The 87,657-nt window shown below is 66.6% G+C and carries 82 protein-coding genes and 2 tRNA genes (1 of these 84 only partly in view); 46 read left to right on the top strand and 38 right to left on the bottom strand.

The features are described 5' to 3' along the window. Positions 1-41 precede the first annotated feature (41 nt). From HPA01S_RS05545 to HPA01S_RS05505, 9 genes are all read right to left on the bottom strand, one after another. Positions 42-305 (bottom strand): hypothetical protein, encoded by a 264-nt coding sequence (locus HPA01S_RS05545; RefSeq protein ID WP_066267644.1) that lies wholly within the window; start codon positions 303-305, stop codon positions 42-44. A 1-nt stretch (position 306) separates the two neighbouring features. After that, positions 307-618: a hypothetical protein gene (locus HPA01S_RS05540; protein WP_066267642.1), complete on the bottom strand. Its 312-nt coding sequence runs from the start codon at positions 616-618 to the stop codon at positions 307-309. Between the two features lie 29 nt (positions 619-647). Further along, positions 648-2,021 carry a cytochrome c oxidase accessory protein CcoG gene (gene ccoG, locus HPA01S_RS05535; RefSeq protein WP_084360489.1) on the bottom strand — a complete coding sequence of 458 codons (1,374 nt, stop codon included), beginning with the start codon at positions 2,019-2,021 and terminating at the stop codon, positions 648-650. Between the two features lie 94 nt (positions 2,022-2,115). Beyond that, positions 2,116-3,036 (bottom strand): cytochrome-c oxidase, cbb3-type subunit III, encoded by a 921-nt coding sequence (ccoP, locus tag HPA01S_RS05530; RefSeq protein ID WP_066267639.1) that lies wholly within the window; start codon positions 3,034-3,036, stop codon positions 2,116-2,118. Continuing rightward, a complete protein-coding gene (locus HPA01S_RS05525) occupies positions 3,033-3,200 on the bottom strand; it encodes a cbb3-type cytochrome oxidase subunit 3 (RefSeq protein ID WP_066267637.1) in 168 nt (55 codons plus the stop codon). The genes ccoP and HPA01S_RS05525 overlap by 4 nt, the downstream gene beginning before the upstream one ends. Positions 3,201-3,228: 28 nt before the next feature. Beyond that, entirely contained in the window at positions 3,229-3,855 is a 627-nt protein-coding gene (gene ccoO, locus HPA01S_RS05520) for a cytochrome-c oxidase, cbb3-type subunit II (RefSeq protein WP_066267635.1), read from the bottom strand. A 12-nt stretch (positions 3,856-3,867) separates the two neighbouring features. Next, positions 3,868-5,313: a cytochrome-c oxidase, cbb3-type subunit I gene (ccoN, locus tag HPA01S_RS05515; protein ID WP_066267633.1), complete on the bottom strand. Its 1,446-nt coding sequence runs from the start codon at positions 5,311-5,313 to the stop codon at positions 3,868-3,870. 82 nt (positions 5,314-5,395) lie between these two features. Then, positions 5,396-5,533, bottom strand: a complete 138-nt coding sequence (gene ccoS, locus HPA01S_RS05510) for a cbb3-type cytochrome oxidase assembly protein CcoS (protein ID WP_066267631.1) — start codon at positions 5,531-5,533, stop codon at positions 5,396-5,398. A gap of 25 nt (positions 5,534-5,558) precedes the next feature. After that, positions 5,559-7,931 (bottom strand): heavy metal translocating P-type ATPase, encoded by a 2,373-nt coding sequence (locus HPA01S_RS05505; RefSeq protein WP_245638576.1) that lies wholly within the window; start codon positions 7,929-7,931, stop codon positions 5,559-5,561. 111 nt (positions 7,932-8,042) lie between these two features. On the opposite strand from HPA01S_RS05505, the gene HPA01S_RS05500 reads away from it, so the two are divergent. Both HPA01S_RS05500 and HPA01S_RS05495 read left to right on the top strand, forming a co-directional pair. Beyond that, the gene (locus tag HPA01S_RS05500; RefSeq protein WP_066267628.1) at positions 8,043-8,486 is read left to right on the top strand and encodes a universal stress protein; all 444 of its coding nucleotides are present in this window, start codon (positions 8,043-8,045) and stop codon (positions 8,484-8,486) included. A gap of 536 nt (positions 8,487-9,022) precedes the next feature. After that, entirely contained in the window at positions 9,023-15,007 is a 5,985-nt protein-coding gene (locus HPA01S_RS05495) for a non-ribosomal peptide synthetase (protein WP_066267626.1), read from the top strand. Positions 15,008-15,069: 62 nt separating this feature from the next. On the opposite strand, the gene HPA01S_RS05490 is transcribed toward HPA01S_RS05495, so the two are convergent. The 6 genes from HPA01S_RS05490 to HPA01S_RS22990 are packed head-to-tail and all read right to left on the bottom strand — an operon-like array spanning position 15,070 to position 20,870. Next, on the bottom strand, positions 15,070-16,629 hold the full coding sequence (locus tag HPA01S_RS05490; RefSeq protein ID WP_066267676.1) for a malonate--CoA ligase: 1,560 nt from the start codon (positions 16,627-16,629) through the stop codon (positions 15,070-15,072). A 40-nt stretch (positions 16,630-16,669) separates the two neighbouring features. Beyond that, a complete protein-coding gene (locus HPA01S_RS05485) occupies positions 16,670-17,446 on the bottom strand; it encodes an enoyl-CoA hydratase/isomerase family protein (RefSeq protein ID WP_066267624.1) in 777 nt (258 codons plus the stop codon). Then, a complete protein-coding gene (locus HPA01S_RS05480; protein WP_066267622.1) occupies positions 17,443-18,432 on the bottom strand; it encodes a Bug family tripartite tricarboxylate transporter substrate binding protein in 990 nt (329 codons plus the stop codon). The genes HPA01S_RS05485 and HPA01S_RS05480 overlap by 4 nt, the downstream gene beginning before the upstream one ends. 37 nt (positions 18,433-18,469) lie before the next feature. After that, on the bottom strand, positions 18,470-19,801 hold the full coding sequence (locus tag HPA01S_RS05475) for a malonyl-CoA decarboxylase (RefSeq protein ID WP_066267619.1): 1,332 nt from the start codon (positions 19,799-19,801) through the stop codon (positions 18,470-18,472). A gap of 37 nt (positions 19,802-19,838) precedes the next feature. Next, positions 19,839-20,507, bottom strand: coding sequence for a GntR family transcriptional regulator (locus HPA01S_RS05470; protein ID WP_066267617.1), 669 nt, complete (start codon positions 20,505-20,507; stop codon positions 19,839-19,841). Between the two features lie 60 nt (positions 20,508-20,567). Beyond that, a complete protein-coding gene (locus tag HPA01S_RS22990; protein ID WP_157084908.1) occupies positions 20,568-20,870 on the bottom strand; it encodes a hypothetical protein in 303 nt (100 codons plus the stop codon). A 658-nt stretch (positions 20,871-21,528) separates the two neighbouring features. On the opposite strand from HPA01S_RS22990, the gene HPA01S_RS05465 reads away from it, so the two are divergent. From HPA01S_RS05465 to HPA01S_RS05405, 13 genes are read left to right on the top strand one after another with little or no spacing between them, the layout of a single operon-like run. Next, positions 21,529-21,714, top strand: coding sequence for a Flp family type IVb pilin (locus HPA01S_RS05465; protein WP_066267615.1), 186 nt, complete (start codon positions 21,529-21,531; stop codon positions 21,712-21,714). Between the two features lie 34 nt (positions 21,715-21,748). Beyond that, complete coding sequence (locus HPA01S_RS05460; RefSeq protein WP_066267613.1) at positions 21,749-22,231, top strand: A24 family peptidase; 483 nt, start codon at positions 21,749-21,751, stop codon at positions 22,229-22,231. A gap of 43 nt (positions 22,232-22,274) precedes the next feature. Next, positions 22,275-23,252 carry a Flp pilus assembly protein CpaB gene (gene cpaB, locus HPA01S_RS05455; protein WP_066267611.1) on the top strand — a complete coding sequence of 326 codons (978 nt, stop codon included), beginning with the start codon at positions 22,275-22,277 and terminating at the stop codon, positions 23,250-23,252. 60 nt (positions 23,253-23,312) lie between these two features. Continuing rightward, the gene (locus HPA01S_RS05450) at positions 23,313-24,710 is read left to right on the top strand and encodes a type II and III secretion system protein family protein (RefSeq protein WP_066267609.1); all 1,398 of its coding nucleotides are present in this window, start codon (positions 23,313-23,315) and stop codon (positions 24,708-24,710) included. 25 nt (positions 24,711-24,735) lie between these two features. After that, positions 24,736-26,022, top strand: a complete 1,287-nt coding sequence (locus HPA01S_RS05445; protein ID WP_084360488.1) for a P-loop NTPase family protein — start codon at positions 24,736-24,738, stop codon at positions 26,020-26,022. Positions 26,023-26,028: 6 nt separating this feature from the next. After that, the gene (locus tag HPA01S_RS05440) at positions 26,029-27,348 is read left to right on the top strand and encodes a TadA family conjugal transfer-associated ATPase (protein ID WP_066267605.1); all 1,320 of its coding nucleotides are present in this window, start codon (positions 26,029-26,031) and stop codon (positions 27,346-27,348) included. Further along, positions 27,341-28,288, top strand: coding sequence for a type II secretion system F family protein (locus tag HPA01S_RS05435; protein ID WP_066267603.1), 948 nt, complete (start codon positions 27,341-27,343; stop codon positions 28,286-28,288). Before HPA01S_RS05440 ends, HPA01S_RS05435 begins: the two co-directional genes overlap by 8 nt. Before the next feature lie 18 nt (positions 28,289-28,306). Beyond that, entirely contained in the window at positions 28,307-29,236 is a 930-nt protein-coding gene (locus HPA01S_RS05430; RefSeq protein ID WP_066267601.1) for a type II secretion system F family protein, read from the top strand. Further along, positions 29,233-30,021 (top strand): tetratricopeptide repeat protein, encoded by a 789-nt coding sequence (locus tag HPA01S_RS05425; protein ID WP_066267600.1) that lies wholly within the window; start codon positions 29,233-29,235, stop codon positions 30,019-30,021. Before HPA01S_RS05430 ends, HPA01S_RS05425 begins: the two co-directional genes overlap by 4 nt. Before the next feature lie 32 nt (positions 30,022-30,053). Beyond that, on the top strand, positions 30,054-30,389 hold the full coding sequence (locus HPA01S_RS05420; protein WP_066267596.1) for a DUF3613 domain-containing protein: 336 nt from the start codon (positions 30,054-30,056) through the stop codon (positions 30,387-30,389). Between the two features lie 52 nt (positions 30,390-30,441). Next, complete coding sequence (locus tag HPA01S_RS05415; protein WP_066267594.1) at positions 30,442-30,948, top strand: TadE/TadG family type IV pilus assembly protein; 507 nt, start codon at positions 30,442-30,444, stop codon at positions 30,946-30,948. Beyond that, the gene (locus HPA01S_RS05410) at positions 30,945-31,409 is read left to right on the top strand and encodes a TadE/TadG family type IV pilus assembly protein (protein WP_066267591.1); all 465 of its coding nucleotides are present in this window, start codon (positions 30,945-30,947) and stop codon (positions 31,407-31,409) included. The genes HPA01S_RS05415 and HPA01S_RS05410 overlap by 4 nt, the downstream gene beginning before the upstream one ends. A gap of 10 nt (positions 31,410-31,419) precedes the next feature. Beyond that, positions 31,420-33,522, top strand: a complete 2,103-nt coding sequence (locus HPA01S_RS05405) for a TadG family pilus assembly protein (RefSeq protein ID WP_084360484.1) — start codon at positions 31,420-31,422, stop codon at positions 33,520-33,522. Between the two features lie 6 nt (positions 33,523-33,528). Here the strand turns inward: HPA01S_RS05405 and lgt are convergent, their stop codons facing one another. Then, on the bottom strand, positions 33,529-34,335 hold the full coding sequence (gene lgt / locus HPA01S_RS05400; RefSeq protein ID WP_066267587.1) for a prolipoprotein diacylglyceryl transferase: 807 nt from the start codon (positions 34,333-34,335) through the stop codon (positions 33,529-33,531). A gap of 35 nt (positions 34,336-34,370) precedes the next feature. Continuing rightward, positions 34,371-35,363 carry a LysR family transcriptional regulator gene (locus HPA01S_RS05395; RefSeq protein WP_066267585.1) on the bottom strand — a complete coding sequence of 331 codons (993 nt, stop codon included), beginning with the start codon at positions 35,361-35,363 and terminating at the stop codon, positions 34,371-34,373. Between the two features lie 128 nt (positions 35,364-35,491). Between HPA01S_RS05395 and ilvD the strand changes: the two genes are divergently transcribed. Beyond that, on the top strand, positions 35,492-37,198 hold the full coding sequence (gene ilvD, locus HPA01S_RS05390) for a dihydroxy-acid dehydratase (RefSeq protein WP_066267583.1): 1,707 nt from the start codon (positions 35,492-35,494) through the stop codon (positions 37,196-37,198). A gap of 15 nt (positions 37,199-37,213) precedes the next feature. Here ilvD and HPA01S_RS05385 read toward each other — a convergent pair whose 3' ends face one another. Then, a complete protein-coding gene (locus tag HPA01S_RS05385; protein ID WP_066267581.1) occupies positions 37,214-37,459 on the bottom strand; it encodes a TIGR04438 family Trp-rich protein in 246 nt (81 codons plus the stop codon). Between the two features lie 122 nt (positions 37,460-37,581). On the opposite strand from HPA01S_RS05385, the gene HPA01S_RS05380 reads away from it, so the two are divergent. Further along, positions 37,582-37,884: a c-type cytochrome gene (locus HPA01S_RS05380; protein ID WP_066267580.1), complete on the top strand. Its 303-nt coding sequence runs from the start codon at positions 37,582-37,584 to the stop codon at positions 37,882-37,884. A 123-nt stretch (positions 37,885-38,007) separates the two neighbouring features. Here HPA01S_RS05380 and acs read toward each other — a convergent pair whose 3' ends face one another. After that, complete coding sequence (gene acs, locus HPA01S_RS05375) at positions 38,008-40,002, bottom strand: acetate--CoA ligase (RefSeq protein WP_066267579.1); 1,995 nt, start codon at positions 40,000-40,002, stop codon at positions 38,008-38,010. A 220-nt stretch (positions 40,003-40,222) separates the two neighbouring features. Between acs and HPA01S_RS05370 the strand changes: the two genes are divergently transcribed. Beyond that, complete coding sequence (locus tag HPA01S_RS05370; protein WP_066267575.1) at positions 40,223-40,822, top strand: TIGR00645 family protein; 600 nt, start codon at positions 40,223-40,225, stop codon at positions 40,820-40,822. 3 nt (positions 40,823-40,825) lie between these two features. Here the strand turns inward: HPA01S_RS05370 and HPA01S_RS05365 are convergent, their stop codons facing one another. Then, the gene (locus HPA01S_RS05365) at positions 40,826-41,770 is read right to left on the bottom strand and encodes a LysR family transcriptional regulator (protein WP_066267573.1); all 945 of its coding nucleotides are present in this window, start codon (positions 41,768-41,770) and stop codon (positions 40,826-40,828) included. Between the two features lie 247 nt (positions 41,771-42,017). Between HPA01S_RS05365 and HPA01S_RS05360 the strand changes: the two genes are divergently transcribed. The 5 genes from HPA01S_RS05360 to HPA01S_RS05340 are packed head-to-tail and all read left to right on the top strand — an operon-like array spanning position 42,018 to position 46,199. After that, a complete protein-coding gene (locus HPA01S_RS05360; RefSeq protein ID WP_157084907.1) occupies positions 42,018-42,878 on the top strand; it encodes a transporter substrate-binding domain-containing protein in 861 nt (286 codons plus the stop codon). Between the two features lie 35 nt (positions 42,879-42,913). Continuing rightward, on the top strand, positions 42,914-43,591 hold the full coding sequence (locus HPA01S_RS05355) for an amino acid ABC transporter permease (RefSeq protein WP_066267568.1): 678 nt from the start codon (positions 42,914-42,916) through the stop codon (positions 43,589-43,591). A 37-nt stretch (positions 43,592-43,628) separates the two neighbouring features. After that, positions 43,629-44,567 carry a dihydrodipicolinate synthase family protein gene (locus HPA01S_RS05350; protein ID WP_066267673.1) on the top strand — a complete coding sequence of 313 codons (939 nt, stop codon included), beginning with the start codon at positions 43,629-43,631 and terminating at the stop codon, positions 44,565-44,567. Then, complete coding sequence (locus HPA01S_RS05345) at positions 44,564-45,337, top strand: amino acid ABC transporter ATP-binding protein (RefSeq protein WP_066267566.1); 774 nt, start codon at positions 44,564-44,566, stop codon at positions 45,335-45,337. The genes HPA01S_RS05350 and HPA01S_RS05345 overlap by 4 nt, the downstream gene beginning before the upstream one ends. 7 nt (positions 45,338-45,344) lie before the next feature. Next, on the top strand, positions 45,345-46,199 hold the full coding sequence (locus HPA01S_RS05340) for a phytanoyl-CoA dioxygenase family protein (protein WP_066267565.1): 855 nt from the start codon (positions 45,345-45,347) through the stop codon (positions 46,197-46,199). A 5-nt stretch (positions 46,200-46,204) separates the two neighbouring features. Here the strand turns inward: HPA01S_RS05340 and HPA01S_RS05335 are convergent, their stop codons facing one another. From HPA01S_RS05335 to HPA01S_RS05325, 3 genes are read right to left on the bottom strand one after another with little or no spacing between them, the layout of a single operon-like run. Next, entirely contained in the window at positions 46,205-46,993 is a 789-nt protein-coding gene (locus tag HPA01S_RS05335; protein ID WP_084360483.1) for an HpcH/HpaI aldolase family protein, read from the bottom strand. Continuing rightward, positions 46,983-48,395: a dihydropyrimidinase gene (gene hydA / locus HPA01S_RS05330; protein WP_066267563.1), complete on the bottom strand. Its 1,413-nt coding sequence runs from the start codon at positions 48,393-48,395 to the stop codon at positions 46,983-46,985. The genes HPA01S_RS05335 and hydA overlap by 11 nt, the downstream gene beginning before the upstream one ends. 20 nt (positions 48,396-48,415) lie before the next feature. Next, complete coding sequence (locus HPA01S_RS05325; protein WP_066267559.1) at positions 48,416-49,348, bottom strand: dihydrodipicolinate synthase family protein; 933 nt, start codon at positions 49,346-49,348, stop codon at positions 48,416-48,418. A gap of 249 nt (positions 49,349-49,597) precedes the next feature. On the opposite strand from HPA01S_RS05325, the gene HPA01S_RS05320 reads away from it, so the two are divergent. The 11 genes from HPA01S_RS05320 (at position 49,598) to proX (HPA01S_RS05270) (ending at position 60,177) form a co-directional block, all read left to right on the top strand. Further along, a complete protein-coding gene (locus HPA01S_RS05320; protein ID WP_218005327.1) occupies positions 49,598-50,785 on the top strand; it encodes a CaiB/BaiF CoA transferase family protein in 1,188 nt (395 codons plus the stop codon). A 10-nt stretch (positions 50,786-50,795) separates the two neighbouring features. Continuing rightward, positions 50,796-51,992 carry a CaiB/BaiF CoA transferase family protein gene (locus HPA01S_RS05315; protein ID WP_066267556.1) on the top strand — a complete coding sequence of 399 codons (1,197 nt, stop codon included), beginning with the start codon at positions 50,796-50,798 and terminating at the stop codon, positions 51,990-51,992. Positions 51,993-52,014: 22 nt separating this feature from the next. Then, entirely contained in the window at positions 52,015-53,178 is a 1,164-nt protein-coding gene (locus HPA01S_RS05310) for an acyl-CoA dehydrogenase family protein (protein ID WP_066267553.1), read from the top strand. A gap of 123 nt (positions 53,179-53,301) precedes the next feature. After that, positions 53,302-53,703, top strand: a complete 402-nt coding sequence (locus tag HPA01S_RS05305) for a MaoC/PaaZ C-terminal domain-containing protein (RefSeq protein ID WP_066267551.1) — start codon at positions 53,302-53,304, stop codon at positions 53,701-53,703. Positions 53,704-53,705: 2 nt separating this feature from the next. Further along, a complete protein-coding gene (locus HPA01S_RS05300) occupies positions 53,706-54,155 on the top strand; it encodes a MaoC family dehydratase (protein WP_066267549.1) in 450 nt (149 codons plus the stop codon). Then, the gene (locus HPA01S_RS05295; RefSeq protein WP_066267547.1) at positions 54,152-54,496 is read left to right on the top strand and encodes a DUF4286 family protein; all 345 of its coding nucleotides are present in this window, start codon (positions 54,152-54,154) and stop codon (positions 54,494-54,496) included. Before HPA01S_RS05300 ends, HPA01S_RS05295 begins: the two co-directional genes overlap by 4 nt. After that, on the top strand, positions 54,493-54,981 hold the full coding sequence (locus HPA01S_RS05290; RefSeq protein WP_066267545.1) for an ureidoglycolate lyase: 489 nt from the start codon (positions 54,493-54,495) through the stop codon (positions 54,979-54,981). The genes HPA01S_RS05295 and HPA01S_RS05290 overlap by 4 nt, the downstream gene beginning before the upstream one ends. Before the next feature lie 426 nt (positions 54,982-55,407). After that, entirely contained in the window at positions 55,408-56,607 is a 1,200-nt protein-coding gene (proV, locus tag HPA01S_RS05285) for a glycine betaine/L-proline ABC transporter ATP-binding protein ProV (RefSeq protein ID WP_066267540.1), read from the top strand. Between the two features lie 38 nt (positions 56,608-56,645). Next, the gene (gene proW / locus HPA01S_RS05280) at positions 56,646-57,932 is read left to right on the top strand and encodes a glycine betaine/L-proline ABC transporter permease ProW (RefSeq protein WP_066267538.1); all 1,287 of its coding nucleotides are present in this window, start codon (positions 56,646-56,648) and stop codon (positions 57,930-57,932) included. 101 nt (positions 57,933-58,033) lie between these two features. Next, positions 58,034-59,002 (top strand): glycine betaine/L-proline ABC transporter substrate-binding protein ProX, encoded by a 969-nt coding sequence (gene proX / locus HPA01S_RS05275; RefSeq protein ID WP_245638580.1) that lies wholly within the window; start codon positions 58,034-58,036, stop codon positions 59,000-59,002. Between the two features lie 164 nt (positions 59,003-59,166). Next, positions 59,167-60,177: a glycine betaine/L-proline ABC transporter substrate-binding protein ProX gene (gene proX / locus HPA01S_RS05270; RefSeq protein WP_066267534.1), complete on the top strand. Its 1,011-nt coding sequence runs from the start codon at positions 59,167-59,169 to the stop codon at positions 60,175-60,177. A 114-nt stretch (positions 60,178-60,291) separates the two neighbouring features. Here proX (HPA01S_RS05270) and gltS read toward each other — a convergent pair whose 3' ends face one another. After that, entirely contained in the window at positions 60,292-61,521 is a 1,230-nt protein-coding gene (gltS, locus tag HPA01S_RS05265) for a sodium/glutamate symporter (RefSeq protein ID WP_066267532.1), read from the bottom strand. 59 nt (positions 61,522-61,580) lie between these two features. Then, positions 61,581-62,978: a class II fumarate hydratase gene (gene fumC, locus HPA01S_RS05260; RefSeq protein WP_066267530.1), complete on the bottom strand. Its 1,398-nt coding sequence runs from the start codon at positions 62,976-62,978 to the stop codon at positions 61,581-61,583. A 155-nt stretch (positions 62,979-63,133) separates the two neighbouring features. Between fumC and HPA01S_RS05255 the strand changes: the two genes are divergently transcribed. Beyond that, on the top strand, positions 63,134-64,687 hold the full coding sequence (locus HPA01S_RS05255) for a fumarate hydratase (protein WP_066267528.1): 1,554 nt from the start codon (positions 63,134-63,136) through the stop codon (positions 64,685-64,687). Next, positions 64,684-65,490 (top strand): glutamate racemase, encoded by an 807-nt coding sequence (gene murI, locus HPA01S_RS05250; protein WP_066267526.1) that lies wholly within the window; start codon positions 64,684-64,686, stop codon positions 65,488-65,490. The genes HPA01S_RS05255 and murI overlap by 4 nt, the downstream gene beginning before the upstream one ends. Before the next feature lie 5 nt (positions 65,491-65,495). Here the strand turns inward: murI and HPA01S_RS05245 are convergent, their stop codons facing one another. The 3 genes from HPA01S_RS05245 to HPA01S_RS05235 form a co-directional block, all read right to left on the bottom strand. Continuing rightward, a complete protein-coding gene (locus tag HPA01S_RS05245; RefSeq protein ID WP_066267524.1) occupies positions 65,496-66,809 on the bottom strand; it encodes an MFS transporter in 1,314 nt (437 codons plus the stop codon). A 94-nt stretch (positions 66,810-66,903) separates the two neighbouring features. Then, positions 66,904-67,524, bottom strand: coding sequence for a DUF6806 family protein (locus HPA01S_RS05240; protein ID WP_066267521.1), 621 nt, complete (start codon positions 67,522-67,524; stop codon positions 66,904-66,906). Positions 67,525-67,571: 47 nt separating this feature from the next. Next, positions 67,572-67,656 (bottom strand) — tRNA-Leu (locus HPA01S_RS05235). 237 nt (positions 67,657-67,893) lie between these two features. On the opposite strand from HPA01S_RS05235, the gene HPA01S_RS05230 reads away from it, so the two are divergent. The 7 genes from HPA01S_RS05230 to HPA01S_RS05200 all read left to right on the top strand — a co-directional run bounded on the left by HPA01S_RS05230 (position 67,894) and on the right by HPA01S_RS05200 (position 73,711). Beyond that, positions 67,894-68,766 (top strand): fumarate hydratase, encoded by an 873-nt coding sequence (locus tag HPA01S_RS05230; RefSeq protein ID WP_084360482.1) that lies wholly within the window; start codon positions 67,894-67,896, stop codon positions 68,764-68,766. A 9-nt stretch (positions 68,767-68,775) separates the two neighbouring features. Next, a complete protein-coding gene (locus HPA01S_RS05225; protein ID WP_066267519.1) occupies positions 68,776-69,396 on the top strand; it encodes a fumarate hydratase C-terminal domain-containing protein in 621 nt (206 codons plus the stop codon). A 66-nt stretch (positions 69,397-69,462) separates the two neighbouring features. Then, positions 69,463-70,449, top strand: a complete 987-nt coding sequence (locus HPA01S_RS05220) for a Bug family tripartite tricarboxylate transporter substrate binding protein (RefSeq protein WP_066267517.1) — start codon at positions 69,463-69,465, stop codon at positions 70,447-70,449. Positions 70,450-70,500: 51 nt separating this feature from the next. Then, on the top strand, positions 70,501-71,445 hold the full coding sequence (locus HPA01S_RS05215; RefSeq protein WP_066267669.1) for an amidohydrolase family protein: 945 nt from the start codon (positions 70,501-70,503) through the stop codon (positions 71,443-71,445). Positions 71,446-71,462: 17 nt separating this feature from the next. Continuing rightward, a complete protein-coding gene (locus tag HPA01S_RS05210) occupies positions 71,463-72,089 on the top strand; it encodes a flavin reductase family protein (protein ID WP_084360481.1) in 627 nt (208 codons plus the stop codon). 23 nt (positions 72,090-72,112) lie between these two features. Beyond that, positions 72,113-72,832: an HpcH/HpaI aldolase family protein gene (locus HPA01S_RS05205; protein ID WP_066267516.1), complete on the top strand. Its 720-nt coding sequence runs from the start codon at positions 72,113-72,115 to the stop codon at positions 72,830-72,832. Between the two features lie 15 nt (positions 72,833-72,847). Then, positions 72,848-73,711, top strand: coding sequence for a cupin domain-containing protein (locus HPA01S_RS05200; protein WP_066267514.1), 864 nt, complete (start codon positions 72,848-72,850; stop codon positions 73,709-73,711). Between the two features lie 62 nt (positions 73,712-73,773). On the opposite strand, the gene HPA01S_RS05195 is transcribed toward HPA01S_RS05200, so the two are convergent. Both HPA01S_RS05195 and HPA01S_RS05190 read right to left on the bottom strand, forming a co-directional pair. Next, the gene (locus HPA01S_RS05195; protein WP_245638575.1) at positions 73,774-74,751 is read right to left on the bottom strand and encodes a Bug family tripartite tricarboxylate transporter substrate binding protein; all 978 of its coding nucleotides are present in this window, start codon (positions 74,749-74,751) and stop codon (positions 73,774-73,776) included. 48 nt (positions 74,752-74,799) lie between these two features. After that, positions 74,800-76,248 (bottom strand): aromatic amino acid ammonia-lyase, encoded by a 1,449-nt coding sequence (locus tag HPA01S_RS05190; RefSeq protein ID WP_066267512.1) that lies wholly within the window; start codon positions 76,246-76,248, stop codon positions 74,800-74,802. A gap of 158 nt (positions 76,249-76,406) precedes the next feature. On the opposite strand from HPA01S_RS05190, the gene HPA01S_RS05185 reads away from it, so the two are divergent. Then, complete coding sequence (locus HPA01S_RS05185) at positions 76,407-78,209, top strand: tripartite tricarboxylate transporter substrate-binding protein (protein WP_084360479.1); 1,803 nt, start codon at positions 76,407-76,409, stop codon at positions 78,207-78,209. Positions 78,210-78,224: 15 nt separating this feature from the next. Here the strand turns inward: HPA01S_RS05185 and HPA01S_RS05180 are convergent, their stop codons facing one another. The 5 genes from HPA01S_RS05180 to HPA01S_RS05160 are packed head-to-tail and all read right to left on the bottom strand — an operon-like array spanning position 78,225 to position 82,635. Then, entirely contained in the window at positions 78,225-79,232 is a 1,008-nt protein-coding gene (locus HPA01S_RS05180) for a ketopantoate reductase family protein (protein WP_084360478.1), read from the bottom strand. A gap of 18 nt (positions 79,233-79,250) precedes the next feature. Next, a complete protein-coding gene (locus tag HPA01S_RS05175; protein WP_066267507.1) occupies positions 79,251-80,018 on the bottom strand; it encodes a DNA-binding transcriptional regulator in 768 nt (255 codons plus the stop codon). Between the two features lie 19 nt (positions 80,019-80,037). Continuing rightward, a complete protein-coding gene (gene pcaF / locus HPA01S_RS05170) occupies positions 80,038-81,240 on the bottom strand; it encodes a 3-oxoadipyl-CoA thiolase (protein WP_066267506.1) in 1,203 nt (400 codons plus the stop codon). 37 nt (positions 81,241-81,277) lie between these two features. Further along, positions 81,278-81,919 carry a 3-oxoacid CoA-transferase subunit B gene (locus HPA01S_RS05165; protein WP_066267504.1) on the bottom strand — a complete coding sequence of 214 codons (642 nt, stop codon included), beginning with the start codon at positions 81,917-81,919 and terminating at the stop codon, positions 81,278-81,280. Positions 81,920-81,933: 14 nt separating this feature from the next. Next, positions 81,934-82,635 (bottom strand): 3-oxoacid CoA-transferase subunit A, encoded by a 702-nt coding sequence (locus HPA01S_RS05160; RefSeq protein WP_066267502.1) that lies wholly within the window; start codon positions 82,633-82,635, stop codon positions 81,934-81,936. Between the two features lie 84 nt (positions 82,636-82,719). Here HPA01S_RS05160 and HPA01S_RS05155 point away from each other — a divergent pair, with 84 nt between their 5' ends. After that, complete coding sequence (locus HPA01S_RS05155; protein ID WP_066267500.1) at positions 82,720-83,520, top strand: IclR family transcriptional regulator domain-containing protein; 801 nt, start codon at positions 82,720-82,722, stop codon at positions 83,518-83,520. 285 nt (positions 83,521-83,805) lie between these two features. On the opposite strand, the gene HPA01S_RS05150 is transcribed toward HPA01S_RS05155, so the two are convergent. Further along, a tRNA-Cys gene (locus HPA01S_RS05150) sits at positions 83,806-83,879 on the bottom strand. Between the two features lie 315 nt (positions 83,880-84,194). Further along, complete coding sequence (locus HPA01S_RS22610; protein WP_245638574.1) at positions 84,195-84,530, bottom strand: hypothetical protein; 336 nt, start codon at positions 84,528-84,530, stop codon at positions 84,195-84,197. 494 nt (positions 84,531-85,024) lie between these two features. On the opposite strand from HPA01S_RS22610, the gene HPA01S_RS05140 reads away from it, so the two are divergent. Next, the gene (locus tag HPA01S_RS05140; protein WP_066267493.1) at positions 85,025-85,804 is read left to right on the top strand and encodes a hypothetical protein; all 780 of its coding nucleotides are present in this window, start codon (positions 85,025-85,027) and stop codon (positions 85,802-85,804) included. Positions 85,805-85,867: 63 nt separating this feature from the next. On the opposite strand, the gene HPA01S_RS05135 is transcribed toward HPA01S_RS05140, so the two are convergent. Continuing rightward, positions 85,868-87,657 carry the 3' portion of a methyl-accepting chemotaxis protein gene (locus HPA01S_RS05135; RefSeq protein WP_066267492.1) on the bottom strand. The gene runs 385 nt beyond the window's last position, so 1,790 of the gene's 2,175 nt are visible here — the last part of the coding sequence; the start codon falls outside the window, past its right edge — the gene reads right to left on this strand; its stop codon occupies positions 85,868-85,870.

The following is an 87,657-nucleotide window of genomic DNA, read 5'->3' as shown; positions in this document are numbered from 1 at the left end:
TTACGTGCACATCAAGAACACCGACGGCCTGCGCCACATCGTCAATCCCCAGACCTGCGGCTGACGTCCTCCTCACGCCCTGCCCCCACGCCGGTCAGCCACACCGACAGCGCGCTGGACACCAGCGTGATACCCCAGAACACGAAGAACGCCACGGTGTAGACCGCCTGGCGCGACCACGTCAGCGGCTGGCCGCCAAAGCCATGCAGGTCGCTCGGGTCGACCATCGCGAACACCAGCATCTCCAGCACACCGGCCAGCAGGAAGGCCGGCCAGGCGATGCCCATCCAGTGGCGCGCCCGCATCTCAGTGCTCCGCCGCCGGCTGCGGCACCACCGGCGAAGCCGCATGGTTGCGCGCCTGGTGGGCCGGTTGCAGCTTGATCAGTGCCTCATCGCGCGCCGCGCCCTGCAGGCTGAGCGCGGCCTCGCGGTCGCGCTCCATGGCGGCCTTGTCGAGCACCGGGTCGGCGTTCGTGACGGCGATGGCGGCGGTGATCAGGCTGGCCACCACCACGGCCGCCGGGCCACCCACCACCAGCCACATCTGAGGCACACGCCACCAGGGCAGCGGCGCGGCGCTGGCCGCGGTGGCGGCGGGAGAGATCGAGCGGTTCATGCAAAGCTCCTTGGGGAAAAACAGGGTGATCAGCGCGGCACGACGAAGGCCGCTTTTTCGGTGACCTGGACGCCGGCGGCGTCGGTGGCGCGGATATGGAACTGGATGGGGTGCGAGCCGGGCGATGCCGCATCGGGTGGCAACTGCACCCGCGCTGCGACCGCACGCACTTCGGTGGACAGGACTTCAACCTCGGCGTCCGACGCCAGGCTCACGCCCGGCAGGCCCGAGACCGAGATCGCATAACGCTGCGTCGTCTCGGTGGCATTCATGATCTGCAGTCGGAACACGTTTTCGACACGCCCCTCCTCCACCTGCCGCGCCAGCGCGCCGCGGTCGCGGATCACGTCCACCTTCAGCGGCGTGCGCATGAACAGGCTCAGGCCCAGCCCGAGCGCGATGGCCAGCAGCACGCCGGTGTACACCAGCACGCGCGGACGCCAGGCGCGCCGCAGCATCTGCCGCATGTTCCAGCCGTTGGCCATGCCGTTTTCGGTCGAGAAGCGGATCAGGCCGCGCGGGTAGCCCACCTTGTCCATGACGTCGTCGCAGACGTCGATGCAGGCGGCGCAGCCGATGCAGTCGTATTGCAGGCCCTTGCGGATGTCGATGCCGGTCGGGCACACCTGCACGCACAGCGTGCAGTCCACACAGGAGCCCAGGCCCATCGCCTTCGGGTCCGCCTTTTTCGAGCGCGCACCACGTGGTTCACCGCGCCGGGCGTCGTAGGTGACGATCATGGTGTCGCGGTCGAACATCGCGCTCTGGAAGCGCGCATAGGGGCACATGTACTTGCAGACCTGCTCGCGCAGAAAGCCCGCATTGCCATAGGTGGCGAAGCCGTAGAACAGAACCCAGAAGAGCTGCCAGGGGCCGAGCGCCAACGCCAGCGTGAGCGCGCCCAGCTCGCGGATGGGTGTGAAGTAGCCGACGAAACTGAAACCCGTCCACAAGGCCACCGCAATCCACAGCACGTGCTTGAGCGTGCGTTTGCCGAGCTTGGCGGCCGACATCGGCGCGTTGTCCAGGCGCAGGCGCGCCGAGCGGTCGCCCTCCACCCGCTTCTCGATCCACATGAAGATCTCGGTGTACACCGTCTGCGGACAGGCAAAGCCGCACCACAGGCGCCCGGCCACGGCAGTGAACAGGAACAGTGACAGCGCCGACACCACCAGCAGGCCGGTGAGGTAGATGAAGTCCTGCGGATACAGCACTAGGCCGAACAGGTAGAAGCGGCGCGCCTCCAGATCGAACAGCACGGCCTGGCGTGCGTTCCATTGCAGCCAGGGCAAGCCGTAGAAGACGAGCTGCGTCAGCCACACCATGAGCCAGCGCCAGCGCGCAAAAACACCCGACACCGAACGCGGCTGGATCTTCTCGCGCGCCGCGTACAACGACACCATGGTGTCGTCGTCGGCGGGCACGATGGGAATGCTGGCTTTGATGCGAGCGGGTGCGGCAGGAGCAGGTTGCGTCACGGCTGTGGACCCATGCCTTTCAGTTGGAGTTGGCCGCGGCGGGCTTGTTCGAGAAGCGCCACACGTAGGCGGTCAGCACATGGATCTGGTCGGCGTTGAGCTTGCCCGCCTGTGCCGGCATGTGGTTGTTGAAGCCCTGCGTCACGGCACGGATCACGGCCTCTTCGCCCCAGCCGTGCAGCCAGGTCTTGTCGGTCAGGTTGGGGGCACCCAGCGCGGTGTTGCCCTTGCCGTCCATGCCGTGGCAGGCGGCGCAGGCGCCGAACTTGCTGCGGCCCAGGGCGGCGCGGATCGAATCGTGCGGGCTGCCCGACAGGCTGAGCACGTGGTGCGCGAGGTTGCGCACGTCTTCGGGCGAGCCGACCGCTGCGGCCATGGGCGGCATCACGCCGGTGCGGCCGTCGGTGATGCTGGCCTTGATGGCCGCCGGGTCGCCGCCCCACAGCCAGTCGCCGTCGGTGAGGTTGGGGAAACCGCGCGCACCGCGGGCGTCCGAACCGTGGCACTGGGCGCAGTTGTTCATGAACAGGCGCTCACCGATCGCCATGGCCGCGGCGTCGCCCGCGAGCTGTGGCGCTTCCATGCCGGCGAACTGTGCGTACAGGGGCGCAACGGCTTGCTGCACCTTCTCCACCTCGGCGCGGTGCTGGCCTTCGGACGACCAGCCCAGCAGGCCCTGGTATTTGCCGAAGGTCGGGTACAGCACGCCGTAGGCAAGCGAGAACACGACGGTGATGATGAACAGGTAGACCCACCACTTGGGCAGCGGGTTGTTCATCTCGCGCAGGTCGCCGTCCCACACGTGTCCGGTGGTGTTGTCGTCGGCGGACTTGACCTTGGTGGTGCCGCTGATCCACAGCAGGACGAGGCAGGCCAGGATGCTGATCAGCGTCAGCCCGGCCACATACCAGGACCAGAATTCGCTGGTGAAGTCGCTCATGAGGGTTCTCTCGTGGTGTCGGTGATGGCTTCGTCCTGGAACGGCAGCAGGGCTGCCTCGTCGAAGCGCGACTGGTTGCGCCGCGACCAGGCCCAGGCCACGATGCCCAGGAAGGTCAGCAGGCTGATGACGGTGACGGCGCTGCGCAGGTCATTGAGATCCATGTTGTTTTCTCCTTGCGGTGGCTTGCGCTCACTTGATGGCGGTGCCCAGCACCTGCAGGTAGGCGATGAGCGCGTCCATGTCGGTCTTGCCCTGCACGTCGGTGACGGACGCGGAGATCTCCTCGTCGGTGTACGGCGCGCCCAGCGTGCGCAGCACTTGCATGCGCTTGGGCAGGCCGGCCGCGTCCACCTTCTTCTTCTCCAGCCAGGGGTAGGCCGGCATGTTGGATTCGGGCACCAGGTCGCGCGGGTCGTTCAGGTGGATGCGGTGCCACTCGTCGCTGTAGCGGCCGCCCACGCGCGCCAGGTCGGGGCCGGTGCGCTTGCTGCCCCACTGGAAGGGCCGGTCGTAGACGAATTCGCCGGCCACCGAGTAGTGGCCGTAACGCAGCGTCTCGGCCTGGAAGGGCCGGATCATCTGCGAGTGGCAGTTGTAGCAACCCTCGCGCACATACACGTCGCGTCCGGCGATCTGCAGCGCGCTGTAGGGCTTGAGGCCTTCCACCGGCTGGGTGGTGGACTTCTGGAAGAACAGCGGAACGATCTCCACCAGTCCACCGACCGCGATCACCAGCACGATGAGCACGATCATCAGGAAGTTGTTGGTCTCGATCCGCTCGTGGGTGAAACCCTGGGGCTTGTTGTTGTCGGCCATGGTTGTGGCTCCTCAGGCGTGGGCGGGGTTGAGAGCGGGAATGCGCGCGTCTTCGGGCTGGCCGTTACGGGCGGTCATCACCGTGTTCCACAGCATCACCACCATGCCGGCGAGGTACAGCACACCGCCCGCGAGGCGGATGACGTAGAACGGGAAGGTGGCCTTGACCGATTCGACGAAGGTGTAGGTGAGGCTGCCGTCGGGGTTGACCGCGCGCCACATCAGGCCCTGCATCACACCGGCGATCCACATCGCGGCGATGTAGAGCACGATGCCGATGGTGGCAATCCAGAAGTGCAGTTCGATGGCCGGCACCGAGTACATCTTCTTCTGGCCGTACAGGCGCGGAATCAGGTAGTACATCGAGCCCATGGTCACCAGGCCGACCCAGCCGAGGGCGCCGGAGTGCACGTGGCCCACGGTCCAGTCGGTGTAGTGCGAGAGCGCGTTCACCGTCTTGATCGACATCATCGGACCTTCAAAGGTCGACATGCCGTAGAACGAGAGCGAGACGATCAGGAAACGCAGGATCGGGTCGTCGCGCAGTTTGTGCCAGGCGCCCGAGAGCGTCATGATGCCGTTGATCATGCCGCCCCAGCTGGGCGCGAGCAGGATGAGCGAGAACACCATGCCGACCGATTGCGTCCAGTCCGGCAGTGCGGTGTAGTGCAGGTGGTGCGGGCCGGCCCACATGTAGGTGAAGATCAGGGCCCAGAAGTGCACGATCGACAGGCGATACGAGTACACCGGGCGCTCGGCCTGCTTGGGGATGAAGTAATACATCATCCCGAGGAAACCGGCGGTGAGGAAGAAGCCCACCGCGTTGTGGCCGTACCACCACTGCACCATGGCGTCCTGCACGCCGGCATAGGCCGAGTAGCTCTTGAAGAAGTCCACCGGCACCGCTGCGCTGTTGACGATGTGCAGCACCGCCACCGCGAGGATGAAGGCGCCGAAGAACCAGTTGGCCACGTAGATGTGGCGCACCTTGCGGCGGCCGATGGTGCCGAAGAACACCACCGCGTAGGCCACCCAGACGACTGCGATCAGCAGGTCAATCGGCCACTCCAGCTCGGCGTATTCCTTGCCTTGCGTGTAGCCCAGCGGCAGCGAGATGGCGGCCAGCACGATCACCAACTGCCAGCCCCAGAAGGTGAAGGCAGCGAGGCCATCCGAGAAGATGCGCACCTGGCAGGTGCGCTGCACCACGTAGTAGCTGGCGGCAAACAAGCCGCAGCCACCGAAGGCGAAGATCACCGCGTTGGTGTGCAGCGGCCGCAGGCGGCCGTAAGACAGCCACTCCACCCCCATGTTGAGGCCGGGCCAGGTGAGCTGCGCGGCGATGATCACGCCAACCAGCATGCCGACCACGCCCCAGACCACTGTCATGAGGGCGAACTGCCGAACCACCTTGTCGTTGTAGACCGCCGAAGGGCGGTTCTGTCGGGTCACGGACATACAAAAAACTCCTTGCCAATGTCACTGCAGACAGTGTGCGCACGGAGTTCCTTGTGCGCCTTGACCTAGGTCAAGCGGGCTCTCAATCGTTCTTCAGGATGCGCTCGCCTTCGCGGTCGACGTTGTCGAACTGGCCGGCCTGCAACGCCCACCAGAACACGCCGATGATGGCGAACACGATCAGCACCGAGAGCGGTATCAGCAGGTACAGGCTGTCCATCGGGGTCTCCTTCTCTGCGCCCGGCTCAGCGCCGCGCCAGCCGCAAGGCGTTGCCGATCACCAGCAACGAACTCAGCGCCATGCCCAGCCCCGCCAGCCAGGGCGGCATGTAGCCGGCCAGCGCCAGTGGCACACACACCACGTTGTAGGCGGCTGCCCAGGCCAGGTTCTGCCGCACGGTGCGCAGCGTGGCGCGGGCCTGCGTGAGCGTGCGCACCACGTCCATCACCTGGCCGCTCTGCACGATGAAGTCCGACTGCGCCTGCGCCAGCGGCGCCGCGTGGCCGAGCGCGAACGAGGTGTCGGCACGCGCCAGCACGGGGCCGTCGTTCAGGCCGTCGCCCACCATCGCCAGCCGCAGGCCGCGCGCCTGCAGCGTGTGCAGCTCGCGCAGCTTCTGTTCGGGGGAGGCGCCGGCGATCACGTGGTCCACGCCCACCGCCTGCGCCACCGCCTGCGCGGCGGCCTCGCGGTCGCCCGAGAGCAGCCAGGTGCGCACACCCATCGCGTGCAGGGCAGCCACCGTGGCCACGGCGTCGTCGCGCAGGGCTTCCTGCAGGCCGAAACTCGCCAGCCAGCCATCGGCATCGCTGAGGTGCACGGCGGGTGCGCCGTCGTCCCAGCCGAAGCTGCCAGGAGGCGGTGCCTCCATGCCGCAGAAACCCAGCGAGCCCAGGCGCACCCAGTGGCCATCGGGCGACAGGGCCTGCATGCCCTGCCCGGCCGTTTCGGTGTGGCCCGCCAGCGGGGCCAGCGTCACACCTTCGGCCGCGGCCGCCTGGGTGATGGCGCGCGAGACCGGGTGCAGGGAGCCCTCGGCCAGCGCGCCGGCCAGTGCCAGGGCCTGCGCGCGGTCCACACCGTTGCGCGTGGCAATGCCTTGCAGCAGCAGGCGGTCGTGCGTCAGGGTGCCGGTCTTGTCGAACACCACCGCGTCGATGCCGGCCAGCGATTCAAAAGCCTGCAGGCGACGCACCAGCACACCACGCTGCGCCAGCGCGCCGGCCGATGCCAGCATCGCCGCCGGGGTGGCCAGCGACAGCGCGCACGGGCAGGTGACGATGAGCACCGCCACCGCCACCGCCAGCGCCTGCGTGTGGTCGGTCTGCCACCACCAGGCGAACGCGCCGGCGGCGGCCAGCAGCACCAGCACCAGGAAGGGCGCGGCAATGCGGTCGGCCAGCACGGCCAGGCGCGGTTTTTCGGTGGAGGCGCGCTCCATCAGTTGCACGATCTGGGCGAAGCGCGTGTCCGCCCCCACCCGCTCGACGCGCACCCGCACCGGCCCGCCGAGGTTGAAGCTGCCAGCCACCACGGGCTGCCCTGCGAGCAGGGTCACGGGGTGCGACTCGCCGGTGAGCAAGGCCTCGTCCACCGACGCGCTGCTGTCGAGCAGCACACCGTCGGCCGGGAAGGCCTGGCCGGCCTGCACCCGCACGGTGTGGCCGCGCTGCAGGCGGCGCAGCGACACCGCCTCGTACTCGCCCTGCGCATTCAGGCGGTCGCACAGTTCGGGCAGGCGGTTCATCAAACTGTCGAGCGCGCCGGCGGTGCGGTCACGCGCCTTGTGCTCCAGGTAACGCCCGCCGAGCAGGAAGAACACGAACATGGTGAGCGAGTCGAACCAGACCTCGGCGCCCCAGGGGCCGGCGGGGTCGAAGGTGGCGGCCGAGCTGACGAGGAAGGTGACCAGGATGCCGATGGACACCGGCGTGTCCATGCCGATGCGGCCGTGTTTGAGGTCGCGCCAGGCGCTGGAGAAAAACGGGCCGCTGGCGAAGAACACCACCGGCAGGCTGATGACCCAGCTGGCCCAGCGCAGCAGCTGTTCGATGTCGGGCGGGATCTCGCCCGGCGTGGTCACGTAGGCCGGCCACGCGTACATCATCACCTGCATCATGCAGAAGCCGGCCACGAACAGGCGCCACAGCGCCTGCCGCGTCTCGCGCAGGCGCTGGTCCACCGACAGCGCCTGCTGCATCGGCAACACGCGGTAGCCCACCGCCCCCAGGGCGCGCGCCAGCGCCGACAGCGGCGTGAGCGCCGGGTCCCAGCGCAGCGTGAGGCGGCGCGTGGCGGCGTGCACCTGGGCGTACTGCACGCCGGTCACACCCTGCAGCGCCGACTCCACCGCGTCGGCACAGGCCGCGCAGTACATGCCCTGCACCACCAGCACCGACTCGGCCAGGGCCTTGCCGCCATCCGGGGCTCCGCAGGCGCGCGTGAAGGTGGCCTGCTCGGCCGGGTCGTCGAGCACGGCGAAGTCGTCGGTCACCGTCAAGGCGCCACGGTGCGCACCGAACACGTCGGTGTACGCCATCGGGGTCGGGGCGGGGTCGGGAGCTGCCGTTGCGGTGGAGGTGAGCCGCGCCGGGTACGCGGAAGCGGCCAGTTGCATGCTGCAAGCCTATTCCACGCCACCTCGTGCGGGTTTGATGCAAATCAACACATGGGCCCCCTGCTTTGTTAACCTGAAGCTTCCGGGTTCACAACCAACAAGGAGATGCACATGTACAAACGAATTCTGGTCGCCACCGACGGCTCCAAGCTGTCCCAGCAAGCGGTGGAACACGGCATCAATCTGGCTGACCTGACGGGCGCCGAAGTGGTCGCCCTCAAGGTCATCCCGCGGTATCCACAGACCTACTTCGAGGGTGGCGTGGCCCTGGCCTCGGCCGAGGTCGCGCGCATCGAGAAGCAGTGGCAGGAAGACGCCCTCGTCGCGGTGAACGCGGTGAAGTCGGCGGGGCAGCTGCGCGAGGTGAAGGTCAAGCCGGTGACGGTGAAGTCCGACCTGGTGGCCGAGGCCATCATCGCCGCGGCCAAGCGCAACAAGTGCGACCTGATCGTGATGGCCTCGCATGGCCGCCGCGGCATCAAACGCCTGCTGCTCGGCAGCGAGACGCAGCAGGTGCTGACGCACTCGCACATTCCGGTGCTGGTGTTGCGCTGATGCGGGCGCCGACCTCATGCGGTCGGCGGTGCAGGCCTGGAGCTCACCAGATTGAGCCTTTTGATGTAATCTAAATGGTCAACCCCACCGCCCTGGGCGGGGTACCAGAACACGGCAGCGTGAGCGGCGCACGCGCATGAAAACGCACAAGCGTGGAAATTGACCGGTTCCCCGCGATTCGGTCATGAGGGGTACCGGGTACCCCCCTACAATCGCGCGGTCAGCAGACATCCGCCATGGAAATGCCGGCAGGTCTTTGCGGCCTGAAGGTGCGTCTGCACAACCCCAGTGGAACGCCGTATCACACTCCCAATTCGGGCGGGGCACCGTTGCATGCCGCGCCACTCCATCTCAGCACGGCGGACCTGCGCTGCATCCAGCGCATGGAAACCTGTCGGGCTTGATTGCTGCCCTCCGAAACGGCCACTGGCCCGAAGCTTGCAGCAACTACCTTCCCTGCGCACCTCCGACAGCCTTCCGATGTCGTCTGGCCTGTTGGCCAAACGATCGCAGGCGCGCACATAACGCATTGCCAGATGTCCTCACAGAACGCGAACGCCGCCCCGACGCCCATACCCAAAGACAAGGACCTTCGCGCGCTCCTGCTCTCACGCATCGCCAGTCATGCGGACAGCCCGGCCTATGTGTTCCTCGGCAGAGACCTTGAAGTTGCTCAAAGCCTGAGCTACGGCGAGCTGGGCAGCGCCGCCGCGACCATCTCGCAGCATCTGCGTGGACTCACCCGCCCCGGCGACCGGGTGCTGCTGGCCTTCAACAACGATCTGGAAGCGGTGCAGCTGTTCTGGGGCTGTGTGCTGGCCCGTGTGATTCCCATTCCCGCACCGGCGCCAGACATCCGCAGCCTGGACGACAGCGGATCGCGCTTGCGAGGCATTGCCAGCGACGCCGGCGTGGCACTCGCGCTGACCCACGAAAGCCACCTGGCCACAGCCCGCGCACAGATCCCCTGTGTGCCATGGCGTTCGCTGCCAACCCTGCTGGCCGAGCCACCGGCACCCGACCAAACCGTGTCGACACCCGCCACCGACAGCCTGGCGGACATGGCCTACCTGCAGTACACCTCCGGGTCCACCAGTGCCCCCCGGGGTGTGCAGATCACGCACGGCAACCTGCTGGCCCAATGCCAGGCCATGATGTCCGGCCTGGGCACCCAGGGCGTGCGGGCCCTGACCTGGTTGCCCTGGTTCCACGACTACGGCCTGGTGCACGGCGTGATCCAGCCCCTGTTCTCGGGCGGCGTCTCGTTCCTGATGGCCACCGGGCAGTTCCTGCTGCGTCCCTTGCGGTGGCTGGAAGCCATCGAGAAGCACCACGTGACGCACAGTGGTGCGCCCAACTTTGCTTACGCGGCCTGCGTTCAGGCCCTGTCGCGCACACCGAAATGGAGCGCTCAGCTGGACGGCTGGCAGCTCGCCACGTGTGGCGCCGAACCGGTGCGCTCCGCGACGCTGGACGCCTTCGCCGCGGCCTTCGCGCCCCATGGGTTCGATGCAACGGTGCTCGCACCATCCTATGGCCTGGCCGAAGCGGTGCTGGCCGTGACCGTGCGCGACATCCGGACGCCCTTGCAAAAAGCCCTGGTCGATGCGCAGGCGCTCGAACAGCATGAAGTGAAGCCCGCCGCCGCAGAAACGCCCGGCACCAGAACCCTGGTGGGCTGCGGCCCGGCGCTGCCGGGCTTCCAGTTGCGCATCGTGGATCCCGCCACCGCGCTGCCCTGCGCCGCCGGGCGTGTGGGCGAAATCTGGGTGGCGGGGCCCAGCGTGGGCCGGGGGTATTGGCAACAGCCCGCGGCCACGGCCGAGAGCTTCGGCGCCACCCTGGCGGGGGAACATGCGGATGGCTTGCCGTATCTGCGCACGGGCGATCTGGGGTTCCTGCGCGAAGGCGAGCTGTTCGTCACGGGTCGCCTCAAAGACCTGATCGTGGTGAACGGGCGCAACCTGTACCCACAAGACCTGGAGCGGGCCGCCGAACTGGCGGACACCGACAGGCGATCCGGCCGCGTCATCGCGGTCTCGGTGGACCAGGGACAGAAGGAAGCGGTGGTCATGCTGGTTGAATGCCAGCGGCACGCCTCGCCAGAAGCGGTGCGCGAACTCATCGACGGCATTCAGAAACGGGTGGCCACCGAGCACCAGCTGGACCTGCATGAGATCGTGCCCTTACGCGCAGGCAGCCTGCCCCTCACCTCCAGCGGCAAGCCGCAGCGCAGCGCCGCACGGCGCCTCTACCTGCAAGGCGCGCTGGAGCCGATGCGGCTGGCGGTACAGACGCCCTCGCTGCCGACGCCAGCACCGGAGAACGACGCCCCCCCGGCGCTCATGGACGAGCTGTCCCGCCTGTGGTGCGATGTGCTGGGTGTCGAGTCGGTGGAACCCGACGCGCATTTTTTTGAGCTCGGCGGCGACTCCCTGCTCGCCACGCAACTCATGTCGCGCCTGCGGACGAGGCTCGGCGTCGAACTGCCGATCCGCGCCTTGTTCGAGAACCCCACCCTGCCGGGCCTGGCCCGTGCCGTGATGCAGGCGCCGGCGGCGCCCGCCGAATCGGCCTCGCCGGAAGCGATCAAGGCCCCCGAGCGCCCGCGCCCGCCCGGCGCACGGGTCGCATTGACGTTCTCCCAGGAACGCATGTGGGTCATGCACGAGCTGGATCCGCAAGGCAGCGCCTACAACGTGCCACTGGCGATTCGATTGAGCGGCCCACTCAATGTGTCGGCCATGCAGGCCGCGCTGTCACGCGTGGTCGAACGGCACGAAATCCTGCGCACCCGTTTCGTCAAGTCACCCGAAGGCGTGTTTGCCGAAGTCGTCGCGGCCCCGCCGGTGGTCATCGACGAAGTGCGGATGCCCGACGATGGCACGCCAGCATCCCGAGGCGCCCTGATGCGCCACCTCGCCGAAGTCGCCTGCCTGCCTTTCCAGCTGGACCGGTGCCCGCTGTTCCGCACCCAGGTGATTCACACCGGCGAGCAACAGGCCGTGCTGCTGATCGTGATGCACCACATCGTCTGCGATCAATGGTCGTTCGCCCAGCTGGGCCGGGAACTGGCCGCGCACTACAGCGCCATCCAGGCCGGCGTCGAGGCCACCGTGCCCAGCCTGCCCATCCAGTATGCGGACTACGCCAGCTGGCACCGCCCCTGGTTTGAAGGCGAACGGCGCGCGCGCGAGCTGAGCTTCTGGTCGCGCCGCCTGGAAGGCATGGAGCCGCTGCCACTGAACGAGGACTTTGTGCGCCCCCGGCAGCAGAGCTTCCGCGGTGCGGCCATCCGGTTTCCGCTGACGCCTGAAGACATCACCTCGCTGCGCCAGCTGGGCACGGCCCACGGCGCCAGCCTGTCGATGGTGTTCATGGCCGCGCTCAACGTGATGCTGCACCGGCACACCGGCAAAACGGACATCCCGATCGGAGTGCCCATCGCCAACCGCCACCAGCTGGCTTCGGAAAATCTGATCGGCACCCTGGTGAACACCCTGGTGTTCCGCACCGACCTGAACGGCGACCCCGACTTCGCCACCGTGCTGGCCCGGGTGCGTGATGTGTCGCTGGAAGCCTTCGCGCACCAGGACATGCCGTTCGAGCTGCTGGTGCAGGAACTGGCCGGCCGTGCGGGCGCCGTGCGGCAGCCGCTGTTCAACGTCATGTTCAACCAGGTCAACGTCCAGGCGCGTGAATCCGATTTCGCCGGGCTGCAGTGGTCCCGGCTCGACTTCGACCGGGCCTCGACGCAGTTCGACCTGACCATCGTCGCGGACATGCTCTACGACCAGTCGCTGGTGTTCGAGTACGCCACCGACCTGTTCACGCGCGAGACCGTGCAACGCATGGGCGAGCACGTCCAGAACATCCTGCGTGCGGCGGTTGCCGCGTCTTCGGCCCACGTGTCCACCATCCCGCTGCTGAGCGAGGCCGAACGTGACCGCCTGCAAACCTGGTCGCTCGGGCCTTCCGAACCGCCGGCGGCCCGCACCATTGTCGAGTGGGTGGCAGGCGGCCTCGCGCCATCGGCCCACAAAGACGCGCTGGTGTTCGGCCAGCAGCGGCTCACGCACCAGGCGCTGGACGAAGAGAGCAACCGCCTGGCGCGGTGGCTGCGCCAGCGCGGCATTGCACGCGGCAGCCGGGTCGGCCTCTGCCTGCCCCGCGGCAACGATCTGGTGATCGCCCTGCTCGCCATCCTGAAGACTGGCGCGGCCTACGTGCCACTGGACCCGGCCTACCCGGTCCAGCGTTTGAACCACCAGATCGACGATGCCGACATGGCCTTGCTGATCACCCACTCGTCGGTGGCGCTGCCGCGCGAGCAACCACCCAGGCTGCTGCTGGACGTGGACCGCGCGCAGGTGGCAGCCACTGCGGCCACCCCACTCGAAGCCGATGCGCTGCGCGATGCCGGGCCCGAAGACCCGGCCTACGTGATCTACACCTCGGGCTCCACGGGGGTGCCCAAAGGCGTCGTGGTGCCACACCGGGCAGTGGTCAACTTTCTCGCCAGCATGGCGCGCAGGCCGGGCCTCACCGCGCAAGACCGCCTGCTCGCCGTCACCACGCCCAGCTTCGACATCGCGGCGCTGGAGCTGTTTCTGCCGCTGGGCGTGGGTGGCACCGTGGTCATCGCCAACGAAGAACAGTGCACCGACGGCCGCGCCTTGTCCGAGGTGTTGCGCTGCGAAAACATCACCACGCTGCAGGCCACCCCGTCGCGCTGGCACCTGCTGATCGACTCCGGGTGGAAGGGCTCTCCACAGCTCAAGGCACTCGTGGGTGGTGAACCGCTGACGCCGCAGCTGGCCACCCTCTTGCTCACGCGGTGCGCCGAGGTCTGGAACATGTACGGCCCGACCGAAACGACGATCTGGTCGAGCTGCTGGAAGCTGCCATCGGAGGCCACGCAGGCCATCGCCCTCGGCCCGCCGATTGCGAACACCTCGATCCAGGTGCTGGACCAGAACCTGCAGCCCTGCCCCATCGGTGTGCCTGGCGAGATCTACATCGGCGGCACCGGCGTGGCCCTGGGTTACTACAAGCGCCCGGAGCTGACCGCAGAGCGCTTCATCGACCAGCCCGATGCGCAGTTGGCAGAGAACAGGCGCATCTACCGCACGGGCGATGGCGGGCGCTGGCGGCACGATGGCTCGCTCGAACACCTGGGCCGGCTGGACGACCAGATCAAGATCCGCGGGTTCCGGGTCGAGCTGGGCGAGATTGAAACCAACCTGCTGACCCATTCGGGCGTGTCACGCGCCATCGTGTCGCTGCGCGAAGACCTTCCGGGGCAGCCCAGGCTGGTCGCCTACGTGGTGCCCCATGGGCCCATGCCTTTGCGCGAACACCTGCGCCAGCACTTGCGCCAAGCCTTGCCGGACCACATGGTGCCCGCCGTGTTCATGGAAATGGACGCCATCCCCGTGCTGCCCAACGGCAAAACGGACCGCCGGGCCTTGCCGGTTCCGCCGAGCGGCCACACCGATTCGGTTGCCACCATGGTGGCGCCGCGCAACGACATCGAGCGCACGATTGCCGCGATCTGGCAGCAGACCTTGCAGATCGGCCCGTTCGGTGTGCACGACAACTTCTTCGATCTCGGCGGGCACTCGCTGCTGGCCGTGGGCGTGGTGAGCCGCATGGAAGCGGCGCTGAAACGACCGTGCCCATTGCGCTTGCTGTTCGAACGCCCCACGGTGGCCGATCTGGCCGCGGCCCTGGAACAGCCCGCCGACGCGCCCGTCGTCCCGGTGGCCGTGTTGCAACCCCATGGCGACGGCCCGGGCCTGTTCCTGCTGGCCGGCACGGACCAGTACCGCCATCTGGCGCGGGAACTGGGCGCTCAGATGCCGGTGTACGGCGTGTTCTCGCAAACCGAAATCGACCTGCTGCGCTGGCCGGCCGACGCACCACCACCCACGCTGTCGGTCGAAACCCTGGCCCTGGAATACATCGACCTGATCCGCGGCATCCAGCCCCACGGCCCCTACTTCCTGGGCGGCTTCTCGATCGGCGGCGTGCTGGCCTACGAGGTCGCGCAGCGCCTGCAAGCGGCGGGAGAAGAGATCGGGCTGATCGTCCTGCTCGACTCCATGCTGCCCGGACGCGGCGTGAAGTACCTCTGGGCCGGCATCTGCCGGCGCCTGCGCATGATCCGCCGCCAGGGCGTGCGTCACCTGCTGCACGTCTTCCGCGTGTACAAGAAGCAGGTCAACACGCGCCACGAGCCGGGCAGCCTGCGCATCCGCGCTTACACGCAGGCGATTCGCAACTACAACGCCACGCCCGCCGATCTGCCCGTGGTGTTCCTGCAGGCCGCCGACGACGCCTCCACCACACCCGCCTACGGCTGGCGCTCTTTGGTGCCCGGCTTGAGCGTGACACGCGTGCCCGGAAGACACATGGACATCCTGGAGCCGCCGAACGTGGACGTGCTGGTGTCCCACCTGCGGGAGCACGTCATCTCGGCGAGAGCGGCCTTTTCCGCGGCAACCCCGCCGGTGGAATGAGGCGCCCGCGCTGGCGCGCGGACGTCGACAGGCCAACGGCCCGGGATCGGCCCGGGAAGGACTCAGGAAACGAACAAGCCCTTGTACTGGTCGCGCAGCAGGTTCTTCTGCACCTTGCCCATGGTATTGCGCGGCAGCTCGGGCAGCACCACGCAGCGCTTGGGAATCTTGAAGTTGGCCAGCTGTGCCTTGAGCGCGGCCACCACCGCGTCGGGCTGCACCACCGCACCGGGCCTGGCGATCACCACCGCCACACCAACTTCGCCGAAGTCCGGGTGCGGCACGCCCACCACCGCGCTCTCGGCCACGCCCGGCATCTCGTTGATCGCCGCTTCGATCTCGGCCGGGTAGACGTTGTAGCCGCCTGAAATGATCAGGTCCTTGCTGCGCCCGACGATGCTCACGTAACCGCGCTCGTCGATGCGGCCCACGTCGCCGGTCTTGAAGAAACCGTCGGCGGTGAACTCTTCGGCGGTTTTCTCCGGCATGCGCCAGTAGCCCTTGAACACGTTCGGCCCACGCACCTGGATCGCACCGATCTCGCCCACCGGCATGGCCTGGTTGGCATCGTCCACCACGCGCAGCTCATTGCCCGGCAGCGGGAAGCCCACGGTGCTGCCGCGGCGCTCGGTCTGGCCACCGTGGCGCGCATCGGCCGCGTAGGGGTTGGAGGTGATCATCACCGTCTCGCTCATGCCGTAGCGCTCCAGGATGGTGTGGCCGGTGCGGGTCTTCCAGTCGTCGAAGGTTTCGATCAGCAGCGGCGCCGACCCCGAGACGAACAGGCGCATGTTCGACACCTGCTGCTTCGTGAGACCCGGCTCGGCGAGCAGGCGGGTGTACAGCGTGGGCACGCCCATGAACACGGTGGCGCGCGGGAAGTTCTCCAGCACCGCGCGCGGCTCGAACTTGTTGAGCCACAGCATCTTGCTGCCGTTGATGAGCGCGCCGTGGATGGCCACGAACAGGCCGTGCACGTGGAAGATGGGCAGTGCGTGAATCAGCACATCGCCGTCTTTCCAGCCCCAGTAGCTGCGCAGCACCTGGGCGTTGCTCAGCATGTTGCCGTGCGACAGCATGGCGCCCTTGCTGCGGCCGGTGGTGCCGCTGGTGTAGATGATCACGCCCAGCTCGTCGGCGGCACTGTGCACCGGCGTGTGCTGGTCGCTGTGGTGTGCGGCGCGCTCCAGCAGGCTGCCGCTGCGGTCGTCGTTGAGGGTGAACACATGGCGCGTGCCGGCCTTGAAGGCAATCTTGGACACCCAGCCGAAGTTGGCCTGGCTGCACACCACCACGGCGGGTTCGGCGTTGCCGACGAAGTACTCGATTTCACCGGCCTGGTAGGCGGTGTTGAGCGGCAGGAACACGTGGCCGGCGCGCAAGGTGGCGAGGTAGAGCACCAGCGCTTCGACCGACTTCTCGACCTGCACCGCGATGCGCGAGCCGGCCGGCAGCTTCAACGAGACCAGCAGGTTGGCCATCATGGCGCTGGCGCGGTCGAGGTCGCGCCAGGAGTAGTGCAGGCCGGGCATGGCGCCGCCCACCGTCTCCACGGCGGTGCTGTCGAGGTCGGCGGGAAAGGCCGCGCGCAGGGCGGCATACAGGTTGTGGTTGGGTTCCATGTGGGTGAACGAAAACAAGAAAAGGAAAAATCGGACGGGTTCAGAAAACGGGTGGCCGCTTGGCCAGAAAGGCGCTGATGCCTTCCTGGTGTTCGGCCTGGTCGGCGTAATGGTAGGCACGCTGCACGATGGCCTGCAACGGCTCGCCGTCGGTGAGCGCGCGCAGCGTCTGCTTGTTCAGGCGCGCGGCTTGCGGGGCCAGGCGCGCGATGCGTTGGACCCGCGCCGCCACGCCCTCCGCCACCTGCTCGTCGGGCAGCACCGCGTGCAGGAAACCGCGCGCCAGCAGGGTGTCGGCATCGAGCACCGCGGCCTCCAGCAGCATCTCGCGTGCGGTGGCCAGGCCGGCCTCGCGCGCCACCAGCCGGGCCTCGCGCGGTGCCATCGGAAAACCCAGCCGGGCAATCGGCGCGCCGAAGCGCGCGCCCTGCCCGGCCACGCGGATGTCGCAGCAACTGGCGATCTCCACGCCGGCGCCCATGCAGTTGCCGTCGATCTGCGCCAACACCGGCAGGTCACAGGCCAGCATGGCGCTCAGGCCGCCCCACACCTCTTCTTCGTGGAAGTGGCGCAGCTGTTCGGCGTCGAAACGGAAGCCGGGGTACTCGGCAATGTCACCACCGACGCAGAAGTGGCCGCCCTCGCCGGCCACCACCACGCCACGCAGCTCGGTGCGCGCCTGCAGCTGCGTGAAGACGGCCTGGAGCTCGCGCCACATGCGGCGCGACATGGCGTTGAACTTGCCCGGATGGCTCAGCGTCACGCGCGCGAGCGCGTGATCGCCGATGGCCAGATGCACCCGCCCGAGGTCGCTCATTCGAGAGTGGCGCCCGAGGCTTTGACCACCTGGGCCCACTTGCGCACCTCGCCCTTGACAAAGGCGTCGAACTGCGGGCCGCTCACGTTGGCGAACTCCGCGCCCTGGCCGGCCCAGACGGCCTTGGCTTCGTCGGAGTTGACGGCCCTGCGGATCTCTTCGATGGCGCGCGCCTGGGCATCGGCCGGCGTGCCGCGCGGGGCCCAGACGCCGTACCAGGTGGTGACGTTGTAGTCCGGCAGGCCCACTTCGGCGGCGCAGGGCACGTCGGGGAAAGCCGCGCTGCGCTGGTTGCCCGACACCATCAGCGGCTTGATGCGTCCGCCCTTGATGTGGGCGGCAGACGAGCCGAGGCCGTCGAACATCACGTCCACCTGGCCGGCGATCAGGTCGTTGAGCGCCGGGCCGGCGCCGCGGTAGGGAATGTGGGTGATGAAGGTCTTGGTCTGCTGCTTGAACAGCTCGCCCGCCAGGTGGTGCGAGGTGCCGGCGCCGGCCGAGGCGTAGTTGAGCTTGCCCGGGTTGGCCCTGGCCATGGCGAGGAATTCCTTGAAGTTGGCCGAGGTCACGCGCTTGGGGTTGACCACCACCACCTGCGGCACGCTGGCCACCAGGATCAACGGCACCAGGTCTTTCTCGATGTCGTAGTCCAGCTTGGGGTACATGCTGGGCGCGATGGCGTGGTGCACCGCGCCCATGAACAAGGTGTAGCCGTCCGGTGCGGCCTTGGCCGCGATGCTCGCGCCCAGCGTGCCGCCGGCACCGCCCCGGTTGTCGATCACCAGGCTCTTGCCGGTCAGGCGCGAGAACTGCGCCGCCATGGGGCGGGCAAAGGCGTCGGTGCCACCGCCGGCCGGGAACGGCACGACCATGGTCACCGGTTTGGTGGGCCAGCCCGACTGGGCGTGGCCGCTGGTGGCGTACAGGGCGGCACCGGCCACGGCGGTGCGCAGGATGTCTCGTCGATTCAAGTGGGCATTCGTCATCTTCTTGTCTCCGTCTTTCTGGTTGAAACAGGCGGTCTCAGAGGTAGAGGTCCTTGATGGCCGCGGCGATCGGTATCCGTCCCTGTGCGAGTGATGTGCGGTGCTTGTCCAGCCGCTTGAGATCGTAGAGGTAATTGACCATCAGTCCATAGGACTGTTTCAGGCCCTTGGCCGAGGGGTCTGCGGCCCAGTTCAGGCGCTCCACGCGCGCGCCGTTGCCGAGGTGGAAGCGCGCCACCGGGTCGAGCGGGCGCCCGTCGTTGAGTTCCTGCCCCAGGTAACGCGCGGCCCAGCCCAGCAGGTTGCGGCGACCGGGCGAGGCCTCGGCCAGTTCGTCCGGGCGCTCCCAGTCCTTCAGCAGCTCGGCCGGCGCGTTTTTCGCCAGCCAGCCGCGCAGGCCGGGAATGGGCGAGAGCGTGGCAAAGGTCTTGAGGCGCGGAAACTCCTGCTGCAGCGTCTCCACCACGTGTTTGATGAGCGAGTCGCCGAAGCTCACGCCCTTCAGGCCGGTCTGGGTGTTGCTGATCGAATAGAAGATGGCGGTGGTGGCGCGGTCCAGGTCGGCCGGGGCGGCGGCCTCGTCCAGCAGCGGTGTGATGCTGGCGGTGATCTGGTTCATCAACGCCACCTCGACAAAGATCAGCGGCTCGTCCGGCAGGCGCGGGTGAAAGAAGCCGTAGCAGCGGCGGTCGCTGTCGAGCCGGTTCTTCACGTCGGCCCAGCTGCGGATGTCGTGCACCGCTTCGTACTTGATGAGCTTTTCCACCAGCGAAGCCGGCGAGTCCCAGCTGATGCGGCGCAGCTCCAGAAAGCCCACGTCGAACCAGGTGGAGAACATGTATTCCATCTCGACGTCGAGCGCGAGCAGGCGCTTGTCGGACTTGAGCTGCCCCTGCAGCTCGGCCCGGATGTCAACCAGGAAACGCACGCCGTCCGGGTTGGCGCTGAAACGCTGAAGCAGGCGCCGCCGCGGCGACACCGTGGCGCGGCGGTAGCGCACCTCGGCCGCGGCTTCGTCGGGCGTGCCGACGGCGGCGGCGAACTCGGCCTGCGCCTTCTTCACCCGCACGGGGTCGGCCACGAAACGTTCGCTCATCAGCAACCAGAGGTCGCGCCGGTGCGGTGGTGACGCGGTGGCGTACCAGTCCATCATGGCCTGCGCGCGCCGCCCGCCCTCCACCTCGCTCACCATCGGGTCAACGATGGCCTGCAAGTCCTTCAGGGTCTGGCGCAGCACGCGCGGCGACATCGCCTCTTCGTCGTGCCGCAGCGTGGCCTTCAGGCGCTCCTGGGTGGAGCGTGGTGCGCGCGCTTTCTCCGAGGGCCGCAGCAGCGAGACGCCTTGTGAGAGCCAGTCCGGTGGTGTCATGCTTGCGGCGCCTCCCTGCGCGGTGAAAAGAAAACGCTCATGCCGACAGCCTGGACGTCTGGCTGCGGGCCAGCTCGCGCAAGGCCACGCGCTGGCGCGTGAGATGCGTGCGCATGGCGGCCTCGGCGCCTTCGGCATCGCGCGCCTTGAGCGCGGCGAACACCGCCATGTGCTCGCTCAGGCTCTGGTCCAGCCGGCCCGGCGCGTGCAGCTGCTGCAGCCGCGCCAGCTTGAGGATCTTGCGCAGGTCACCGATCACCTGCGCCAGCCAGCGGTTGTTGGCCAGGGTGATGAGCGCCTCGTGGATCGCAAAGTTGGCCTCGTAGTACTCGGTGATGCGGCGCGCCTTCGCGCTGCTCTGAAGCCGGTCGTGCAGGCGCTCCAGGGCCTGCAGGTCGGCGTCGGTGGCGTTGTTGGCGGCCTCGAAGGCGCAGCGCCCTTCCAGCAGGGCGATCACCGGGAAGATCTCGTCCAGGTCGCGCTCGGTGATCTCGCTCACGAAACAGCCGCGCCGCGGCTCGTGGCGCAACAGCCCCTCGGCCGTCAGCACCTTGAGCGCCTCGCGCAAGGGGGTGCGCGAGATGGACAGCGCGGCGCACAGCGCCGGCTCGTCAACGAAGCTGCCGGGGACGAGCTGGCCTTCGAAGATGCGCGACCGCAGCTGGGCGGCCACTTCGTCATGCAGAGAGTTGAGCACCAGTCGCATCCGTAATCACCTGTAATTACGCGTAATTCTAGAAGGCCATCGCGGCGTGAACACCCGGGCTTACCCGCAGTGGGACGCGGCGGCGCTCTTGCCGCTCTTGCCGCTCTTGCCGCTCTTGCCGCTCTTGCCGCTCTTGCCGCTCTTGCCGCTCTTGCCGCTCTTGCCGCTCTTGCTGGTTTTGCTGGTTTTGCTGGTTTTGCTGGTTTTGCTGGTCTTGCTGGTCTTGCTGGTCTTGCCGCTCTCACGGACCTCACCAGCTTCGCCCTCGCTGTTCCGCTGCCTTGCTGCCTCGCCGTCTTGCGGCCCCCGTCCACTCGCCTGCCTTGCCGGCGCACCTCTTGTTCTTCTGCCTCTCCGGTCCACCGCACCCACGGCTTGCCGGCCCTGGCGCCAGCGTGCCGATGGACTGACCCGAACCCGTCCGTGCTGGCCGTGCCCGCCAAGTGCTACAGCCGATTGCCCGTAATTGGTTTTTCGTACTTCCCCAGCCCATTAACCCCAAACCATTCACATCCAATTGACCACCAATGCCATTGGCCATGGTCGATGCGCGAAAAATCTCACAAAACAGGGGCAAAGCCAATTATTGGATGCTTCAAAGGCACGATTTCCCTTCATTATCAAAACACCGCGTCGATAGTATTGGCAGATCAACCGGAACCCCATCCGGAAACGGCCGAAAAAAGCGAAAGAGGTCCGGCTGGGTAGTGCAATTGATTAATAGGAATTAGACTGACAAGGCATGCGGGGAAAGTTGGACAAAACTATGAGAAATCCTGGATTTTCAAGGACTTGCATGCATATGAACCGATACACAGAAGACGGAGGTTGCGTTATCGAACAATATTCACCGGCCCTCGCCAAAGGCATTGTTGGCGATTTGAACCAAGGGCCACATTTTCGACAATTGCGGTAATACCTGCGCATGCCATTTTTAGTCAACAGCCGTGCAACACACCAATAACACGGCCAGTTTTTCCAACCGGGATTTCCCTCGTTTCCTCAACCAAGGAGTTTCACCATGAAAAAGCACATTTCCCGTTTCCTGCGTGACGAAGAAGGCGCCACGGCCATCGAATACGGCATCATCGCCGGCCTGATGGCCATCATCCTGGTTGCCGTGTTCACCGGCGACAACGGGGTGCAAGACACGCTGGATGCGATCTTCCTGAAAGTGCGCAACGCGGCCACGGGTGTCACCGGCTGATCCCACACAAGCCCACCCTGCCCGGCGCCACCCCATGACCCCGATCCTGCTGCTCTGGCTGCTCGTCGCCATCGCCCACGATGGCCGTGAGCGGCGCATCCGCAACAGCCTGGTGCTGGTGGGCATGGCGTTGGCGCTGCTGGCCCTGCTGCCCGGCCTGCAGCCCTTCGGCCTGAGCTGGTCGCAGGCGCTGCTGGGCGGTGCCGCAGGCTTCGCGGGGCTGCTCTGTTTTTATGCCCTCGGGATGATGGGCGCGGGGGACGTCAAGTTCGCCGCCGCCCTGGGCCTGTGGGTCGGCTGGCAAGCCTTGCTGCCCATCTGGGCCATCGCCAGCGTGCTGGCCGGTTTGCACAGCCTGCTCTTGCTGGCGCTGCAACGCTGGCCGTATGCCCCGCGCCTGGCGCTGGCCCTCTCGGGCCGGACCGCCGGCGACGGCCGCCTCACACGGCCGATCCCCTTCGCCGCTTACCTCGCCGTCGCCACCCTGGTCCACATGGCCTGGCGCACGCACGGCTGATCGCCAACGCGGCACCGATCAACCCACACACATCCACAACACCATGATCCGATTCTCCAAAATCATTGCCGCCGTGCTGGTGTTGGTGGCCCTGCTGCTGGCCGGCTACGCCTGGATGCTCAGCCGCCAGCCGGCCCAGCCGGTGGTGCAGCCCCAGCAGGCGGCGCGCCCCGCGGCGGAAGCCACTTTTCCGGTGGTGGTGGCCAACAAGCCGCTGCCGGCGGGCGAGGCGATCGAGGCCAGCGCACTGCGCGTGGCCCAGTTGCCGATCAACCCCGCTGGCGCTTTCATGACGGTGGCCGAAGTGGCCGGCCGGGTGCCGGTGTTCGACCTCGGCACCGGCGCACCGCTGCTGGAAAACCAGCTGGTCTCCGGCCTGGCGATGCGGCTGGAAACCGGTGAACGCGCGGTGGCCGTGAAGGCCGATGAAGTCATGGGCGTGGGCAACAGCGTGCGCCCGGGTGACTTCGTTGACGTGTTCTTCGCCCTCAAGGCCGACAGCAAGGACGTTGAGCGCAGCCAGTCGCGCCTGCTGCTGCCGCGCATGCGTGTGCTGGCCTATGGCAGCGCCTCGGTTGACAGCATGCCCGCCACCAACGGCGAAGGCCGCGCCGCCCAGCGCCCCTCCGGCAACGCGCCGCAGCCCGCACGCACCGCCGTGCTGGCCGTGCGTGTGGAAGACGTGAACCGCCTGGCACTGGGCGAGGCCACGGGCCGCCTGCTGCTGGCGCTGCGCCACCCCAACGACATGGCCGAGCCAGATCCGGCGCTGTTCGCCGAACTGCCGACCGCCCTGCAACCCCAGGCCGCCAAACGCGGCGAAGCGCCACGCGCCCAGCTGACCGGCATGGACCGCGCACACGCCGGCCTGACCGCGCAGGACCTGTCCGCCGGTGCCCCGAACACGCGCCCGGCCAGCCGCCCGGTGAGCACCTCGCGCCCGGTGATGGCCGCGGCCGCGCCCGCCGGGCTGGAGGTCGAGATCATCCGCGGCGACCGCCGCGACACCGTCCGCTACTGAGTTGAGTTCGCTAACGAGTTCGCGACTGAGCCACACGCCCTCCCATCACAGGTGAACCGCATGTCCAACACCCCCAAGCGTCCGTTCCCCAGCCTGTCGCCACGCGCGTCACGCTGGCCCCGCCTGTCGCTGCTGGCCGGCCTGCTGGCGACCGCCACCTCGGGTGGCCTGTTCGCGCAGCAGCCGGTCACGGCACTGACCCATGCCCCGGTGCCCGCCCATGCGGCGTCCTCGGCGCAGCTCACGCTGGCCGCCGGCACCCAGGAAGAACTGGTGATCCACAAAGGTGTGGACCGCATCGCCCTGGCCAACGAACAGGTTGCCTCGGTGCTGGTCACGCGCAAGCAGCGCGGTGCGCCCGGCGCGCGGCTCATCATCACCGGCAAGGCACCGGGCAGCACCTCGCTGCTGGTGTGGGAGCGCGGCAACGACGCCGCCACCACCTACACCGTGAACGTGCAGCGCGGCACCGCCACGCTGCAGGGCCAGTTCGACTCGGCCACCGAGCACCAGCAGGCGCGTGAGAACGCGCTTGCGGCCCGCCCTGACAAAGCTCCGCTGGCCGACCATTCGCAGCTCAACGTGAAGAGCCAGACAGTGCAGGTCGAGGTGAAGATCGTCGAGTTCAACAAGCGCGTGCTCAAGCAGGCCGGCCTGAACATCTTCAGCACCGCGCCCAACAAACACGGCTTCAGCTTCGGCGTGTTCTCGCCCAGCACGCTCAACGACTTCACCTTCTCCAGCGGCGGTGGGCTCGACACCGGCTCCACCTCGCCGCTGGCGCAGGCCTTCGGTCTGCTGCTGAACTTCGGCAAGGCCAACATCGGCCTCAACCTGGGCCTGCTGGAAGGCAACGGCCTGGCGCGTGTGCTGGCCGAGCCCACCCTGGTGGCGCTGTCGGGCCAGAGCGCCAACTTCCTCGCCGGCGGCGAGATCCCGGTGCCGGTGGCCCAGGGCCTGGGCTCCACCACCATCGAATACAAACCCTTCGGCATCGGCCTGACGGTTTCGCCCACGGTGTTGTCCAACCAGCGCATCGTGCTCAAGGTTGCGCCCGAGGCGAGCGATCTCGACTTCACCAACGCGGTCCGGCTCAACGGTGTCGCGGTGCCCGCACTCACCACGCGCCGCGCCGACACCACGGTCGAGCTCGGCGACGGCGAGAGCTTCGTGATCGGTGGCCTGGTGAGCCGCACCACCACCTCCAGCCTGGACAAGGTGCCCATGCTCGGCGACCTGCCGGTGCTGGGCGCCATGTTCAAGCGCCAGGACTACCAGCAGAACGAGCGTGAGCTGGTGATCGTGGTCACGCCGCACCTCGTCAAGCCCTTCTCCCAGACCGCACAGGTAAACGCGGCCCTGCCGGGTGCCAACGCCGAACAACGCGAGCCCAGCTTCTGGCGCAACTACCTCGTGGGCAACAGCGCGGACGAAGCCCTGCCCGGCTTTTCCCGGTGACCCCGGCCAGCGAACCATGACCAAGATGCCCACCCCGACCAGCCCTACCCTCCACGGTTCCAGCGTCTACCTCTATGCCACCGACAGCGGCAAACACGTGGGCTGGTTGAACGCGGGCCTGAATGGTCTGGGGCAGGTGAGCACGGTGCCACTGGATTCGCGCGCATTGAGCGAGCGCATTGGTGCCACGCACCCGCGTTCGGTGTTTCTGGATTTTTCCGATGACCAGGCCCAGCGCAGCACGCAGTTGGCGGCATCGCTGCGGCGCGACTGGCCCCAGCTGCTGCTGATCGGCACCGGCCATACCAACGAGACCAACACCCCCATCGTCGCGCTGCGCGCCGGGGTGGACGACTACCTCGATCTCGACGGCCCGCACAGCGAAGTGCTGTCGGTGTTGCAAGACCTGATGGCGCGCCGCAAGAGCACACGCGCGAAGGCCAAGGGCCGCACGCTGGCGCTGCTTGGCGCGCGCGCCGGGATGGGCGTGAGCACGCTGGCCTGCAACCTCTCGGCCCTGCTGGAAGAACACCGCAGCGCCATGCTGGCGCGCCGGGCCAAAGGCACCCCGCAGCGACAGGGCGTGGCCCTGCTCGACCTGGGCCTGCCCGCGCGCGACGACCTGATGTACATGGGCCTGAAGAGCGAGTTCAGTTTTGTCGACGGTGTGCAGAACCTGCAGCGCCTGGACACCACCTTGCTGCAGACCGCATTGGTGCAACACAGCAGCGGCGCGGCGGTGTTGCCGCTGCCGGCCAACCTGGGCGAAATCCGCGCCATCTCGCACGCCGATTCGGGCACGCTGATCCAGCGCCTGGGCGATTTCTTCGACGTGCAGATCGCCGACCTGGGCGGCTTCACCACGGTGGACTTCGTGGCCCAGGTGGCGCGCAACGCCGACCAGGTATGGGTGGTGTGCGACCAGAGCCTGGGCGGCATCGTCTCCACCGCGGCACTGCTGCGCGAACTGCGCGAGCGCGACGTCGGCACCAAGGATTTCTCCATCGTCGTCAACAAGTTCGACGCCACCGTCAACCTGCCCGCCAAGGACATCGCGGCCCAGCTCGGCTTGCCGTTGGGCCATGTGCTGCCGGCGCGCAGCAGTGCGCTGCTGAGTGCGGCGTGCCAGGGCCAGCTGCTGGCATTCGCCGCGCGCAACGACCCATATGTGCAGGCAGTCGCGCAGGCAGCCCGCAGCCTGGCGCCCTGGATCGGCGCCAGGAGCACCGATTCGATGGCAAGCGGCGCGCCTGCCCGCAAGACACCGAGCAGCATGGCGCAGATGCTGCGCAAATGGATTCACCGGGGGTAACAGACCATGACGACCAACGTCGAGTTTTCCGACAACCAGCAGGTCTTCCTGAACTCGGCCGAGTTCCAGACCGTCAAGACCTTCGTGCATGAGCACCTGCTCAACCGCATCGAGGAACTGGGTGCCGAATTTGGCCGCTGGTCGCGCAGTTCGGTGCAGCAGTTCGTCAACCTGGAGTGTGAAAGCCAGGTGCGGCTGCACCGCGTGCCGATCAACTCGCGCGAGACCCAGTTGCTGGCCGACGCCCTCACCAAGGAGTTCGCCGGCTTCGGCCCGCTCGAAGACCTGCTGAACGACCCCGAGGTGGAGGACATCCTCATCAACGGCAGCAAGCAGGTGTACGTGTCTCGGCGCGGCAAGCTGCAGAAGGAACACCTGAACTTCACCGACAACGAGCACCTGATGCGCATCATCCGCCGCATCCTGGCGCCGATCGGCCGCCGCCTCGACGAGTCCAACCCGATGGTCGACGCGCGCATGAGCGACGGCGGCCGCATCAACGTGGTGATCGAGCCCCTGGTCATCAACGGCCCGGCGGTCTCCATCCGCAAGTTCCGCAAGGACCCGCTGAGCCCCGAAGAGCTGTTCCAGCTCGGCACCTTCGACCAGGCCATGGGCCACCTGCTGGAGATGGCGGTGCGCTCGCGCTGCAACATCCTGGTCAGCGGTGGCACCAGCTCGGGCAAGACCTCGCTGCTCAACGCGCTGGCCAACTTCGCGCCCGAGACCGACCGCGTGGTGACCATCGAGGACACCGCCGAACTCGCGCTCAACCACGCCCACGTGGTGCGCCTGGAAAGCCGCCCCGGCGGTTACGACGGATCCGGTGCCATCGCCATCCGCGACCTGATGCGCAACAGCCTGCGCATGCGGCCCGACCGCATCATCGTCGGCGAGGTGCGCGGCGGCGAAGTCATCGAGATGCTGCAGGCCATGAACACCGGCCACGACGGCTCCATGGGCACCATCCACGCCAGCTCGCCACGCGAGTGCCTGTACCGGCTGGAGATGCTGGCGGGTTTCGCCGGCTACCAGGGCAGCGAACTCAGCCTGCGCCGGCAGATCGCCAACGCGATCGACTTCATCGTGCAGATCGCCCGCCTGCCCAACGGCAAGCGCCGCATCGTCTCCATCACCGAGATCACCGGCCTCAACGACAGCGTGGTGGCAATGCAGGAGCTGTTCCGCTACGAGCCGCGCATCCAGGCCGACGGCGAGGAAAACGACCACTGGGTTTCGTTGGGTGTCACCCCGCACACGCCCAAGATCGCGCGCCTGCGCCAGAGCATGCAGCAACAGCAGTCCAGGGAGCCCATCCATGTCTGAAACCGCCGTGATCGCCCTGGCCGTGGCGCTGCTGCTGGCGGCCGGCGGCATGCTGCTGTGGGACGCCTCGGTGCGCCGCCAGCGCCGCCGCGCCACCCAACAACACCTGGCCGGACACATCGAACCGGCGGCAGCGGGCGCGGTCCCGGCCGGCGGCATGCGCTTCGGCGCCCCGGCAAGCGCCCTGGTGCTGCCCGGCAGCAACGAGCCCAAGCCCCTGTTCCGCCTGCCCGGCTGGCTGCTCGGCGCGGTGGCGCCCGGTGCCGTGCTCGCCGGCCTGGTGGTGATCCTGGTCTCGGTCAGTGCCGCCGCCCTGCTCTCGGGCTGGGTCAGCGCCGTCGGCCTGGCCGCCCTGCTGCTGTTCGGCGGCGCCTTCTTGATCTGGTTGCGGGTGCAGAAGATGCGCCGCCAGATCATCCGCCAGCTGCCCGGTTTCCTGGACGTGATCGTGCGCCTGATCGTGGTCGGCAACTCCACCCAGGCCGCGTTCCAGTCGGCGGTGAACGGCGCCAAACAACCGCTGCGCGGCCACATGGACAAGGCCATGGGCCTGGTGAAGGCCGGCATGGACATCGACCAGGCCCTGCTGCAGATCGCGCGCAAGGTGCGCATCGAAGAACTGTTCCTGCTCTCCTCCATCCTCGGCCTGGGCGTGCGTTACGGCGGCCGCGCCGACGTGCTGCTCGAACGCGTGGCGCACTTCATGCGCGACCACGAAGAAGCCGAACAGGAGCTGGTGGCGATGTCCGCCGAAACGCGGCTTTCGGCCTGGATCCTCGGCCTGCTGCCGGTCGGTGTGGGTGGCGCCATCATCAGCACCAACGGCGACTACTTCACGCGCATGTGGAGCGACCCCACCGGCCAGGCCATGGTGTTCGGTGCGCTCGGCCTGCAGGCCATCGGCGCGCTGCTGTTGTACCGGCTGGCCCGGCTGTCCTGACCGCGGAGCACCACCACCATGAGCCCTCTGCACCTCTCCATCCTGGCCCTGCTGCTGCTCGCGCTGGCCATGGCCATGGGCGCCGGCCTGCTGCTGCAGCGCCTCTCGCAACGCCAGTCCACCGCCCAGGTGATTCAGCGCGCGCTGGGCGACAACGCCACGCCCGCCGACGCGCTGCCCGATGAGCTGGACTTCCTGCGCGACAACCCCTGGCAGACGCGCTGGCTGCAGAGCCGCCTGGGCAGCCTGCTGGTGGCCGACGAAGACCGGCGCCTGATCGAACAATGCGGTTTTCCCAAGGTGCGCAGCCAGCTGGCACTGCTGTTCGCTCGCCTGGTTCTGGCGCTGGGCCTGCCCGCGCTGGTGTACCTGGGCATGAGCACCTCCGGCAACCGCATGCTGTGGACGGCGGCGGCTTTCGCCATCGGCTTCATGCTGCCCAAGTGGTTTCTCAAGAGCCGCGCCGCACAACGGCGCGAGCGCGTAGCGCGCGAGTTGCCGCTGTTCGTTGACCTGCTCGGTTTGCTGCAAAGCGTCGGCCTCAGCCTGGACCAGAGCCTGCAGGTGATCGCCAGCGATTTCCAGCACGTGATGCCGGTGCTGGGTGCCGAGGTGGCGCGGGGCAACCGGCAGTACGCCCAGGGCCGCACCCGCGAACAGGCCTACCAACGCCTGGCCACCCTGCACGAGAACCAGCACCTCAGCGACTTCGTCGCGCTGGTCAACCAGGCCGACAAACACGGCGGCGCCATCCAGGAGCCGATCCGCCAGTTCAGCGAACGCCTGCGCCTGCACCGCAAGTCCGAGATGAAGGCGCAGATCGGCAAGATCACCGTGAAGATGACCGTGGTGATGGTCACCACCCTCCTGCCGGCCCTGGTGATCGTCACCGCGGGTCCGGGTTTCCTCGCCATCATTCGGTCCGTCGGGACCATGACCGGATCATGAACACCCACACCACACCCCGCCTCCAACGCCCGCGCAGCGCGCTGCTCGCCGCCGCCTGCCTGCTGCTGCTCGGCGCCTGCGCCTCGCTGCCCGACGCCAACCAGGTGGAAGCCGCCCAGGCCGCGGCGCGCGAACCCAGCATGGACAACCAGCCCACCTACCTCGCGCTGGTGCGCCAGATGCAGGGCAACGGCATGTGGTTCGCTTCGCTCGCCCACATCGACGCGCTGGAACAGCGCTGGGGCACCACCGACCAGACCCGCCTGCTGCGCGCCAACGCACTGCGCCAGACCAACCAGCCGGCGGCCAGCGCCGCGTTGTACGAGAAGCTGCTGAACACCTCCGAGCGCGCCGCCGCCCACCAGGGCCTGGGCCTGCTGGCCGGTGCCGGCAACGACTACGGCCGCGCGGCCGATCAGTTCGAACGCGCGCGCCAGATCACGCCGTCCGACGGCCTGCTGCTCAGCGACCTGGGCTATGCACTGCTGCGCGCCCAGCGCTTCGACGACGCGCGCCTGCCCGTGCTGCAGGCGGCCCAGCTGCTGCCGAACAACGCCCGCGTGCGCAGCAACCTTGCGCTGTACCTGCTCACGCAAGGCCAGAGCACCCACGCGCGCCAGGTGATGGACGAAGCGAAATTCAACCCCGCCACGCGCGACGCCATCGAACAGCTGGCGCAGCAACTGGCGCCGCACCGCGACGTCGGCAGCGGCCTGGCCCTGCAGACCACCGGCCTGCGCCTGAGCACCCTGCTGAGCCTGCCGCCGAGCCTGGCCACGCCCTAGATTTCCTGTCACACACCCACCAAGGACGCTCCATGACCAAGACCTCTCTGCACCCGCTGCGTTGTCTGCCCCTGTGTGCCGCGCTGGCCGTGGCCACGCCGCTGTGGGCACAGACCAGCCCCGAAGCCACCGCCCCTGCCACCGCCACCGAGGCCAGCGCTGCCGCACCCGAGGCGCCTGCGGCGCATGTGACGCGTGTGGGCGACGCCACCTACAGCCTGCTGCAGCGCCAGCGCGAAGGCCGCGAGGCCTCGGCCACGCCGCGGCCCATCGACGGCGCGGTGGCCGAGCTGAGCCAGCAGCGTTACCTCAAGAGCTTCGAGCAGCCGGTGCCGGCCTGGTTCGGCTCGCACCTGGAAAAGCAGTAAGCCACGCGCCGCCGCAGCACACGCAGCAGCACCACCGACAGGACCGCCCGGCATGATGCACACCCGCGCACCACAGCCTCGCTCGCAGCGCCTGCAGCGGCGCCAGCGCGGCGTGTACGCCATCGAATACGCGATGACCTTCCTGCTGTTCTTCGGCATCGTCTACGCCATCATCTGCTACGCCATCCTGTTCACCTTCCGCTTCGGCCTGCAAACCGCCGCCGAAGACGGCGCACGCGCCGCGCTGCGGCACCAGACCAGCCTGGTGGCACGGCAGAGCAAGGCCCGCGAAGTGGCGCAAGACCGCTCGCTCGGCTGGAAGCCGGCCGATGCGGTGCTCACCATTCCCCTGCCCGAGATCTGCCAGACCGCCACCGGCAACTGCCTGCAGCCAGCCGGCACCCTGCCCTGCAGCAACAGCTGGGCGCAACGCTGCCAGGTCAACGTGACGGTGCGCCTGAGCGACCTGCACCGCGTGCTGCCCCCCTTCCCCGGTTTTGCCCTGCCCAACGAACTGGTCGGCCGGGCCAGCGTGATGCTGGACGGAGGTGCGCTGTGAAGCGCCGCCAGCACGGCATCGCGGCGATCGAATTCGCCTTCGTGCTGCTGGGCCTGCTGCTGGCGCTGTACGGCATCGCCACCTTCGGCGCGGTGCTCTACACCAAGCAGGTGGTGTCGCGCGCGGCGGCCGACGGCGCGCGCGCGGTGCAGATGTTCCCGACTCTGCGCACCGCCAACAGCACCGAACTCGCCAACGCGAGCAACAACATCCGCAGCGTGGTGTGGGACTCGCTCTCGGGCTCGCTGATCGTGCCGCTGGCCCACAGCACCAACGCTGCCAGCCGGCGCGCATGGATCGCGCAGACCGTGACCGTCAACGTGGCCACGCCCGGCAATGCACTCACCGTCACCGTGAGCTACCCCTACCGCGAAGGCCAGTTGCTGCCCTGGGTACCGCTGTTCGACACCACCCGCTGGATGCCCGAAACGCTGGTCAGCCGCGCCACCGCCGCGCTCTAGAAAGCCACCGATGAACCCCAGCCCCACGCCCATGAACGAGCCGCGCCGCGCCACCGGGCGCCGGCGCGAGGCGGGCTCCATCGTCATCAACGCAGCCATCGCCCTGAGCCTGATCGTGATCGCCCTGATCGGCACCGAGCTCGGCTACCTGTTCTTCATGAAGCGCGAGCTGCAGAAGACCGCCGACCTCGCGGCCATCGCAGGAGCCTCCTCGGTGCAGCCCACCGACTGCACGGCAGCCCATGCCGCCGCGCTCGCCAACGCAACACAGAACCTGGCCGGCTTCACACCCACCATCAATTGCGGCCGCTGGGACCCTGCCCAGGCCACCGAGCGCAACTTCGTCGCCGGACAAACCGCCTACAACGCGGTGCACGTGCAGATCACCGGAACACCACCACCGCTGCTCGCGTTCTTCCCCGGCGTGCGCACCCTGCGCACCGAAGCGGTGGCCGCTGTTACCGACCCGCTGGCGTCGTTCTCGGTCGGCTCACGCCTGCTGCGTCTGGAAGACAACTCGCTCCTGCCCAACATCCTCAAAACCGTTGGCCTCGATGTGACCGACACCGACGTGCTGAGCTACCAAGGCCTGACCAACGCCAGCATCACGCCGTCGGGCCTGCTCGCCGCACTTGGGGTTCCGGTGTCGACGGGCGCAGACATCGGCACCCTCAACAACCTGACAGAGGTCAGGGATCTCACGCTCGGCGGATTGCTCAACGCTTCGGTCACGGCCTTGCAGGCGCAAGGCAACACGGCACTGGCGCAGGTGCAGTTGCTTCAACGGCTCTCTGGCCAGCTCAAACTGGAAGCGCTGCGGGCACACATCCCCCTGTTCAGTGACGCCTCCCGTTCAGGCGTGCTGCTGGAGACGGCGGATGGCCAATCCGGCCTGAGCGCCAACGTCAACCTGCTCGATCTTGTTGGCACCGCGCTCGCCATCGCCAACGGCAACCACTTCATCGACCTGAATGTTGCCCTACCGGGCCTGGTCGGTGCCAAGGTCGCCCTGGTTGAGCCTCCTTCCATCGGCATCGGCAGCGTCGGCGCCACCGCGTACACCGGGCAGTTGCGCGTCTATGCCCGGGTGAATCCGCCCTCGATCAACCTGGGCCTGGCCTCACTCGATATCGACGTGCCCATCATGATCGACGTAGCCGCCGCCAAAGGCACGCTGACGGCCATGTGTAACCCCGCACAGCGCACCGCCCAGGGCCACGAGCAAGCCACCATCGAAGTCGAGCCGTCCCTGATGAAACTGTGTGTGGGCAGGCACACCAACGAGGCAAACGTCTTTTCGACCAAGGACAGTTGTGAGAACAACCTGGAGCGGGCCAACCTGCTCACGCTGACGGTGCTCGGTGTGCCCGTTCAACTGAGCACGAGGCTGCATGCCAATGTCGGCTCGTCGTCGACGGCCTACACCACACTGCCTTCCTGCAAGGACGATCCTGCAAGGTGCATGGACACGGTGCCCCACACGACAAGCCTGGACCTCGGCACCTCCTTGAGCGGGCTCACCAGCAGCTTGCTGAACGATGCGCTTGGCAACAGATTGGGGGCACCGTCCAGCGGCCCCGGCGCCGCCGCCCTCGCCGCGAGGCTGTGGGCATCCACCGCAACGGAGCTCTTCGGCTCCGCCAATTGCAACAGCAGCAACTGCCGCAGACAGGTGCTGGCGGCAGTGGACGCGAAGATCAAACAAGGCGCAGCCGATCTCAACAACGCCGTCACCGGCATCGGTGGCCTGGTCACCGGCCTGCTCAACACCGTGGGCAATCTGTTGGGTGGCATTCTCGGCGGCTTGCTGGGCAACCAGTGCACCGGCGGAGGCTTGCTGTATGGCTCGGGGAGCGATGGTGGTTGCCGCAGCGAGATCCAGGACGCTCTCAGCGGCAACACCTCCAGTGGCGGCAATACGGTGTCGAACTCGCTGTTGGCCACGCTGGGCCTGTTGCTCGACCCCTTGGTCAGGGCTCTGTCACCGGCCCTGGACAGCATTGGCTCCGCCACCCTCACACCATTGCTGGACCTGCTGGGCATCAAGCTCGGGCAGGCCGATGTGAAGCTGCATACCCTCAGCTGCCAGGCGCGCGCGCACCTGGTGTACTGACCCCGATCAGGCCTTGCGGGCCTGCCCGAACCACCACCACAGGAAGGCGCCGCCCAGGATCATGGGCACGCACAGCCACTGGCCCATGCTCATGCCCAGCGACAGCAGGCCCAGGTGGGCATCGGGCTCGCGGAAGAATTCGGCGATGAAGCGGAACACGCCGTACCCGAACAGGAACACGGCAGACACCTGGCCGCGCGCGCGCTCCTTGCGGGCGTAGAGCCACAGCAGCACGAACAGCAGCAGGCCTTCGAGCAGGAACTGGTACACCTGTGACGGGTGGCGCGGCAGGTCGCCGGCGCCGCGGAACACCATGCCCCAGGGCAATGACGGGTCGGCCACACGGCCCCACAGCTCGCCGTTGATGAAGTTGCCCAGCCGCCCCGCGGCCAGGCCGGTGGGCACGCAGGGCGCCACGAAATCCATCACCTGCAGGAAGGGGCGCTTGCGGCTGTGCGCGTACCAGACCATGGCCAGCATCACGCCGATCAGGCCACCATGGAAACTCATGCCGCCCTGCCAGACCGCAAAGATCTCCAGCGGGTGGGACAGGTAATACGCCGGCTTGTAGAACAGGCAGTAACCGATGCGCCCGCCGGCCACCACGCCGAGCACGCCGAGGAACAGGATGTCCTCCACGTCGCGGCGCGTCCAGGGCGGGCTGGTGATCCCGGCAAACGGCTGGTGCCGCAGCCGCAGGTTGGCCAGCCACATGAAGAGGCCAAAGGCCAGCAGATAGGTCAGCCCATACCAGTGGATGGCCAGCGGGCCGATTTGCAGGGCGACGGGGTCGATCTGGGGATGTTGAAGCATGGGCCGCATTGTCGCAGGGCCGACCACGGGCGCCGTCAGGCCCCACGAGAGTCCCTGACGCGCGCCGCGTCGGTGCGTGGGGCGGTGCGCGGGGTGGTTTCCTGGCCCTGCTGCGCCTGCGCAAAAGCAATGAAATGGGCCAGCGTCGGGCTGACCGCGTCGGTGCGCCACACCAGGCTGGTCTCGCACACCGGCACGCTGCGCCCACGGGACGGGCGCGGGCTGCGGTAGACCACGCCCGGGCGCTGGAACTGGCGCACGCTCTGCGGCACCCAGGCCACGCCCAGGCCGGCCGAGACCAGGTTCACGATGGTCTGCATCTGGATCGCCTCCTGCGCCACCCGCGGCGCCAGGCCCGCCGCGTGGTACAGCGCAAAAATGCCGTCGTGCAACGTGGGCAGGATGCGGCGCGGAAAGATCACCAGTGGTTCGGCCAACAGCGCGGCCAGGCCCGGGTGGTCCAGCGCGGCCAGCGGGTGCGCTTCGGGCAGGGCCACCACCAGCGGCTCGCTGGCCATGCGCGCCTGCGCCAGCCCGGTGGCCTGGAAACCCGGCGAGTGCAGCAGCATGCCGGCGTCCACCTCACCGCGCGCCAGCAGTTCCATCTGCACGTCGCCGGTGGCCTCGATCAGCTCCAGCGCCACCTGCGGCCAGCGCTGGCGAAAGGCCCGCACCCAGCGTGGCAACAGCTCGAAGCCGACGGTGGACACGAAGGCCAGCCGCAAGCGCCCCAGCTCACCCGCGGCGGCGGCCCGCGCCAGCGGCGGCAAAGTGGCAGCACGCGCCAGCAGGGCCTGCACCTCGGGCAGCAGGGCGGCGCCGGCCGGGGTGAGCGCCACGCTGCGCTTGGTGCGCTCGAACAGGCGCACGCCCAGCGCCTGCTCCAGGCCGGCGATGGCCTGGGTCAGCGGCGGCTGCGTCATGTGCAGGCGCGCGGCGGCGCGGCCGAAGTGCAGTTCTTCGGCCACGGCGAGAAACTGGCGCCATTGCCGCCATTCGATGTGCCGTTCTTTTGTCAGCGCTGTCATACGCCGAACATATCAGAGCAGGCCCTCAAATCAATTGGAAATGCTGGGATGCCTGCCGCATACTGGCCCTCGGCAAGGCCTGCCGACGCGCTGGCCACCGTCCTCCACCCCACGCAGAAGAGACACCCATGGCAGACAGCAAAAGCATCCCCATCAAGGCCATCAACAGCCGCAGCGCCAACATCACGCAAGGCAAGGCCCGCGCGCCCAACCGCTCCATGTACTACGCCATGGGCTACGAGGAAAGCGACTTCAAGAAACCCATGGTGGGCGTGGCCAACGGCCACAGCACCATCACCCCGTGCAACAGCGGCCTGCAGAAGCTGGCCGACGCGGCCATCGCCGGCATCGAGGAAGCCGGCGGCAACGCGCAGGTGTTCGGCACGCCCACCATCTCCGACGGCATGGCCATGGGCACCGAGGGCATGAAGTACTCGCTGGTGAGCCGCGAAGTCATCAGCGACTGCATCGAGACCTGCGTGCAGGGCCAGTGGATGGATGGCGTGGTGGTGGTCGGCGGCTGCGACAAGAACATGCCGGGCGGCATGATGGGCATGCTGCGCGCCAACGTGCCGGCCATCTATGTGTATGGCGGCACCATCCTGCCTGGCCGCTACAAGGGGCAAGACCTCAACATCGTCAGCGTGTTCGAGGCCGTGGGCCAGAACGCCGCCGGCAACCTGAGCGACGAAGACCTGCGCGAGATCGAGATGCGCGCCATCCCCGGCTCGGGCTCGTGCGGCGGCATGTACACCGCCAACACCATGTCTTCGTCTTTTGAGGCGCTGGGCCTGTCGCTGCCCTACTCCAGCACCATGGCCAACCCGCACGACGAGAAACAGAACTCGGCCAAGGAGTCTGCCCGCGTGCTGATCGAAGCCATCAAGAAAGACATCAAGCCGCGCGACATCGTGACCCGCAAGGCGCTGGAGAACGCGGTGGCCGTGATCATGGCCACCGGCGGCTCCACCAACGCGGTGCTGCACTTCCTCGCCATCGCGCACGCGGCAGGCGTGGAATGGACCATCGACGACTTCGAGCGCGTCCGCAAGAAGACCCCGGTGCTGTGCGACCTGAAACCCTCGGGCAAGTACCTCGCGGTGGACCTGCACCAGGCCGGCGGCATTCCGCAGGTGATGAAGGTGCTGCTCAACGCCGGCCTGCTGCACGGCGACTGCCTCACCATCAGCGGCCAGACCATTGCCGAGGTGCTGAAGGACGTGCCCGATGCGCCGCGCGCCGACCAGGATGTGATCCGCCCGATACACAACCCCATGTACGCCGAAGGCCACCTCGCCATCCTGAAGGGCAACCTCTCACCCGAAGGCGCGGTCGCCAAGATCACCGGGCTGAAGAACCCGGTCATCACCGGCCCGGCGCGTGTGTTCGACGACGAACAATCGGCCCTCAAGGCCATCCTCGACGGCAAGATCGTCGCCGGTGACGTGATGGTGTTGCGTTACCTCGGCCCCAAGGGCGGCCCGGGCATGCCCGAGATGCTGGCCCCGACCGGTGCGCTGATTGGCGCCGGCCTGGGCGAGAGCGTGGGCCTGATCACCGACGGCCGTTTCAGCGGCGGCACCTGGGGCATGGTGGTGGGCCACGTGGCACCCGAGGCAGCGGCCGGCGGCACCATCGCGTTCGTGAACGAGGGCGACTCGATCACCATCGACGCCCATGAACTCAAGCTGGAACTGAATGTGCCCGAGGCCGAACTGGCCCGACGCCGCGAAGGCTGGACACCACCGGCGCCGCGCTACACGCGTGGCGTGCAGGCCAAGTTTGCGTTCAACGCGGCCAGCGCCAGCAAGGGCGCCGTGCTCGACAACTACTGAGGCTGAACGCGGTGCTCAGCGCGAAGGCCGCTTGGGCTTGATGCCCAGCGCTTCGCGCTGCTTGTCGATGCGGTCCTTCTTCTTCTGGTCCATCTTTTCCATCGCCTTGCGCTTGGTGTAGCCGGTCGAGTCGGCCCAGGCCCACCACACCACGGCCGCGGCAAAGGGCGACAGCACCCACCACCACGACCAGCCGGCGACGAAACCGACCTCCATGTACTTGAGCAGCAACAGCACGACGCCCGCGATCAGCAAATACATCACAAACTCCCGTAAAGCCCGCATGAAGCGGGCAAGAAACTGTAAGCGCTCGTTTCTGAGGAAGCCGGATCGGTAAAATCGGCCCGTCAGTTCTCTCGATACCCACCTACAAGGACACACCCATGAAACGCGCTCTCCTGATTATGGCCGCCATCACCACGCTGGCGGCGCCCGCGATGGCCGATGAAGCTCTGGCCAAGAGCAAGAACTGCATGGCTTGCCACGCGGTCGACAAGAAGCTGGTGGGTCCGTCGTACAAGGACGTGGCCAAGAAGTACGCAGGCGACGCCAAGGCCGTCGACGCGCTGGCCGCCAAGATCGTCAAGGGCGGCTCGGGCGTCTGGGGCGCGATCCCCATGCCGGCGAACCCACAGGTCAATGAAGCCGACGCCAAGAAGCTCGCGGCCTGGATCATGACCCAGTAAACACACTGGGCAACACGCAAAAAAACCGCTGCTCTGCAGCGGTTTTTTTTCGCCTGCGCACTTCACCGCAGGTGATCGCAGGCTTGAGCGCAGCCATGGCCACGCGCGCCTGCGCGGCCTGGATCAGTTGTTCTCCGCCAGCTGATCCAGGATGGCCGGGTTCTCCAGCGTGGAGGTGTCCTGCGTGATGGCCTCGCCCTTGGCGATGGAGCGCAGCAGGCGGCGCATGATCTTGCCGCTGCGGGTCTTGGGCAGGTTGTCGCCGAAGCGGATGTCCTTGGGCTTGGCGATCGGGCCGATTTCCTTGCCCACCCAGTCGCGCAGCTGCTTGGCAATCGCCTTGGCTTCGTCGCCGGTGGGGCGCGCGCCCTTGAGCACCACAAAGGCCACGATGGCTTCACCGGTCACGTCGTCCGGGCGGCCCACCACGGCGGCTTCGGCCACCAGGTCGGTCTTGCCGACCAGCGCGGACTCGATTTCCATCGTGCCCATGCGGTGGCCCGAGACGTTGAGCACGTCGTCGATGCGGCCGGTGATGCGGAAGTAACCACGGTCGGCGCTGCGCACTGCGCCGTCGCCGGCCAGGTAGTAGCCCTTGAGTTCTTCGGGGAAGTAGCTCTTCTTGAAACGCTCCGGGTCGCCCCAGATGGTGCGGATCATCGAGGGCCAGGGCTTCTTCACCACCAGGATGCCGCCCGAACCGTTGGGCACTTCGTTGCCGGCTTCGTCCACGATGGCCGCGGCGATACCCGGCAGCGGCAGCGTGCAAGAACCCGGCACCAGCGGCGTGGCGCCCGGCAGCGGGGTGATCATGTGGCCGCCGGTTTCTGTCTGCCAGAAGGTGTCCACGATGGGGCAACGTTCACCGCCCACGTGCTTGTAGTACCACATCCAGGCTTCGGGATTGATCGGTTCACCGACCGAGCCGAGCAGGCGCAGGCTGGAAAGATCGGAGCGTGCGGGGTGCACTTTTTCGTCGCCCTCGGCAGCCTTGATCAGCGAGCGGATCGCCGTCGGCGCGGTGTAGAAGATGGTGCACTTGTGCTTCTCGATCATCTGCCAGAAGCGCCCGGCGTTCGGATAGGTGGGCACGCCTTCAAACACGATCTGCGTTGCGCCGGCGGCCAGCGGGCCGTAGGCCACATAGGTGTGGCCGGTGATCCAGCCGATGTCGGCGGTGCACCAGAAGATGTCGTCGGGCCGCAGGTCGAAGGTCCAGTTCATGGTGAGCTGGGCCCACAGCAGGTAGCCGCCGGTGCTGTGCTGCACGCCCTTGGGCTTGCCGGTAGAGCCGGAGGTGTAGAGCACGAACAGCGGGTGCTCGGCGCTCACCATCTCGGCCGGGCAGTCGGTGGACTGGCCGGCCACGGCGTCGTGCAGGAAGGTGTCGCGGCCTTCAACCATGTTGCAGGCGGTCGGGGTGCGCTGGAACACGATCACATTCTTGATCGATTCGCAGCCGCCCATGTTGATGCCTTCGTCCACGATGGCCTTGAGCGGCAGTTCCTTGCCACCACGCAGCTGGTAGTTGGCGGTGATCACCGCCACGGCGCCCGCGTCCTGGATGCGTTCCTGCAAGGCCTTGGCGGAGAAGCCACCGAACACCACGCTGTGGGTGGCACCGATGCGCGCGCAGGCCTGCATGGCGACCACGCCTTCGATCGTCATGGGCATGTAGATGACGACGCGGTCGCCCTTCTTCACACCACGCGACTTGAGCGCGTTGGCGAACTGCGAGACCTTGGCCAGCAGTTCCTTGTAGGTGACCTTGGTGACGTCGCCGTTGTCGGCTTCGAAGATGATGGCGGTCTTGTTCTCGACCGGCGTGCCGATGTGGCGGTCCAGGCAGTTGTAGGAGGCGTTCAGCTCACCGTCCTCGAACCATTTGTAGAACGGGGCCTTGGAGCTGTCGAGCGTTTTGCTGAATGGCTTGTGCCAGACCAGGTTCTCGCGCGCCAGGCGCGCCCAGAAACCTTCGAAGTCCTGTTCGGCTTCGGCGCAGAGCGCGTTGTACGCGGCCATGCCCGACACACGCGCGGCCTTCACGGTGGCGGGCGTGGGTTCGAAGACACGGTTCTCGACCAGAGTGGATTCGATCGTCGACGAGGGCGCGGACATGGGACAGTCTCCTGATGGTATGGGGGCTTCGGACAGCACGGCACTGTGCGCAAGGGCTCTTACGACTCTCTTACAAGGGCGTGCATCGGGCAAATTTCCCGGGTTCTGGGTGTCGGAAAGGCCATGGGCCAACGCCCATGGAGCGGGCCGGCGCAGACCTACAATACCGCCCGCCGCCTGCCTGCCCATCCCGGGCGCACGGCACATTGTGTCACCTCCCATGAGCCACCCCGCCAAAGCCGCCGCCCCGATCCGCGCCCTGCCCAACCTCATCTTCGCCAGCCGCTGGCTGCAGCTTCCGCTCTACATCGGCCTGATCGCCGCGCAAGCCATCTACGTGTTCCATTTCTGGGTCGAACTGGTCCACCTGGTCGAAGCGGCCTTTGGCAACCAGGAGGCGCTGGAGAAACTCATCAACGGCATTGGCTACAAGAGCGACGTGGCACTCACCGGCCTCAACGAGACCGTGATCATGCTGGTGCTGCTGGCGCTGATCGACGTGGTCATGATCTCCAACCTGCTGATCATGGTGATCGTGGGTGGCTACGAAACCTTCGTCAGCCGCATGCACCTGGAGAACCACCCCGACCAGCCCGAGTGGCTCAGCCACGTGAACGCCTCGGTGCTCAAGGTCAAGCTGGCCACGGCCATCATCGGCATCAGCTCGATCCACCTGCTCAAGACCTTCATCAACGCCGCCAACTACGACGAGAAGGTGCTGATGTGGCAGACCATCATCCACGTGGTGTTCCTGCTCAGCGCCATGGCGATTGCCATGACGGACCGGTTGATGGCACCCCCGCCCAAGGGCGACCACTGAGCCTCAGGGCACGCCCGGTGTGGCCGGGCCCGTGTTCAAACGCGCCTGCAGGAACTCGCGCGCGAGTTCGAGAAACGCTTTCGTCATGCGCTGCACCGGCCGATCGCGCAGCACCAGCGCACAGACCTTGATCGGCACGCGCGGGCTAAAGCGGTGCACCGAATAGTCCGCCTGCGGCCGGTGGCGCGCGGTGAGTTCGTCCACGAAAGCGATGCCGAGGCCTTGCTCCACCAGCGGTGCGGCCACGTTGGAAAAGCGCGCCTCGATACCGGGGCTGTAGCGTTCGCCGAAGCGCTCGAACGCGGCGTCCAGCAGGACACCCAGTGGACTGCCGGAGGCCGGCCCGATGGTGTCACGGCCCTGCACGTCGAACGGCGTCAGCACCGGCATGTTGGCCAGCGGGTCGTTCGGCGGGCAGAGGCACATCAACTCGGACTCGATCAGCACCTCGCGCACCAGGCTCGGCCGCGGTGGCGGGCGCATGGCCATGCCGATGTCGGCGCTGCCGCTCTCCACGCTTTCCAACAACTCGTCCATGCGCACCGTCTCCAGCGCAATGCGCACATCGGGATGGGCGTCCTGCAGCAGGCGCAGCACGCCAGGCACCAGCATCTGTGACAGTTCGGCGGTCGAAGCGATTCGCAACACGCCGGCACGCCCGGTGCGCAAGTCCCAGGCTTTGCGCTGGATCGCCTCGTGCAGGCGGAACAACGGCTCGGCATCGGCCAGCAGCAACTGGGCATCTGCCGTGGGTTGCAAACGGTTGCTGATGCGGTCGAAAAGGGCAACGCCGACCTTGGCTTCGGCCAGCTTGATGGCATTGCTTACGGCGGGCTGCGACATGCCCAGCTCTTCAGCGGCACCGGTGGTGGTGCGGTAGCGCATCACGGCGCGCAACACTTCGAGCTGGCGCAGGTTGATCACGGTGCGGGTGGCAGGATTGGTCATGTTCGATGGCGGTGCCGCATGCCTCAATGTGGTGCAGAGATGGCAGAAGCGTGCATGCAGTTGATAGAAACAGGTGCGATAGAAAGGCCTTTTGCGCCTTTCTGGTGAGGGATATGCACCATGCAACGCATATACCGTGCCCTTATAGTCGCGGCCCTCAACTGAATTGAAGCTCGGTCATTGCCAGACTTATTCTTGGGTCCACTTCCTGCTCACTCTCGACAGGCAGATCCAACGAAAGGTCCCCGTGTTGTCATTCACCCGCATCCGCTCAGCGCTCGCGCTGGCCCTCATCGCCGGGGGCGCCAGCCTCGCTCCCTTGTCCGCCAGCGCACAAGCCTGCAAACCGGTGGTCGCCGTGGCACCTTCCGAGCTGGTGGAGGCAGGCAAGCTGACCTTCACGACCAACCCGACCTTGCCGCCGATGCAATACGTCGACAGCACAGGCAAGCTGCTGGGCATGAACATCGACCTTGGCAACGAAATCGCCAAGCGCCTGTGCCTGACGATGAACTTCGTGCGCATGGACTTCCAGGCCCAGGCCCCGGCCCTGCGCGGCGGTCGCTCCGACGGCATCCACACCGGCATGTTCTGGACCGAAGAGCGCTCCAAGGCCATGTACCTCGTGCCCTACGGCCTGACCGGTCTGGACCTCGTGGCCGCACCGAACAAGAAGATCGTCCTGACGTCGGCCGATGACGTCAGCGGCCTGGCCATCGGCGTGGAGGCCGATTCGTACATGGAGCGCTGGCTGCGCGACCGCCAGAAAGCCAACGAAGCCAAAGGCGCCAAGCCGCTGCGCATCCAGGCGTTCCCGACCACGGCCGACGCCATGGCCGCGCTGCGCGCCGGTCAGGTCGACCTGATCGCGCCGCCCGACTACACCGGCAAGGACTACGTGCGCAAAGGCCAGGCCAGCATGGCCCTGGCCAGCCAGGGCGGCACCCCCACCGCCATGGCCTTCCGCTCGCGCCCGCTGGCAGATGCCATCGCCACTGTGCTCAACGGCATGGCGCAGGACGGCAGCTACGACGCGCTGTTCGACAAGTACGGCGTGACCAAACTGGCCGACCGTCCGTTCGGCATCCGTGGCCCTGGCCCGCAGTGATCCGGAGCCTCCGTTCTTAGCAAGTCGACACGCGCATGGAAATCTTCAACTTCGCCGCTTTCGCCGGCTATCTCACCAACCAGTTCCTGCTCTGGGGCGCCGGTGTCACCCTGGTCATGACGGTTGCCGCCGCGGCGGGGGGCTTGTTGCTGGCCCTCGTGCTGGCCGGCATGCGCATGTCGAGCAACGTGGCACTGGTCCAGATCGCACGCTTCTACCTCTGGGTCTTCCGCGGCACGCCGCTGCTGATCCAGTTGGTGATCATCTACTCGGGCATGCCCCAGTTGGGGCTGCGCCTGGGGGTGCTCGAATCGGCGCTGATCGCGCTGATCCTGAACGAAGCGGCCTACATGTCGGAGATCGTGCGCAGCGGTTTCATGGGCGTCGCCAAAGGGCAGACCGAAGCCGCCGACTCGCTGGGGCTGCCCAGCTGGCTGGTGGTGTGGAAGGTCACGCTGCCGCAGGCCTTCCGCCTGATGATCCCGCCACTGGGCAACTCCATCAACGGCCTGCTGAAAGCCACCTCGATCACCTCGGTGATCTCGATGGAGGAGCTGATGCGCCGCAGCCAGATGGTGATGCAGGAGCACTTTCACGTGCTCGAGGTCTTCGGTGTGGCCGCCATCTACTACCTGGTCATGACCACCGCATGGGGCTTCATCCAGGAGCGCCTGGAACGTCGCTTCGGCGCCTCCACCGCCCATGCCCGCTGAGCGGTTTTTCAAGCAGTCCTCTTCTTCGAACCTTTCCATGACCCCACTTCTCCTGGGCGGCGTCACCGTCGCCACGGTGCTCCCCTTTTCGCCTGCCGGCGCCATCGATTGGGCCGGCTACGCCAGGTTGCTTTCGTATGCCGCGTCACCCTCCTCAACCACCGCCGTGTTCGTCAACGGCCACGCAGGTGAGAGCTCGGCCCTCAGTCCGGAAGAGCGCAGCGACGTGATCCGTTTCACCCGCCGCGGCCTGCGGCCCGGGCAGAAGCTGGTGGCGGGCATCGTCGCCGAGACCACCGAAGACGCGGTGCAGCAGGCCCGCGAGGCCAGCGCAGCCGGCGCAGACGTGCTCACGGCATTCCCACTGCCGCCCTCCCCCACGCGCACAGATGCCGAGGTGCTGGCCCATGTGCAGGCGGTAGCAGACGCCGGTGGCCTGCCGCTGGCGCTGTTCCAGTACCCCATAGGCTCCGGCGCCTCGTACAGCACGGCCCTGCTCGCACAGCTGGCGGAGCTGCCCAGCATCGTGGCTGTGAAGGAAGGCAGCGACACCATGAGTCTGTACGAAGACAACTGGCGTGCCATCCGCCTGGCGAGCGACAAGGTCGCGGTGCTGCCGTCGAACTTCGACTGGTTCCTGGCGCAGCTCGCCGTGGGCGGCCACGGGCTTCTCTCGGGCCTGGCCAGCCTGGTGCCGCAGCAACTGCACGAGCTGTGGGACGCCAGCGAGCGCAACGACCTCGTCGCCATGCGCGCGGTGAGCGAGCGGCTCTACCCGCTGGTGCGCGCCATCTACGCCCAGCCCCGGCCGCACATGTACGCCCGCATCAAGCTCGCGCTGTGGCAGCTCGGCGTCATCGACTGCGCGCTCTCTCGCACGGTGCGCGAACTGCCGGGTGACGACGCCATCCGCATCGCCGCCGCGCTCGCGCAGGCTGGCATCTCCTATCCCTCCCCAACCAAGGCCAGCGCATGATCACCCCAGCAGCACCCGCCCCGGACGTCGATGCCAGCCCCATCATCCGCCTGACCAATGTGCACAAGTGGTACGGCGAATACCATGCGCTGGACGGCGTGACCCTGCAGGTGAAGCGCGGCGAGCGCGTCGTGATCTGTGGCCCGTCGGGCTCGGGCAAGTCCACCCTGATCCGCTGCATCAACCGCCTGGAAGACCACCAACGGGGCCACATCCACGTCAACGGCATCGAGCTCAACAACGAGTCGAAGAACGTCGTGGCGGTGCGCCGCGAAGTGGGCATGGTGTTCCAGCAGTTCAACCTGTTCCCGCACCTCACCGTGCTGGAAAACCTGGTGCTCGGCCCGATGTGGGTGCGCAAGATCCAGCGCCCCGAGGCCGAGGCCCGCGCCATGCATTTCCTTTCGCGCGTGCGCATCCCCGATCAGGCACACAAGTATCCCGGCCAGCTCTCTGGCGGACAGCAGCAGCGCGTGGCGATCGCGCGTTCGCTGTGCATGCAGCCGCAGGTGATGCTGTTCGACGAGCCCACTTCCGCGCTCGATCCGGAAATGATCAACGAGGTGCTCGACGTCATGAGCGAACTCGCCTCGGAAGGCATGACCATGATCTGCGTCACACACGAGATGGGCTTCGCGCGAAAGGTGGCGGACACGGTGATCTTCATGGACAAGGGTCAGGTCATCGAGGTGGCACCGCCTTCCGAGTTCTTTACCCGACCTCAGAGCGAACGCACCCAGCTCTTCCTGAAGCAGGTCATGACCCATTGAGAACTCCATGCATACCGGCACCCTGAACGAACCACATCTCCTGCAGCACTACGCACGCGAGGGCTATGCGTTCCCGATCCGAGTCATGGATGCCGAACGCGCCCTGTACTACCGTCGCCAACTCGAAGCCTCTCAACAGGCCCTGGGCGGCAAGTTTGAAGGCAAGTTCACCCTCAAGCCGCACCTGCTGTTCCCCTGGCTGACGCAGCTTGCCACCGAACCCAGAGTGCTCGACCTCGCCGCACGTGTGATCGGTGAGGACATGCTGCTGTGGTCTACCGAGTTCTTCATCAAGCAGCCGGGCGATCAGCGTTTTGTCTCCTGGCACGTGGACGACACCTACTGGAACATTGCCCCGGTGGAACAGGTCACCGTCTGGATAGCGCTGTCGGACATCGGCCCCGAGAACGGTCCGCTGCGTTACATCCCGGGCAGCCATGTTGAGGTGCGCCTACCCGTGGCCACCGACGAGAGCGAAGGCAATATGCTCATCAGCGGACAGGCTGCGCAGGGCGTGGACGAATCGCGCGCGGTGGACGTGTTGCTGCGAGCAGGTGAAGTGGCACTGCACGACGGGCGCACCCTGCACGCTTCCAGCAAGAACACCGGCACCGATGCGCGCATCGGCATCGCCGCGCGCTTCATCCCTGTGCATGTGCGCTGCACCGCCACGCGCGAATCGGCGCTGCTGGTGCGTGGCACCGACCGCTTCAACCATTTCGACCATGAGCCCTGCCCGGTGGCCGAGCTCGACGCCGCGGCTAAAGCAGCGCACGCGCGCGCGGTGGACCTGCGCATGAAGGCCATGTACAGCAGCCAGATGGAGAAGAAGAAAGCGAAACTGGCGGCTGCCGCCGCCTGAGGGCCTCAGGCCTGCTGCAGGCTGTCGACGCGGGCCACGCCCGCGTCGAGCAGCAGGTCGGTGTCGTTGGAGGCGAGCACGAAGCGCATGCCCTCCTCTTGCATGCAGCGGCGCAACAGCACCGCGTCGGCGATACCGCCCAGGCCGGGTGTCTTGCCGTGCCGGCGGCAGGCCGCCACCACGGCGTGCCGTGCGGCCACCATCAACGGGTGGTCGAGCTGGCCCGGAATGCCCAGCTCCATCGACAGGTCGTTGCAGCCGATCATCAGCACGTCGATGCCCGGCACGGCAGCGATTTCATCTACGTGGTGCAAGGACTGCGGCGATTCCAGCATCACCACCGAAAGCACCTGCGCGTTGCCCAACGCCATCGCCTCCTGCAGCGGCACGCGCCGGTAGCCAAAGTGCGGCTGCAGGCCAAAGAAGGAGCGCCGACCCAGCGGCGGGTACTTACAGGCCGAGGCCACTGCGCGCGCTTCCTCGGCCGTGTCGACGTGCGGCACCACGATGCCCTGCACCCCACCGTCGAGAAGGCGTGCGACGTCAGGCGAATTCTTGCCCGGCACCCGCACCAGCGCAGGCAGGCCGGCGTGCAGGCCCGCGGCGGCGATGTCCACCGCCATGGCGCAAGTCAGCGGCCCATGCTCCAGATCGATGAACAGGAAGTGAAAGCCACAGCGCTGCGCCAGGTCGACCGCGGCCGGCGTGCGCAGTTGCTGGATACCCAGGCCCAGCGCAGCCTCGCCCGCGGCGAAGCGCTGCACCACGGGGTTGGGCCGAACCTCAGTAACCACCGACCTCGCCCCGACGCAGGAACCGCCCGCGCCCGGGTGTGCCGTGCCACTGGTCTTCGTCCACGATCAGGTCGCCGCGCGAGAACACCTTGCGCACCTTGCCGTGAACATGGTGGCCTTCGAACAGGCTGTAGTCGCAGTGGCTGTGGTGCGTGTGTGCCGATATCACATGCTCGGTGCGGGGATCGAACAGCACCACGTCGGCATCGCTGCCGACCGCGATCGTGCCCTTCTGCGGGAACAGTCCGAACAGCTTGGCCGGCGCGGTGGCGGTGAGTTCGACAAAGCGGTTGATCGAAATACGGCCGGTGCGCACGCCGCCGTCGTAGATCACCGTCATGCGGGTTTCCAGACCGGGGGTGCCGTTGGGAATCTTGGAGAAATCGTCTTTGCCGTGCATCTTCTGACGCACCTTGCCCATGTGGCCCTCCTTCATGCAGAAGGGGCAGTGATCGGTGGAGACGAGCTGCAGGTCGTCGGTCTTGAGCGCAGTCCACAAAGCATCCTGCGCTTCGCGCGAGCGCAGCGGCGGGCTCATCACGTACTTGGCCAGAGAGAAGTCGTCGCTGTCGTACACCGATTCGTCAAAGAAAAGGTAGTGCGGGCAGGTCTCAGCGAACACCGGAATGCCCGCATCGCGCGCCTCGATCACGTGCGCCAGCGCTTCCTTGGCCGAGAGATGCACGAAGTAGACCGGGGCCTGCGCCAGCTCGGCCAGCTTGATGCCCCGGTGCGTGGCCTCGCCCTCCAGGATCGAAGGCCGGGTGAGCGCGTGGTACTTTGGCGAGGTGTGGCCCTGGGCCAGAGCCTCGCGGATCAGCAGGTCGATCACCGTGCCGTTCTCGGCATGCAGCGCGATCATTCCGCCGTGCTCACCCACCATGCGCATGGCACGGAAGATGGCCGCATCGTCCACCATGACCGTACCCGGATAGGCCATGAACATCTTGAAGCTGCTCACACCCTCGTGGCGGATCGCGTGGCGCATGTCACCGAGCACCGCCTCGTCCACATGCGTCACGATCACGTGGAAGCCGTAGTCGATGCTGGCACCGGCAGCTGCCTTGGATTGCGCGCGCGCGATCGCGTCGAGCGGGCTGGTGTTCTGGTTCTGGAACGCGAAGTCGATGACGGTGGTGGTACCACCGAAAGCCGCCGACTTCGTGCCCGACTCGAAGTCGTCGCAAGTGGTCGATTCGCCGAAGGTGTTTTCCAGGTGGGTGTGCACGTCCACACCACCCGGGAAGACGATCAGGCCACTGGCATCGATCACGCGCACTTCGGGGCCGACATGCAGGTGCCGGCCGATGGCGGCGATCTTGCCGTCCTCAAGCAGCAGGTCGGCGTGGTAGTCGTCAACGGCGGTCACGATGCGGCCGTGGCGGATCAGGGTGGTGGTCATCGAAGGCGCTCCGTGCAAGTTCAGAGAAGGCCGGCGGCCTGCAGCGCGGTGCGCAGCATCGCCACTTCGTCGTCGGGCAATGGCCCCATGGGCGCGCGCATGCGGTCGTCCGGAATGCGGCCCAGCAGCCTCAGGCAGGTCTTGAGGCGCGCGGTGGCGTGACCACCGGGCGCCGCGCCGTACACCGCCTTGGCCAGCGGATAGATGCGGTCGTTCCAGGCACGTGCGGTGGCGAGGTCTCCGGCCTGCATCGCCCGGTACAGGCCGACGATGAACTCGGGTGCCACGCAGGCCAGGCTGACCTGGCTGCCAGTGGTGCCCAGCGCAAAGCAGGTGAAGAGATGTTCGTCGCCCGAGGCCATCATCAACACGTGTGGTGCAACGCGCTGCACCAGTCGCTGGTGCGCTTCGTAGGCCGAGGTCTCCCAACTGCCTTCCTTGATGCCGATCACGTTGGGCAATTGCGCAAGGCGCTCGAGCACGCCGGGCGTGTAGGCCATGGTGCCGGCGCGCACGCCGGCCTGGTACAGGAACAGCGGCAACGCGCTGGTGTCGGTGGCGATGCGGTGGTGGCGCAGGGCCACCTCGGCGTCCTGCGACAGTCCCCAGGAAAACGGCGGAAAGATCAGCACGGCATCGGCACCGGCGGCCTCGGCGTCTTCCACGTGCCGCTGAGCCTCGTGGCTGTCCTCGGCATTGATGCCACCGATCAGCACGGTCTCGGTTGGGCAGACAGCGCGCGCGATCTCGACCACGCGGCGCTTCTCAGCGCGGCTGAGCATGAAGTTCTCGCCGGCATGGCCGTTGAGGAGCAGTCCGGTCATTCCATCGGCGCCGGCCACGCCGCGCAGATGCTCGATGAGCACAGGTTCGTCGATGGAGCCGTCGGCCTGCAGCGGGCAGATGGTGGCGGCATAAATGCCGCCGAAGCGTTGTGCGGTTAAAGCGGTCATAGGGCGGCCACCTTAGCGCGAAGGCGCGCGCAAACCGATCACAACAAGGGGGGCAACTATAAGCAGCCCCTATAGCCTCCGCGCCCTGTCCCGCCATTCGGACATATGCGGTGGATTGATAGTTGGTCGCGGAAAACGAATAGGCCGAAAGAGTCTGGAAACGCTCCCCCGCCGCTATTCTGAAAAAGCCCCGGAGCCCCTCTGAGGCCCCACGCAAGGCGGGCGCCTTGCATGCCTTTTGGAGTCGTCATGCTGTCCGGAATCCGCGTCATCAGCTTCAACCATTTTCATGCCGGGCCGATGGCCGCGCAGTTTCTCGGCGACCTGGGTGCCGACGTGATCGCAGTGGAGCCGGTGGACGGTGCATTCCACCGCAACTGGGGCGTAGCCAACCATTTCGTCGCCGGTCAGAGCGTGAACCTGCTGACCACCGGCCGCAACAAGCGCAGCCTGGCGCTGGACATGAAGTCGGCCGAGGGCAAGGCCATCGCGCGCCGCCTGCTCGAAAACGCAGACGTCGTGATGGAGAACTTCCGCCCCGGTGCGATGGCACGCATGGGCTTCGGCTACGAGGACATCAAGGCCTTCAACCCCGGCATCGTCTACGCCTCAGTGAGCGGCTACGGCGCCAGCGGCCCCGACCGCGACCTGCCCGGGCAAGACCTGCTGCTGCAGGCACGCAGTGGCCTGGCCGCGCGCACCGGCCGGGCCGATGGCCCACCGACGCCAACGGGACCGGTGATCGTCGACCAGCACGCCGCGACCCTGTTGGCGATGGGCATCCTCGCCGCCCTGCTCGGCCGCGTGAGCAGCGGCCAGGGCCGGCTGGTCGAGGGCAGCCTGCTGCAGTCCGCCATCGACCTGCAATCCGAATCGCTCACGGCCTGGCTCAACGGCGCGCGCAGTGCCACACCGCGCGGTGCGCACGGTCTGGCCAGTTGGTGCAGCGCCGGCCCCTCGGGTATCCATGCCACCGCCGACGGCCACCTGGCGATTTCCATGGCCTCGCCGGCCGACCTGGCCGTGGCGCTCGAACTGCCCGCACTGGCCGACATGCCCGCTTCTGCCAGCTTCGACCAGCGCGAGGACATCACCCAAACCGTGGCCGCGCGCCTGGCGCAAAAGACCACCGCTGAATGGCTGCCAGCGTTGCAGAAACAGGCGATCTGGCACATGCCGGTGAAGGACTACGAGGACCTGCGCGGCGACGCGCAACTCGCTCATCTGGGCTCCTTCGTCGACACCCCCGGTGCTGAGGGTGCGCCAGTCACGATGCTGAACCACCCCCTGCGCTTCGACGGCGCGGCGCCGCCGCTGCGGCTGGTGCCGCAGAAGCTCGGCGCGCAGACGCGCGACATCCTGGCCGAGGTGGGCTACGCCGCCAACGAGATCAACGCGCTCGTGCAATCGCGCGTGGTTACCGCCACCAGCGCCTGAGGAACGCACCATGCAACTGAAGATGAAAGTGGTCAGCTTCTGCCACTACCTGCAGGGCCCGGCCTGCGCGCAGTACCTCGCCGACATGGGCGCCGAGGTGGTGAAGATCGAACCGCTGCAAGGCGCGTTCGAGCGCCACTGGTCCGGCGGCAACTCCTGGGTCAACGGCGTGAGCGCGTTCCTGCTGTCCGCCAACCGCAACACGGAGAGTCTCGCGGTGGACCTCAAGCAGGCCGAAGGCCGCGACCTCGTGCTGCGCCTGATCGACGAGGCCGATGTGGTGATCGAGAACTTCCGCCCAGGCGTTCTCGACCGCCTCGGCCTGGGTTTCGACATGCTGCGCCAGCGCAAACCCACGCTGGTGCTGGCTTCGGCCAGCGGCCTGGGTCGCACCGGCCCAGCGGCTTCACGCCCCGGTCAGGATTTGCTGATGCAGGCACGCTCGGGCCTGATTGCGGCCACCGGCGGCGGCAAACAGGGCCCGTCCAACGTGGGCGCCGCGGTGGTCGACCAGCACGGTGGCGCGCTGCTGGCCATGGGCATCCTTGGCGCCTATGTGCGGCGCCTGCAGACCGGTGAAGGTACGCTGGTCGAGAGCAGCCTTTTCGCCGCCGGCATCGACCTGCAGACCGAGGCGCTGACCAAGTACTACGCCGTGAAGAACCGGCCGGATGTATTCACGCGAGACCGCCACGTCGGCAGTTGGTACCACGATGCGCCATACGGCCTGTATCCACTGGCCGAAGGCCATGTGGTGCTGTCCATGAACGACCCGGTGAAGCTCGCGACCGCGCTCGACAGCGATGCCCTGCGCGCCCTGCAAGGCATCGACCGCTACGCCGAGCGCGACCGCTACGCACAGGCCGTGGCCGAAGAGCTGTGCACACGTCACTTCGCAGACCTCTCGCCGGTGTTCGATGCCCACGGCATCTGGCACGAGCGCGTGCGCAACTACGACGACCTGCTGCAGGACCCGCAAGCCCGACACAACGAAGCCTTCCGCGAAATCGAGGTCCCTGGCGGCGGCACAGCGCTGCTCGTGAACCACCCCTTGCGCTACGACGGCCAGCTTCCCGCCTACCGGTCCATGCCATTTCACGCCGGCCAGGACAGCCAGGCCGTGCTGCAACGCCTCGGCCTGAGCGAAGCCGAGTGCCGCGCGCTTGCCGACGCCGGCGTCATCGGCATGCCTTCCTCCCGTTCCTGATACCTCCCACCACCGTTCCACCATGTTTGACTACACCGTTCCTTCCGAAATCCAGCTGCTGCTGGACACCGTGCGCCGCTTCGTCACCCAGGAGGTCCAGCCGCTCGAAAACGAAACCGAGACCCTGGGCCGCGTGCCACCCGACGCCTTGAAGCGCGTGCGCCAGCAGGCCCAGGAACTCGGCCTGTTCGCCATGAACATGCCGGAGGACACGGGCGGTGGCGGGCTGAGCCATGTCGCGATGTGCCTGGTGGAAGAAGAACTGGGCAAGACCTCCGACGCGCTGATCCGCCGCATCTTCGGCCAGGTCTATCCCATGCTGCTGGCCTGCAAGGGCTCGCAGCGCGACAAGTACCTGCTGCCCACGGTGAGCGGTGAGAAGATCTGCGCCATGGCCATCACCGAACCCGGTGCCGGCTCCGACGCCGCGGCCATCAGCACCACCGCCACGCTGGACGGTGACCACTGGGTGCTCAATGGCCGCAAGCACTTCATCAGCGACGGCGACATCGCCGACTACGTCATCGTGATGGCCGTCCACGACAAGGACAAGCGCGCGCGCGGCGGCATCTCGCTGTTCTTGGTGGACAAGGGCACGCCCGGTTTCGAAGTGACCAGCGTGCAACCAATGATGGGGCACCGCGGTTACGGCCACGCCGAACTCGTGTTCGAGAACTGCCGCATCCCGGCCGACGCCGTGATGGGCGAGGTGGGCGAAGGCTTCAAGCTGATCATGAACAGCGTCTCGGGCATCCGCCTGGCGCACATCGGCGCGCGTGCCGTCGGTATGGCGCAGCGCGTGCTGGAGCTGATGCGCAACCACGCCAACGACCGCAAGCAGTTCGGCCAGCCCATTGGCGACTTCCAGATGGTCCAGCAGATGATCGCGGACTCGGCCACCGAGATCTTCGCCACCCGCATGATGGTGCTCAACACCGCCTGGGAACTCGACCAGGAGATCGACTGCCGCGACAAGGTGTCGATGGTCAAGCTCTATGCCTCCGAGATGCTTGGCCGTGTGGCCGATCGCGGCATCCAGGTGTTCGGCGGCATGGGCTTCACCAAAGAGCTGCCTCTGGAACGCATCTATCGCGACAGCCGCGTGACCCGCATCTACGACGGCACCTCCGAGATCCACCGCATGCTGATCGCGCGCAGCGTCATCAAACGCGGCCTGACCTTGTAACCCCCGAAGCGCCTGGGTCACCTCACCCCAAGAGGGGCGCTCCCAGAGGCCCGGCAAAGCCGGTTCCTCGGGAGCCCCGGATTCGACGGCGTCACACCACCTGCATCCCAACCTGGAACTGTCATGAGCAATCCTCTCAAAGTCGGCGACAAGATGTCGTTCCGCAAAACACTCACCGTGGCCGAGCAGGCCATGTACACCGGCATCAGCGGCAACCTCGCGCCGCTCTATGTCGACCAACGCGCCGCCCGCGCCGCCGGCTTCGAGCAGATGCTGGCTTTTGAACTCAACGGTGTGGCACTGGCCACGACGGCGCTCAACAGACTGGCCGGCCCCGACTGGCGCCTGGCGGGCCTGTCGATCGACTTTCTCGCACCGTTGCAGGTCGGTCAGACGGTCGAGGCGCTCGTCGAGGTGACCGCCGCCGATGCCGGAGGCATCACCTGCGCCCTGCGGTGCGCCATTGCGGGCGGCGATGCCATGGCGTTGGGCACCGCTCGCATGGTCCCTGTCAAGGCAGGCTGAACATGTACGACCTCAAACCCTTCGACAGCCTGCACGTTGGCGACGAGGTGTCGGTGAGCAAGACCATCACCGAGGCCGACGGCGCCCTTTACATCGCAGCCACGGGCGACTTCGGCCCGGTGCACGTGGACGACTCCTATGCCGAGACGACGCGCTTCGGTCGCCGGCTTGCGCCGGGCATCATGGTGGCGGGCATCTGCACCAACGTGCTGACGGCCGAACTCGCGGGCACACTGGGCGTGTCGATCGAAGACCGCTTCTGGTTCACCGGCCCGGTGTTCTACGGCGACACCATCGCCTTTCGGGTCTGGATCCACGAGATGAACGCCGAAACGCGCACCGTGACCTGGCAGGCCAGCGCCAGCAATGAAGAAGGCAAGGAGGTCCTCAAGGCCGAGGCCACGCTCAAATTCCCTCGCGTCAAGCCCAAGACCGAGGCCCCTTCGGCATGAACATCAACACGGTGTCCCCCCACCTGCCCGATGGCGTGACCACCGGCACGCCGGTGCTGCACGTGGTGCGCGTGGACATTGCACTCGAGCATGAGGGGGCCTTCAACCATTGGTATGACACCGTGCACCTGCCCGCGCTTCTAGCCTGCCCCGGCTGGCTGTCGGCGCGCCGCTTCGTGTCGCTGGAAGACGGGCCCAAGTACTGCGCCATCTACGAGGTGGCAGGCGACTGGGTGTACGACACGCCCGAGTTCCACGCCGTCAAGGGCTTCATGGAATTCACGCCACACGTGAGCAACTTCTACCGCCAGCGGCTCGCACCACTGCAGCGGGCCACATGAACGTGCTGCACGCGCGCGCCCTGACGCGCGAGGCCTTCGCACCCTTCGGGCAGGTGATCGAGCTCGACGGAGCGCGCCAGTTCGACATCAACGGCGGTACCACACGGCGCTTCCACGACCTGGCCGAGATCGACACACTGGCCGACGGCGGCCGGCCCATCGTCAACCTGTTCCGCGCCCAGCCCCGTTCGCTCCCGCTGCGGCTGAGCCTGATGGAACGCCATCCGCTGGGTTCGCAGGCTTTCATTCCCCTGACGGGGCGGAGCTACGTGGTGGTGGTGGCGCCCGATGATGGCGGTCGGCCCGGACGGCTGCAGGCCTTCATCACGCAGGGCTGGCAGGGGGTGAACTACAGCCGCAACGTCTGGCACCATCCATTGCTGGCGCTCGGCGAGATCAGCGACTTCCTGGTGGTGGACCGCGGCGGCGAGGGACACAACCTGGAAGAGGCGGCACTGAGCGACATCATCGAAGTGCACTGGTGAAATCCGAACATCCGAAGCAACGCACATGCCGAGCCGCGAGCAGTCCACTTTTTGCGCGGCTCCTGCGTCCAAATTGCATCTGGCTTCGGGTAACCAGACGCAAAAGTTATAATCGCGGCCTTTCAGTCATCGGTCCAACGAACCGGTGGCGCTCATGTGCTACTCGCGGATCACCCTGCATCCCGTCGCGGCACAGAGTTTCAACGGCCGGTCTTCCGGCCTCGACGCCGCGTCACACCCGCACCCGTGCCAGCCCCCTAGACCGGGCCCGCTACATGGGCCGGTGCGATGGCAGGCGCTGGGTTTGCCGATTCGTCGCTGTCAGTGTCTGTCTGCGGTCTTGTTGACTCGCTGGGGGACACGCGTGCCCCACCCGTTCAAGACCGTTTGCGGTGCCTTGCAACTTGCACAGGAGGCAGCACGCACATGGCAAAACACATCCGCATCGAACACGTCTTCAAGGTGTTCGGAGACCAGCCCGACACCGCGCTCAAACTCGTTCGCGAAGGCCGGTCCAAGCAGGAAATCCTGGCCGAGACCGGCCAGTCCATCGGGGTCTTCGACGCCGACATGGACATCCAGGCCGGCGAGATCTTCGTCATCATGGGCCTCTCGGGTTCGGGCAAGTCCACCCTGGTGCGGCTGCTCAACCGGCTGATCGAACCCACGGCCGGCCGCATCCTGATCGACGGCGAGAACATCAACGACCTGTCCGACGCCGCGCTGCGCAGCCTGCGCCGCAAGGACATCAGCATGGTGTTCCAGTCCTTCGCGCTGATGCCGCACATGACGGTGCGCGACAACACCGCTTTCGGCCTCGAACTGGCGGGCGTCAAGCCTGAGCTGCGGCTGGCCCAGGCCGATCTGGCGCTGGAACAGGTGGGCCTGGCGGGCTGGGGCGACAGTTACCCGGACGAGCTCTCGGGCGGCATGCAGCAGCGTGTGGGCCTGGCGCGTGCGCTGGCGTCCGACCCGTCCATCCTGCTGATGGACGAGGCCTTCTCCGCGCTCGACCCGATCATCCGCACCGAGATGCAGAGCGAGCTGGTGCGCCTGCAGCAGGTCAAGCGCCGCACCATCGTCTTCATCTCGCACGACCTCGACGAGGCCATGCGCATCGGTGACCGCATCGCCATCATGAAGGACGGCCATGTGGTGCAGGTCGGCACCCCCGAAGACATCCTGCGCCAGCCGGCCGACGACTACGTGCGCAACTTCGTGCGCGGCGTCGATGCCGCTGCCGTGTTCAAGGCCGGCGACATCGCGCGCCAGACGCAGGTGGTGGTGGCCGAGCACCCGCACAAGGGTGCACGTGCCGCGCTGCGCATGCTGGAAGAAAAAGACCGCGACTGGGCCTACGTCGTCAGCCCCGATCAGCGTTACCTGGGCATGGTGTCTGCCGACTCGCTGCGCCACGCGCTGCAGGACCACGACGGACCGCTGGGCCTGGCGCGCGCCTACCTGCCCGACGTGCAGGTGGTGGAAGCGGCCCACCCGGTGGCCGACCTGTTCGGCCAGGCCGCGCAAGCGCCCTACCCGCTGCCGGTGGTGGACGTTGACGGGCGCTACCGCGGCGCCATCAGTAAGAACACGCTGCTGAAGTTTCTCGACCGCGCCGCGGCCTGACCCGTACCTCACCGAACGCACAGGAAAGACGAGCACCCATGAACGACAACAACAACGACAACGCCGCGTTGGCGCAGGCCGCCAGCAACGCCCCGACAGACACAGCACCCCAGGCCACCGACGCCTGGGGTGGTGCCGCCACCACCACGCCCGCCGCCGACCCCTGGGGCGGCAGCGCCGAGCCCGCCACCGCCTCCAGCGACGCCTGGGGTGACTCCACCGCCGCTTCCGTCGACAACTGGCTGAACGCGCCCGCCAGCGCCGATGCGGCGACTGGCACCGATGCTGCCGGCAGCGGTTTTCAAATCAGCCAGCTGTGGGACGGTTCGCTGCCGGTGGAGCGCTGGATCAACGAAGGCCTGAGCTGGACGGTGGAGCACTTCCGCCCCTTCTTCCAGTCCGTGCGCGCGCCCATCGACACCACGCTCACCAGCGTCGAGCAGCTGCTGCTGAGCGTGCCGCTGCTGGCCATGGTGGCGCTGATGGGCCTGCTGGCCTGGCAATTCGCCAGCCGCGCCATCGCCATCGGCACCGTGATCTCGCTGCTGCTGGTGGCCATGCTGGGCATCTGGCCCGAGGCCATGATCACGCTCTCGCTGGTGCTGACCTCGCTGGTGTTCTGCATCGTGATCGGCCTGCCGCTGGGCATTCTGTTGGCCAGCAGCGACCGCACGCAGCGCCTGATGCGCCCGCTGCTCGACGCCATGCAGACCACCCCGGCCTTCGTGTACCTGGTGCCGGTGGTGATGCTGTTCGGCATCGGCAACGTGCCCGGCGTGATCGTCACCATCGTCTTCGCGCTGCCACCGCTGGTGCGCCTGACCGACCTGGGCATCCGCCAGGTGCGCCCCGACCTGATCGAGGCCGCACGCGCTTACGGCGCCTCGCCCTGGCAGATGCTCACCAAGGTGCAGTTGCCGCTGGCCATGCCGTCCATCATGGCCGGCATCAACCAGGCGCTGATGCTCTCGCTGTCGATGGTGGTGATCGCCTCGATGATCGCCGTCGGTGGCCTGGGCCAGATGGTGCTGCGCGGCATTGGCCGGCTCGACATGGGCATGGCCACCGTCGGCGGCCTGGGCATCGTGCTGCTGGCCATCGCACTCGACCGCATCACCCAGGCCCTCGGCCGCCCCGGTCGCGGCACGCGCCACTGGTGGCAACAAGGCCCGGCCGGCCTGGTGCTGCGCCTGCTGCGGCCAGCGCCCACCGGCGCCGCCGCACCGGTCGCACCCGAACCCGCACCCGCACCCGCCAAAAAGGCGGCAGCAGCCCAGGCCACCGAGTCCCGCACCGGACCGGCCACCCCGATTTCCGCCTCCTGAGCGCGCTTCGCGCCCAGGCTTTTTCCCCCACCATCGAAAGGAAACCGATGACCTCCCTCCAGCCCTCCCGTCTGTGGCGCACTCTGCTCGGCAGCGGCCTCATGGCCTTTGCCCTGAGCGGTCCCGCCACCGCACAGAACCTGCCCGGCCAAGGCATCAAGGTGCAGCCGCTGCAAAGCTCCATCGCCGAAGAGACCTTCCAGACCCTGCTGGTCTCGCGCGCGCTGAGCAAGCTGGGCTTCGATGTGCAGCCCATCAAGGAAGTGGAGTACCCGACCGCGCACGTGGCCATCGCCAACGGCGACGCCACCTTCATGGCCGACCACTGGGACCCGCTGCACGCCGACTTCTACAAGAACGCCGGTGGTGACGCCAAGCTGTACCGCCAGGGCGCCTACTCGCCAGGCGCGGCACAGGGTTACCTGATCGACAAGAAAACCGCCGACGCGCACAAGATCACCCGCATCGACCAGTTGAAAGACCCGGCCATCGCCAAGCTGTTCGACAACAACGGCGACGGCAAGGCCGACCTCACCGGCTGCAACCCGGGCTGGGGCTGCGAAGCGGTGATCGAGCACCACCTCGACGCCTACAAGCTGCGCGACACCGTCACGCACGTGCAGGGCAGCTACGCCGCGCTGATCGCCGACACCATCACGCGCCTGAAGCAGGGCCAGCCGGTCCTCTACTACACCTGGACCCCGTACTGGGTCAGCGGCGTGCTGCGTCCCGGCCAGGAAGTGGTGTGGCTGCAGGTGCCGTTCTCCTCGCTGCCGGGTGAGCAGTCCAAGCTCGACACCAAGCTGCCCAACGGCCAGAACTATGGCTTCGTGCTCAACACGCAGCGCATCGTGGCCAACAAGCAGTTCACCGAGCAGAACCCGGCAGCGGCCCGCCTGTTCGAGGTGATGGCCCTGCCCGTGGCCGACATCAACGCGCAGAACCTGCGCATGCGCGACGGCGAAAACAAGCCGGCCGATGTGGAGCGCCACACCGACGCGTGGATCCAGGCGCACCAGAAGACCTTTGACGGCTGGATCGCGCAGGCCCTGTCTGCCGCCAAGCGCTGACGCGTCGCCGTCCTCCGGGCCTTCGCGCCCTGGCCACCGGCTGCGGCCCACGCAGCCGGTGGCTCGTTTCCCTTTTCTCCCATTTCTCCGTTTTCCCGGCGCCCTCAGGCGCCCCGGGTCTGCGCCCACGCGCGGCCCCCGAATCCCAGAAAGACTTCCGACACATGACGACATCCCGCCGCTTCGCTCTCAGCCTGTTGACCGCCGGCCTGCTCACCCTGGGCACCGCCGCACACGCCGCAGACCTGCCCGGCAAGGGCATCAAGGTGCTGCCGCTGCAAAGCTCGCTGGCCGAAGAAACCTTCCAGACCCTGCTGGTCACGCGCGCGCTGAGCAAGCTCGGCTACGACGTGCAGCCGATCAAGGAAGTGGAATACCCGATGGCACACATCGCGGTCGCCAACGGCGACGCCACCTTCATGGCCAACCACTGGAACCCGCACCACGCCGAGTTCTACAAGAGCGCGGGCGGCGACGCCAAGCTCTCGCGCAAGGGCGTGTATTCGGCCGGCGCCACCCAGGGCTACATGATCGACAAGAAGACCGCCGACCAGTACAAGATCACCCACCTGAGCCAGCTCACCGACCCCAAGCTGGCACGCCTGTTCGACACCACCGGCGACGGCAAGGCCAACCTGATCGGCCCCAGCGCTGGCTGGGGCGGTGAGGCGGTGGTGAACCACCAGCTCGCCACCTACAAGCTGCGCGACACCGTCACCTACACGCAGGGCAATTACCCTGCGCTGATCGCCGACACCGTGGCGCGCTTCAAGCAGGGCAAGCCAGTGCTGTTCTACGCCTGGACGCCGTACTGGCTCAGCAACGTGATGCGCGCCGGCCAGGAAGTGGTCTGGCTGCAGGTGCCCTTCTCCGCCATGCCCGGCGTGCAGGCCGGCACAGACACCAAACAGGCCAACGGCAGGGACTACGGTTTCCCGGTGAACAACGAGTACATCGTGGCCAACAAGGTCTGGGTCGAGCAGAACCCGGCCGCGGCCAAGCTGTTCGAGATCATGCAGTTGCCCATCGCCGACATCAGCGCGCAGAACATGCGCATGCAGAACGGTGAGAACCGCCAGCAGGACGTGGAGCGCCACACCGACGCCTGGATCCAGGCGCACCAGAAGACCTTCGACGGCTGGATCGCACAGGCCATCGCCGCAGCGAACAACTGAACCGGCGGCGCGGACACCGCGCCTCCTTGATGGCGCCAGGAAAAAGCCGCTGCTCGTTGAGCAGCGGCTTTTTTCTGCCTGGCCGTTGGCTGCTGGCTATTCGCTGCTGGCCGCTCAGCGCGCCATCCAGCCGATCACCAGCGCGTTGGCGAGGTCGATAAAAAAGCCGCACACCAGCGGCACGACGATGAAGGCGCGCGGCGCCGCGCCATAGGCGCGCACCACCGCGCTCATGTTGGCGATGGCGGTCGCCGTGGAGCCGAGCGCGATGCCGCCGAAGCCCGAGCAGATCACCGCCGCCTCGTAGTCGCGCCCCATGAAGCGGAACACCACGAAGGCGGTGAAAACCACCGCCAGCACCATCTGCAGCGCCAGCGCGGTGGCGATGAAACCCACCACCGGCTCCAGCTCCCACAGGCGCAGGCCCATCAAGGCCATGGTGAGGAACAGGCCCAGGCTGACGTCGGAAATCAGCGCCACACCCAGCCGCATGCGGGGCCAGTTCCACAGCCGCCCGGGCTTGGGCGCCAGCAGTTCCCCGGCGCTGCGCAACGCAATGCCGGCCATGAGGCAGCCCACGAAGGCCGGCAGCGTCAAGCCGGTCAGCGCCACCAGGCTGTTCAGGCCCTCGCCCAGCATCAGCGCCAGGTTGAGCCAGAGCAGCGCCAGCAGCACGCCGTTGTAGTCCAGCCGCAGGTGGGCTTCATCCTGGTAACGGGTGCCCACCTCCACGTCGGACTGGCCCGACGGTGTCAGCGCGTGCCGCCGCATCAACCAGGCCGCCATCGGCCCGCCCACCAGGCAGGCGGCGATCATGCCCAGCATGTTGGCGGCCAGGCCGAGTTCTCCCGCGTTGGTGATGCCCAGGGTCTCGACGAAAAACGGTGTCCACGCCAGCGTGGTGCCGACGCCGCCGGTGAGCGAGATCGAGCCGGCCATGAGCCCGGCGCGCCGGTCGAGGCCAAAGGCCTCTGCCACCGCCATGCCCAGGCCGTTCTGCAACAGCATGAAGCCACAGGCCAGCACCAGCAACACCACCAGCGGCCGCCCTCCTTCGCGCAGCGTGCGCACGTCGGTGCCCATGCCGATGGCGGCGAAGAAATACAGCAGCAGCATGTCGCGCGCGCCCAGCTCGAACACCACGCGCAGCCCCACCGTGTAATACAAGCCGCAGACCACCAGCGCGCAGAACATGCCACCCACCACCGCTTCGGGGATGTTGTAGCGCTGCAGCCAGCCGTAGCGGCGGGTGAGGCCCTTGCCCACGAAGAGCAGCAGGATGGCGAGCGTGAAGCTGGTGAAGGGATCGACGTCGAACGACGAGTGCCAGAACTGCGAAATCATGCGGCCGATGTTAAGCGGCTCTCCGCGCCACCCGCCCGCATGGGCGTGTCACCGCCCTGTCATCGCCCCGTCATCGCCCCCGGCACCACCCACTGGTCGAACTGCTCGGCGGTCACGTGGCCCGAGGCCACCGCCGCTTCGCGCAGGGTGCTGCCTTCCTTGTGGGCCTTCTTCGCAATCTGCGCGGCCTTGTCGTAACCGATGTGGGTGTTGAGCGCGGTCACCAGCATGAGCGAGCGGTCCACCAGCTCGGTGATGCGCGCGCGGTTGGGTTCGATGCCGACCGCGCAGTGGTCGTTGAAGCTCTTCATGCCGTCGGCCAGCAGGCGCACGCTCTGCAGGAAGTTGTGCGACACCATGGGGCGGAACACGTTGAGCTCGAAGTTGCCCGAGGCGCCACCGAAGTTGATGGCGACGTCGTTGCCGAACACCTGCGCGGCCAGCATGGTGACGGCCTCGCTCTGCGTCGGGTTCACCTTGCCCGGCATGATCGACGAGCCGGGTTCGTTCTCGGGAATGCTGAGCTCGCCGATGCCGCTGCGCGGGCCGCTGGCGAGCCAGCGCACGTCGTTGGCGATCTTCATGAGGCTGGCCGCCAGCGTCTTAAGCGCACCGTGCGCGTGCACCAGCGCATCCACCGAAGCCATGGCCTCGAACTTGTTGGGGGCGGTCACGAACGGCAGATCGGTGAGCCGGGCCAGCTCGGCCGCCACCTGCTCGGCATAACCCTTGGGTGCGTTCAGGCCGGTGCCGACCGCCGTGCCGCCCAACGCGAGTTCGCACAGATGCGGCAGCGCGGCGCGCACATGGGTCTCGCCGTGCGCCAGCTGCGCCACCCAGCCCGAGATCTCCTGGCCCAGCGTGAGCGGCGTGGCGTCCTGCAGGTGGGTGCGGCCGATCTTCACGATGTCGTCGAACGCACGTGCCTTCTTCTCCAGCGTGCCACGCAGCAGCGCCAGCGACGGCAGCAGGCGGTGCGTGATCGCCTCCACCGCTGCCACGTGCATGGCGGTGGGGAACACGTCGTTGCTCGACTGGCTGCGGTTCACGTCGTCGTTCGGGTGCACCAGGCGCCCTTCCCCACGCTCGCCGCCCAGCAGTTCGCTGGCGCGGTTGGCCAGCACCTCGTTGACGTTCATGTTGGTCTGTGTGCCCGAGCCGGTCTGCCAGACCACCAGCGGGAATTCCACCTCGTGCTGGCCGGCGATCACCTCGTCGGCCGCCTTCACGATGGCCTCGGTCTTCGTCTCGTCCTGCAGGCCGAGCGCGTGGTTCACCACCGCCGAGGCGCGCTTGACCTGCGCCAGGGCGCGGATCATCTCGCGTGGCTGGCGCTCGCCGGAGATGTCGAAGTTCTGCAGCGAGCGCTGCGTCTGCGCGCCCCAGAGGCGGTCGGCCGGCACGTCGATGGGGCCGAAGGTGTCGCGTTCGCTGCGGGTGTTTGGGCGGGAGTTCATGGTGATGCGTGACCTGTCAAAATAGCGGGCTGGGAACGGCCTTGCCCAAAGGGCCTCCAGCATAGCTCCAAACAAAAGCAATTCTCATCTGATGGCCTCTTGGGTGTGGTGGCCGCCGACGCGACTTGCATCCAACTCCACGACCGACCGACACCATGACGACCACCATCCGCCAGGCCGACCTCATCGAATCCATCGCGGCAGCACTGCAGTACATCAGCTACTACCACCCGGCGGACTACATCGCCCACCTGGCCCGCGCCTACGAACGCGAGCAGAGCGCTGCGGCCAAGGACGCGATTGCGCAGATCCTCACCAACAGCAAGATGAGCGCCACCGGCCAGCGCCCGATCTGCCAGGACACCGGCATCGTCAACGTGTTCCTCAAGGTCGGCATGGACGTGCGCTGGGAAGGCTTCACCGGCAGCCTGGACGACGCCATCAACGAAGGCGTGCGCCGCGGCTACAACCACCCCGACAACACGCTGCGCGCCTCGGTCGTGGCCGACCCGCAGTTCGCGCGCAAGAACACCAAGGACAACACGCCCGCCGTGATCTTCACCGAGATCGTGCCCGGCAACACGGTGGACATCACCGTCGCGGCCAAGGGCGGCGGCAGCGAGAACAAGAGCAAGATGGTCATGCTCAACCCCGGTGACTCGGTGGTCGACTGGGTGCTGAAAACCGTGCCCACCATGGGCGCCGGCTGGTGCCCGCCGGGCATGCTGGGCATCGGCATCGGCGGCACGGCCGAGAAGGCGGTGCTGATGGCCAAGGAAAGCCTGATGGACGACCTCGACATGTACCAGTTGCAGGCCATGGCGGCCAAGGGCGAGAAGCTCAGCCAGGTGGACGAGCTGCGCCTGGAGCTGTACGAGAAGGTCAACGCACTGGGCATTGGCGCGCAAGGCCTGGGTGGCCTCACCACCGTGCTCGACGTGAAGATCAAGATGTACCCCACGCACGCGGCCAGCAAGCCCGTCGCCATGATCCCCAACTGCGCCGCCACGCGCCACGCGCACTTCGTCATGGACGGCAGCGGCCCGGTGTACCTGGAGGCGCCGAGCCTGGACCTGTGGCCCAACGTGAACTGGGTGCCCGACACCCAGAAGAGCCAGCGCGTGAACCTCGACACCCTCACGCCCGCCGAAGTGGCGAGCTGGAAACCCGGCCAGACGCTGCTGCTCAACGGCAAGATGCTCACCGGCCGCGACGCCGCGCACAAGCGCATCCAGGGCATGCTGGCCAAGGGCGAGAAGTTGCCGGTGGACTTCAACAACCGCGTCATCTATTACGTCGGCCCGGTCGATCCGGTGCGTGACGAAGCGGTGGGCCCCGCCGGCCCGACCACCGCCACGCGCATGGACGGCTTCACCGAAATGATGCTGGCCGAAACCGGCCTGATCGCGATGATCGGAAAATCCGAGCGCGGCCCGATTGCCATCGAAGCCATCAAGAAGCACAAGAGCGCCTACCTGATGGCCGTGGGCGGCGCCGCCTACCTGGTCTCCAAGGCGATCAAGACCGCCAAGGTGGTGGGCTTCGAAGACCTGGGCATGGAAGCCATCTACGAATTCGACGTGGTCGACATGCCGGTGACGGTGGCGGTGGACGCCGGCGGCACCAGCGCGCACATCACCGGCCCGGCCGAGTGGCAGAAGCGCATCGCCACCGGCGAGTTCAAGGGCATCGAGGTCGCCGCCGCTTGAAAACCGTCGGCGTCTTCGACAGCGGTGTCGGCGGCCTGAGCGTGCTGCGGGCCTTGCTCGCCGAGCTGCCGGGCACCCGCTTCGTCTACGCCGCCGACAGCGCCTACGCACCCTACGGCGAGCGCACGGCGCAAGACGTGTCGCAGCGCACCGAGCGCATCACCGCGCTGCTGCGCGAGCGCCACGGCATCGACGCGCTGGTGGTGGCCTGCAACACGGCCACCGCCCATGCCATCAACGAACTGCGCCAGCACCACCCCGACCTGCCCATCATCGGCGTGGAGCCCGCCCTCAAGCCCGCCGCGGCACTGAGCCGCAACGGCCACATCGGCGTGCTGGCCACACGCGGCACGCTGGGCAGCGCACGCGTGGCCGCCCTGCGCGACCGGCTGGTGGAAGCCTCGCCCCGTCCGCTGCATTTCAGTTTTCAACCCTGCGACGGCCTGGCCGGCGCCATCGAACGGCACGACCTGCCCACCATCCAGAACCTGAGCGAACGCTACGTGCAGGCACTGCAGCAGGCCGACGCAGCCATCGACACCGTGGTGCTGGGCTGCACGCACTACCCGTTCGTGCAGGACCAGCTGGCTGCCTTGTGCGGCGCCGATGTCACGCTGGTGGACACCGGTGTGGCGGTGGCGCGCCGCACGCGCGAGGTGCTGGCAACGCTGCCCGCAACGGGTTCATCCAACACGGCCGACGAAGCGCCGCTGTTGTTGTCCAGCGGCCCACCCGAAGCGCTGGCCCAGGCCGCGCAACGCTGGCTGGGCCTGGGCGTGTCAGCCAGCCCGCTGTTCGACTAAGGTCTTCAGGGCGCGGGTGGCGCGGCCTGCAAGGCCGCCGCCCGCCCGCGCTGCATGTTCACCGGCAGCAGCAGCGCCAGGCCCAGCACAAACAACACGCCGGTGAAGCCAATCGCCAGGCGCTGGTTGCCCCCGGTCATCCAGGTGATGGCGCCGTAGCTCAGCGGGCCGATGATGCTGGCGACGCGCGTCGCAAACGTCCACAGGCCGAAGAACTCGGCCAGCTGCGCCGGCGGCGCCAGCATGCCGGCCATGGCACGACCAGCGGACTGGCTCGCCCCCATGCACACGCCGGCGATGGCGGCGGCGTACCAGAAGCCGCCCTTGGTGGTGGTGAGCGCGGCGATGACACAGGTGGCCACCCAGCCCACCAGCGTGATGCCCAAGGCCAGCTTGTGGCCCAGGCGGTCCTGCCAATAGCCGAAGGCCACGGCACCGAGCGCAGCCGCGATGTTGAGCACGAAGATCAGCACCATGGTTTCCTGCTGCACGAAACCGATCACCTGCTCGGCATAGATCGCCGCCAGCGTGATCGCCACCGCCACGCCACCCTGGTAGGCAGCCACGCAGGCCAGCAACCACATGAAGTCGCGATAACGCCGGGCCTGCTGGAAGGTGCGCCGCAACTGCTGCAGCGATTCGCGCCAGCCACCCGCTCCCGCGGCGCCACCCACCGGCAACGCGCGCTCGCGCAACAAACCCAGCGTGAACAGCGCTGCCACGCCGAACACGCCAGCGGTGATCAGCATCGTCACCGGCACGAACTGCTCGGCCTTCTGCCCCTGCGCACTCGCCCACAACACGTACGCGAGGCTCAGGCCCAGCGCCAGCATGCCACCCACGTAGCCCAGGCTCCAACCCCAGCCACTCACGCGGCCCATGGCCTCGGGCTTCGCCAGCTCGGGCAGGAACGCCGCCACCAATGACTCGCCCCAGCTGAAGAACACGTTGGACACGATGATGAGCACCATGCCCAGCACCACCGCACCGGGCCCGACCAGGCCCAGCGCCGCCGTGGCCAGCACACAGCCCACCGTGGTGAGCATCAGCAAACGTTTCTTGGCGCCATGGCGGTCGGCCCAAGCGCCCATGGCGGGAATGGTGAACATCACGATCAGGTGCGAGATGCTCAGCGCTAGCGTCCAGGCAAAGGTTGCCCAGTCGGCGCCATCGGCCACCGCGCCCACGAAGTAGGCGGCGAACACCGCCGTGAGCACCACCGTGGTGTAGCCCGAGTTGGCGAAGTCGAACATGGCCCAGCCAAACACCTCGCGCTTGCGCACACCGGGGTTGAGGGCATCGGTGGAGAAAAAAGCCATGGGGACTCCGGGGGGTCGCAGGGTCACGTACCCGCGCTGTGCCAGAGTCTAATGGGCGCGTGCGACGGTGAGCAGCGCGCCGGTTTGCCGCGCCTCAGTGCAGATGGCGCGGTTTGCGTGGCCCGCCGTGCGAGGGGCCGCCATGGCCGCGTGGCGGCTTGCCAAGTTGCATGGAGTTCACCAGCGATTCAAAACGCTGGTTGAAGAGCTTGTCGATCACGCCCACCACCTCGCCGAGTTCGGCCTGGTCGAAGTGGCGCTCCATCACATGCAGCACGTCCTGCACCAGCAGATCACGCTGCACCTGCATGATGGCCGCCGGCGTCGGGCCGACAAAACACATCAGGAAGTCGTCGCGCGCTTCTTCATCGGAAGAGCCCTCTTCCTCGTCGTACTCGGCGTCGTAGAAAGACACCTCCAGCGGCGCGCCAGCCGAGGCAATGTCGTTCAGGCCCATGCAGGCCTCTTCGATCACCTGGCGGAAGTCCTCGTCACCGGGCACCGTCCAGCAGATCTGCAGCACATGGGCTTCGGCATCAAAGCGGATGCCCGGCTCATCTTCGTAACTGCTCTCGGCCGCCGCCGCCAACGAGCGCGCACCTGCGTACTGCCACAGGGGCTTGAGCGCATCCTGGATCTGGCTGTATGCCACGTCCTCGCGCAAAGGGACGTCCCCGTGCACGTGGATTTCGAAGGGCGCGTTGTATCGGGTCATGGAAAACTCACTGTAGCGGCGAAAGCACAAAAAACCTAGGGGTGGCCTGGTGCCTCGAAGCGGACTTGAACCGCTAAGTCTTTCGACGGGGGATTTTAAGTCCCCTGTGTTTACCAATTTCACCATCGAGGCCCGTACCGGATTGTCGCAGCTTACAAAACCGGGCCTTGCCTGCACACCTGACGCACGGGAAATGTGCAACGAATTCAAAGACTTGAGCGTCGGGGGCGACGACCCAGGCGGAGCCCTGGCGCACCCCCGGCTCCACCTCCTGGCAACAACTTTTCAATCAGTGAAAAGTTGGAGAATTGCGCTTGAAGCGGCCCCAACGACGACGCATGATCGGCAGCCATACCAGACACCGCCGCCATGCCCATCTCCAGCGCCACCATCCGGGCGGTCACCGCATCGTTGTACGAGCGGTCGCTCAAAAAAATCCCCGACGACACGCGCGCCGTGCTGGGCCGAGCGAGCGAGCGCGAGAGCGATCCCACCGCGCGCCGCACTTTCATGATGATGCTGGAGAGTGCAGACATGGCCGCGCGCGACGGCCAGCTGGTGTGCACCGACGTGGGCATTCCCACCTACAGCGTGAAGATCGGCACCCGTGTGCAGTTCGACGGGCCGGTGCGCCAGGCCATGACCGATGGACTCGCCGACATGGCGGCCAACATCGATCCGCCCATCCTCAAGATGGTGACCCACCCGCTCACCCACGAACGGGGATACGCGGGCAAGGACATCCCCATCGTGTCCTTCGACGTGATCGACGATGCCGACTACATGGACATCGTCTGCGCGCCCAAGGCCATGGGCACCGGCCGCTGGGAGGCCGTCGAGGCATTTGTCTATCCCACGGTCGAAGACGTCGAGAAGTACGTGCTCGACGTTGTCCTGCGCGCAGGCTCGCAGCCCTGCCTGCCCATTGTGGTGGGCGTGGGCATCGGCGGCACGTTTGACCAAGCCACGCGCCTGGCCAAGGAAGCGGTGCTCAGGCCACACGGCACGCCGCAGACCGATCCCCTGCTGGCCGGCATGGAGCGGCGCCTGCTCGACGCCATCAACCAGATGGGCTTTGGTGCCATGGGCACCGGCGGCGACTGCAGCGCCATGGGCGTGCACATCGACTATTCGGCCAGCCACGGCTTCGTGCCGGTGGCGGTGTGCCTGAACTGCTGGATCAACCGCCGCACCGCCGCACGCATCCACGGCGACGGGCGCGTGGAAATGCTCTATGAGTAAAGCCGTCCGATGAGCCGCCTGCACGAACTGACCCTGCCTTTGTCCGAGGCCCGCGTGCGCGAACTGCGCGTGGGCGACATGGTGACCCTCACCGGTGCCGTCACCGTGAGCATCGGCATCCCGACCCACCAGCGCATGGCGCAAGCTGTGCGGCAAGGCGAAGCCCTGCCGATTGACCTGCAGGGCGGCGCGTTCTTCCACCTCAGCACCTACGTGCGTGAACAGGACGGCAGCGCCGTACCGCTCTACCTCAACCCGAGCACCAGCACCCGCTACAACGCCTGGATGCCCGACATCGTGCGCGGCCTGGGTTTGCGCCTGGTGGGCGGCAAGGGCGGGTTGGACGACGCCAGCGTCGCCGCGCTGCGCGAGTGCGGGTGTGCCTACCTGTCGTTCCTCGGTGGTGGCGCCCCCCTGCTCTCGCGCGCCTTGCGCGGCGTGCGCAGTTCGCACTGGAACGAATACATATCGCAGTTCCGCCTGCTGACGCTGGACGTGTCGGCCCTCGGCCCCTGCACCGTGGCCATCGACGCGCACGGCGAAAGCATTTACGACAAGCTGCGTGACCGCGCAAAGGGGCGCATGACCGACATCCTGGATCGGCTGCGGCACGCAAGGCAAGTCACCTGAACCTCTGGCCGCGCTGACGGCGGCCACCTTTTCCCCACCTAACTCTTATATTTTGGAGATCGCACGATGAAACGCAGAACCTTTCAGACCGCATTGGCCACCGCATGCATCGCCGCAGGTTTCGCCGCCAGCGCCCCCGCATGGGCACAGGCGGGCAACTGGCCCAACAAGCCCGTGCGACTGGTCGTGCCCTTCCCAGCCGGTGGCAGCACCGACGTGGTGGCCCGCTTCATCGCGCAAGGCTTGACCGAAAAATTTGGCCAGCCCTTTGTGGTTGACAACCGCGGCGGTGCCGGCGGCAACATCGGCACCGACGCCGTCGCCAAGGCAGCCCCTGATGGCTACACCATCGGACTGTCCACTTCCGGCCCGCTCGTGAACAACAAGTTCCTGTACAAGTCCATGCCGTTCAATTCGGACAAGGACCTGACGCCGATCGCGCTGGTGTGCGAGATCCCGCTGGTGATCGCCAGCAACCCGAAGGTGCCTGCCAAGAACCTGAAGGATTTCATGCAGCAGGCCAAGGCCAAGCCCAACGCCTACACCATGGGCCAACCCGGCAACGGCACCATCGGCCACCTCGCGCTGGAGCAGCTGTCCATGGTGACCAAGACCACGCTGTCGTCGGTGGCCTACCGCGGCGACAACCCGGCCATGACCGACCTGCTGGGCGGCAGCATCCAGGCGCTCTCGGCCCCCATCACGGCCTTCATCCCCAACCTGGCCTCGGGCAAGCTGACCGGCCTGGCGGTGACGTCGGCCACCCGCTTCCCGGGCCTGCCGGACATCCCGACCGCCAAGGAACAAGGCATCGACATGGTCGCCACCGTGTGGTTTGCGGTCGTCGGCCCCGATGGCATGCAGCCCGAAGTCGTCAAGGCACTCAACACCGAGATCAACAACATCGTCAACTCGACCTACGGCCGGGCCAAGCTGCAAACCTTCGGTGCCGTGGTCAACGTGGGCGCTCCAGATCATCTGCGCCAGATGATCAACGAAGACTCCAAGAAGTGGCAGAAGGTCATCTCCACCGCCAACGTCTCCCTCAACTGATCTTTGTTCAACCGTGGCCCCACCGGGGGCCACCCTCCTGTGATCCAGCCCATGAGCGATTCCGCCCGCCCCCTCCTGTTTGACGCCCACGCCCACCTGGTCGCCGACAACCAGACAGCTTACCCGCGCAACCCCATGCAACGCGCGGCCAACGCACCGCCGCGCCTGCCCGGTGTGATCGGCACGCCCGGCGGCCACCACGGTCCCAACCCGATCAACGAAGTGCCCGACGTGGCACGCATGCTGGTGTGGATGAAGGATGAAAACGTGGACGGCGCGGTGGCGGTGCAAAAGCGCATGATCTACCGCTACGACAACAGCTACATCCTCGACTCGTCGGACGCGCACCCCGAGATCTTCTCGGCCGTGGTCATCCTCGACGCCGAAGACCCGGGCACCGCCCCACTGGTGCGGCAGTACATCGAGAACCACGGCCTGGCCGGCGTGCGCCTGTTCGGTGGCCGTCAGCCCGACGGCAGCATGCCCTGGCTCAACTCTCCCATGGCGCTCAAGACCTGGGAAGTGGCCAACGAGTACGGCCTGGTGATGAACCTGGAAGTGCTGTCCGTCGGCGGTGGTGGTCCCTCGGTGCCCGCCCTGATCGAGCTGACGAAGCGGTATCCCAACGTCAACATCGCCATCGACCACCTGCTCGAACCCGAAATGGAGAAAGACGGGCACTACGGCCTGGACGACAACTTCGAGGCCCTCGTGCCCTTCAAGAACATCTCCTTCAAGTGGACCTCGATCAACCTCGACATCTGCCGCGAGGAAGGCATCCCGGCCGAGAAAGTCCTGCGCCGCGCGATCGACCTCTATGGCGCAGATCGCCTCATGTGGGGTTCTGACATCGGCACCTCGTCGGGCACCTACAAGGACATGGTGCAGCGCGCCATCGACTCGACCAGCCTGCTCAACGAAGCGGAAAAACGCGCCCTGTTCCACGACACCGGCCGGCGCATCTTCCAAAAGGGCGGCAGCGGCCGCCGCGCCTGAACCACGGCAGCCACACCATGGCCCACCCCGAGTTCACCACGCTGGACGCCACCACCATGGACACGGCAACGGCCTACCGGCTGCTGGTCGGTGCCGTGGTGCCGCGCCCCGTGGCGTGGATCACCACCCGCAGCAAGAACGGCGTGGTCAACGCCGCACCGTTCAGCTCGTACAACTACGTCGCACACAGCCCACCCATGGTGGCGGTCAACATCGGCACCAAGGACGGCGAGCTCAAGGACACCGCGCGCAACATCGTCGAGACCGGCGAGTTCGTGGTGAACGTGGCCACGCTCGACGCGATGGACCTGATGCACGGCTGCAGCGCCGACTACCCCTCGGAAACCAGCGAACCCGAAGCCCTCGGCATCGAGTTGCTGCCGAGCGAGCGCATCGCCGTCCCGCGTGTCGCCGTCTCGCCGATTCAGATGGAATGCCGCCTGGAGCGCGCCATCACGCTGGGCCGCGGGCTCAACACGCTCTACATCGGCGAAGTGCTGCTGTTCCACCTGGCCTCGACCGTGTACGACGGGCGTTACGTCGACAGCGTGAAGATGCGCCCGATCTCCCGCCTGGGTGGCCCGCTCTACGCCGAGCTGGGTGAGCTGCACACCCGCGCCCAGATGCAGAAACCTCCGAAGTGACCTCCTCGCCAAGCGCACCGAACATGACTTCCTCCCTCCAACTCGGCACCTTCGTCAAGACCCCATCACCCCATGTGATCGAGGTGCTGGGCACCGCCAGGCTCGACTTCGTCTGCCTCGACGCCGAACACGCGCCCCTCGACCGCGCCACCCTGGACCTGATGGTGCTGGCTTCGCGCGCGGTGGGCCTCAAGGCCTTCATCCGCATTGCCGAAGTCTCGCCTTCCGTGGTGTTGTCGGCGCTGGACATCGGCGCCACCGGCATCCTTGTGCCCCACGTGGACAGCGCCGAGGACGCGCGCAACGTGGTCGCCATGGCGCGCTACCGCGATGGCGTGCGCGGCTACTCCAGCTCTCCACGCTTCGCCGGTTATGGCAGCTTCGGCATGAAGGAAGCCCTGCGCGTTGGCGACGAAGCCCAGGTGATCTGCCAGATCGAATCCGACGCCGCCGTGCAAGCGGCCGAGGCCATTGCCGCGGTGCCGGGCGTGGCCGGACTGTTTGTGGGACGGGCCGACCTCGCCCTGTCGATGGGCCTGGACAACCCCCGCGACGAACGCGTGCTCGCCGCCACCCGGCATGTGCTCTCCATCGCGAAGAAGGCCGGCAAGCACGCGGGCATGTTCGTCGGCGGCAACGTCGAGCGCGACGAGTTCGCGGCCCAGGGTGCCGACTGGTTCATCGTCTCCTCCGACCAGACCTTGCTGCGCCAGGGTGCCCTGTCCATTTCTCACGCCAACTGACCGCCCGAGAACCCCATGCCATTGCTTCCGTCCCAACTCGCCACCTACGCCCGCCACCACAACGAGGCGCCCCAAACCGTGCCCGGCGACAGCTGCGCCGGCTGGGTCACGCGGGGTACCAACTTCGTCGTCGTGGTCTCGCGCGTGTCGCCGGGTGACACCCTGCAACGCGACAACGTCGACGAATACGTGCTCATCGTGCCCGAGACGCCGGGCCTGTCCATCGAGGTCCAGGCCGGCGCCGAGTCGGTGCAGGCCGCGGCGGACAGCCTGACCATCGTGCCACCCGGCCCGAGCCGCCTGCGCGTCAGCGGCAGCGGCCTCATTGCCCGCGTGTTTTCCAGCGACGTCACCGACCTGCTGGCCCTGGCCGACAACCGCGCCACCTACGCCACACCCAACCCCGATGCCGCACCGCTGGTGGCCTGGCCGGAGCCCGTGGGCGGCTACAAGCTGCGCCACTACCGCCTGGCCGAGCACACCACGGAAGGCAGCCAGATGCGCATCTTCCGCACCCGCAAGCTGATGGTGAACCCGCTGCTCAAGCGCACCGTCGCGCGCGACGTGCGCAAACTCAGCCCCCACAGCCATGCCGATTTTGAACAGGGCTCGCTGGCGCTCGACGGCACCTACGTGCACCACCTGCGCTACCCCTGGGGCCCCGACATGACGCTGTGGCACGACGACCAGGCCGAGCAGATGGGCAGCCCGTCATTGCTGGTGGTGCCGCCCAAGGTGATCCACACCAGCCGCAACATCGACGCACCGGGCGTGCTGGTCGACATCTTCGCGCCGCCGCGCTGGGACTTCTCGCGCAAGGGTGTGGTCTGCAACGGCGACGAGTACCCGATGCCGCCGGAACCCACGGCCGCGGCCTGAGCACCACTCTACCCCGGCACCTGGCGTGCCGGGGTAGAGGCCAGGGCCGAGGCCGAGAAGGCCTACTCGACCTTGAAGCCAGAGACCTTGATCGGCGCTTCCCAGCGCTTGAGCTGGCTGGCCTGCACGCTGGCCAGTTCTTGTGGTCCGCCGTGGTCCGTCATCAAACCAGCGGCCTGGATCTTTTCGCGCACCTCCGGCAACGCCAGCACCTGCGCCACCGCACGGTCGATGCGGTTGGTCACATCGGCCGGCATGCCCGCCGGACCGTAAAGGCCGAAGAAGTTGTCGATTGCCAGATTCACGCCCGCCTCCTGCAGCGTCGGCACGTCGGGCAGCGCCGGCAGGCGCGTCTTGCCGGTCACCGCCAGGATGCGCAGTTTGCCGCTGCGGTGCAGATCGATGGTGGTGCTGGTCGGGCTGTCAATCATCATCGGAACGTGGCCGCCGATCAGTTCCTGCTCGGCCTGCGGGCCACCTTTGTAGGCCACATGGGTGAGCTCCAGACCCAGCGTCTGCGCCAGCAGCAGGCCCGAGAAATGCGGCACCGAGCCCGCGCCCGACGTGGCGTACATCGCCTTGCCGGGGTTGGCCCTGGCCCAGGCGATCAGTCCCTTGAGGTCGGTCACCGGCACCGCCGGACCCACCGAGATCACGAAGCCGAGCGAGGTCACGCGCGAGATCGGCGTGAAGTCCTTCACCGGGTCGTATCCCAGGTTGGTGGGGTAGAGCCAGGGAAAAATCACCATCGCACCACCGGCTGCCAGCACCAGCGTGCGACCGTCGGGGCGAGCGCGTTGCACCTCACCGAGCGCCACGCGGCCGGTGGCACCCGGCTTGTTTTCCACGATCACGTTCATGCCCAGCGGCTCCTTGAGCCGTTCGGCCAGCAGCCGCGCCACGGCATCCACCGAGCCGCCTGGCGAGAAGCCGACGACGATGCGCATCAATGCGCCGTCCTGCGCCATGGCCGGCAGGCTGGCCATGCCGGCGGCGGCCAGCGCTGCGAGTCGGGTGTTGAAATGTCGTCGTTGCATCATCGTTTGTCTCCTGTTGTGGTGGTGGGGGAAATGGGAAGGCGCGAAGCATCAGATGCGGTCAAGTTGCCAGTCCAGCGTCTCCAGCGCCTCCAGCACCGGAGCGGGGTGCGGCGCGCGCTGCACGCCGCCCGCGTGGGGCACGAGGTCTCGCACAAAGCGGTGCAGCTGCTGAGCGCCCTCGCCCATGCGGGGCGGCCGTCGCAGGTCCACCGCCTGCGCGGCCACCACGAGCTCGACCGCCAGAATGGGCTTGCACAGCTGCGCCAGCTCGACCGCACGGCGTGCGGCCAGGCTGGCCATGCTCACGCGGTCGAGATTGCCGTTCGAGTGGCTGGAGCTGGGCAGTTCGGTCACCACCGGCGCGGCGAGCAGACGCGCTTCCGCCGTGATGCCCTTGTGCACCTGGGCCAGGCCGTTGAAACCGGGCAAGCCAATCTCATCCTGTGCCAGAAGGCCCGAGTCAAGCCCGGACCAGAAAGAGTCGACGAGCTTGGCAACACGCTCGGTCGAACTGGTGACGAGCGGCGCGATGCCGAGCCGCAAGGTGTCGAGCGACATCGACAGCGCCAGCATGTCGAAGTTGGCCACGGAGACCAGACGCTGCTCTTCGATGGACACCACCGGGTTGTTCTGGCTCGCGTTGAGTTCGATCGCAAATCGACCTGCGGCGAAGTCGTAGCTGTCGAAGGCATTGCCCAGCGTGAGCGGCAGCGACCGGAAGGACAGCGGGTCCTGCAGGTGCCGAGGGCCGCCGGCGCTCATCAGGTGGCTGCCATGCAGCTGCGCGGCGATTGCTTCGGCCGCCTGCCGCAGACCTTTGAACGGCCGTGAGCGCACGGCGACATCGGACACGATGGACGGATTGGCGCCGTAGCCCTCCATGCTGAGTGCGGCGACCCGCGGCCACGACGCCAGGATGTTCCCGAGGTCGTACATGGCCAGGGCGGCCAGGCCAATGGACACGGGGCTGGAGTTGATCAGCGCAATGGTTTCCCCTGCAGCCAGTTCGGTGCTCGCATACAGGTCCAGCGCGATGTTGGCCACGGCCGACATGTCGCTTTCGCCGGTCGAGCCCCAGAGATGGACCTTGAACTCACGCTGCGTGTTGAGCGCCTCAACCAGCAGGTGGGCCAGCACGGGCCGCACGCCCAGGCGGCCCGACGCCATGTTGTTGAGCATGACGACCAGCATGGCGCGCACCATCTCGCGAGACGCCAGCGGCCCCATGCCCATGTCGTGGGTCTCCAGCAAACGGCGATTGAATTCGCCATAGCGTGCCGGATCGAGCAGCGTGCCGGTCTTGGTGGCAACACTGCTGGTGACACCGTAGACCAGCTCGCCACGGGCAACGATACGGTCGACCACGGCGCGAGACGCTTCCAGGCGTGCCTGCGCGGCAGCCGTCAGCGCAACCTTGGCGCCATGCCGGGCGATCTGCACAACCTGGCGCGCGCACAGTGTCTGGCCATCGATATCGATCTGGGTAGGAGTCGCCATGGGTGGATCGGCTTGGAGCTCGGCAATCGTCGGTGAATGGGGCGTCGGAGCGGGAGCAGGCAGGGGCTGCAGCACCGGGCAGGGAATCGACCGCATTGGACACACAATGCGTCGGTCTGCGAATCAACTTTTGTTTGGCGACTTATTAGAAGAACTTCATGTACACCGTTTCTCAATACGTCTCTCTGCGCCAGCTTCGTGTACTGCTCTCGGTGGGTGACACCGGCAGCTTCAGCGCCACGGCCAACGCCATCGGCCTGACACAGTCGGCCGTCAGCCAGTCGCTGCGCACCCTTGAGGAAGCGCTGGAGATTCCGTTGGTGGACCGGACGACGCGGCAGGTGGTGCTGAGCGACGCAGGTCGACGGCTGGTGGGGCCGCTGCGAGAGGCGCTGGACCACCTGGACCGTGTGCTGTCGCAAGCCCGAACAGAAGCCTCGGCCACACGCGGTGTGGTGCGGCTGGCGTGCAGCCAGTCGGTCGGCGGCGACTTCCTGCCCGGCCGCATCAGCGCCTTGCACCGAGCCTGGCCCGATATCCGGCTGCAGCTGCGCGAACAGCCGCATGCCGATGTGCTGGAGGGCGTCACGCGCGGCACGGCGGAAGTCGGTCTCGTGGTGGGTGACAGCCTGCCCAGTGAACTCCATGGCACAGCGCTGCTGACCGAGCCCTACCACGTGTACTGCAGCCTGCAGCACCCGTTCGCGCGCCGGCAGCATGTGAGTGCCGCATCGTTGCGCTACGAGAAGCTGGTCCTTCTCGACGCCTCGGCCGGAGGCCGGTTCCAGCTGGACCGCTTTCTGCACTCGCACGATGTCGTGACGGCAGACGCGCAGGAAGTGACGCAGCCCGCGATGGCCATTGCGCTGGCGTGCGAGCAGGTCGGCGTGGCCGTGTTGCCCGGCAGCGGTCACGCCACGCTGGCGCGCGCGGACGGGCCCGGCGTGAAGGCGATCCCGCTCACGCCCGGCTTCGAGCGCACGATCTCACTGGTGACGCGCCGCAACACGGCTCTGTCTCCCGTCGTCGAACGGGCGGTGGGCGCGCTGGTCAACCCGTCCGGCGCAACGGACACGCCACCGAGCCAGCGCATGACGGTGGTGGTGCCGTTCCAGTCCAGTGGGCCGGCCGACCGATTCGGCCGCAGCTTCGCCGTGGAGCTGGCCAAGGTGATGGGGCAACCAGTGGACGTCGAAAACGTGGTCGGCCTCGGCGGCGTGCTCGGTGTGCACCGGGTCACACGTTCGGTGGCCGATGGCTGCACCATCGGCCTGGCCGGCACCGGCGCCACGGTGTTCGACCGCTTGCTCAATCAGGACGACGGACTGTTCGACGTATTCAGCGACATCACGTGCCTGAGCGGCATGGTCCGGATTCCCAACGTGCTGCTGGTGGGCAAACATGTGGCGGCCAACACGCTGGCCGAACTCATCGCCCAGGCCCGCCTGCGCCCGGACGGTTTCGCCACCGCAGCCATCGCGCGTGGGCCACTCGCGGTTCTGCCCGAGCTGTTCCAGAAACGCACCGGCACGCGCATGCTCTCGCGCCACTACGACGGACTGGTGCCGGCGATGGTCGACCTGGTGCGCGGCCGGCTCGACGTGTTGTTCGCCGAGATGGGCGGCAGCGTCATGGACGCCATCCGCAACCACGCGGTACAGCCCTTGATGATCGCCGGTCACCACCGCGCCCACGGCCTTCCCGATGTGCCCACGGCGGCCGAGTGCGACCTGCCCGACGTCGTTGCGGATGGCGGCTACTGCGTGGTGGCGCCGGCATCGTTTCCTGCCAGCAGGCAGATGGCGCTGCAGGCGCAGATTCACGCGGCACTGTGCTCACCGGCCATCGCAGAGGGTTTTCTTGCCCAAGGCGGAACGCCCGACCTGCGAACCGGCGCAGAGTACATCGCCTATGTCAGACACGAGCAGGCGCGCTGGGCGGCGTTGCTCGGGAAATCCTGAAACGGGCGCCGCGGCTCAGGGATAGAGGCCGGCCGCGCGGGCCCGCAGTCGGGCCAGCGCGTACACATCCTGCAGCCGCGGCACGGGCTGCCCCAAGGCCTGCGCACACTCGATCGGTGCGCCCAGGATCGCGTCCAGTTCCACACTGCGACCCGCATCCAGGTCCTGCAGCATCGAGCTGCGGATCGCGCCCAGCTGCCTCGTTTGCGCCATGCGCTGCTCGGCGGTGGTGTCCAGCGTGAGACCCAGGCGGCGGCCCAGGGCGATGCATTCGTCCATCATGGCCGCGAACAGCGCGCGCACGCCCTCGTCGTCCAGCATGCGATCGGTGGTCATGCCCGTCAGCAGGCTCAGCGGGTTGGCGCAGATGTTGCCCAGCAGCTTGTGCCAGATGTCGGTGCGGATGCTCGCACTGGCCACCGCGCCGAGACCCGCGTGTGCCAACACGTCGGCCCACAGGGTCGCGCGTTCGCTCACCCCGCCGGCCGGCTCACCAAGTGCCAGGCGCGCGCCAGCGCTGTGCACCACCACGCCGGGCTCAGGGCAATGGCACGAAGCCATGATCGTGCCGCCCAGCACGCGCGATACATCCACTGCCCGTTCGGTCTCGCCTTGCGGGTCCACGCGCGTCAAGCGCTGGCCCTCGAGCGGTTGACCGGGCACCAGGAAATACCACCAGGGCAATCCGTTGTTCATCGTCAGCACCGGCACGCTGGAGGCAAGCAAGGGGCCCAGCGTGGGCACCACGGTCGGAAAAACCTGCGACTTGAGCGAGAGGATCAGCAGGTCTTGTTCGCCCATCGCCTCGGGCGACGATTCCGCGCGCACCGCATAGGCCTGGGCCGGCGCGCCGCCGGTGCTGTAGCGCAAGCCGTGCTCGCGCAAGGCGGCCAGGGTCGCGCCACGCGCCAGCAGTGTCACCTCGTGCCCTGCCGCCGCCAGGCGCGCGGCCACGTGGCCGCCGATGGCGCCCGCGCCGATGATGCCGATACGGCGCGCTGGCACCGTTGGGGTTCGTTCCATGAAGGTCCTCGCGAAAAATTAAAGGTTGGCCAGGCGCGTGCTGATGAGCCGCGACAGGCCTTGCAACGGTTCAAGGTAACGCTCCACCGCCTGCTCGTTGCTCACGGCCGAGGCGATCCAGGTCATGCCGATGGTGGCCACCACGCGCTGGCCCTCCATCACCGGCACCGCCAGCGTGCCCGACACTGGGCGAATACCCGGCGCGCGCAGGGCATAACCTTGCTGCCGGATCTTGCGCAACGCGGTCAACAAGGCCGGCCGGTCTTGCGCCATCGCGTCTTCTTCGTTGGAGGACAGGCGCAGGATGTCGAGCAGCGCGCGCCGTTCCTCGCGCCCGCAGAAAGCCAGATACGCACGCCCCAAGGCGCGTCCCACCAGCGACAAGCGCATGTTGATGGTGGAATGCAGCAGGGACAGCGGAGAGTCCGGGATGGTGCTGTAGCGCACCACCACCGCGTCGTAGTCGGGCACCGCCACCGCCAGTGGCCACTTGATCTTGCGCGTCAGCGCATTGGCTGGGGCAGCCGCGGCCTCGACAATGCGCGGCTCACCGTGGTACCCCGCCGACAGCTGCTTCACGCCCGATGCCAGGGTGTAGGCACCGTATTGCGGCGCGCGCACCACCAGCCCCTTGTGCTGAAGCGTCTCCAGCAGGCGCACCAGCGTGGGCTTGGGGATGCCGGTTTGCTGGTGCAGCGTGTCCAGCGAGCTGACGGGGCTTCGGTTCAGCGCCAGCAGCACCTCCAGGGCACGCTCGACCGAGCGGATGGGCGCAAATGAGGCCACGGTCTGCCGCCTCGCCCGATCAAACCTTTTCCAGCACCACTGCGATGCCCTGCCCCACACCGATGCACATGGTGCACAGCGCATAGCGACCGCCCAAACGGTGCAGCTGGCTGGTGGCGGTGGTGGCCAGGCGCGCACCACTCGCACCCAACGGGTGGCCCAGGGCAATGGCGCCACCCCAACGGTTCACACGCTCGTCATCGTCCTGCAGGCCCAGGTCGCGCAGCACGGCCAGGCCCTGTGCGGCAAAGGCTTCGTTGAGCTCGATCACGTCCATTTGCGCCAGCGACAAGCCGGTGAGTTCGAGCACCTTGCGCGTTGCGGGTGCCGGCCCCATGCCCATGATGCGTGGTGCCAGGCCCGCGGTGGCCATGCCGACCACGCGTGCCTTGGGCGTGAGGCCGTTCTTCGCCGCCGTGGTTTCGTCGGCCAGCAGGAGCGCACAGGCGCCGTCGTTCACGCCGCTGGCGTTGCCTGCAGTCACCGTGCCATCGGGGCGCACCACGCCTTTGAGCTTGGCAAGCGACGCCAGGCTGGTCTCGCGAGGGTGTTCGTCTGCGTCCACCACGATCGCATCGCCCTTCTTTTGCGGAATGCTCACCGGCGTGATCTCGGCCGCCAGGTGCCCTGCCTTCTGCGCGGCAACCGCCTTGAGCTGGCTGGACAAGGCCATGCGGTCCTGCGCCTCGCGTTCGATCCCGTAGTCGGTGGCCACGTTTTCCGCTGTCTCGGGCATCGCGTCCACGCCGTACTGCGCCTTCATCAAGGGGTTGACGAAGCGCCAACCGATCGTGGTGTCGTAGACCGCGTTGTTGCGGCTGAAAGCGCTCTCGGCCTTGGGCATCACGAAAGGCGCGCGGCTCATGCTCTCGACCCCGCCAGCAATCATGAGCGTGGCCTCGCCAGACTTGATGGCACGCGCCGCCGTGCCCAACGCGTCAAGGCCCGAGCCGCACAAGCGGTTGATGGTCGCGCCAGGCACATCCATCGGCAGGCCTGCGAGCAAGGCCGCCATGCGCGCCACGTTGCGGTTGTCTTCACCGGCCTGGTTGGCACAGCCGTAAATGACGTCGGTGATCGCAGCCCAATCCACACCCGGGTTGCGCGCCATCAAAGCCTGCAGCGGCACGGCGCCCAGGTTGTCGGTGCGCACGCTGCTGAGCGCGCCTCCGTAGCGGCCAAAGGGCGTTCGAATGGCGTCACAGATGAAGGCTTGGGACATGGTGTCTCCGATGGATTGAAGGGTTCAAAAAGCGGGCTCAGTCCACCAGGGGCAGGCCGATCAGCCGTTCCAGCTCGGCGCGGTCCAGGCCCTCCACCGCGTCGATGAAGCGCAGGCCGTTCGGAGAGCACCCCAGCGTGGCCAGATCGGAGTACACGCGCTTGACGCAACCGAGTCCGGTCAGGGGATACGTGCATTGCTGCACCAGTTTGCTTTGGCCCTGCTTGGTCAGCAGGTCCATCATCACCCAGGTCTGGCGCGCGCCCACCGCCAGGTCCATCGCGCCCCCGACAGCGGGAATCGCACCTGGTTCGCCCGTGCTCCAGTTGGCGAGATCACCCGTTGCGGAGACCTGGAAGGCGCCGAGCACGCAAATGTCGATGTGGCCGCCGCGCATCATGCCGAAGCTGTCGGCATGGTGGAAAAAGCTGGCCCCCGGCAGCAGCGTCACCGGCTGCTTGCCGGCATTGATGAGGTCGTAGTCTTCCTCGCCCTCGGCAGGCGCCGGCCCCATCCCCAGGATGCCGTTCTCACTGTGCAACACCACTTCCACGCCGGCAGGCAGGTGGTTGGCCACGAGGGTGGGCATGCCGATACCGAGGTTGACGTATGCACCGTCGTGAATGTCGCGGGCCACGCGCTGCGCCAGCTCGACCTTCGTGCGTCTTGTGTAGTTCATGGAGTGTTCCTCGTTCAGAGTGCGGTCTTGAAACCACCAGCGCGTGTCGCGGTGCGGGCAATGCGCACAACCTGGGTGACGTGAATGCCGGGGGTCACCACGGACTCCGGATCCATGTCCCCGAGTTCCACGATCTCGTGCACCGTGGCCACCGTTTTTTTCGCCGCCATCGCCATCACCGGGCCGAAGTTGCGCGCGGCCATGCGGTAAGTGAGGTTGCCCCAGCGGTCGCCACGCTCGGCCTTGATCAAGGCCAGATCGCCACGGATCGGTGTCTCGAACACATACCCTTTGCCATCGATCACGCGGGTTTCCTTGCCCTGCGCGAGTTCGGTGCCGTAGCCGGTGGGCGTAAAGAAGCCACCGATGCCTGCGCCAGCTGCGCGCAGCCGCTCGGCCAGGTTGCCCTGCGGCACCAACTCAAGTTCAAGTGCGCCGCGGCGGTACAAATCGTCGAACACATGGCTGTCCGCTTGACGCGGAAAGCTGCAGATGACCTTGCGCACACGCCCTGCCTTCAGCAATGCAGCGAGTCCGGTGTCGCCGTTGCCAGCATTGTTGTTCACCACGGTCAGGTCGCGCGCGCCCTGGGCAATCAGGCCATCGATGAGTTCGCCCGGGATGCCCGATGTGCCAAATCCACCGATGAGCACCGTGGCGCCTTCCTGTGTTCCAGCCAGCGCCGCCTCCACCGAAGCGGCCAGCTTGTTGATCATGTCAATTCCTTTGAGTGCAGCACTGTTCGTATATCGAACATTTGTTCATAATAAGAATTATAGAAAACTTCCCCCGATAAAGCCATGCCATCCCTTCCCCCATCGCCCCGCCCCGGCGACACATACGTTCAGTCGTTCGCACGCGGACTTCAGGTTGTGCGCTGCTTTAACGCGCAGGCTCCTGAACAGACCTTGAGCGAAGTGGCCGAACGCGCCGCCCTCACGCGGGCCGGTGCGCGCCGCATCCTGCTCACGCTGCAAACGCTGGGATATGTCGAGTCGGACGGCAAGTGGTTCCGCCTGACGCCACGCATCCTCGACCTGGGCTTTGCCTATCTGTCCTCGATGCCGATCTGGGACCTCGCGGAGCCTGTGGTCAAAGGCCTGGTCGATCGCGTGAACGAGTCGAGTTCGATCGCCGTCCTGGATGGCACCGACATCGTCTACGTGATGCGCGTCCCGACACACAAGATCATGAAGATTTCGCTCGGCATCGGGTCGCGCCTGCCCGCTTTCTGCACATCACTCGGGCGCGTTCTTCTCGCGCAGCTGGACGACGCAGAGATCGTGCAACGCTTGCATGCCACGCCAAGAACCGCATGGACACGACACACAGTGACCGACCCCGAGGCACTCCTCAAGCGAATACAACAAGTGAGGCGCCAGGGATGGAGCGTGGTCGACCAGGAACTCGAGGAGGGCTTGATTTCGGTGGCTGCACCGATACACGGCGCAGACGGTCGCGCAAGTGCGGCCATCAACCTCAGCGGCCAGGCCAATCGCACCAACGCAAAGGCGGTGCAAGAGCAATTGCTGCCGTCCCTGCTGGATGCGGCGCAGGAGATCACACTACGACTGCAACGCAAAACCAGAATCGCCCGTTGACCACGGCGCAACGCGGCGCAACATCACGCCAGCGGCTGCCCATTTGATGAGCATGCCGTGCAAAGCCAGGCGGGCTGCGGCACGCCGCATTTGTCCCTGTACTTGTCCACAAGCTTGGGCACAGTTGCTGGGGAGAAGTCGAGACGCAGCGCAGCCGCGAAACCTGCGCAATCGACAGCCTTGTAGACCGCGCCGCGCAACGCCGTCAGTCCCGATTGCATGAAGGGCACAGACGAAAAAAAGCCCGCATGACGCAGGCTGAGAACGGTTTGAACCGTGAGAAGGTGGAGGCGCGATCCGGAGTCGAACCGGACTAACCGGATTTGCAATCCGGGGCATAACCGCTTTGCTATCGCGCCATCAGTATCGGGAGCACAAAACACCGATCTGAACCTCTGACAAAAAAGGGAAGCAGAGCTTCCCTTTTTGAATTTGGAGCGGGAAACGAGACAAGCACTAGAGCACTAAGTCTTTGATTTCCAACGCTTTGTTTCCACTGCATGAATCAGTGAAGCCACGATTCTAGCCTTGTTTTCACACACCGTCAACGAAGTCAGTCCAAAAACTTCTATCGACGTCTAGTGACTGCCACCAAGGTGGCAAGCGGGCGCACATGAAAGCTGGTCCGTCGCCCGAACACTGAGGTGGACAAAGATGGCTCAAACTCACGACCGTCAGGCCCTCGCCTTGGCTGTTTCGCCCAGCCGCTTGTTGACAGTCTCACGCCAAGCTGAAAGCTTCGCGATGTCCTGATCCAGTTCTTCCGGATCCGGGATAGGAAGTCGCCCTACGGCCGACGCGGCATCGTGTTCGAACTTGGAGCTCTTCGTCATCCCAGCGTCGACTTCCCGGTAGTCATCGGCTGTCACCACGACTGACTTCAGCTTCTGCGTCGAGACACCCTTGCCAAATCGATGTACTGCTCCGTTCAGAAGAACCTCCTCAATGCATCGCTCCCCAGCAAGCCGAAGCCTCCCGTATGCTCGCGTTCCCTCTTGCCGGAGCTCCAAGACGTGCTCCGTGGAATTTTGGCGTGCGGCATTTCGATCGCTGGCGCACGCTACACGGCGCGTCGAACGGTCCAAGCACATGGTTCCAAGCCGGAATAGCGGAATAGCTCAATCAAATTCGGTCTATCAGCATGCGTCCAGCGTCTCACCCAAACGCGGCGCGCATCACACAACGCTCTGGATACCCAAAATCAGACTTATCAGACCGTGAATCGAACAGGCGATACCAAATAGGTCTTGCTGAAGCAGTCGGTTGCCATAACGCTGACATGTGCGAAGGTGCAACACCCGTAGCGGTATGTAGTGGGTCGCAGGCATCGATTTTCATATTTTCACACCGAGCATTCGATTGCCATTTGTCCAGCGCGACGAGAAGTTGACCCCAGGTCATCGAGGGCGGCCTTCGTTTATTAACACAGCAACATCAACGGGCCGGCACTAGGCCGGCAGCATAGGAGTCAGTGATGTAGCACGCCCCAAAAGGAGCTGAATGCATGCATAAGGACCCGCCTAGGTCAAAGGTGTTCTACCGTCCCATCGAAGCAGCAATAAGGTGGGCAGGTCTTCTCAGGCACAAGCACGCGATCTTGTCTGGGATTTCATCGCTGCGACGCTTGCCTGTCACCCTCGACTGCCCGCGCTGGGAGGAGCTACGGCTGTGCAACGATCGGATCTATGACGCCATCTTCAACGGCGACCTTCGCTACGGCCGCGACGGCATTACTCAAAATGACGAATCGCTGTTCGACTCAGCAGAGCTGACCATCCGCCACATCGACCTCAAGCGCTGGATGCGAACACACTATCCGGAACACCGTCCTGCATTTTTGTTCAGCCGAACTGAGCGTATCGCGCACCCGGTCATCACCCTGGAAACCGGTCAGGCCATGCTAATCGAGCGTCGTGCGCTTAAGACCGAGCTGGAGCACTGCCGCCGTCAGCTTCAATCCCTTCAAGAGCGCAATGAAGGACTTCTGAAACAGTCATCAAGAATCCCGGCTTGCAACCAATGCCCGATTAGCGAGCGGGCCGAGGCCACATACCTGAACATAGTGGGCGGCATGCTGGACCTGATGCTTGGTCAATCTCCTGCGGGAACTGCGTATTCAACTTTCCGAACGCAAGAGGCGATCGTTTCTGCCCTCATTGCTCACCACGGAGGTGCGATGGGCATTGCCGAGAGGACTCTGCAAGGGAAGTTTGCCCTCGCCCGCCGACGGCTTCGCGACTCTATCTCGGATGGATGGTTCGGCGACAGACACCCGGGCAAATGAAGCGGGGGCTACGAGCGAGCGCAGGCGGTGCACAGATTCATCCGTGGTCCCCAATTCAGCACTTTAGAACTTCTCCCATTTGCCTGGTTGCTGGCCGGTCGCCACGTGCGCTGAGTTCGCAGGCATGGTCCGCCTCAGCACTGCATGCACAGATCGCACCGACCTATTCGGAACGGAAGTGAGGATAGGCGTTGCCCGTGGTGCACCAGCGAATGCCACATCATCTTTCATGCAACGGCCTTGCGCCGAAGACGCATTTGGCAAGTTCGCAGAGGGCTCAGTCCCAATCTGGAAAACAGCGACAGCCCGCACCAGATCAGCGGCCTGCGTCCGCAGGCTGCTGGAGGCTGCGGCCATCTCTTCAACCAGGGCCGCGTTCTGTTGGGTGGCCTGGTCCATTTGCGTCACTGCTTCGCCAACCTGCTGGACGCCGGCACTTTGCTCGATGCTCGCCGAACTGATCTCGCCCATGATGTCCGTCACCCGGCGAACTGCAGATACGACCTCTGCCATGGTTGCACCCGCCTGATCGGCCAGGACAGATCCATGTTCCGCTCGATCCACACTCTCGGAGATCAGATTCTTGATCTCCTTGGCGGCCGTAGCACTGCGCTGGGCCAGACTCCGAACCTCTGAGGCCACGACAGCAAAGCCGCGTCCTTGCTCCCCCGCGCGTGCTGCTTCGACTGCAGCGTTCAACGCCAGGATGTTCGTCTGAAAGGCGATGCCATCTATCACACCGATAATCTCTGCAATCCTGTTGCTGCTCCCTTGGATCTCCCTCATAGAGCCAACGACCTGACCAACAACATCGCCGCCCTGGCTTGCAATGGTCGAAGCTTGAATTGCCAACTGATTGGCCGCCTTGGCGTTGTCAGCGTTCTGGCTCACCGTGGAGCCCAATTGCTCCATCGACGCGGCAGTCTCTTCCAGCGCGCTGGCCTGGTTCTCGGTCCGAGCGCTCAGATCAGAGTTTCCGGAGGCAATCTGATCGCTAGCAGAAGCCACGCCGTGCGCGCCAGCCCGCACCGAACCGACAGTGTCGGACAGCATTTTGTCCGCAACGGCTATATCTTCAACCAGCTCCGCGAGCTCATCGCGGGAGATGGGCTTCGGCACGCGCCCCAACTCCCCCCGAGCGATCGCGCGTGCAGCGTCACGTGCCAGACCGAGCGAGTTGCGAATGGCGAAGTACATGGCCATATAGAGGTAGATGGTCGCGAATATGGCGATAGCCGTCGCAGCGATGAGGAGGTTCCGGGTCCACAATGCATCATCACGCTCATGCTCCAAGAGATCTGCGAGCACCACGCGATTATTCTCCACTAGATTCCAGGCGGCATCGATCGTGGGTTTTGCCGCGTTGATCGCCTGTTCGGTAGATTGCGCAATGGTCTCCGCCGACGTGAAGTTCTGTCTGATGTACGCGAGATACATCTTCGATTGGCTCTTCAGCTCCGCGAAGCTAGGGCCAATGGTGTCCTTGACCACTGCGTTTGACTGCATCGACTGACCCAGCATCGCCTCAACATTTCCGAAAGTATCTGCCAATCTGGCTTCAGTGATTTCATAGAAGACCTTGTCAGCTGGCGTAAGACTTCCACGACCAACGTTGAGTACCGAATAGGCTGCGATACGCACCGCGATCCCGGCTGTACTCGGCGTGCTGTTCACGAGGGGAAAGCCCAGATAAAACATCGTAAAGTCTTTCTCCAACGACAGGCCCGACGAGTCGCCCAGCTCGCGCATGACTGCATACAGACGCCCGTATTCGGGGGCGTGAGCAGCAAATCCCTTCTGCGAGAAGCTCGCATCTAGGGGCAGTTGCTGCACCGTCCTCTTCACTTCCTGCC

The organism is Hydrogenophaga palleronii NBRC 102513, from assembly GCF_001571225.1.
Taxonomy (GTDB): Bacteria; Pseudomonadota; Gammaproteobacteria; order Burkholderiales; family Burkholderiaceae_C; genus Hydrogenophaga; species Hydrogenophaga palleronii.
The sequence above is the reverse complement of the archived record's forward strand: the minus strand, read 5'-3'. Positions and strand labels throughout refer to the sequence as shown.

Coding starts and splice junctions, on each gene's coding strand:
- HPA01S_RS05505 (WP_245638576.1), bottom strand. CDS start 7,931: ATGCAACTGGCCGCTTCCGCGTACCCGGCGCGGCTCACCTCCACCGCA.
- HPA01S_RS05350 (WP_066267673.1), top strand. CDS start 43,629: ATGACCCCACTTCTCCTGGGCGGCGTCACCGTCGCCACGGTGCTCCCC.
- HPA01S_RS05475 (WP_066267619.1), bottom strand. CDS start 19,801: ATGACACCACCGGACTGGCTCTCACAAGGCGTCTCGCTGCTGCGGCCC.
- proV (WP_066267540.1), top strand. CDS start 55,408: ATGGCAAAACACATCCGCATCGAACACGTCTTCAAGGTGTTCGGAGAC.
- HPA01S_RS05290 (WP_066267545.1), top strand. CDS start 54,493: ATGAACGTGCTGCACGCGCGCGCCCTGACGCGCGAGGCCTTCGCACCC.
- HPA01S_RS05195 (WP_245638575.1), bottom strand. CDS start 74,751: ATGATGCAACGACGACATTTCAACACCCGACTCGCAGCGCTGGCCGCC.
- HPA01S_RS05500 (WP_066267628.1), top strand. CDS start 8,043: ATGTACAAACGAATTCTGGTCGCCACCGACGGCTCCAAGCTGTCCCAG.
- fumC (WP_066267530.1), bottom strand. CDS start 62,978: ATGAACTCCCGCCCAAACACCCGCAGCGAACGCGACACCTTCGGCCCC.
- HPA01S_RS05180 (WP_084360478.1), bottom strand. CDS start 79,232: ATGGAACGAACCCCAACGGTGCCAGCGCGCCGTATCGGCATCATCGGC.
- ccoN (WP_066267633.1), bottom strand. CDS start 5,313: ATGTCCGTGACCCGACAGAACCGCCCTTCGGCGGTCTACAACGACAAG.
- hydA (WP_066267563.1), bottom strand. CDS start 48,395: ATGACCACCACCCTGATCCGCCACGGCCGCATCGTGACCGCCGTTGAC.
- HPA01S_RS05140 (WP_066267493.1), top strand. CDS start 85,025: ATGCATAAGGACCCGCCTAGGTCAAAGGTGTTCTACCGTCCCATCGAA.
- HPA01S_RS05210 (WP_084360481.1), top strand. CDS start 71,463: ATGGCCCACCCCGAGTTCACCACGCTGGACGCCACCACCATGGACACG.
- HPA01S_RS05425 (WP_066267600.1), top strand. CDS start 29,233: ATGAACACCCACACCACACCCCGCCTCCAACGCCCGCGCAGCGCGCTG.
- HPA01S_RS05155 (WP_066267500.1), top strand. CDS start 82,720: ATGCCATCCCTTCCCCCATCGCCCCGCCCCGGCGACACATACGTTCAG.
- HPA01S_RS05355 (WP_066267568.1), top strand. CDS start 42,914: ATGGAAATCTTCAACTTCGCCGCTTTCGCCGGCTATCTCACCAACCAG.
- HPA01S_RS05315 (WP_066267556.1), top strand. CDS start 50,796: ATGCAACTGAAGATGAAAGTGGTCAGCTTCTGCCACTACCTGCAGGGC.
- HPA01S_RS05340 (WP_066267565.1), top strand. CDS start 45,345: ATGCATACCGGCACCCTGAACGAACCACATCTCCTGCAGCACTACGCA.
- ccoG (WP_084360489.1), bottom strand. CDS start 2,021: ATGGTGTCGTTGTACGCGGCGCGCGAGAAGATCCAGCCGCGTTCGGTG.
- HPA01S_RS05200 (WP_066267514.1), top strand. CDS start 72,848: ATGCCATTGCTTCCGTCCCAACTCGCCACCTACGCCCGCCACCACAAC.
- HPA01S_RS05415 (WP_066267594.1), top strand. CDS start 30,442: ATGATGCACACCCGCGCACCACAGCCTCGCTCGCAGCGCCTGCAGCGG.
- HPA01S_RS05230 (WP_084360482.1), top strand. CDS start 67,894: ATGCCCATCTCCAGCGCCACCATCCGGGCGGTCACCGCATCGTTGTAC.
- acs (WP_066267579.1), bottom strand. CDS start 40,002: ATGTCCGCGCCCTCGTCGACGATCGAATCCACTCTGGTCGAGAACCGT.
- HPA01S_RS05365 (WP_066267573.1), bottom strand. CDS start 41,770: ATGACCAATCCTGCCACCCGCACCGTGATCAACCTGCGCCAGCTCGAA.
- proX (WP_245638580.1), top strand. CDS start 58,034: ATGGCCTTTGCCCTGAGCGGTCCCGCCACCGCACAGAACCTGCCCGGC.
- HPA01S_RS05495 (WP_066267626.1), top strand. CDS start 9,023: ATGTCCTCACAGAACGCGAACGCCGCCCCGACGCCCATACCCAAAGAC.
- ilvD (WP_066267583.1), top strand. CDS start 35,492: ATGGCAGACAGCAAAAGCATCCCCATCAAGGCCATCAACAGCCGCAGC.
- HPA01S_RS05435 (WP_066267603.1), top strand. CDS start 27,341: ATGTCTGAAACCGCCGTGATCGCCCTGGCCGTGGCGCTGCTGCTGGCG.
- HPA01S_RS05320 (WP_218005327.1), top strand. CDS start 49,598: ATGCTGTCCGGAATCCGCGTCATCAGCTTCAACCATTTTCATGCCGGG.
- HPA01S_RS05380 (WP_066267580.1), top strand. CDS start 37,582: ATGAAACGCGCTCTCCTGATTATGGCCGCCATCACCACGCTGGCGGCG.
- HPA01S_RS05385 (WP_066267581.1), bottom strand. CDS start 37,459: ATGTATTTGCTGATCGCGGGCGTCGTGCTGTTGCTGCTCAAGTACATG.
- HPA01S_RS05370 (WP_066267575.1), top strand. CDS start 40,223: ATGAGCCACCCCGCCAAAGCCGCCGCCCCGATCCGCGCCCTGCCCAAC.
- HPA01S_RS05310 (WP_066267553.1), top strand. CDS start 52,015: ATGTTTGACTACACCGTTCCTTCCGAAATCCAGCTGCTGCTGGACACC.
- HPA01S_RS05295 (WP_066267547.1), top strand. CDS start 54,152: ATGAACATCAACACGGTGTCCCCCCACCTGCCCGATGGCGTGACCACC.
- HPA01S_RS05395 (WP_066267585.1), bottom strand. CDS start 35,363: ATGACAGCGCTGACAAAAGAACGGCACATCGAATGGCGGCAATGGCGC.
- HPA01S_RS05215 (WP_066267669.1), top strand. CDS start 70,501: ATGAGCGATTCCGCCCGCCCCCTCCTGTTTGACGCCCACGCCCACCTG.
- ccoO (WP_066267635.1), bottom strand. CDS start 3,855: ATGGCCGACAACAACAAGCCCCAGGGTTTCACCCACGAGCGGATCGAG.
- HPA01S_RS05445 (WP_084360488.1), top strand. CDS start 24,736: ATGCCCACCCCGACCAGCCCTACCCTCCACGGTTCCAGCGTCTACCTC.
- HPA01S_RS05420 (WP_066267596.1), top strand. CDS start 30,054: ATGACCAAGACCTCTCTGCACCCGCTGCGTTGTCTGCCCCTGTGTGCC.
- HPA01S_RS05240 (WP_066267521.1), bottom strand. CDS start 67,524: ATGACCCGATACAACGCGCCCTTCGAAATCCACGTGCACGGGGACGTC.
- HPA01S_RS05165 (WP_066267504.1), bottom strand. CDS start 81,919: ATGAACTACACAAGACGCACGAAGGTCGAGCTGGCGCAGCGCGTGGCC.
- HPA01S_RS05300 (WP_066267549.1), top strand. CDS start 53,706: ATGTACGACCTCAAACCCTTCGACAGCCTGCACGTTGGCGACGAGGTG.
- pcaF (WP_066267506.1), bottom strand. CDS start 81,240: ATGTCCCAAGCCTTCATCTGTGACGCCATTCGAACGCCCTTTGGCCGC.
- lgt (WP_066267587.1), bottom strand. CDS start 34,335: ATGCTTCAACATCCCCAGATCGACCCCGTCGCCCTGCAAATCGGCCCG.
- HPA01S_RS05485 (WP_066267624.1), bottom strand. CDS start 17,446: ATGAGCGACCTCGGGCGGGTGCATCTGGCCATCGGCGATCACGCGCTC.
- HPA01S_RS05545 (WP_066267644.1), bottom strand. CDS start 305: ATGCGGGCGCGCCACTGGATGGGCATCGCCTGGCCGGCCTTCCTGCTG.
- HPA01S_RS05345 (WP_066267566.1), top strand. CDS start 44,564: ATGATCACCCCAGCAGCACCCGCCCCGGACGTCGATGCCAGCCCCATC.
- HPA01S_RS05160 (WP_066267502.1), bottom strand. CDS start 82,635: ATGATCAACAAGCTGGCCGCTTCGGTGGAGGCGGCGCTGGCTGGAACA.
- HPA01S_RS05440 (WP_066267605.1), top strand. CDS start 26,029: ATGACGACCAACGTCGAGTTTTCCGACAACCAGCAGGTCTTCCTGAAC.
- HPA01S_RS05450 (WP_066267609.1), top strand. CDS start 23,313: ATGTCCAACACCCCCAAGCGTCCGTTCCCCAGCCTGTCGCCACGCGCG.
- HPA01S_RS05245 (WP_066267524.1), bottom strand. CDS start 66,809: ATGGCTTTTTTCTCCACCGATGCCCTCAACCCCGGTGTGCGCAAGCGC.
- proW (WP_066267538.1), top strand. CDS start 56,646: ATGAACGACAACAACAACGACAACGCCGCGTTGGCGCAGGCCGCCAGC.
- HPA01S_RS05490 (WP_066267676.1), bottom strand. CDS start 16,629: ATGGAACCCAACCACAACCTGTATGCCGCCCTGCGCGCGGCCTTTCCC.
- proX (WP_066267534.1), top strand. CDS start 59,167: ATGACGACATCCCGCCGCTTCGCTCTCAGCCTGTTGACCGCCGGCCTG.
- HPA01S_RS05540 (WP_066267642.1), bottom strand. CDS start 618: ATGAACCGCTCGATCTCTCCCGCCGCCACCGCGGCCAGCGCCGCGCCG.
- HPA01S_RS05305 (WP_066267551.1), top strand. CDS start 53,302: ATGAGCAATCCTCTCAAAGTCGGCGACAAGATGTCGTTCCGCAAAACA.
- HPA01S_RS05185 (WP_084360479.1), top strand. CDS start 76,407: ATGTACACCGTTTCTCAATACGTCTCTCTGCGCCAGCTTCGTGTACTG.
- HPA01S_RS05220 (WP_066267517.1), top strand. CDS start 69,463: ATGAAACGCAGAACCTTTCAGACCGCATTGGCCACCGCATGCATCGCC.
- HPA01S_RS05225 (WP_066267519.1), top strand. CDS start 68,776: ATGAGCCGCCTGCACGAACTGACCCTGCCTTTGTCCGAGGCCCGCGTG.
- ccoP (WP_066267639.1), bottom strand. CDS start 3,036: ATGAGCGACTTCACCAGCGAATTCTGGTCCTGGTATGTGGCCGGGCTG.
- HPA01S_RS05255 (WP_066267528.1), top strand. CDS start 63,134: ATGACGACCACCATCCGCCAGGCCGACCTCATCGAATCCATCGCGGCA.
- gltS (WP_066267532.1), bottom strand. CDS start 61,521: ATGATTTCGCAGTTCTGGCACTCGTCGTTCGACGTCGATCCCTTCACC.
- HPA01S_RS05470 (WP_066267617.1), bottom strand. CDS start 20,507: ATGCGACTGGTGCTCAACTCTCTGCATGACGAAGTGGCCGCCCAGCTG.
- HPA01S_RS05465 (WP_066267615.1), top strand. CDS start 21,529: ATGAAAAAGCACATTTCCCGTTTCCTGCGTGACGAAGAAGGCGCCACG.
- HPA01S_RS05525 (WP_066267637.1), bottom strand. CDS start 3,200: ATGGATCTCAATGACCTGCGCAGCGCCGTCACCGTCATCAGCCTGCTG.
- HPA01S_RS05205 (WP_066267516.1), top strand. CDS start 72,113: ATGACTTCCTCCCTCCAACTCGGCACCTTCGTCAAGACCCCATCACCC.
- HPA01S_RS05430 (WP_066267601.1), top strand. CDS start 28,307: ATGAGCCCTCTGCACCTCTCCATCCTGGCCCTGCTGCTGCTCGCGCTG.
- HPA01S_RS05460 (WP_066267613.1), top strand. CDS start 21,749: ATGACCCCGATCCTGCTGCTCTGGCTGCTCGTCGCCATCGCCCACGAT.
- HPA01S_RS05325 (WP_066267559.1), bottom strand. CDS start 49,348: ATGACCGCTTTAACCGCACAACGCTTCGGCGGCATTTATGCCGCCACC.
- HPA01S_RS05480 (WP_066267622.1), bottom strand. CDS start 18,432: ATGACGAATGCCCACTTGAATCGACGAGACATCCTGCGCACCGCCGTG.
- ccoS (WP_066267631.1), bottom strand. CDS start 5,533: ATGGACAGCCTGTACCTGCTGATACCGCTCTCGGTGCTGATCGTGTTC.
- cpaB (WP_066267611.1), top strand. CDS start 22,275: ATGATCCGATTCTCCAAAATCATTGCCGCCGTGCTGGTGTTGGTGGCC.
- HPA01S_RS05190 (WP_066267512.1), bottom strand. CDS start 76,248: ATGGCGACTCCTACCCAGATCGATATCGATGGCCAGACACTGTGCGCG.
- HPA01S_RS05405 (WP_084360484.1), top strand. CDS start 31,420: ATGAACCCCAGCCCCACGCCCATGAACGAGCCGCGCCGCGCCACCGGG.